The sequence below is a fragment of the Pseudomonas sp. RT4P38 genome (assembly GCF_054897765.1).
Genome location: NZ_CM142703.1, coordinates 975,131 through 1,088,265, shown reverse-complemented (window position 1 = coordinate 1,088,265; position 113,135 = coordinate 975,131). Strand labels below are relative to the sequence as shown.

At 58.2% G+C, this 113,135-nt stretch carries 108 protein-coding genes, 2 tRNA genes, 3 rRNA genes, 1 other RNA gene and 6 pseudogenes (1 of these 120 cut by a window edge); 50 read left to right on the top strand and 70 right to left on the bottom strand.

The genetic code is table 11. From position 1 onward, the window contains the following. Positions 1-312, top strand: the 3' portion of a protein-coding gene (locus ACYZT7_RS05005; RefSeq protein ID WP_461976875.1) for an outer membrane protein assembly factor BamE. 216 nt of this gene lie to the left of the window's left edge; 312 of the gene's 528 nt are visible here — the last part of the coding sequence; its start codon lies beyond the left edge, outside the window; the stop codon is at positions 310-312. A gap of 61 nt (positions 313-373) precedes the next feature. On the opposite strand, the gene ACYZT7_RS05000 is transcribed toward ACYZT7_RS05005, so the two are convergent. From ACYZT7_RS05000 to ACYZT7_RS04990, 3 genes are read right to left on the bottom strand one after another with little or no spacing between them, the layout of a single operon-like run. After that, positions 374-688, bottom strand: coding sequence for an RnfH family protein (locus ACYZT7_RS05000; protein ID WP_462040190.1), 315 nt, complete (start codon positions 686-688; stop codon positions 374-376). Continuing rightward, positions 681-1,115, bottom strand: a complete 435-nt coding sequence (locus ACYZT7_RS04995; protein ID WP_462040189.1) for a type II toxin-antitoxin system RatA family toxin — start codon at positions 1,113-1,115, stop codon at positions 681-683. The genes ACYZT7_RS05000 and ACYZT7_RS04995 overlap by 8 nt, the downstream gene beginning before the upstream one ends. A gap of 7 nt (positions 1,116-1,122) precedes the next feature. After that, positions 1,123-2,526: a sodium-dependent transporter gene (locus ACYZT7_RS04990; protein WP_462040188.1), complete on the bottom strand. Its 1,404-nt coding sequence runs from the start codon at positions 2,524-2,526 to the stop codon at positions 1,123-1,125. Positions 2,527-2,644: 118 nt separating this feature from the next. Between ACYZT7_RS04990 and smpB the strand changes: the two genes are divergently transcribed. Continuing rightward, positions 2,645-3,127 (top strand): SsrA-binding protein SmpB, encoded by a 483-nt coding sequence (smpB, locus tag ACYZT7_RS04985; RefSeq protein WP_076028704.1) that lies wholly within the window; start codon positions 2,645-2,647, stop codon positions 3,125-3,127. A 68-nt stretch (positions 3,128-3,195) separates the two neighbouring features. Here smpB and ACYZT7_RS04980 read toward each other — a convergent pair whose 3' ends face one another. Beyond that, positions 3,196-3,963 carry a GntR family transcriptional regulator gene (locus tag ACYZT7_RS04980; RefSeq protein ID WP_149630764.1) on the bottom strand — a complete coding sequence of 256 codons (768 nt, stop codon included), beginning with the start codon at positions 3,961-3,963 and terminating at the stop codon, positions 3,196-3,198. A 262-nt stretch (positions 3,964-4,225) separates the two neighbouring features. Between ACYZT7_RS04980 and ACYZT7_RS04975 the strand changes: the two genes are divergently transcribed. The 12 genes from ACYZT7_RS04975 (at position 4,226) to ACYZT7_RS04920 (ending at position 15,035) form a co-directional block, all read left to right on the top strand. After that, positions 4,226-5,920 carry a lactate permease LctP family transporter gene (locus ACYZT7_RS04975; RefSeq protein ID WP_449643150.1) on the top strand — a complete coding sequence of 565 codons (1,695 nt, stop codon included), beginning with the start codon at positions 4,226-4,228 and terminating at the stop codon, positions 5,918-5,920. Positions 5,921-6,066: 146 nt separating this feature from the next. Further along, positions 6,067-6,891, top strand: coding sequence for a (Fe-S)-binding protein (locus ACYZT7_RS04970; RefSeq protein ID WP_462040187.1), 825 nt, complete (start codon positions 6,067-6,069; stop codon positions 6,889-6,891). Further along, the gene (locus ACYZT7_RS04965; protein ID WP_462040186.1) at positions 6,888-8,342 is read left to right on the top strand and encodes a LutB/LldF family L-lactate oxidation iron-sulfur protein; all 1,455 of its coding nucleotides are present in this window, start codon (positions 6,888-6,890) and stop codon (positions 8,340-8,342) included. The genes ACYZT7_RS04970 and ACYZT7_RS04965 overlap by 4 nt, the downstream gene beginning before the upstream one ends. After that, a complete protein-coding gene (locus tag ACYZT7_RS04960; RefSeq protein WP_462040185.1) occupies positions 8,342-9,013 on the top strand; it encodes a LutC/YkgG family protein in 672 nt (223 codons plus the stop codon). Before ACYZT7_RS04965 ends, ACYZT7_RS04960 begins: the two co-directional genes overlap by 1 nt. After that, positions 9,010-11,820, top strand: coding sequence for an FAD-binding and (Fe-S)-binding domain-containing protein (locus ACYZT7_RS04955; protein ID WP_462040184.1), 2,811 nt, complete (start codon positions 9,010-9,012; stop codon positions 11,818-11,820). Before ACYZT7_RS04960 ends, ACYZT7_RS04955 begins: the two co-directional genes overlap by 4 nt. Before the next feature lie 130 nt (positions 11,821-11,950). Then, entirely contained in the window at positions 11,951-12,238 is a 288-nt protein-coding gene (locus ACYZT7_RS04950) for a hypothetical protein (RefSeq protein ID WP_282374922.1), read from the top strand. Between the two features lie 98 nt (positions 12,239-12,336). Further along, positions 12,337-12,730, top strand: a transfer-messenger RNA (tmRNA) gene (ssrA, locus tag ACYZT7_RS04945). Between the two features lie 174 nt (positions 12,731-12,904). Then, the gene (locus ACYZT7_RS04940; protein ID WP_462040183.1) at positions 12,905-13,102 is read left to right on the top strand and encodes a DUF4224 domain-containing protein; all 198 of its coding nucleotides are present in this window, start codon (positions 12,905-12,907) and stop codon (positions 13,100-13,102) included. Between the two features lie 33 nt (positions 13,103-13,135). Further along, entirely contained in the window at positions 13,136-13,372 is a 237-nt protein-coding gene (locus ACYZT7_RS04935; RefSeq protein WP_462040182.1) for an excisionase, read from the top strand. Then, positions 13,369-13,599, top strand: a complete 231-nt coding sequence (locus tag ACYZT7_RS04930; RefSeq protein WP_462040181.1) for a hypothetical protein — start codon at positions 13,369-13,371, stop codon at positions 13,597-13,599. The genes ACYZT7_RS04935 and ACYZT7_RS04930 overlap by 4 nt, the downstream gene beginning before the upstream one ends. A 193-nt stretch (positions 13,600-13,792) precedes the next feature. Continuing rightward, the gene (locus ACYZT7_RS04925) at positions 13,793-14,212 is read left to right on the top strand and encodes a hypothetical protein (RefSeq protein WP_462040180.1); all 420 of its coding nucleotides are present in this window, start codon (positions 13,793-13,795) and stop codon (positions 14,210-14,212) included. A gap of 106 nt (positions 14,213-14,318) precedes the next feature. Continuing rightward, positions 14,319-15,035 carry a hypothetical protein gene (locus tag ACYZT7_RS04920; protein WP_462040179.1) on the top strand — a complete coding sequence of 239 codons (717 nt, stop codon included), beginning with the start codon at positions 14,319-14,321 and terminating at the stop codon, positions 15,033-15,035. Here ACYZT7_RS04920 and ACYZT7_RS04915 read toward each other — a convergent pair. After that, positions 15,032-15,133 (bottom strand): annotated as a pseudogene (locus tag ACYZT7_RS04915) (lysis protein); the annotation flags it as partial. The gene ACYZT7_RS04920 and the pseudogene ACYZT7_RS04915 sit on opposite strands and share 4 nt — an antisense overlap. Before the next feature lie 151 nt (positions 15,134-15,284). Here ACYZT7_RS04915 and ACYZT7_RS04910 point away from each other — a divergent pair. Together ACYZT7_RS04910 and ACYZT7_RS04905 are read left to right on the top strand one after the other, a co-directional pair. Continuing rightward, positions 15,285-16,628, top strand: a complete 1,344-nt coding sequence (locus tag ACYZT7_RS04910; protein ID WP_462040178.1) for an S-type pyocin domain-containing protein — start codon at positions 15,285-15,287, stop codon at positions 16,626-16,628. Beyond that, complete coding sequence (locus ACYZT7_RS04905) at positions 16,625-16,873, top strand: bacteriocin immunity protein (RefSeq protein WP_187676686.1); 249 nt, start codon at positions 16,625-16,627, stop codon at positions 16,871-16,873. Before ACYZT7_RS04910 ends, ACYZT7_RS04905 begins: the two co-directional genes overlap by 4 nt. Positions 16,874-16,934: 61 nt before the next feature. On the opposite strand, the gene ACYZT7_RS04900 is transcribed toward ACYZT7_RS04905, so the two are convergent. From ACYZT7_RS04900 to ACYZT7_RS04780, 25 genes are all read right to left on the bottom strand, one after another. Then, complete coding sequence (locus ACYZT7_RS04900; RefSeq protein ID WP_462040177.1) at positions 16,935-17,501, bottom strand: lysis protein; 567 nt, start codon at positions 17,499-17,501, stop codon at positions 16,935-16,937. Further along, on the bottom strand, positions 17,483-18,142 hold the full coding sequence (locus ACYZT7_RS04895) for a glycoside hydrolase family 19 protein (RefSeq protein WP_462040176.1): 660 nt from the start codon (positions 18,140-18,142) through the stop codon (positions 17,483-17,485). Before ACYZT7_RS04895 ends, ACYZT7_RS04900 begins: the two co-directional genes overlap by 19 nt. A 57-nt stretch (positions 18,143-18,199) precedes the next feature. Beyond that, on the bottom strand, positions 18,200-19,246 hold the full coding sequence (locus tag ACYZT7_RS04890) for a phage late control D family protein (protein WP_462040175.1): 1,047 nt from the start codon (positions 19,244-19,246) through the stop codon (positions 18,200-18,202). 96 nt (positions 19,247-19,342) lie between these two features. Next, on the bottom strand, positions 19,343-19,549 hold the full coding sequence (locus ACYZT7_RS04885; protein WP_462040174.1) for a tail protein X: 207 nt from the start codon (positions 19,547-19,549) through the stop codon (positions 19,343-19,345). After that, positions 19,524-20,369: a phage tail protein gene (locus ACYZT7_RS04880; protein ID WP_462040173.1), complete on the bottom strand. Its 846-nt coding sequence runs from the start codon at positions 20,367-20,369 to the stop codon at positions 19,524-19,526. Before ACYZT7_RS04880 ends, ACYZT7_RS04885 begins: the two co-directional genes overlap by 26 nt. A 12-nt stretch (positions 20,370-20,381) precedes the next feature. Next, positions 20,382-22,820, bottom strand: coding sequence for a phage tail tape measure protein (locus tag ACYZT7_RS04875; RefSeq protein WP_462040172.1), 2,439 nt, complete (start codon positions 22,818-22,820; stop codon positions 20,382-20,384). A 148-nt stretch (positions 22,821-22,968) separates the two neighbouring features. Further along, positions 22,969-23,280 (bottom strand): phage tail assembly protein, encoded by a 312-nt coding sequence (locus ACYZT7_RS04870; protein WP_462040171.1) that lies wholly within the window; start codon positions 23,278-23,280, stop codon positions 22,969-22,971. A gap of 11 nt (positions 23,281-23,291) precedes the next feature. Next, entirely contained in the window at positions 23,292-23,795 is a 504-nt protein-coding gene (locus ACYZT7_RS04865) for a phage major tail tube protein (RefSeq protein WP_462040170.1), read from the bottom strand. A gap of 12 nt (positions 23,796-23,807) precedes the next feature. Further along, complete coding sequence (locus ACYZT7_RS04860; RefSeq protein WP_462040169.1) at positions 23,808-24,977, bottom strand: phage tail sheath subtilisin-like domain-containing protein; 1,170 nt, start codon at positions 24,975-24,977, stop codon at positions 23,808-23,810. A gap of 104 nt (positions 24,978-25,081) precedes the next feature. Beyond that, a complete protein-coding gene (locus tag ACYZT7_RS04855) occupies positions 25,082-25,513 on the bottom strand; it encodes a tail fiber assembly protein (protein ID WP_462040168.1) in 432 nt (143 codons plus the stop codon). A gap of 9 nt (positions 25,514-25,522) precedes the next feature. After that, the gene (locus tag ACYZT7_RS04850; protein WP_462040167.1) at positions 25,523-27,097 is read right to left on the bottom strand and encodes a phage tail-collar fiber domain-containing protein; all 1,575 of its coding nucleotides are present in this window, start codon (positions 27,095-27,097) and stop codon (positions 25,523-25,525) included. Next, the gene (locus tag ACYZT7_RS04845; protein ID WP_462040166.1) at positions 27,090-27,701 is read right to left on the bottom strand and encodes a phage tail protein I; all 612 of its coding nucleotides are present in this window, start codon (positions 27,699-27,701) and stop codon (positions 27,090-27,092) included. The genes ACYZT7_RS04850 and ACYZT7_RS04845 overlap by 8 nt, the downstream gene beginning before the upstream one ends. Further along, on the bottom strand, positions 27,698-28,585 hold the full coding sequence (locus ACYZT7_RS04840; protein ID WP_462040165.1) for a baseplate assembly protein: 888 nt from the start codon (positions 28,583-28,585) through the stop codon (positions 27,698-27,700). Before ACYZT7_RS04840 ends, ACYZT7_RS04845 begins: the two co-directional genes overlap by 4 nt. Beyond that, entirely contained in the window at positions 28,582-28,908 is a 327-nt protein-coding gene (locus tag ACYZT7_RS04835; RefSeq protein WP_462040164.1) for a GPW/gp25 family protein, read from the bottom strand. The genes ACYZT7_RS04840 and ACYZT7_RS04835 overlap by 4 nt, the downstream gene beginning before the upstream one ends. A 5-nt stretch (positions 28,909-28,913) precedes the next feature. After that, on the bottom strand, positions 28,914-29,129 hold the full coding sequence (locus tag ACYZT7_RS04830; protein ID WP_462040163.1) for a hypothetical protein: 216 nt from the start codon (positions 29,127-29,129) through the stop codon (positions 28,914-28,916). Positions 29,130-29,185: 56 nt separating this feature from the next. After that, positions 29,186-29,491, bottom strand: coding sequence for a hypothetical protein (locus tag ACYZT7_RS04825; RefSeq protein ID WP_462040162.1), 306 nt, complete (start codon positions 29,489-29,491; stop codon positions 29,186-29,188). Positions 29,492-29,498: 7 nt separating this feature from the next. Then, entirely contained in the window at positions 29,499-30,104 is a 606-nt protein-coding gene (locus ACYZT7_RS04820; RefSeq protein ID WP_462040161.1) for a phage baseplate assembly protein V, read from the bottom strand. Further along, positions 30,101-30,607, bottom strand: coding sequence for a hypothetical protein (locus ACYZT7_RS04815; RefSeq protein ID WP_462040160.1), 507 nt, complete (start codon positions 30,605-30,607; stop codon positions 30,101-30,103). Before ACYZT7_RS04815 ends, ACYZT7_RS04820 begins: the two co-directional genes overlap by 4 nt. Then, a complete protein-coding gene (locus ACYZT7_RS04810; RefSeq protein ID WP_462040159.1) occupies positions 30,582-30,941 on the bottom strand; it encodes a head-tail joining protein in 360 nt (119 codons plus the stop codon). Before ACYZT7_RS04810 ends, ACYZT7_RS04815 begins: the two co-directional genes overlap by 26 nt. 23 nt (positions 30,942-30,964) lie before the next feature. After that, complete coding sequence (locus ACYZT7_RS04805; protein WP_462040158.1) at positions 30,965-31,279, bottom strand: hypothetical protein; 315 nt, start codon at positions 31,277-31,279, stop codon at positions 30,965-30,967. A gap of 65 nt (positions 31,280-31,344) precedes the next feature. After that, on the bottom strand, positions 31,345-33,435 hold the full coding sequence (locus ACYZT7_RS04800) for a ClpP-like prohead protease/major capsid protein fusion protein (RefSeq protein WP_462040157.1): 2,091 nt from the start codon (positions 33,433-33,435) through the stop codon (positions 31,345-31,347). Next, a complete protein-coding gene (locus ACYZT7_RS04795; RefSeq protein WP_462040156.1) occupies positions 33,374-34,909 on the bottom strand; it encodes a phage portal protein in 1,536 nt (511 codons plus the stop codon). The genes ACYZT7_RS04800 and ACYZT7_RS04795 overlap by 62 nt, the downstream gene beginning before the upstream one ends. Further along, a complete protein-coding gene (locus ACYZT7_RS04790) occupies positions 34,906-35,115 on the bottom strand; it encodes a primosomal replication protein PriB/PriC domain protein (protein ID WP_462040155.1) in 210 nt (69 codons plus the stop codon). Before ACYZT7_RS04790 ends, ACYZT7_RS04795 begins: the two co-directional genes overlap by 4 nt. Beyond that, positions 35,103-37,172 (bottom strand): phage terminase large subunit family protein, encoded by a 2,070-nt coding sequence (locus ACYZT7_RS04785; protein ID WP_462040154.1) that lies wholly within the window; start codon positions 37,170-37,172, stop codon positions 35,103-35,105. The genes ACYZT7_RS04790 and ACYZT7_RS04785 overlap by 13 nt, the downstream gene beginning before the upstream one ends. Further along, entirely contained in the window at positions 37,135-37,686 is a 552-nt protein-coding gene (locus ACYZT7_RS04780; protein ID WP_462040153.1) for a terminase small subunit, read from the bottom strand. Before ACYZT7_RS04780 ends, ACYZT7_RS04785 begins: the two co-directional genes overlap by 38 nt. A gap of 405 nt (positions 37,687-38,091) precedes the next feature. On the opposite strand from ACYZT7_RS04780, the gene ACYZT7_RS04775 reads away from it, so the two are divergent. Beyond that, positions 38,092-38,430 (top strand): hypothetical protein, encoded by a 339-nt coding sequence (locus ACYZT7_RS04775; RefSeq protein ID WP_462040152.1) that lies wholly within the window; start codon positions 38,092-38,094, stop codon positions 38,428-38,430. On the opposite strand, the gene ACYZT7_RS04770 is transcribed toward ACYZT7_RS04775, so the two are convergent. The 17 genes from ACYZT7_RS04770 to ACYZT7_RS04690 all read right to left on the bottom strand — a co-directional run bounded on the left by ACYZT7_RS04770 (position 38,431) and on the right by ACYZT7_RS04690 (position 49,755). Beyond that, the gene (locus tag ACYZT7_RS04770) at positions 38,431-39,171 is read right to left on the bottom strand and encodes a hypothetical protein (protein ID WP_462040151.1); all 741 of its coding nucleotides are present in this window, start codon (positions 39,169-39,171) and stop codon (positions 38,431-38,433) included. A gap of 27 nt (positions 39,172-39,198) precedes the next feature. Further along, positions 39,199-39,543 (bottom strand): phage holin family protein, encoded by a 345-nt coding sequence (locus ACYZT7_RS04765; protein ID WP_462040150.1) that lies wholly within the window; start codon positions 39,541-39,543, stop codon positions 39,199-39,201. Between the two features lie 125 nt (positions 39,544-39,668). Beyond that, entirely contained in the window at positions 39,669-40,220 is a 552-nt protein-coding gene (locus tag ACYZT7_RS04760; protein WP_462040149.1) for a YfbU family protein, read from the bottom strand. Positions 40,221-40,413: 193 nt separating this feature from the next. Beyond that, positions 40,414-40,803 carry an antiterminator Q family protein gene (locus tag ACYZT7_RS04755; protein ID WP_462040148.1) on the bottom strand — a complete coding sequence of 130 codons (390 nt, stop codon included), beginning with the start codon at positions 40,801-40,803 and terminating at the stop codon, positions 40,414-40,416. Continuing rightward, positions 40,800-41,084 (bottom strand): hypothetical protein, encoded by a 285-nt coding sequence (locus ACYZT7_RS04750; RefSeq protein WP_462040147.1) that lies wholly within the window; start codon positions 41,082-41,084, stop codon positions 40,800-40,802. Before ACYZT7_RS04750 ends, ACYZT7_RS04755 begins: the two co-directional genes overlap by 4 nt. After that, positions 41,077-42,447, bottom strand: a complete 1,371-nt coding sequence (locus ACYZT7_RS04745; protein ID WP_462040146.1) for a tyrosine-type recombinase/integrase — start codon at positions 42,445-42,447, stop codon at positions 41,077-41,079. Before ACYZT7_RS04745 ends, ACYZT7_RS04750 begins: the two co-directional genes overlap by 8 nt. Beyond that, positions 42,434-43,819, bottom strand: coding sequence for a replicative DNA helicase (locus tag ACYZT7_RS04740; protein WP_462040145.1), 1,386 nt, complete (start codon positions 43,817-43,819; stop codon positions 42,434-42,436). The genes ACYZT7_RS04745 and ACYZT7_RS04740 overlap by 14 nt, the downstream gene beginning before the upstream one ends. Further along, positions 43,816-44,613: an ATP-binding protein gene (locus ACYZT7_RS04735; protein WP_462040144.1), complete on the bottom strand. Its 798-nt coding sequence runs from the start codon at positions 44,611-44,613 to the stop codon at positions 43,816-43,818. Before ACYZT7_RS04735 ends, ACYZT7_RS04740 begins: the two co-directional genes overlap by 4 nt. Further along, on the bottom strand, positions 44,597-45,400 hold the full coding sequence (locus ACYZT7_RS04730; RefSeq protein ID WP_462040143.1) for a helix-turn-helix domain-containing protein: 804 nt from the start codon (positions 45,398-45,400) through the stop codon (positions 44,597-44,599). The genes ACYZT7_RS04735 and ACYZT7_RS04730 overlap by 17 nt, the downstream gene beginning before the upstream one ends. Next, complete coding sequence (locus tag ACYZT7_RS04725) at positions 45,397-45,621, bottom strand: hypothetical protein (protein ID WP_462040142.1); 225 nt, start codon at positions 45,619-45,621, stop codon at positions 45,397-45,399. Before ACYZT7_RS04725 ends, ACYZT7_RS04730 begins: the two co-directional genes overlap by 4 nt. Next, a complete protein-coding gene (locus ACYZT7_RS04720; protein WP_462040141.1) occupies positions 45,618-45,950 on the bottom strand; it encodes a hypothetical protein in 333 nt (110 codons plus the stop codon). The genes ACYZT7_RS04725 and ACYZT7_RS04720 overlap by 4 nt, the downstream gene beginning before the upstream one ends. Next, positions 45,947-46,711 carry a BRO-N domain-containing protein gene (locus ACYZT7_RS04715; RefSeq protein ID WP_462040140.1) on the bottom strand — a complete coding sequence of 255 codons (765 nt, stop codon included), beginning with the start codon at positions 46,709-46,711 and terminating at the stop codon, positions 45,947-45,949. The genes ACYZT7_RS04720 and ACYZT7_RS04715 overlap by 4 nt, the downstream gene beginning before the upstream one ends. Then, the gene (locus tag ACYZT7_RS04710; protein WP_462040139.1) at positions 46,708-47,013 is read right to left on the bottom strand and encodes a hypothetical protein; all 306 of its coding nucleotides are present in this window, start codon (positions 47,011-47,013) and stop codon (positions 46,708-46,710) included. Before ACYZT7_RS04710 ends, ACYZT7_RS04715 begins: the two co-directional genes overlap by 4 nt. A 1,198-nt stretch (positions 47,014-48,211) precedes the next feature. Further along, positions 48,212-48,478: a hypothetical protein gene (locus tag ACYZT7_RS04705; RefSeq protein WP_462040138.1), complete on the bottom strand. Its 267-nt coding sequence runs from the start codon at positions 48,476-48,478 to the stop codon at positions 48,212-48,214. After that, positions 48,475-48,774 (bottom strand): hypothetical protein, encoded by a 300-nt coding sequence (locus ACYZT7_RS04700; protein ID WP_462040137.1) that lies wholly within the window; start codon positions 48,772-48,774, stop codon positions 48,475-48,477. The genes ACYZT7_RS04705 and ACYZT7_RS04700 overlap by 4 nt, the downstream gene beginning before the upstream one ends. Next, positions 48,771-49,091: a DUF3077 domain-containing protein gene (locus tag ACYZT7_RS04695; protein WP_462040136.1), complete on the bottom strand. Its 321-nt coding sequence runs from the start codon at positions 49,089-49,091 to the stop codon at positions 48,771-48,773. The genes ACYZT7_RS04700 and ACYZT7_RS04695 overlap by 4 nt, the downstream gene beginning before the upstream one ends. 370 nt (positions 49,092-49,461) lie before the next feature. After that, positions 49,462-49,755 carry a Cro/CI family transcriptional regulator gene (locus ACYZT7_RS04690; RefSeq protein WP_462040135.1) on the bottom strand — a complete coding sequence of 98 codons (294 nt, stop codon included), beginning with the start codon at positions 49,753-49,755 and terminating at the stop codon, positions 49,462-49,464. Positions 49,756-49,841: 86 nt separating this feature from the next. On the opposite strand from ACYZT7_RS04690, the gene ACYZT7_RS04685 reads away from it, so the two are divergent. The 20 genes and pseudogenes from ACYZT7_RS04685 (at position 49,842) to rimJ (ending at position 70,948) form a co-directional block, all read left to right on the top strand. After that, the gene (locus ACYZT7_RS04685) at positions 49,842-50,621 is read left to right on the top strand and encodes an XRE family transcriptional regulator (protein WP_462040134.1); all 780 of its coding nucleotides are present in this window, start codon (positions 49,842-49,844) and stop codon (positions 50,619-50,621) included. A gap of 149 nt (positions 50,622-50,770) precedes the next feature. Further along, positions 50,771-51,148, top strand: a complete 378-nt coding sequence (locus ACYZT7_RS04680) for a LuxR C-terminal-related transcriptional regulator (RefSeq protein ID WP_462040133.1) — start codon at positions 50,771-50,773, stop codon at positions 51,146-51,148. Between the two features lie 78 nt (positions 51,149-51,226). Continuing rightward, positions 51,227-51,385: pseudogene (gene csrA, locus ACYZT7_RS04675) on the top strand (carbon storage regulator CsrA); the annotation flags it as partial. A gap of 260 nt (positions 51,386-51,645) precedes the next feature. Further along, on the top strand, positions 51,646-51,789 hold the full coding sequence (locus ACYZT7_RS04670; RefSeq protein WP_462040132.1) for a hypothetical protein: 144 nt from the start codon (positions 51,646-51,648) through the stop codon (positions 51,787-51,789). Beyond that, complete coding sequence (locus ACYZT7_RS04665) at positions 51,782-52,159, top strand: hypothetical protein (protein WP_462040131.1); 378 nt, start codon at positions 51,782-51,784, stop codon at positions 52,157-52,159. The genes ACYZT7_RS04670 and ACYZT7_RS04665 overlap by 8 nt, the downstream gene beginning before the upstream one ends. A 159-nt stretch (positions 52,160-52,318) precedes the next feature. After that, positions 52,319-53,512: an Arm DNA-binding domain-containing protein gene (locus ACYZT7_RS04660; protein WP_462040130.1), complete on the top strand. Its 1,194-nt coding sequence runs from the start codon at positions 52,319-52,321 to the stop codon at positions 53,510-53,512. Further along, complete coding sequence (locus tag ACYZT7_RS04655; protein ID WP_462040129.1) at positions 53,509-54,129, top strand: hypothetical protein; 621 nt, start codon at positions 53,509-53,511, stop codon at positions 54,127-54,129. Before ACYZT7_RS04660 ends, ACYZT7_RS04655 begins: the two co-directional genes overlap by 4 nt. Before the next feature lie 269 nt (positions 54,130-54,398). Then, positions 54,399-55,655 (top strand): integrase domain-containing protein, encoded by a 1,257-nt coding sequence (locus ACYZT7_RS04650; RefSeq protein ID WP_462040128.1) that lies wholly within the window; start codon positions 54,399-54,401, stop codon positions 55,653-55,655. Between the two features lie 948 nt (positions 55,656-56,603). Further along, positions 56,604-57,584: an integrase domain-containing protein gene (locus ACYZT7_RS04645; protein ID WP_462041740.1), complete on the top strand. Its 981-nt coding sequence runs from the start codon at positions 56,604-56,606 to the stop codon at positions 57,582-57,584. After that, positions 57,581-57,856, top strand: a complete 276-nt coding sequence (locus tag ACYZT7_RS04640; protein ID WP_223526441.1) for a hypothetical protein — start codon at positions 57,581-57,583, stop codon at positions 57,854-57,856. Before ACYZT7_RS04645 ends, ACYZT7_RS04640 begins: the two co-directional genes overlap by 4 nt. Positions 57,857-58,246: 390 nt before the next feature. Continuing rightward, positions 58,247-59,224, top strand: a complete 978-nt coding sequence (locus ACYZT7_RS04635; RefSeq protein WP_462040127.1) for an IS5 family transposase — start codon at positions 58,247-58,249, stop codon at positions 59,222-59,224. Positions 59,225-59,497: 273 nt separating this feature from the next. Continuing rightward, positions 59,498-60,367 carry an HNH endonuclease gene (locus ACYZT7_RS04630; protein WP_462040126.1) on the top strand — a complete coding sequence of 290 codons (870 nt, stop codon included), beginning with the start codon at positions 59,498-59,500 and terminating at the stop codon, positions 60,365-60,367. Positions 60,368-61,183: 816 nt separating this feature from the next. Next, complete coding sequence (locus ACYZT7_RS04625; protein ID WP_462040125.1) at positions 61,184-62,257, top strand: DUF6575 domain-containing protein; 1,074 nt, start codon at positions 61,184-61,186, stop codon at positions 62,255-62,257. Positions 62,258-62,773: 516 nt separating this feature from the next. Next, complete coding sequence (locus ACYZT7_RS04620) at positions 62,774-63,157, top strand: nucleotide pyrophosphohydrolase (RefSeq protein WP_462041739.1); 384 nt, start codon at positions 62,774-62,776, stop codon at positions 63,155-63,157. Between the two features lie 24 nt (positions 63,158-63,181). Next, positions 63,182-65,050 (top strand): DNA/RNA helicase domain-containing protein, encoded by a 1,869-nt coding sequence (locus tag ACYZT7_RS04615; protein ID WP_223526438.1) that lies wholly within the window; start codon positions 63,182-63,184, stop codon positions 65,048-65,050. 627 nt (positions 65,051-65,677) lie between these two features. Next, positions 65,678-67,084, top strand: a complete 1,407-nt coding sequence (locus ACYZT7_RS04610; protein WP_462040124.1) for a DUF2252 domain-containing protein — start codon at positions 65,678-65,680, stop codon at positions 67,082-67,084. A gap of 295 nt (positions 67,085-67,379) precedes the next feature. Then, the gene (locus tag ACYZT7_RS04605) at positions 67,380-67,814 is read left to right on the top strand and encodes a hypothetical protein (protein WP_462040123.1); all 435 of its coding nucleotides are present in this window, start codon (positions 67,380-67,382) and stop codon (positions 67,812-67,814) included. After that, complete coding sequence (locus ACYZT7_RS04600) at positions 67,811-69,271, top strand: ATPase domain-containing protein (protein WP_462040122.1); 1,461 nt, start codon at positions 67,811-67,813, stop codon at positions 69,269-69,271. The genes ACYZT7_RS04605 and ACYZT7_RS04600 overlap by 4 nt, the downstream gene beginning before the upstream one ends. Positions 69,272-69,280: 9 nt before the next feature. Continuing rightward, entirely contained in the window at positions 69,281-70,303 is a 1,023-nt protein-coding gene (locus ACYZT7_RS04595; protein ID WP_462040121.1) for a sensor histidine kinase, read from the top strand. Between the two features lie 57 nt (positions 70,304-70,360). Continuing rightward, positions 70,361-70,948 (top strand): ribosomal protein S5-alanine N-acetyltransferase, encoded by a 588-nt coding sequence (gene rimJ, locus ACYZT7_RS04590; protein WP_462040120.1) that lies wholly within the window; start codon positions 70,361-70,363, stop codon positions 70,946-70,948. A gap of 40 nt (positions 70,949-70,988) precedes the next feature. Here the strand turns inward: rimJ and ACYZT7_RS04585 are convergent, their stop codons facing one another. Beyond that, positions 70,989-71,816 carry a phosphatase PAP2 family protein gene (locus tag ACYZT7_RS04585; protein ID WP_462040119.1) on the bottom strand — a complete coding sequence of 276 codons (828 nt, stop codon included), beginning with the start codon at positions 71,814-71,816 and terminating at the stop codon, positions 70,989-70,991. A gap of 26 nt (positions 71,817-71,842) precedes the next feature. After that, positions 71,843-72,514: a lipopolysaccharide core heptose(II)-phosphate phosphatase PmrG gene (gene pmrG, locus ACYZT7_RS04580; RefSeq protein ID WP_462040118.1), complete on the bottom strand. Its 672-nt coding sequence runs from the start codon at positions 72,512-72,514 to the stop codon at positions 71,843-71,845. Between the two features lie 261 nt (positions 72,515-72,775). Here pmrG and ACYZT7_RS04575 point away from each other — a divergent pair. Both ACYZT7_RS04575 and ACYZT7_RS04570 read left to right on the top strand, forming a co-directional pair. Continuing rightward, positions 72,776-73,789, top strand: a pseudogene (locus tag ACYZT7_RS04575) (methyl-accepting chemotaxis protein); the annotation flags it as partial. A gap of 42 nt (positions 73,790-73,831) precedes the next feature. Next, the gene (locus ACYZT7_RS04570) at positions 73,832-74,695 is read left to right on the top strand and encodes a methyl-accepting chemotaxis protein (RefSeq protein WP_462041738.1); all 864 of its coding nucleotides are present in this window, start codon (positions 73,832-73,834) and stop codon (positions 74,693-74,695) included. A 129-nt stretch (positions 74,696-74,824) separates the two neighbouring features. Here ACYZT7_RS04570 and ACYZT7_RS04565 read toward each other — a convergent pair whose 3' ends face one another. The 8 genes and pseudogenes from ACYZT7_RS04565 to ACYZT7_RS04530 form a co-directional block, all read right to left on the bottom strand. Continuing rightward, complete coding sequence (locus tag ACYZT7_RS04565; RefSeq protein ID WP_461976789.1) at positions 74,825-75,193, bottom strand: glyoxalase superfamily protein; 369 nt, start codon at positions 75,191-75,193, stop codon at positions 74,825-74,827. Positions 75,194-75,470: 277 nt separating this feature from the next. Then, positions 75,471-76,123 (bottom strand): annotated as a pseudogene (locus tag ACYZT7_RS04560) (amidohydrolase family protein); the annotation flags it as partial. 1 nt (position 76,124) lies between these two features. Then, positions 76,125-76,225, bottom strand: a pseudogene (locus tag ACYZT7_RS04555) (MurR/RpiR family transcriptional regulator); the annotation flags it as partial. A gap of 228 nt (positions 76,226-76,453) precedes the next feature. Further along, positions 76,454-77,899, bottom strand: a complete 1,446-nt coding sequence (locus tag ACYZT7_RS04550; protein ID WP_462040117.1) for a SulP family inorganic anion transporter — start codon at positions 77,897-77,899, stop codon at positions 76,454-76,456. Positions 77,900-78,107: 208 nt separating this feature from the next. Then, positions 78,108-78,865 (bottom strand): annotated as a pseudogene (locus tag ACYZT7_RS04545) (NAD-dependent epimerase/dehydratase family protein). 103 nt (positions 78,866-78,968) lie between these two features. Then, positions 78,969-79,880 (bottom strand): LysR family transcriptional regulator, encoded by a 912-nt coding sequence (locus ACYZT7_RS04540; protein WP_095129547.1) that lies wholly within the window; start codon positions 79,878-79,880, stop codon positions 78,969-78,971. A gap of 136 nt (positions 79,881-80,016) precedes the next feature. After that, positions 80,017-80,607, bottom strand: coding sequence for an NAD(P)H-dependent oxidoreductase (locus tag ACYZT7_RS04535; protein ID WP_462040116.1), 591 nt, complete (start codon positions 80,605-80,607; stop codon positions 80,017-80,019). Positions 80,608-80,809: 202 nt separating this feature from the next. Then, positions 80,810-81,574: a sulfite exporter TauE/SafE family protein gene (locus tag ACYZT7_RS04530; RefSeq protein WP_462040115.1), complete on the bottom strand. Its 765-nt coding sequence runs from the start codon at positions 81,572-81,574 to the stop codon at positions 80,810-80,812. Between the two features lie 221 nt (positions 81,575-81,795). On the opposite strand from ACYZT7_RS04530, the gene ACYZT7_RS04525 reads away from it, so the two are divergent. The 4 genes from ACYZT7_RS04525 to ACYZT7_RS04510 all read left to right on the top strand — a co-directional run bounded on the left by ACYZT7_RS04525 (position 81,796) and on the right by ACYZT7_RS04510 (position 84,173). Next, entirely contained in the window at positions 81,796-82,680 is an 885-nt protein-coding gene (locus ACYZT7_RS04525) for a LysR substrate-binding domain-containing protein (protein ID WP_462040114.1), read from the top strand. 45 nt (positions 82,681-82,725) lie between these two features. Then, the gene (locus tag ACYZT7_RS04520) at positions 82,726-83,301 is read left to right on the top strand and encodes an NAD(P)H-dependent oxidoreductase (RefSeq protein WP_462040113.1); all 576 of its coding nucleotides are present in this window, start codon (positions 82,726-82,728) and stop codon (positions 83,299-83,301) included. Positions 83,302-83,347: 46 nt separating this feature from the next. Continuing rightward, positions 83,348-83,719 carry a MerR family transcriptional regulator gene (locus tag ACYZT7_RS04515; RefSeq protein WP_462040112.1) on the top strand — a complete coding sequence of 124 codons (372 nt, stop codon included), beginning with the start codon at positions 83,348-83,350 and terminating at the stop codon, positions 83,717-83,719. Positions 83,720-83,828: 109 nt separating this feature from the next. Next, the gene (locus ACYZT7_RS04510; protein WP_007946320.1) at positions 83,829-84,173 is read left to right on the top strand and encodes a cupin domain-containing protein; all 345 of its coding nucleotides are present in this window, start codon (positions 83,829-83,831) and stop codon (positions 84,171-84,173) included. A 47-nt stretch (positions 84,174-84,220) separates the two neighbouring features. On the opposite strand, the gene mmsB is transcribed toward ACYZT7_RS04510, so the two are convergent. Next, a complete protein-coding gene (mmsB, locus tag ACYZT7_RS04505) occupies positions 84,221-85,108 on the bottom strand; it encodes a 3-hydroxyisobutyrate dehydrogenase (protein ID WP_461984043.1) in 888 nt (295 codons plus the stop codon). Between the two features lie 10 nt (positions 85,109-85,118). After that, positions 85,119-86,645, bottom strand: a complete 1,527-nt coding sequence (locus ACYZT7_RS04500) for a CoA-acylating methylmalonate-semialdehyde dehydrogenase (protein WP_282374821.1) — start codon at positions 86,643-86,645, stop codon at positions 85,119-85,121. 163 nt (positions 86,646-86,808) lie between these two features. Here ACYZT7_RS04500 and ACYZT7_RS04495 point away from each other — a divergent pair, with 163 nt between their 5' ends. After that, a complete protein-coding gene (locus ACYZT7_RS04495) occupies positions 86,809-87,756 on the top strand; it encodes a LysR family transcriptional regulator (RefSeq protein WP_282374820.1) in 948 nt (315 codons plus the stop codon). Positions 87,757-87,801: 45 nt separating this feature from the next. Here ACYZT7_RS04495 and recD read toward each other — a convergent pair whose 3' ends face one another. From recD to aptA, 10 genes are all read right to left on the bottom strand, one after another. Beyond that, entirely contained in the window at positions 87,802-89,910 is a 2,109-nt protein-coding gene (recD, locus tag ACYZT7_RS04490) for an exodeoxyribonuclease V subunit alpha (protein WP_462040111.1), read from the bottom strand. Next, positions 89,907-93,593 carry an exodeoxyribonuclease V subunit beta gene (recB, locus tag ACYZT7_RS04485; RefSeq protein ID WP_462040110.1) on the bottom strand — a complete coding sequence of 1,229 codons (3,687 nt, stop codon included), beginning with the start codon at positions 93,591-93,593 and terminating at the stop codon, positions 89,907-89,909. Before recB ends, recD begins: the two co-directional genes overlap by 4 nt. Next, positions 93,593-97,042 (bottom strand): exodeoxyribonuclease V subunit gamma, encoded by a 3,450-nt coding sequence (gene recC / locus ACYZT7_RS04480; RefSeq protein WP_462040109.1) that lies wholly within the window; start codon positions 97,040-97,042, stop codon positions 93,593-93,595. The genes recB and recC overlap by 1 nt, the downstream gene beginning before the upstream one ends. Positions 97,043-97,198: 156 nt before the next feature. Then, positions 97,199-97,314, bottom strand: a 5S ribosomal RNA gene (gene rrf, locus ACYZT7_RS04475). Between the two features lie 173 nt (positions 97,315-97,487). After that, positions 97,488-100,379, bottom strand: a 23S ribosomal RNA gene (locus tag ACYZT7_RS04470). A gap of 249 nt (positions 100,380-100,628) precedes the next feature. Next, positions 100,629-100,704: transfer RNA gene (locus tag ACYZT7_RS04465), tRNA-Ala, on the bottom strand. A 30-nt stretch (positions 100,705-100,734) separates the two neighbouring features. Then, positions 100,735-100,811 (bottom strand) — tRNA-Ile (locus ACYZT7_RS04460). 161 nt (positions 100,812-100,972) lie between these two features. Then, a 16S ribosomal RNA gene (locus ACYZT7_RS04455) occupies positions 100,973-102,511 on the bottom strand. Together the 16S, 23S and 5S rRNA genes with 2 tRNA genes alongside form the textbook arrangement of a ribosomal RNA operon. Positions 102,512-103,137: 626 nt before the next feature. Beyond that, on the bottom strand, positions 103,138-104,631 hold the full coding sequence (locus ACYZT7_RS04450) for a CoA-acylating methylmalonate-semialdehyde dehydrogenase (protein WP_462040108.1): 1,494 nt from the start codon (positions 104,629-104,631) through the stop codon (positions 103,138-103,140). A gap of 75 nt (positions 104,632-104,706) precedes the next feature. Continuing rightward, entirely contained in the window at positions 104,707-106,056 is a 1,350-nt protein-coding gene (gene aptA, locus ACYZT7_RS04445) for an omega-aminotransferase AptA (RefSeq protein WP_462040107.1), read from the bottom strand. Between the two features lie 124 nt (positions 106,057-106,180). Here aptA and ACYZT7_RS04440 point away from each other — a divergent pair, with 124 nt between their 5' ends. The 6 genes from ACYZT7_RS04440 (at position 106,181) to ACYZT7_RS04415 (ending at position 112,566) form a co-directional block, all read left to right on the top strand. Then, the gene (locus tag ACYZT7_RS04440) at positions 106,181-107,101 is read left to right on the top strand and encodes a LysR family transcriptional regulator (RefSeq protein ID WP_462040106.1); all 921 of its coding nucleotides are present in this window, start codon (positions 106,181-106,183) and stop codon (positions 107,099-107,101) included. 85 nt (positions 107,102-107,186) lie between these two features. Further along, on the top strand, positions 107,187-107,837 hold the full coding sequence (locus tag ACYZT7_RS04435) for a TetR/AcrR family transcriptional regulator (protein WP_462040105.1): 651 nt from the start codon (positions 107,187-107,189) through the stop codon (positions 107,835-107,837). Between the two features lie 7 nt (positions 107,838-107,844). After that, positions 107,845-108,426: an IMPACT family protein gene (locus tag ACYZT7_RS04430; RefSeq protein ID WP_462040104.1), complete on the top strand. Its 582-nt coding sequence runs from the start codon at positions 107,845-107,847 to the stop codon at positions 108,424-108,426. A gap of 530 nt (positions 108,427-108,956) precedes the next feature. After that, positions 108,957-110,522 carry an ABC transporter ATP-binding protein gene (locus ACYZT7_RS04425; protein WP_462040103.1) on the top strand — a complete coding sequence of 522 codons (1,566 nt, stop codon included), beginning with the start codon at positions 108,957-108,959 and terminating at the stop codon, positions 110,520-110,522. A gap of 11 nt (positions 110,523-110,533) precedes the next feature. Then, positions 110,534-111,640: an ABC transporter permease gene (locus tag ACYZT7_RS04420; RefSeq protein WP_462040102.1), complete on the top strand. Its 1,107-nt coding sequence runs from the start codon at positions 110,534-110,536 to the stop codon at positions 111,638-111,640. Next, a complete protein-coding gene (locus ACYZT7_RS04415) occupies positions 111,640-112,566 on the top strand; it encodes an ABC transporter permease (protein WP_462040101.1) in 927 nt (308 codons plus the stop codon). Before ACYZT7_RS04420 ends, ACYZT7_RS04415 begins: the two co-directional genes overlap by 1 nt. A 57-nt stretch (positions 112,567-112,623) precedes the next feature. Here ACYZT7_RS04415 and ACYZT7_RS04410 read toward each other — a convergent pair whose 3' ends face one another. Beyond that, positions 112,624-113,058, bottom strand: a complete 435-nt coding sequence (locus ACYZT7_RS04410) for a hypothetical protein (RefSeq protein ID WP_462040100.1) — start codon at positions 113,056-113,058, stop codon at positions 112,624-112,626. Between the last annotated feature and the right edge of the window lie 77 nt (positions 113,059-113,135).

Here is a 113,135-nt window from a genome sequence, read left to right as displayed (position 1 = left end):
TGGGATTACTTGTATAGCCTGCAACCAGGTGGTGGTGAACGCCAACAGGAACGCATTAGCGTTATCTTCAACCCTAATGACCAACTTGTCAGCCTCTCTGGTGATTTCATGCCAGGCGTGAGCCGGGACGAAGCCATTCTCGGCAAGGACAGCGGCACTGCAGTTGCTGCGCCAGCAGAAAACGTCGAGCAACCGAAACCGGAGAAACCGGTCAAGCCAGGTTCGTTGCTGGATCAGATCCAGAAGGACGTCGACGGTGTAGAAACCGTTCCAGTCCCGACTCCAGAACCCCTGGAAACCTCGCCGCAATAATTTGCGACGCAATAAAAAACCCGGCATGGCCGGGTTTTTTATTGTCCAGCGTTTGAGCGAATCACTGATTCCGGGTTTTGGCCTCAGCAGCTTTGGCAGCACGCAACCGGCGAACCTCTTTCGGATCAGCCAGCAATGGCCGGTATATTTCGATGCGATCACCTGCCTGGACAGGATGATTGTCTGGATCTGCGACCACTCTGCCGAAGATCCCTACCGGGCAATCGGCCAGATCCAGCTCCCCAAACGCCTCGCCGACACCTGACTTCAGCAAAGCCGCCCGCACGGTTGTTCCTGCCGGCACCGTCACCGACAGGAGCACCTGACGATCAATGGCGGCATAGACCACCTCAACGTCGATCACGGTCTCAACCATGCATCTGTTTGGCGCGCTGGCAGAACGCATCCATCAGCGTATTGGCCGCCTGATTGAACAACGGCCCCAAGGTAGCGCGAACAATCGGCCCGGCGTAATCAAACGACAGGTCCAGGCTGATCTTGCAGGCCTTCTCCCCCAACGATTTGAACACCCAGACGCCATGCAACTGATTGAATGGTCCCTTCTCGAGGTTCATCTCAATCGAATGTCCGGGCACCAAGGTATTTCGAGTCACGAAATGCTGGCTGATCCCGCCCTTGGCTACGCCTACGCTGGCGCGCATATGTTCAGGAGAGCTTTCCAGCACTTCGGCCGTCGAGCACCACGGCAGGAATTCCGGATAACGCGCCACGTCGTTGACCAGGTCATACAGCGCTTGCGCCGGGTACGGCAGCAAGGCCGAACGTTGAATGTGTGTCGTCATGTCAGCGTCACTTCCACAGCTGGGCGGCAAACACTACAAGAATGCCGATGGGCGCCACATAGCGCATCAAGAACAGGGACAAGGCGAACAACGCAGGGTTGCGGATCGACAACTCGTCGCGTACCGCTTCACGACCCATCACCCAGCCTGCAAACACCACGAAACACAAACCACCGAGTGGCAACATGATCCGCGAGGTGAAGAAATCGATCACACCAAAGAAATCCAGGCCTCCGGCCGCGCCCCATTGATAGAGGTGGAACAAACCGCCTTCGTTCACGAAAAATTTGGCTTCCTTCCAGATATTGAAGGAGAACACCGTGCCCAGACCGACGAACCAGCAGGTGAATGCCAGCCAGAAGGTGACCCACGCGCGGCTGACTTTCGTGCGCTCAACCAGGTAAGCCACCATCGGTTCGAGCAAGGAAATCGCAGAACTCCACGCGGCAATCGCTACTAGCACGAAAAACACTACGCCCATCAACTGACCGAACGCTACGTTACCAAAGGCAAAGGGCAGACTGACGAACATCAGGCCAGGGCCTTCGCTCGGGTTCAGGCCCGCGGCAAACACAATCGGAAACAATGCCAGACCAGCCACCAGGGAAACGAAAGTATCGAGCAGTGCCACGCCGACGATGGTGCCGGAAATCGATGAGTTCTTTGGCATGTAGGCGCCGTAGATCATGATCGAGCCGACGCCTACGCTCAGGGAGAAGAAAGCGTGCCCCATGGCGGGCAGCAAGCCGTCGAGAACTTTTTCCGGGTGGAAGTCGAACATGAAATGCACGCCTTCCATGAAATGGCCGGTGGTCATGCTGTAGCCCAGCAGCACCAGAATCATCACAAAGAGAAGCGGCATCATGATCCGAAGACTGCGTTCGAGCCCGGCAACGACGCCTTTGGCGATGACAACGGCAGACAGCAGCATGAAAATCGTGTGCCAAAGTGTCAGACGCCATGGATCGGCGATTACATTGCCAAAGTACGCGCCGACCTGATCAGCCGTCACCCCCTGGAAGTCGCCACGACCCATGTCGATGATGTAATCCAGCGACCAGCCGCCGACCACACTATAGAAAGACAAGATCAGCAACGCCGTGATCATCCCGGCGAATGCGCCCCAGGACCATTTACCCGAATGCCCGGCTTCCAGCGCCAATACCTTCAGGGCGTTGGCCGGACTCTGCCGTGCACGGCGACCGATCAGGGTTTCGGCCAACATGACCGGCACACCGATCAGCGCGATACAGGCCAGGAACATCAGCACAAAGGCGCCGCCGCCATAGACGCCGACCATATATGGGAATTTCCAGATGCTACCCAGGCCCACGGCCGAACCGGTCGCGGCGAGTATGAAGACCCAGCGGCTAGCCCAACTGCCGTGGACAGAAACCTTGTCTGTCGACATCGTTATCACGCCCAAGCGTTCAAAAAAGAGGCCGCATTGTCCGGGATTCAATCAACCTGCTCAAGCACGTAGCGACACCGTAGCCGACTTGCTTGCAACTCCCTATAATGCCGCCCCTATGGCTAAACAGAAGAAACACCCAACAGGGACCATCGCGCAAAATAAAAAGGCGCGACACGATTACTTCATCGAGCATAAGTTCGAGGCTGGTCTGGTCCTGGCCGGCTGGGAAGTAAAAAGTCTGCGGGCAAGCAAGCTACAACTGGTTGACAGTTACGTACTGCTCAAGGATGGCGAAGCCTGGCTGCTCGGCAGCCACATTACGCCCCTGATGACCGCCAGCACCCACGTCATCGCTGATCCGACCCGCACCCGAAAGTTGCTGCTCAATCGCCGCGAGCTGGAAAAGCTGGCCACTGCCGTGCAGCAAAAAGGTTACGCCTGCGTGTGCCTGTCCTGGTACTGGAGCAAGCACATGGTCAAGTGCGAGATCGCTCTGGGCAAGGGCAAGAAGGAATACGACAAGCGTGATACCGAACGCGAACGCGACGCCGGTCGCGAGTTGCAGCGTGCGGTGCGCAACAAGGGTAAGGAAGAGTAAACCTTCACCTTGATCATTCCCACGTCGAGGCGTCGAACCGTCCACGTGGGAACGATCATCATCCAAACCTACATCCCCTTGCGCCGCTCCGCCCGAGCCATGCGCTGCACTTCCTGACGCACTTCTTCCAGCACTTCCTGCACGTACAAAATGTGTCGGCTGGAGACTTCTCGCGCCTGTTCTGCCCTTCCTTCGATAATCGCCAGGTACAACTCCCGATGCTGGGTGATGAGCATGTCGCGGGTTTCGGTGCGCTGCTTGTACATCCCGCCGATATTGGTCACCACGTTGCGCTTGAGCAGGTCGAACAACCCACGAATGGTGTGCAGCAACACCGCGTTGTGACTGGCTTCAGCAATCGCCAGATGGAATTTCGCATCCGCCGCGCCCTCTTCCGCACGGCTCACTTCATCATGACGCGTATAGCAGTCCTGCAATTCGTTGAAGGCCGCGGTCAACCGCTCGCGGTCAACGTCCGTAGCGCGCAAGGCAGCGTAATAGGCACAGGAGGCTTCCAAAGTGTGGCGAAATTCCAGCAAATCGCGCTGCGCTTCAGGGTTGCTTTCCAGCAGATGCAGCAGCGGATCACTGAAGGTTGACCCCAGCGACTCCACTACGTAATTGCCGCCACCCTGGCGACTGACCAGTAAGCCCTTGGCCGCCAGCTTCTGAATCGCTTCGCGCAACGACGGGCGTGACACGCCGAACTGCTCGGCCAACGCACGTTCGGCCGGCAAGCGCTCACCCGCCTTCAGCGTGCCCTCGAGGATCATCCCCTCGAGCTGCTCGACAATATCGTCAGACAAACGGCGCTGACGAATTTGATCAAACCCCATAACTCAATTCTCCACGATCCCGACGACTCGCCGGGCTCTCTATTCTGGCCTATCAGCGCTATGCCAGCACCTACCAGAAGACATTTTGTCGAGCGGACCAGATGCCCTTTGCACCGCTTATTCGACAAAAGTTTTAGAACGGCAAATTGACATGCCGCCTACAAGGCTTTTACCCTAGCCAACAGCGATTGTAAATTGGTATTACCAATTATCCAAGAACGCTGATCAGTGCCTGACCAACAACAATTAGGGGCCACCCCATATGCAAACCTGGCAACAGCTCTATTCCCCGCTCGGCAGTCTCGGCGTGTCCGCGCTCGCGGCCGTTATCCCCATCGTGTTTTTCTTCCTGGCATTGGCCGTGTTCCGGCTCAAAGGACATGTGGCCGGCAGCATCACGCTGGCCTTGTCCATTGCTGTGGCGATCTTCGCCTTCCAGATGCCGGTCGACATGGCCTTCGCCGCCGCCGGCTATGGCTTCGCCTACGGTCTGTGGCCGATTGCCTGGATCATCGTGGCGGCGGTGTTCCTCTACAAACTGACGGTCAAGAGTGGTCAGTTCGAAGTGATCCGCAGCTCGGTGCTGTCGATCACCGACGACCAGCGCCTGCAAGTGCTGCTGATCGGCTTTTGCTTCGGAGCCTTCCTGGAAGGTGCAGCCGGTTTCGGTGCGCCGGTAGCGATTACCGCCGCACTGCTTGTAGGACTGGGTTTTAACCCGCTGTACGCCGCTGGCCTGTGCCTGATCGCCAACACCGCGCCAGTGGCGTTTGGTGCCTTGGGGATTCCGATCATCGTCGCCGGGCAAGTGACCGGAATCGACGCCTTCAAGATCGGCGCCATGACCGGCCGTCAACTGCCGCTGCTGTCGTTGTTCGTGCCGTTCTGGCTGGTGTTCATGATGGATGGCCTGCGCGGCGTGCGGGAAACCTGGCCAGCAGCACTGGTCGCCGGCCTGAGCTTTGCCGTCACCCAGTACTTCACCTCGAACTTCATCGGCCCGGAACTGCCGGACATCACCTCAGCCTTGGCCAGTCTGATTTCCCTGACGCTGTTCCTGAAAGTCTGGCAGCCGAAACGCGCAGCGGGCCAACACATCGTCGGCGCCGTCTCGGCTTCCGTGGTCGGCGCCAGCGCCGGCGGTTTCGGTCAGCCGCGCAGCACCGTGGCTTCGCCCTACAGCCTCGGTGAAATTCTCAAAGCCTGGTCACCGTTCCTGATCCTCACCGTACTGGTCACTATCTGGACCCTGAAACCCTTCAAGGCAATGTTTGCCGCTGGCGGGTCGATGTACAGCTGGGTGTTCAACTTCGCGATCCCGCACCTGGACCAAATGGTGATCAAGGTCGCACCGATCGTGGCCGCCCCGACCGCTATTCCGGCGGTGTTCAAACTCGACCCGATTTCCGCGACCGGCACGGCGATCTTCTTCTCCGCGCTGATCTCGATGCTGGTACTGAAGATCAATCTCAGAATTGGTCTGACCACTCTGAAAGAGACCTTTTACGAACTGCGCTGGCCAATTCTTTCCATCGGCATGGTGTTGGCGTTTGCCTTCGTCACCAACTTCTCGGGCATGTCGTCGACCATGGCCCTGGTGCTGGCAGGCACCGGCGCAGCGTTCCCGTTCTTCTCGCCGTTCCTCGGCTGGCTGGGCGTATTCCTGACCGGTTCCGATACATCGTCCAACGCGCTGTTCGGTTCGTTGCAAGCGACCACTGCGCATCAGATCGGTGTCAGCGACACCTTGCTGGTAGCGGCAAACACCAGCGGCGGCGTGACCGGCAAGATGATCTCGCCCCAATCGATCGCCGTGGCCTGCGCCGCGACCGGTCTGGTGGGCAAGGAATCGGATCTGTTCCGCTTCACCCTCAAGCACAGCCTATTCTTTGCAACGATCGTCGGCCTGATCACCCTGGCTCAGGCCTATTGGTTCACCGGCATGCTGGTGCACTAAAAACTACAAGCAGCTCGGAAAAAACCGACGCCGGACCACGAATCCGGTGTCAGCTATTCACCACCCGGTCTGTAAGGCTGCTGAAAGCTTCCCTCTCTATATTCAGCAGCCTCAACGGACGGATAACCGGCCGAGAGACACGCCTGATGAGCGAGCAATTTTATAACGCTGTGCCGAACGCGACCCGTGTCGCCCCGCCACTGCCCGAGCCTCGGCAATACCCTAGCAAAAAACCGTCACGGGTTTACCTGTTCGGAACTTGCGTGGTGGATTTGTTCTACCCGGAAGCCGGGATGGATGCGATTCATCTGCTGGAACGCGAAGGCATTCGTGTCGAGTACCCGCAAGGACAAAGCTGCTGCGGGCAACCGGCCTACACCTCGGGTTACACCGAGCAGGCAAGGACTGTGGCGCGCTCGCAACTGGCGCTGTTTGCCGGGGATTATCCGGTGGTGGTGCCGTCAGGATCGTGTGCCGGCATGTTGCGCGAACACTATGCCGACTTGTTCAAGGATGAGCCGCAAACGCTGAAACAGGTTCAGGCTCTGGCCTCCCGGACCTACGAGTTGGCCGAGTTCCTGTTGTTTGTCTGCAAGGTGCAGCTCAAGGACAGCGGCACACCTGTGAAAGTGGCGCTGCACACCTCGTGTTCGGCACGTCGTGAGATGAACACCCACCTGCACGGCCGTGAGTTACTGGCGCAGCTGAATAATGTGGAGCGAGTCGACCATAGCCATGAAAGTGAATGCTGTGGCTTCGGTGGGACTTTCAGCGTCCGTATGCCAGACATTTCCGGCGCGATGGTGGCGGACAAGACCCGGTCATTGAAGGAATCCGGCGCGCACAAGGTACTCAGTGCCGACTGCGGTTGCCTGATGAACATCAACGGCTCGCTGGAGAAACAGAGGGAAGCGTTGCGCGGCCAACACCTGGCCAGTTTCCTTTGGCAGCGAACCGGAGGTGTTCTATGAACGCTTCCGCGATTATTCCTACGGTTGCCGTAGAAGAAGATTTTCGCACCCGGGCTCATAAGGCGTTGGGTGACAAGCAACTGCGAAACAACTTTCGCACTGCGATGGATTCACTGATGACAAAACGGGCAGCGTCCTTCAGCGATGCCCACGAAAGAGAACATTTGCGAGCGCTGGGCAATGCTGTCCGCGCCCGTGCGTTATCCAAGTTGCCTGACCTGCTCGAGCAGCTTGAACAGAACCTGACCCGCAACGGTGTGACAGTGCACTGGGCGGAAACGGTGGACGAAGCCAATGGCATCGTCCTCTCGATCATCCGCGCTCACGAGGGGCGGCAAGTGATCAAGGGCAAATCGATGGTCAGCGAAGAGATGGAGATGAACCACTTCCTCGCTGAACAGGGCATTGAATGCCTGGAATCGGACATGGGCGAGTACATCGTCCAGCTCGACCACGAAAAGCCTTCACACATTATTATGCCGGCGATCCACAAGAATGCCGGTCAGGTCGCGTCCTTGTTCCACGACAAACTTGGCGTGGAGTACACCAAGGACGTTGACCAACTCATTCAGATCGGTCGCAAAGTCTTGCGGCAGAAATTCTTCGAAGCGGACATCGGCGTCTCCGGCGTCAACTTTGCCGTGGCCGAAACCGGAACCCTGCTGCTGGTGGAAAACGAAGGCAATGGCCGCATGACCACCACGGTGCCGCCAGTGCACATCGCCGTCACCGGCATCGAAAAAGTCGTGGAAAACCTGCGCGACGTGGTGCCGCTCTTGTCACTGCTGACGCGCTCGGCCCTTGGTCAACCGATCACCACCTACGTCAACATGATCTCCGGCCCACGCAAAGAGCACGAACTCGACGGCCCGCAGGAAGTGCATCTGGTCCTGCTCGACAACGGTCGCAGCCAGGCCTTTGCCGACAGCGAATTGCGCCAGACCCTGAACTGCATTCGCTGCGGCGCGTGTATGAATCATTGCCCGGTCTACACCCGAATCGGCGGCCACGCCTATGGGGAGGTTTACCCTGGGCCTATCGGAAAAATCATCACCCCGCACATGGTCGGCCTGGCGAAAGCCCCTGACCACCCGAGTGCCTCGTCGCTGTGTGGCGCCTGCGGTGAGGTCTGTCCGGTAAAAATTCCAATCCCGGCACTGCTGCGTCGCCTGCGGGAGGAGAACGTCAAGGCTCCGGACAGTCCGCATCAAGTCATGCGCGGCCAAGGCAGCAAATATTCGCGCAAGGAACGCTTTATCTGGAATGCCTGGGCCAAGCTCAACAGCTCGCCAACGCTCTATCGCCTGTTCGGCTTCTTCGCCACTCGCCTGCGTGCCCTAGCACCGAGTAATGTTGGTCCTTGGACGCAAAACCACAGTGCACCGAAACCCGCTGCCCGCTCACTGCATGACATGGCACGCGAGCATCTGGCCAAACAGGGAGATCGCTGATGAGTGCCAAGCAAAATATCCTCGTCAAGTTGCGGAACAGTCTGACCGGCACCACACCGGTGCCTGACGAGTTCGACGTCGAACTGGTGACAGCGCCGTACACCTACACCGCAGAGCAACGCATCCCGCAACTGCGCAAACTGATGGAAGCGGTGCACACCGAAATACATCTGACGTCCGACGAAGCTTGGCCCGAGTTGCTGGCCCAGTTACTGCAGGATCGCCAGATACCGAGCCTGTTGATCGCACCGACTACACCTCACGGTCAACGTGTCACTCAGCATTGGGCGAAAAATCCTGACCTGCCCACGCTCAAAGCCTACGACCGTCCGGTTGAAGAATGGAAAGCCGAGCTGTTCAACGACACCCCGGCGAGCCTGACCACCACCCTCGGTGCAATCGCCGCGACAGGTAGTCTGATTCTCTGGCCGACGCGGGAAGAACCGCGCCTGATGAGTCTGGTACCGCCGGTGCATTTCGCCCTACTCAAGGCCAGTGAAATCCGCGACAACTTCTATCAGGTACAGCAGGAATTCGAGTGGGCCCAGGGCCTGCCGACCAACGCCCTGCTGGTGTCCGGCCCGTCGAAAACCGCTGACATCGAGCAAGTCCTGGCTTACGGCGCGCACGGCCCGAAAGACCTGGTGGTTCTGATCCTGGAGGACCAATGAGTCTACCGGCAGCTTTTCTGCGAGATGCGCAGCAACTGATTCCCCAAGAACGACGTTTCGACGATCCGCTTTCGACCCTGGCCTTCGGCACCGACGCCAGTTTCTACCGGCTGATTCCGAAACTGGTGATTCGTGTCGAGTCCGAAGATGAAGTGGTGGCGCTGCTGAAACTGGCGCAACGGGATCAAGTCCCGGTAACGTTCCGCGCCGCTGGCACCAGCCTGTCCGGCCAGGCCATCAGCGATTCGGTATTGATCGTTCTCGGGGATAACTGGAACGGTCGCGAGATTCGCGGGCAAGGCACACAAATTCGTCTGCAACCGGGCGTGATCGGCGCACAGGCCAACGCATGGCTGGCACCCTTTGGACGCAAGATCGGTCCCGATCCGGCCTCGATAAACGCCTGCAAGATCGGCGGCATCGTCGCCAACAATGCCAGTGGCATGTGCTGCGGCACGGCGCAAAACACCTATCACACGTTGGCTGGCATTCGTCTGGTGCTGGCCGACGGTAGCCGTCTCGACACCGAAGATGCGGCGAGTATTGCCGCGTTTCGTGAGAGCCACGCTTCGCTGCTCGAACGTCTGGCGTGCCTGGGCCGTGAGACCCGCGCCAATGCCGAACTGGCAGCAAAAATTCGCCACAAATACCGCCTGAAAAACACCACCGGACTGTCACTCAACGCCCTGGTGGATTTCGACGAACCTGTGGATATCTTGAGCCACTTGCTGGTGGGCTCCGAAGGCACGCTAGGCTTCATCAGCGCGGTGACTTATGACACGGTGATCGACCATCCGAACAAGGCCTCGGCGCTGATCGTGTTCCCGGATGTGGAAACCTGCTGCAACGCCGTGACTGTGCTGAAAAGCCAACCGGTGTCGGCCGTCGAACTGCTGGACCGGCGCAGTCTGCGTTCGGTGCAGGACAAACCCGGCATGCCTGCTTTCGTACAACAGCTGTCGAACAATGCCTGTGCGCTGCTGATCGAATCTCGCGCCGCATCGTCCACTTTGCTACAGGAACAACTGGCGCACATCATGGCGTCGTTGACCTCGTTCCCCGTGGAAAAACAAGTCGACTTCACCGAAGACCCGGTGGAAAACGCCCGGCTCTGGGCGATCCGCAAAGACACCTTCCCCGCCGTCGGCGCCGTGCGCAAAACCGGCACCACGGTGATCATCGAAGACGTGACCTTCCCGGTGGAACAACTGGCCATCGGCGTAAACCGTTTGATCGAGCTGTTCGACAAACATCACTACGCCGAAGCGATCCTTTTCGGACACGCGCTGGAAGGTAATCTGCACTTCGTATTCACCCAAGGCTTCAACAACCCGGAAGAAGTCGCACGCTATCAGGCCTTCATGGACGACGTGGCGCAACTGGTGGCCGTGGAATTCGGCGGTTCGCTGAAAGCCGAGCACGGCACCGGTCGCAACATGGCGCCGTTCGTTGAGCTGGAATGGGGCAGCGATGCCTACCAGTTGATGTGGCAGCTCAAACGCCTGCTCGACCCCAACGGCATTCTCAATCCGGACGTGGTGCTCAGCGACGATCCGCAGATTCACCTCAAACATCTGAAGCCGTTGCCGGCCGCCGACGAGATTGTGGATAAGTGCATCGAATGCGGTTTTTGTGAACCGGTCTGCCCATCGAAAGGCCTGACCCTGAGCCCGCGCCAGCGCATCGTGATCTGGCGCGACATTCAGGCAAAGAAACGCGCTGGCGTGGACACCACCGAACTCGAAGCTGCTTACGAATACCAAGGCATCGACACCTGCGCCGCCACCGGCCTCTGCGCGCAACGTTGCCCTGTAGGAATCAACACCGGCGAACTGGTGAAAAAGCTCCGCAGCCGGAAGGCAACTCATACAAAAACCGCCAATTGGCTGGAAGGCAATTTCGCCACCGCGCTGCAAGGTGCACGTTTCACCCTGCACGTGGCCAACGGTGCGCGAATGCTGTTGGGGGCGCCACGATTGGCAAAGCTTTCAGCAACGTTGACGCGTTTATCCAAAGGTCAGGTCCCGCAGTGGACCAGCGCCATGCCGCAACCGGAAAAAGCCATTCGCTTCAGCCCGACCGTGTCGGACGAACGCCCTCGCGTGGTGTACCTGGCCGCCTGCGTGTCGCGGGCAATGGGCCCGGCTGTAGGTGATAAAGAGCAAATGTCGCTGTACGACAAAACCCGTGGTCTGCTGGAAAAAGCCGGTTACCAAGTGGTCTTCCCGGACAATCTGGACAACCTCTGCTGTGGTCAGCCGTTCGCCTCCAAGGGCTATGCCGAACAGGCCGAACACAAACGCCAGGAACTGATCGGCGCGTTGCTGCACGCCAGTCGCGGCGGGCTCGACCCGGTCTACTGCGACACCAGCCCGTGTACGTTACGGCTGGTTCAAGACCTGGGTGAAGTGCGACTGGACTTGTACGACCCTGTGCGCTTCATTCGTACGCATTTGATGGATCGACTGGATTTCACGCCACAGGAAGCGCCGATCGCGGTGCATGTCACCTGCAGTACTCAACACCTTGGCGAGAGCCAGGCGTTGATCGATCTGGCCCGCAAGTGCAGTAAAAACGTGGTCATTCCCGAAGGTATTCACTGCTGTGGTTTTGCCGGAGACAAGGGTTTCACCATTCCGGAGTTGAACGCTCATTCGCTGCGCACGCTCAAGGATGCGGTGCAGCAGTGCAGCGAAGGGATTTCTACCAGTCGCACCTGTGAGATAGGTCTTACGATGCACGGCGGAATCGACTACCACGGGCTGGTCTATCTGGTGGATCGAGTGACTCAGGCCAGAGTGAACTGAAGAAAAAATAGAACCCTGAGGGGCCGCCGTAGTCCACAGATTAAGTCCGGTAAACGCCGGGCCTTACCCAAACTCGGCAGCCCGTCCTGACGGCCAGCGATGCCTGGACCCTCAGTTCAAGGAGATACACATGAAACGTTCTGTACTGTTAGGTCTGTTCGTTACTGCCTCGCTGATGGCGTCCACCTCGTTTGCGGCCGGCGGCTCAGAAGATCTCTGTGAAACCAACCTGCAGACCATCGCCAATGCCAAGTCACAAATTCAGGCACCGGAAATCAGTGCTCGTGTCGAAGCCAGCGTCCAGCAAGCCAAGGCCCACCAGGCGATGAACACCAAGGAAGGCACCGAGAAGTGCATCTCGGAAACCACCCAAACCATCCAGGAAATCCAGAACGCGAGCAAAGGCGGTAAAACCTGATAGCCGCTCAAGGCCAACCTTCGGGTTGGCCTTCTGAGCCACGTTGGCGTACACTGCACAGGCTTGTTGCTCACTTTGATTCACAGAGCAATGGGCTCGGGGCCGTTTAGGATTCGACGCCGGTTGCGAAACTTTAGGTGCATGCCGAGTTGGTAACAGAACTCGTAAATCCACTGTTGCAACTTTCTATAGTTGCCAATGACGAAACCTACGGGGAATACGCTCTCGCTGCGTAAGCAGCCTTAGCCCTTCCCTCCTGGTACCTTCGGGTCCAGCAATCATCAGGGGATGTCTGTAAACCCAAAGTGATTGTCATATAGAACAGAATCGCCGTGCAGTACGTTGTGGACGAAGCGGCTAAAACTTACACAACTCGCCCAAAGCACCCTGCCCGTCGGGTCGCTGAGGGTTAACTTAATAGACACGGCTACGCATGTAGTACCGACAGCGGAGTACTGGCGGACGGGGGTTCAAATCCCCCCGGCTCCACCAAATAAGCGTTACAAATCAGGCACTTAGCGTTTCTCGCAAGTGCCTTTTTTGTGCCTGAATGGTTGGTTTTGGCTCGGTTATGCCAGCTTAATGACAGCTTTTGTAGTGATCCTGTAGAGTTTCCAAACTCTGCCTTCCCGTCTACCGTGGTCGGCATCTGCAACGAAGCGTGCGATGCTGTTGACGACGGATGAAGTGGCCGACCTCTCCGGCTATGAGCGGCCTGCAAATCAATCGCGCTGGCTGCGCGAAAATTCTATTCCATTTATTCTCGGCGGAGACGGACATCCAAAGGTGTTGCGCCAAGTCGTTATCAGCCGTCTCGGTGGGCATTGCGAGCCCAAGAGGTATCCCGAGCTCCGATTGAAATAAAGTTTGGTATTAACCTCATCCTCGGGTGCCAGCATGAGCAAACTGACTCTCACTGAATGGGCTAAAGATCATTTCAGAACGCCGCCCAGCCCCAATACACTGAGAAAATGGGCACGCGAAGGGCGAATCACTCCTACCCCGATCAAGCATGGACGCAATTACTACGTAGAGTCGAATGCTCACTATCGTGAACCGGCGCGGCTTGATAGGACGACTGGAAGAAGTCTGGTTGAGAGAATAAAGGCGGCTCGAAGAGGGCAAGGATCATGAAAATTCTTTCTCAGGTTACGGTGAGACTTCCCAGGCTTATGGAGGCCAGCGAGTACCGCAAGCTGCGCTATGCAGGTAATAAACCTAGTCTCCAACAGCTGAAAAAATGGATTGAGGAAGGCGAGATCGTCGGAGAAATCACGGGCGGAATGTACTTCGTGGATATACAGGCAGCGGTGCTGGGATCAGATGATCCATTACTTGCGCAGATGCTTAAGCTCGATTGAGCTGAGCATTAACCACGCATCCCCGCGTGGCTATATTGAGCATGCGCCACGACATCCATTCGGCGGGTAGCCTTTTACTTTTAGTATCGGGTGCTACGATTTAGAGCTGGTGCGGCCTCCACCCACCATGCCGAAACTGGTGCTCGCTGCAGAGCTCGATGGAGGTCGCACCCTTTCCCAAAGGCATAGACTCATGGATAAGCTCATCGTCCAACCCCGCATAATCAGAGCAAAGCAGGCGCCAGGTTATCTCGGCATGTGTCGCGACATTTTCAATAAGATTGTGCGGCCCCATGTGAGCGAATTCCCAATCGGCCAGCAAGGCGTGGGATTTGATCGAATCGAGCTAGACAAATGGGCAGATGCTTACATCGCGGAAAACTCGGTTAAAAAGCTTCAAAGAGTAGAGGAACCACATCTTCTTAAAGACACACCGCAATCAGAGTGGAAAAAGCGCAGCCCCGCAAGGCTTGGCCAGAGATCCGGCCTATCCACCCATAAGCCTGCGACTTCAGAGGATTTCTATAAATTGGTGGACGAACTCTTGGGAAGGTCTGGGGTCAAGAAGGATCGTCGCCGGAACAGGCAGCCGCCCCCTCCGGTTGACCAGTAGGCTGCATAAAATTCTCCTGTCATTTGATTGGATTGTCCCCTAGCGAAACAGGGGCGGAGTGAGCTAGTTTTAGAGCTAGAGATACTCAATCCACTTCGGAAATTTTATGGAAAATGGAAACCCGGCCTCGCGCCTCTTGGATGTTTTGATCGAGGCTCAAGGCATCAGTAGGACGATCACCACCCGCCAAGCTTGGACCAAAATTCTGGACGCAGGGAAAAGTACGGCCCTGATGCATGAGCGTCTTTCAAAGGTAATGAATTTGTCCGAAGAGACATTTCAACTGGTTAATGAGCTGTTTCCTAGACAGGCGAGGGCATCGCAAACATGGAAGACAGCACTTGACACAGGATTTCTCAATCAGGAAATGAACGGGCAATTTGAGTCATTTATTGCACACGTCAGTTCCACGGCAATTGACCACTTAACATCTGCGGCAGAGCTCCTAGAATTCAAGAGCCCGAGTAAGTTAACCAGTCTACAGATTCAAGAATTCATCAAATCCCTGAATGAGCTGGTAGAAGAAGTCTTATCTGGAGATCTGGAAATAAAAGTAAGGGAGTATCTTGCTAGATCCCTTAGAAAAATCGTCACCGCGCTGGAAGAATACCGGCTGGGTGGCGAAATCCCGATTATATCATCTATCGATGCATTGCTTGGCCATAGTGCCTTTGACAGCGACTATAGATCAGCTATCAGCGAAACTACTGTCGGCTCAAAAATATTGAATGTTTTAGGTGGTATCGCTGACGCAGTTACGGTGGCCACTCCGGTGGTGCCGTTGCTTCTGACCGAGTCGTTTAAAAAAATGATAGGGGTTTAGTGTTTCATTAGAGACCCAATATACGCTTGGCACGCCTGCAGCGCGATCAGGCCACGGTCGCTAATGTCGGTGATGGCGATACTTCGTTGAGCATACGTAAGGGTCAAGTCGGGTTTGCACCTAGCCTCAGTCGGCACGTTGCTGGCGCAATACCAAAGTGCCTGCATTCAAACTCGCCAACCATAGCGGTAATATCGCGCTCCGATTTGCTTCGGGACGAAAAACCTCAAGGACGAACAAGGATGTTGCATGAGTGGTTATGTTCCAAACCCGCCGAAGGGCTATCGCAACCAAGGCGTAGAGCCTGTTGATACCCATGCCCAGCGTTGGGCTGAGTACAAAGACCTCCCATTAAAAGAAGACGCCAAGCCCAACCCCGTGGGTTGTGTGTTCGCGAAAAGCTGTGATCTCCCTGACGGTGTGATCGATCACAAAAAGCCATCCGGCTTTATTCCTGTCGAGAAAATTGCCAATTTCGGCGAGTTCGCGATTCTCGGCGGCCGTGAAACTGATGCACAAGGGAACATCCCCCTCAAGAAAGTCAGCGGAGCGCTACCCGCAACTTTGGGAACACTTCTGCTGGGCGGGGCTGCCGCTTCGGCTGCGGGTGTGTCTTGCGGTGGATTATGCAGTGCTGGTGCTGCTGTTGCGACAGGGAGCACCGCAACCGGTGCAGGTGCTGCTGGCGCTACCAGCGTCGTCACTGCCGGTGTAGCGGCTGGTGCTTTGGTGGGTGTAGTTGCGCTACTGTGGCCTTCGAGCTTGGGTGATAGCGCCCTATACACCGAAGAACAGCTCCAATCACTCAAAGAAGGCCGTACTCGAGTTCGAATACATGTCGAACAGCAGGCTGATGGCACCCTGAAGGGATATGGCTACAACACACAAAAGCGCACCGACTGGGAGATGATTCCAGTGGTACAGTTCGTTGAGCAAGGCTCTCAGCAAGTGGCAGACTTTGGGGACGGCGTAACACTGATCTGGACTCCAGCAGTTGATCCATCCAGCACCTCGGGGATTCCCCCTTTGGAGGCCGCCCCCCAAGCGCCTCAGATATGGATTTATCCACCCACCGAACAGGCTGATACCATCATCGTCAGCCCAATCTACCCGGACACTTACAAAGACTTCATCTTAATATTCCCAGCGGGATCAGGCGTACAACCGCTGTACATTGTCATCAATGCTCGCTACTCCCCTGGCGCAGTGACTGGACAAGGGCAAGATGTGTCCGGTATCTGGCTTGCTGGAGCTGGCGCAGGCCTTGGCGCACCGATTCCGTCAAGAATTGCTGATCAGTTACGGGGGCAAAAATTTAAGAGCTTCGACGATTTCCGGGCAGCGCTATGGACTGCCGTGAGCAATGATCCCGAATTGCTCAGCCAGTTCAAGCCCACCAACCAAGAGTGGTTAGCAAAAGGCAATTCTCCATTCGCGCCGAAAGCAGAACGAAACGGAAAGAACGGTCGCTACGAGATCCATCACATAGAACACATTCAACATGGTGGGGCTGTCTACGACGTTGATAATCTCTGTGTAGCAACGCCTAAACGCCACGCTGAAATTCACAAGGAAGACCGGCAAAAATCATGAAAAACACATTCAATGAATATACTGAAGGTGAGTTCGTAGCCCTCCTGCAGCGCATCATCAGCCACGATGGAACAGAACCGGAAGTGGATGAATTAGTGTTCCACTTTGAGGAAGTGAGCGAGCACCCGGGGGGCTCTGATCTGATCTTTTACCCGGAAGACGGAGCTGATGATTCAGCGGAAGGCATCACCGAAACTGTAAAACAGTGGCGTGCTGCGCAAGGTATGCCAGGCTTCAAAGCGTAGTTGCTGAGTAAGGTGTCGACTGCCGGAGTTGTGTTTGCGCATCCACTCCGGCCGCTCCTCTCTAATTCGGTGCTGACACTTCTTTTGCGTAGGCCTGGCAGGCCGCCAGCGCAATCAATCCTCGATCGCCGTCACCGGTGATGCCGACAATTCGCTGAGCATGCGCGGGGTCAAGTTCGGCTCTTGTGCCTCCATGAACCACGCCGCCGGCGCTGGCAGGGGCTGACACCCCGTCACTACCGCCACGGCCGGAGACGGCGGCGAGTAGGACTGACAACCGGACATCAGCAGTGGCAAGGCGGCCAGACAGGCGTTGCTGAGCGTTCTTTTCATCGGTCAGTTCCTTGTAATGGGTTTCATCGTTGGTCGTTAAGCGGCGCTCCAGGGCGGCGCGCTTGTCCTGCTCGATCACCAGCGCGGCCGTCACCGCTTCGGCGCGAGCCGTCGCCGTCTGCGCCTCGGCGGTCGCCTTCTCAGCCGCTTTCTGGCCCTGCTCGGCGAGCGCTTGGCCATAACGCCAGTCTTGAACCGCCCACGCGCCGCCAGCGGCCGCGACGGCGATCGCCAGCAGCACCAGGGCGATCGCCCAGGGACGCACTGCCGACGGAATCAGATCGAGGATAGGCATAACACCTCCTTGGCCACCGCCCACAGGGCGCGGCGATCGGCTTGGCCGTTGGTGCCGCCATTGATCACCCGCGTGATGCGATCGAACAGGCCGGCGTCGGCCAGCTCGCTCAAGCCGCGATCCCACCAGTACCAGGCCGCCGACAGCGCCGCGAACTCCGGCTGCTCCAACAGCTCAGGCTCTTCCAACAGGGGCAGCCCCAGGGCTTTGCCGCACAGTCGGTAGGTGTCGCGGCCAGTGATACCGATCAGGCCGCGCCCCCGGTAGCGGTAGCCGTCGCCCGAGGCCTCGGGACCGTTACCCATGCGATCGGCGTAGACGCGGCTGGCCATCTTTTCCGAGTTGCGCAAGTAGGCCTTGGCGTCTTCGACTTCGGCCGGATCGACCCGGCCATTGTGGTTCAGGTCAAAGCCTGACTTGAACAGCAGCGCGACCCGCTCGGGGTCTTTGTAATAGAGGCTTTCCGACAACTTGGTCAGGTGGCCTGACTCGTGCCCGGCCTGGGCGAGAAACGCGGCCTGACGCACCGGCGAACCGATGTCAAAGCGCGCCATGGCGCGATTGAGGGCCAGCACAAAAACGCCCGCGACAGGGCGGGCGTTGGGGAGGATGCGCAGCAACTGCTGCTGAATAAGCGGCATAAAAACTCCAGGCATAAAAAAACCGCACGCGGCGGGTGATGGGGCGCCGAGGCGCTATTACAGACTGACAACCTTGACCGGCTTCGCCGGCTTCTTCGCTTTCTTGCCTTTGGCGTTGGCCTTGCCCTGCTTGCCACCGTTGCACTCGATCGAGGTCGTCCAGCCGGACTGGGTGTAAAGCTGCTCGACCGAGTCCACCAAGTACTGGCCATCAAGGCCGACCTTGAAACCCTGGGCATTAATCGAGCGCTCGGCGAACAGGTCCGTGCGCCCGGGCATTTCCAGGCGAACGTCGGCCGTCGAACGATTAAACGCCGCCAAGCGCGCCTTGGCGGCTGCCTCGGCGGCGGTCTTGTTCGGGTAGATATGTCGATCGGTATGCACCGCTGGCAGGCCGTCCGGCACGTCGTCGTTATCCAGGGACACGACCGCGAGCTTGCCGGTCTTCTTGTCTTGGTGCTTGGCCCCCACCGACTTGTGCGCGTTGCGATCGCCGAACTGGAACTGCCAGCGGCTGACGTCGCTGCGCGTCAGGGTGATCGCGCCGAAGGCCTTGCCGCTGGCGCTCTGACCCGCTTGGCGGGGCATGACCAACAACTTGCCGTCGGCGACCTTGGCCGTGCAGTCGTATTGCTTGGCCAGGCGCGTGATGAAACTAAAATCCGACTCGCTGAGCTGGTCCGCCCGAGCGACCTTGGTGGACACCGGGCACACCGGCTGCCAGCCATTGCGCGCCGCAATGTCGGCCACGATCTTCGACAGTGGCACGTCTTCCCAGCTACCGCTGCGGATGGTCTTGCCGCTGCCGCGCATGTCGCTGGCCTTGCCCTTGATCACGATGGTGTCCGGCGGACCTGACACCGCGACATCGTCCACCACGTAACGGCCCATACGGGCCAGTGACGTCTCGGCATAGCCCAGGTAGACCTCGACCCCCACGCCCTTGCGCGGCAGCGTCACCAGGCCGTCACGGTCATCAATGCGCAATTCGAACTCGTCCGACTCCATGCCGGTCTTGTCCGTGGTGCGCAGCTGGATCAGTCGATCATTGATCAGCCCGGTGATATCGGCCCCATCGACAACGATTCTAAAGCTGGGGGTCATGGATTTTGTCCAATAAAAAACCCGCACCAGGCGGGTCGAGATCAGTAGGCCGTTACGCGTAACGGATGGTGTGGCCGGCGGCGACTCCGGACGGCGTCAATCCCACAGGGTGACTTGCTCGGCGACCGGGGCCGACAGCGCCGGCAACACGATCAGCACGCCGGCGCGAAACGGCTGCGGCTCATCGGCCAGCCCCTGGTTGGCATCCAGCACCGCTTCCACGGTGCCGCTCAAGTGGCCATAGAAGTTATGGCAAATGGTGTCCAGCAGATCCCCGTCAGACGTTCTGCATGTCGTCGCCATAACGCACAAACTCCAGAGTGAACCCTTGTTTACGCGGAATCCCGCCCTGCATCAGCGCGCCCTGTTCTTCTTCAAGACTCTTGAGGCACCACGCGCCCAGCACGTCGCCATAGCCCGTGATCAGGGTCAGGGGTTGGAGCTGGGCGCCGAGCGCGCGCAACGTGTCGAGCTGCTTCAGCCCGCCCTTGAAGCCCGGAAAAATCACCCCCTTCAGCGTGATTTTTTCGTCGCCCATGCCCACCGCTTGCTGCGCCGGGCGGCGCGACAGGCGTTCCTGTGAGGCCCAACGGAATTCGGTCGAGCGGCGCAACTCATCAAACGCCGCCGTGTCGAGGTTGAAGTGATACGGCTGCGCCTTGGGGTCTTGCGGCTGGATGGTCAGCAGGTGCGGGAACGGCTTCACCGCCTCCGGCGCCGGCGTCTGATCCGTGGCAAAGGCCCCCGTGGGCTCGATGTTGGCCAGCGCTGGGCTGGCCTTTCCGGCGATCTTGTTAATCGCCGTCGCCGCCTTGCCCGCCTGCTCTTTCAGCACCCCCATGCGCTCATCAATTTGCGACAACGCGCGGGTGGCCGTGCCGTAGGTGGCCACCACCTGGCCGACTTTGGCCTGCGCGGCATTCACCCCGCGCATGACCCGTTGCAGCTTGGCCCCGATCGCCGGGCCGACAAAGGGCAAGCCCTCCAGCTCGGACGCGGCGCCAGTGATTTCGCCGATCGCGCCATTCACCGGCCCGAGCATGCCGTCCATGCTGCGCCGACCGGTTTCACCGGCCGAGGCCAGGTACTTCAGCCCCGACTGTAACTGCCCCAATGCTTCCATGAGCCCTCCTGATTAAACGTGCGCCGCGTCAAAGAGCTGTTTGCTCTCCATTTGCTTGGCCATCTCGCGATAGTGCTGATCGAGCAGCGGCCTGAGCTGGGCATACAGCGTCGCGGCGTCCTTCACGTCACCGTTCACCACCAGCGAAAACGGCGCCTGGATATCCACCTTCGACTCTATTTTTGGCGGCTCGGCCTTGACGGCCGGGGCCAGCGCCAACGGCCCAGCAGCGGCTCCGGCGGCCGCACTGGCCGGCGGCAACATCATGGCCCGCGCGGCATCGCCGGGCACGGCGAGCGGCCCCACGGCTTTCGGCGCGGCGAACGATCGGGCGATGTCGCCCATCACCGGCGGAATGTCCTTGCCGGCATTGGCCATCATCAACGGCCCGGCGATCGGCAGCGTCTTCAGCGCATCGTCACCGCCAAACATCGACTTACCGACCACACCGCCCAGGGCGTCACCGCCCATGCCGCCCAGGGCACCGCCGACGATGCCGCCGACGACCGTGCCAATCACCGGCACAATCATCGTGCCGAGGGCCGCCCCCGCCGCCGCACCACCCAACGTGCCGGCGAGACCTCCGGCGGCCCCGCCGTAGCCTTCGGCCTTCTCGTCCCGCGTCTCGGCGTTGTTGTAGGTGTCGACGGCCTTGTACCCGGCCTCGGCCACCGCGAACACCGCCGCGCCTTTCATTACCGAGCCGACACCGAGGCCACGACCACCGCCCCCCCGGCCGCCTTTCTTACCTTTCTTGCCCTCGCCATCGAGGCCGCCGCCGTCCAAACCGGCGCCCCCACCCGCCGGCATATTGGTCACGATCACCTTTTGCGGGATGTTCGGATTCGCCCCCAGCGAGCCGCGCCCGATGTTCAGCAGGCCCTTGGCGATCTTGAAACTGCTCATCGCCGTCTGAAAGGCGATCACCGCCGCCACCGCCGCACCGATGCCCGACACCACCCGGGGCGATTCGTCCGACAGTTTGCTCAGCCCCTGGGTGACGTAGGTCAGCCCGTCCGCCACCGCATCCGTGACCGGGCGGAACGCGTCGCCGATCGCGCGCATGGCGTCGTCCATGCCCTGCGCCATTTCCGACCACTTCTGCGCCGACGACTGCCGGCGCTCCGCAAGGTTCTTATCCAAGATCCCCGTGGCGCTGGCCGAGTCGGCTTTCAACTTGGCGTACAGGTCTTTGTTCTGCATGTACGCGGTCAAAGCGCCCTTGACCTGCATGTCGGCGAACAGATCGCCGGTGCGCAAGGCTTGTTCCAGGGAGGCAATCATGGCCTTGGCCTTTTCCGGGTCCGTCTCCTGGCTGATCTTGGCCGTGGCCTCGGCCATGGCGGCGGCCTTCTTCGGATCGGTCGCCGCGATGTACTTCTGCGCCAGCTCAAAGCTGGATTCCAGCGTGGATTTACCGTTCTGCAGCCCGGTATTCATCGAGCCCTGATAGTCGATCCCGACCTTTTTATAGGCTTCGACCGTGTCACCCGACCCGATCTTTTCCATCCAGTTCTTGAGGTTGTTCGCCGCCTCATCGGAGCCGCCGGCAGTCTTCATTTGCACCTGCAGCATGGCGCCCAGTTGCGTCACCGAATCCATCCCGGTGATGCCCAGCTTGCCCATGCCTGCCAGCAACTCAGGGAACCAACGCGCCATGTCGGCCGCCTCAAAACTGCCCGCCTGGCCTTGGTAGGCGATCGCCTCCAGGGCCTTTTGCATCATGGCCGGGTCGGTGATCTTGGCGTTCTGCCCCAGGGCGTTGATCATCTTGGCGGTTTCGGTGCCATCCGAGCCTTGGCCCACGGAAAACTTGGCCGCCGTCGGGGCGTACTTCAGCGCCTTGTCCAGCTCCATGCCGGCGCCGACCAGGGCGTTAACCACCTCGGCCACCTGATTGCGCGCCATGCCGGTGTCCCGCGAAGTGTCCACGATCGTCTTGGACAGCTGCGCCTCTTCGGGCTTGTTGGCAATGTTCGACTTGATCGCAATGTCCCGAATGATCGCGCCATAGTCCGCACTGACCTTGGTCGGAATCGCCATCGCCGCCGTGGCGGCCACCGCTTGGCCGACACTGCTTTTGAGCTTCTGCTTACCCTCATCCAGTTGCTGGTGACCTTTGGCCTTCAGCTCAGCCTTGGCGGCCGCCTGACCCATGGCGTTGTAAGCCTTGGTCAGATTGTGAACTTCAACGCCTTGCTTCTTCAGGCTGCTGATATTGCCCTCAAGCTGTTTCAGCAGGGCGTTGGCCCCCTTCTCGCCCGCCAAGTGCGCCTTGCGCCACTCATCGCGCAACCGCATGGTGTCGCCAATGGTCTTTTCCAGCACCCGGGCTTTTTTGCCTTCGGCCTCCAGGCGCTTGATGCGGCTGGTAACATCCTTGAACGCTGAGCCCACCGTGGAGCTGACCGCCCCGCCAATGACCAGGCCGAGCGCGAGTTTATTTGCCATGTGCGTGCCCTATACGTCGGGTAGTTCAAAGGCGGCTCAATCCGTGAGCCACCAAACCATCTCAGAAAAAGGCATGGCCTTGATCTCGGCCGCCGAGAAACTAGTCTCTTTCGCCAAGCGTCGGGCCAGCGCCTTTAGGGTGGCGGCATTACACGTCGTCTTCTTCAACCAGACGAAAATAGCCGGCCTGCAAACGGTTGTAGTCTTTGTATTTCAGGCCCCCCAACTCGACATCGGTGGCCGTGAGCAAGCTGCAAAACAGGCTCTTTTCCATCTTTTCATAATCGCCACCACCGGCCGCCTTGGCGGCGTCCATGTCCCTCACGCTGGGCGCACGCATCGTCAGCTTGTCAACGACCATCCCGTTAAAGTTGGCCTTGTAGGCCAGCGTTACGGTCACGCCGTCATCGTTGAGCGCCAGCCACTTCGGCAATGCCTTGGCTTCGTTTGCTTGAGTCATGTTCATTGTCCTTAGAGACCCAGGGCCGAGCGTTCAGCCGCCGACTGATCGACACCGTCGACCACCTGAATCATGTTGATAGGATCGATCTCGTACATCACGCGACCGTCGATTTCGAGCTTGTAATAAACCAGCTTCAGCGCGTGCTTGATTTCGGACTTGTCGGCCGGCTTCCAGTCGCCCATGTCGACCTCTTTGATACCGCCGCGCATGGTCACGATCACCGGCGTCACTACGCCTTTCAGCCCCTTGAAGGCCGCACGGAACACCACGTTGCACGCGGTCTGATCGGCCAGGCCGAAGTACTTCAGCGACTCGCGGCGCACGCCGTTGGTGGTAAACGCCGCCTCGAGCTTTTCCAGGCCCATGGCCATTTCGATCGGGGCGGACATGCCGCCACCCTGATAGTCGTCGGTCTTTTGCGTCAGCTTGGGCAGCGACAGGGTCGGCACGTCGCCGGCAAAGCTGATGCCGTCGACAAACGCGGCGCAGTTGGAGAGAACTTGAGGAATCATTGAGCGGCCCCCTTAGGCGGTTTCAAGAACTTCGGTCAACCATTCGTTGGTGACTTCAATGAGGAAATTCGGGTTTTCTGCCGGCGGCACGTCAGTGAAGCGAATGCGCCAGTAAATTTTGCCCTGCTCGATTTGGCTGGCCGTGTTCATTTCCTTGTCCGCGTAGACTTCGAAATTGATCACCGCGCCGGCGTTCTTCTGGTCGCGCATGAACGCCTGAAGACCCTCGGTCACGTCCGCGACATAGGTCTTGGTGATCGAGCGATCGACCGCCCATTTGTGCCCCGCCTGGATCGCATCCATGAGGATGTCGCAGGTCCGCACCCGCGTGACGAACGACCATTTCGGGTCGCTGGACAGCGTGCGGTTACCCCACAGGCGATAACCGCCGTCACGAATGATCGTGGCGATGTTCGCGTTGTTCAGCAGGTTGGCCCGGCAGGTGGCGTCGTTGTCCAGGTACTCGATCGGGCGAGTGGTGCCGGTGATGCCGACAAACTCCTTGTTCGACGGCGACGCCCAGTAACCGTAATTGGCATCGGTCCAGGCAAAGAGCCCAGCGACCCAGGCCGAGCCGGGCGCGTCGACCGTGGCGCTCAAGAGCGTGTCCCAGAACTGCACCCCCGGATCGACCATGTACAGGCGCTTACTGCCGAACTCCAGGGCGTAGGCCATGGCCGCCTCATCGGTGGTGTTCGGCCCGTCGAGGATGGCGATCGCGCGCAACTTGCCGGCCAGGGCATCCATGGCCGTGGCGACCGCTTGGGTGGCTGAATGTTTAGGGGCGACCAACAGTTTCGGCTGGGCGTTGTGCTTGCTCTTGCCGTCAAGCAACGCCTGCAGGCCGGTACGCTGGCCACCGGCGAGAACGCCACCAATGATGGCCGACGTTTGCAGCGCGGCGTCTTCAAGCTTGGGCACGCCAACAGCAACAATGACCGCCTTGGCCCGCACATAGATCGCCGCTGCCGCCTTGGCAATCGCCGAGTCAGCGCCGAACGCCGCGATGGCTTCGCGCTCGGACGTGATCAGCTTCAGCTCGCCTGCCAGCGCCGTGCCGCCGCCGAGCATGCCGGGGGTGAAGGTGTCGCACAGACCAATGATCGAGGACGACGGCAGCGAAATAGTCCGCGCGCCGGTTTCGATCAGCGTGGTGGTGACGCCGTGGATAAAACCACTCATAAGGGTCAATCTCCAGAAACGAAAAAGCCCCGCATAAGCGAGGCTGTCAGGGATGTTCGTGTTACGCGTAACGGAAAAGAAAACGCCCCGTCAGTGCGGGGTGTTTAAGGGACTTGGGCGGCGATCCACTCGGGCGCCGCTGGCCGGGATTCTTCGGCCGGAAATTCCGGGGCTTGCGGCCAGTCGCGCAGACTCTGCACGTAGACCAGAAGCTCACCGAACTGCTCAGGCGTCAACGTCGTTTGCGCCCCAATTTCGAGCTGGTCGCGGTGCCGCTCACGCAACCACTTAACCCGCTCGATCTCTGTATCACGCCAAAACCGCTCTTGCGCCGAAAGCTCCTCGACCGTTAGAGGCAAGGGATCGACCAGAATCGGCAAGCCCTTTTCGTCGTGACTGCGAACCTTCCCAGCAGCCGGGTTAACAATTACCTCCTCATAACGTTGATCCGTGATTTCCACAGCATCATTCGGCATTGCGGCATGAATCCCGCTCACATAGGTCGTCTGCGTAGTCTTGCTGTAATAGCGCTTCATCGTTCCGCCTTATTTCCCAATAGCGATGTACTCATAGCCTTGCGTGGCAACCGCAACAGCGCCGCCGTTGTTGGCATAGCGACGCCCCACCCGAACAGTGGTCAAGCTCGTAGCGCCCTTATCCCAGTAGCAATTCATGCTTTGCGCACCGTCGAGGGCGCCGCGCATCACCGGGATAACCTTGTAGATGGCAGTCGGGAACGCCATAGGCAGCGGCCAGTTGACTGCGTCCGGCTGGTTGTCCGTCGCCGATCCCCACTGAATGATCCAACCACCCAGCCAAGACGGGAAAGCGACATAGCCGTTCTGACCAATACTGAAGACCACTCCCCAGCGCAGTTTTTTCGGCGTGATGATCGTAGTGTCGTCGACGCCCGCATCCGTCAGCGCCTGCGTCGCGATTTTGGCCGTGCCTTGATTGATTTCCGTGGCTTGCGCAGCCAACGCGGCCAACGCGGCAATATCAATGTTTCCCTGATTGATCGGTGCGTTCCAGGCCTTGATGCACATCACCACCGCGACGTTGCGCGTCCTGACAAACTGCGAAGCCACCGGCATGGTGCTGTAGTTTGCGGTCTTGGTCATCAATGTGTACGAGGGGTGCGGCACAGGGTTTAGAGCGCCGTCAGTATCTGTCAGATTAACAGTGAGCACATTTCCGTCACTGCCAACTAATGGGTAAACGCCGGTCGCCTTCTGCCAACTGCCAACCGCTCGGCCGGCATCCACACCGCGACCATGATCCCAACCCCGCTCATACTCGCCGCGCGTCTCCGGCAGGCGGAAATTACCCGCCCCCTCATCGCCCCGATTGAATGCACCGCCCAGGTGCTCCGCCAAATCCGGATAAGCCGCAATGCTTTTAACGCTACCGTCACGCTCCAAAAATCCCGGGGGAATCTTATTCACCGAAAACGATGCGTTGGTGCCCACCGGCAGCGCTGAGGCCTGCGCAATCATCGACTCGATTTCGGCCTTGGTGAAGGTGTCGGTGATCCCCATTCCGGCCAGCGTGGTCGGGTTCGACCCGGAAACAAACACGCCGCGATCATTCACCGTGACCTTGGTATAGGTGCCGACGACTTTGTTGGCAGGCAACAGGCCGTTAATCGTCACGTCGACGTACTGACGCGTCGCCAGCACCACGGACGGGTCAATCTTCAGCTGAATGTTCGCGGTGCCGCTGGTGATGATGTGCATCCGCACCACCTGATTGCGCCCAGATCCTTGCGCCAGCAAAGGCTTGTAACTCGGCGCCGCGTTGGCCACCGCACAAAACACCCCGTCCTTGTCTTCCAGCGCCAGCTCGCGAATCCACCAGCCGCCTACATCCGGCGGCAACACCAGCTCGGCGATCAGGATATTGGCGTCCGTCGGTGACACATACAGCTGGTTGATTTGCGCCCGATAGACTTGATTGACCAGTTGCGTTTGCGCGGGATTGGGCACTGGATCGGTGCCGTTGGCATCGCCGATCAGCATGTAGCGCGGCTCCCACGGGATACCCAGCGCGTCGCAGTTAGTTTTCTTGGCAGCCCCTAGTGTTGTGAGCATGCCGCCGAAAAGAGAGTTTGCATTAACCATGGGGGTACACGTCCAATTCGTCGAGGGTGTATTCGCTAACGCCGTGGTAGCCCTGGATCACCACGTCAATATCGGGATTGCTCCAGGGGTAAACATCGATCTCATCGCCGTCATACACAGCGACGCCGACATAGGCGTTCAATCGGGTTTCCAGCGTGATATCGAGGCCGGTCATGTGCCGAGTCACTGGCTTGGCGTCGTCGATCAGGCGTTCCAACTCCTGAAACATTTCCTCGGTGATCCCGGTGTCCAGCACGCCGACCTTCAGCGCGAAGGTGCCCGGCACGCCTTTCGGCACCGTGCGGAACCACTCAACGATTTCAATCAGGTAGCCCAAGGGCTCGACCACGCGGCGCAAAGCGCCGATGGTCCCCTTGTGGGCATGGATGTAATAAGACGCGTCGATGGCGGCCCGCTTGGTCGCCTCGGACCATCGATAGTCCCAACGATCGACTGACCACGCCCACGCCAGGTGGGGCAGCAAATGCGCCGGGCAGGTTTGAGCGTTGTAGAGGGTGCGTAGCGGGATAATCGTGCGCTCGTAAAGCCCCGCCTCCAGCGCGCGCTCCAGTTGCGTGCTATTGCTCGGCAGTAAGCTCGTCATGCTGCCCCCGCCAAGACCACGCTATAAGCGGTGCAATACGCCGCCTGAGCCTTGGTCGGGGCCAGGTCGGCCCATCCCGTCAACTCCACCCGAGAAACGCCGGCAACGTGCAACTGCGCGTCTACCGCCGAGCGCGCGACCTCGACGCCCAGCCGTTTGCGCGGATTGATCCACGCCGCCAAGCGCTTGATGGCTTCCGCCAGACTGGCGTCCCCCTCAGGCCCGGCGCCGTTCATGTGCAAAATAGCGGCGATGCTGTAGTGGATAATCTGCGCGCTCTGCACCGTCACAAAGTCCGCGAGTGGTCGCACGTCGTCATCATTCAGCTCTGTCGCCACGGTGGCCAACAGCTCAGGGCTGGCCACCCCTTCCCCTTCCGAACTCAGCACCGTTACCGTAACGCAGCACGGTGACGGGCTTTCCGCCGTGGCATCCGCCACCAGCGCCGAGGCGTTGCGCGCATGCAGGATGTAGCTGTTACGCGGCCCCGCCGTGGTCAGCCCCTCATAGGCCAACTGGATGCGCTCGCGAAACGGATCGTCCTTTTCCTTGACCTCCGGCACCGGCGGCACCGCCATCAGATCCTCGGCCTGAATCACCAGGCGCTTCAGATTGACGTTGCCCCCCAGGTGGTCAAGGTCACTGCCGATCGCATGGGCCAGTAGCAGGGCCTTGGCGGCATCGTTGACCCGGGCGCGGTTGCCGACCTTGTTGTAAGCCCCCACCTCCAGCACCTTGGTGACCGGGTCGCTTTCCAGCGTCGCCGTCCAGTTGTCGCCCATGTAGCTGCGGAACGTGCCCAGGTCTTCCTCATAGACTTCTTCGAAGTCCAGGGGCTCCAGCACCTCCGGCGCCGGCAGCGCCGACAGATCCAAGGCACTCATAGGCTCACCTCCAATAGAAAGCGGTCGCCGCGGAATTCACCGGCAATGCTCAGGTCGATTTTTCCGCCCACCACCGCCAGCACGCGCACGCTCTCTAGCTTCAGGCGCGGCTCCCAGCGCCCCAAGGCCCTGGCCGCCTCCGCTTGAACCGAGCTTTTCCAGCCGGCGTTAACCGGCAGATCGACATAGGTGCGGAGCTTGCTGCCGTATTCCGGACGGTGCCGGCGACTGCCCAGCGGCGTGCCCAAGACGTCGGCCATGGACTGCCGCAGATGCTCGATGCCGGAGATGGGTTGGCCGGTGTGGCGATCCATTCCGATCATCTAACTCACTCCAGGGGCTTGAATTCTTCGTTACCCTTCAGGTAGCTCAGGGCCTGTTCATCGGACGCCGACACTTCGACGACGCCCTTGGCCACCGGCAACGCGCGCCCGGTTTCAGGGATGATCAGCGTGCGCGACGTGTAAACCGTGTCGCGGAACTTCAACAGCAGATCCGCCGCCGGCGACTGATCGGCGGCGGGCTTATCGGTGGTCTTGGCCATGTTTTCTCCAGGCATAAAAAAGCCCGCACGCGGCGGGCAGGATGATTGAGGGTTAACTACTGCAAGTTACCAGGGCCGGCACACTTGGCCACGGCATCGGCGATCGCCTTGGGATCGCCCCCATTGCAGGTAATGGTGATATTCGTCACCACCGGACGCGTTTCACGAGCCACGTACTGGCCGTGACTCAACACTCGAACCAGCGCCTCGGCGACCACCTTGGGATCGGCCTCAGTTAAAACGATCGGCCAGCGCTCGCGCATGCGATAGGCGTCAAACTCCTGGGAAATTTGCCCCCGCAACAGCTTTACGATCACCTCTACGTCATAGACGCGCTCACGCGCTTGTTGTCCTTCGCTCATGTCGACCTCAATGCGAGTGATGATTGCTGTTACCCGTGGTGTCGAGGATCGAGGCAGCACTGGTGATGTTCTTCGTGACGTGTAACGTCCCGTCGACCACCACCGCGCCGACCAACTTGATCGCCGCTGATTTGACCGTGGCCGAATCAGCGGTCAGCGTCGCCTCGGTGCCACCGACTTTGGCCGACACGGCGTTATCCGTAACGGCCACCACCGTGCTACCGACCTTGATGGCTACCGTGCCAGTGGGCAGGGTGATGGTGTAGGTCTTGGCCGCCCAGTCGTAGACCAGCGAACCGCCATCGTCAAAACGCCAGACCTCGACGTGATCACGATTGTCCGGCTGGGCGCCAGCGTTGCCGTACAGCCCGGCGACAAAGGTGCCCATGCCGGCCTGACCGCTGGGGTTAAACAACACCCCCTGCTCGCCTAGGCTCGGCGCCCGCCAGTGCCGCGCCTTACCGGCCGCGAGGCTGTGCCAGCGTACCCAGGCGCTCGTCCACTCGCCATTCGATACACGCACCATGCCCGCCGCCAGATCCACCCCCACCACCGCGCACGGCATCAGCATGGCCGCAATCATGCGGTCATGCTCGGCGCCGGCGTAACTCACGTCAGATCCTCCGGTGAAACGGGGCCATCCCCGGGCTCGATGTCAAACACCAGGGAACCCGGCGGCTCGTCAGGCCACGGCCATTCAAGCTCCCCGACCTCAAAGGCCTGCGTCCACTGGATCGACCACATCACGAACTGTTCAAGCTCCAGCGTCGGCTCTTCCGGTTGCGCATGGATGTTCTCCGGCACCCCGGTGACAAACTCCAAACCCCACACTTGGTTATGCAGGATCACCGCCACCTGAGCGGCCAGAATGGCCGCCTGAAGCGACGCCTTGTCGCGCGTCACTTCGACCAGAATGCAGGACTGAAAACGGCCGATCAGCGCGGTTTTACCCTCGCCGCGATCCACCCCCAGCCCCATGTCCGTCAGGCCGTACAACAGCGCCGGCGTTTTGACCTCGGCGCCCAATTCAGGGAACGCCTCGACGTGCAGCACCTGGGGCAAACGCGCCTTCAGCGTTTGGGTGATCGCGTCATGTAATGTCGTCAGTTCGCTCATTGTTCACGCTCAACACTACGTCAACCATCCCAGCGCCGTCAGGCTTCAAGCGCGCGACCTTGTAGCGGCCGCCGCCCAGCTCGACCGGCAAGTCGATGGTAAGAAAGTCGCCCCTTTTGACGCCGATCACGTCGACCACCCGCGCGGTAAACGTCGGCTCCAACACGGCATCGGTATTGATCGCCGCGCCCAACTTGATCGCCCCACTTCTGCCGCCGCCGATTTCGGCGCCGACAAAAGGGGAGGCAAACGCACCCAACACCGGGCGACCATCGGCCAACAACGCCGAATCCCCCAGGCGGCTCACCAGCAAGGCGTCCATGCGATCGGCCATAGCTCGAAAACGAGCGCCCGGCATTACTGAACGATCAGCACTTCGGCATAGCCGCCGACCGAATCGGTCAACAGCTTGCCGTAGGGTGCCGAATCAGCAGTACCGGCCGGCACCAGGGCGCCCGCTTTGACGCTAGCCTTCATGCCAGCTTTCAGCGCCGCATCCGCCGGAACGCTCCAGTTGCCCCCGGTGCGGTACACGATCACCGTACCCTTAGGACCGCCCTGCAAGGGCATCACGGCCAGATCATTGATCACCTGGGGGATGCCAGCGACAGATCCGCCAGTGGGGGCCGGCAGGGTTACGGTTTCACCAGTGCTTACATAGTTGGTGGACATAGACTTTTTTCCTATCCAAAAACAACAAACCCCGCACTTGGCGGGGCTTTGGGATGGCCGGCGAGTTACGCGCCGACGGACTTGTTCAGGCCGCGCGTATCGAGCGCAGACACACCGGCGTCGATGCGAACCTTGGTGGCGATACCATCGCTGGTAAAGCCTTCCATCTGGTCGATGTACGGCACGTCAACGCCATCCAGATAGGCCACTTCGATAGTGTCGCTGCCTTGCTTCGCGGCCAGATACCAGGCCGACGACGAATTGTCGTCAAGACGCGGCTCGCCGATCACCTGGGCAAAGTTCTGGATCGGGTTGACCACGCCGGCGTTGACCTGAGCGGTCGGCACCGACGTCGAGCGGATCAACTGGTTGGCCTGATCTTCCAACGCGACCGGGCACAACAGGTACGCGGGACGCACATTCAGCGTGCGGGTCTTTTCGCCTTCTTTGGCGGGCTTGCCCTTCTGCAACGCCATGGCGGTTTTTGCCGCGCTCATAGCCGCGATCGACAGCTTGGAATCGGCACCGGTGAACAGGTTTTTGCGCGAGGCGTCGAACAGCGGTTTGCCGTCCTTCATCTTGCCGTTGTTGATCAGGGTGTCATACACCAGATCGCCGATCGTTGCGCGAGCAGCGGCACCCATCAGGCGCGGAATCGCGCTCAGCGCGTCGAGGTCGTCGTTGATGATCGCCTGACGGTTGATGCTGAAAATCTCGCCGTAGGTGGCCAGACGGATCGTCTCGCCGGTGTCGCCGAGGGTGATGTATTTGTATTCAGCACCTGGGCGAACTTCACGCAGGGTCGACATCGAACCGAGGCCGACACGGTTGGCCACCTTGAAGTCGCTCAAACGACCTTGGCGAGTCCACAGGTGATAGGTTTCCTCGGCATCCTCCCAGCCCGCCAGCAAAGAACGGTGCGAAGCATCCAGCAGGATATTGCCGAAGTCGCTGGAGTCATGGGTAAACGCCAGACCGACCATGTCCATCGGGCGCAGGGTTGCCACACCAATGCCGCGATCTGCCAGCGACGCGCGGGCCAGTTCGCGCAGGGTCATGTGGTTGTAAGCGTTATCCGCTTGGTTGTCTTCGATGCCGAGGCGCCCCAACAACGAAGCCTGCACCGAATCGCCCACCAGATTACCGTTGCTGACATGGCCCGGGTGACGCGGGGAGCCGACCGGCGCGGTTTCCGCACCCATCGCCGTCAGCAGTTGCTCGCGCGCTTGGGCGACCGTGCAATTGACGTCATCTTGGCAAGTGCGCAGCAACTGCGCATGGGCGGCGCCGAAAGCGCCGAAGGCCGCCACAATACTACCGCGACGGGCAACGTCGTCCGCCAGCGCCTGAGCGCGGATTTGGTCAAGCGTCTGGTTTACCGGCGCAGGGGCCGGTGCGGGAGCAGGAGCAGGTGCAGGTGCAGGTGCGGGTGCGGGTGCGGGTGCGGGTGCGGGTGCAGGGGCCGGAACCGAGCCGCGCGGATTCATCAAGGTGTGCATTGTTTGAGGCATGCTGGTGTATTCCTCCAGGCGTTTCGAATTGAGTTGGGCGGCGGCCTTGATAGGGTCTAAAACCTGATCCGCGAAGCCGGCCGCCACCGCTTCGTTTCCGTCCATCCACGTTGTCACCTTGAGCATTGCCGCGATTTCCTCGGCAGACTTGCCCGTCTTGCGTGAATACGCCTGCACCAACGTGCCCTCGACCTTGTCGAGTAAATCCGCGTATTCGCGCAGGTCGTCGGCATCCCCGATCTGCCCGCCCCATGGCTTGTGGATCATCATCATGGAGTTGGCCGGCATGTAGATCACGTCGCCCGCCATGGCCACGACACTGGCCATTGAGGCGGCCATACCGTCGATGTAAACCTCTACACGGGCTGAATGACCGCGCAGAATGTTGTACATGGCTGTACCGTCCATCACGTCACCGCCACCGGAGTGAATCCGCAGGTTGATCTGTGACACGTCACCGAGCGCCGCCAGATCGCGAGCGAACTGCCGGGCCGAGATACCCCACGCACCGATATCGTCATAGAGCATGACTTCAGCCACACCCCGCGACGCGGCGCGAATGGAGTACCAACTTTCCTCGGGCTTATTCGTCGGGCTTATCGACGCCCGTGGCCGCATCAGCGGCCCTTTGTTTTTCGTCATCATTGGGCTGATTCTTCCCGTAGATTTGGTGGTAGTAGTCCGAGCTGAACACCAGCCCGCTCTCGCGGTTCGCGGCGATTTCCGACTTGCGCGACGCCTTGAGTTCTGAAGGATTGCGCTGCCGCGATCTGGCCACCTCGGCCTCGTCGGCAAAGCCGGACTCAACCAGAAGTTTCCACGCCGTAGCCTCATGCACCGGATTGATCCAGGGCATCACCGGGCCTTGATAAAACGCCCCATAAATCGTGCGCGGATCGATGTCGACGGGAACAACCAGTTGGCCGCTCAGAATCGCCATTTCGAGCCACTTGCGATAAACCGGACGACACCAGTAGTCGATGAATTCGTGCTGCAGCAGGTCATAGCCCAACTGGCCTTCGACCAACTCCTGACGCTGCGCCGAGTAAGTGCCGTCGTAGCTGCGCGCCACACTGGAATACGTGCCCCGCGTACCTGCCGCGACCGCCTTTAGCTGGCCATTGCGGAACCCTTCAAGGAACGGATTCGGCCGGTTGCTTTCGATCATCCCGACGTCTTCACCGGGCAACAGCGTGTCGATCACGATGCCGGGCGCGATTGGGAATGTTCGCTCTGCGCGTACCTGACCTTCTGCCGGCGGGATGTAATCGTCTGGAAGCCCCTTCTTGATGTACATGGCCAACGCCGCACTGATGCGCGCCGCGACCCGCTCGCTTTCCTCGTAATCCTTGATATCCGCCAAGCGGATCAAAACCGCGTGTAGCAACGGCTGGCCACGGTTCTGGCCAATGCGTTTACGGTGCGCGATATGAATCATCTGCTCGGCCGGGACGCGCTTGGTGTTCTGCGCGAAAACGCCGCGCTGATCCCCTGGGTGGGACTTGAGCAGGTGGTAGGCGCGCTTCCGACGCCACTCATTGCGCTCGACGCCTTGGACGATGCCCTTGGACAGGTCGGTGTATTCGACGGGCAGGTAATCCGGCTCCAGCAGCTCTAAGGCAAACGGCACGCCGTGCAGATGGGTATAACCAGGCACCTTGCCCATCAGCATCTGCGCCAAGGCCTCGCCATCGCGCAACCAGGTGCGACATACCAGCCGCTCCATCTGCGGCCGGCTCAGTTCCCCGGACGCCTCGGGCTTGAGCGACCATTCCCCCCACAGCGACTTGACCGCTGCCGCAAACGCGACATTGATTGTGCCGTCGTAACCCAGCGGGATCGGCTCCACCGCAATACCCGGGCCGCCCACCACCCGTTCTTCCAGACGATCAAACAGACCCGTGACAATGTCGTGGTCTTCGTCCAGCTTGCGGCACTGCTCACGCAGTGATTTCAGCGTTTTGTTCAGCGAAGCATCAGCGCTTTTGGTTTGCTTCTTGGCCTTGTGCGTGCGGGTCACCGTGGCGGCTTCAAAGGCCATGATCACGTTCCGCGCCCGCAGCCGCTCGGCCACCATCTGGGGAAAGAGCGGTGCAAGGGCTTTATCCAGCAGGTTCAATCGAACGTCGCCAGGGAATGCCCCGGACGCCCCCTGCGCTGCTCTTGAGCCAAACGGCGCTCCCACTTCTCACGATTGGCAGTGATATCCCGCAATTCGACCATCACCGTCTTGCGGTCTTTGAATCCCATTTCCTTGGCAAGCAAAACGGCTTTCTCGGCCTCAATGTAGAGGTCGACCATTTCCTGGGCGCTTACACCAGCCATGCGCTCGCTCCTGTTTCAACCCAGCCGCCGGCGGCAGGCTGGTGGTCTGGTTGGGGTTGGATCGGCACCGGGGCCGGTTCAGGCTCAGGCTCGACGGCCGGGGCTTGTGGTTCGCTGTGATCGTCCGAATCATCTGAGTCGTCCGGCTCGTCTGGGTCGTCCGGCTCATCCTCGTCACTCGCTGCCAAGTTATGCCGGGCCAGATACTCCAGATCGAGGCCGAATTTCTCCTGACAGATGCGCAGCGCTGCCAAGGCATACACAAAGCAGTCGAGCGCCTCGTTGCGCTTCTTGCTGGCATCCCAGCGAAGCACGCGGCGCCCTCGGGCCATGATCCATTTCTTGGTTTCACTGGTGAGCTGCTTCAGCTCGTCGCCGTCACAGATCAGGTCATCGGCAGGAAAATGCACCAGACCCGGCACCGGACGATTGCCGTCCGGCTGTAGCTTGAGGCGGTTGTAGATCACCTCTTTGGCGTTGTCGGTGCCGACCTCGGTCAAGTAGGTCTTGGACTTCTTTTCTTTGCGCCGTGGGAAGCTCGCAATTGGCTTGCCGTAGGTACTGGCCCCGAAGATCGGGATCACCCAATGCACGCCATGCTTGCGGCTTTCAGCCCGAACAGCGTCCGAGTGGTGGCCGCCGGAGTCCCAGCACCAACGCTCGACCCGCATTACCGCACCGTCTGCACGGGTGTACATGCGGTGCAGCTCACGTCCCACTTTGCGCTTGAGAACCGCGCTTGATGGATCGCCGTACAGAATCTTGCGGTCAATCAACCACGCTTCTTCGCCGGCACCCCAACCCCAGACACGCAGCTCGTAACGGTCGTCTTGGGTGTCAATCGAGCCGGTCAAGACCACCACGCGCGGCGGCACTTGGGCGGCGTAAACCTCACGCCGAGCGTGCAGCAGCTCCCAGTCGACTTTCTCGGTCTGGTCTTCTTCCCATGTCTCGCCCAGCGTGGTGTTGGTAAACGTCTTGAGTTTGCCCCGATCCTTGCCGGCCTTGACGCGCTCGTCGGCGATCTTCACCCAGGTGGTGAAGGTCGAATACACCGTCCAGATATGGAACGTGAGCCGGCGCGGTGTGCGCATCGGCGCATCATCCGCTTCGAACCATTCCATGCTGTCGCGCGTCCAGATCCCGGTTTTCTCGCAGATGTACCGGCCGACTCGGGACGCCTCGATCATCTCGTGATGTTCGAAGGTGCAGCCGTTACCGGACTCGCACAGATACCAGGCCTTGATAACCTCGCCGCGCTCATCTTTCAGCCACTTGATGCCAAGCGGCTCATCTGGCCCGCCCCACTTCAGCGTCTGCTCAGTGCGACAGTGCGGGCAGCGAATGTGAAAGCGCATCAGGTAGGCCGATTCCTCGGCCGCCCGTGTGATCTGGCAGGATCCAGCCAGCTTGGGCGTGGAACCGCGAATCGACTTCGGGTAGGTCGCACCCTCAAGGCGTTTATCGCCAAGAAAAGTTGGCGAACCCTCGCCGTCGATGTCCTCATCGAAGTTCGACAGCTCGTCATAACCCACTTCGTCCGGGCTTTTCTCCCGGTAGTTACCGCCGGCTGTACCACCCAGCCACCAGAGAACCTTGCGGTTCTCGAAGACCTTGGATTCTTGGGTGTTGTCGCCGTGTTTCTTTCCGCACCAGGGCGCAAGCGCCTTGATCACCGGCACGTCGCGAATCATCGGATCGACGTGCTTTTTCATGATGTCTTTGGCGTCGTCGTCGGTCGGACTCCACATGCAGACGCTGCGCTTTTTGTGCTCGATCTTGTAGGCGATGTTCGCCACCAACATCTTGGTGTAGCCAACCCGCGCCGACTTCAGCAGGTTCAGTTCTTCGATCAGGTCGTTGCCCATGGCGTTCAGCAAGGGCACCTGAAACGCCTCGGTCGTCCACTTACCTTCGCCGTAGGACGACTCAGACGACATGTAGAAATACTTGTCTGCCCACTCGACCGCCGTCAGGGGGGCATCTTTTTGAAGGCTCTTCAGCCCGCGCCGGACAGCGTCAACCAGTGGCCTCATCCAAGGAGGCGATGTACTCATCCAAAAGCTCCGGTATGCGGTCAGCCAACCCGACAGCAGCGTTACGCGTAACGGCAATCTCGGTCTCGACTGCATCAAGGTGACGCACGGCGATATCGGGGTGCTTACGCTTTACGCTTTTGGGGATGGTGTTAAGGGTTGAGGCCAACTGCGCCGACAGGCTGGATAGGGCAAAAATCATAAAACCGACCGGTACCAGCTCCTTGTCGCCAACCTTGTTTTTGCGTGCCTGGGCGTCGGCCTGCTCTCGGGTCAGCCGCAGTCGCTCGCAATCGATCTTGTAACCAATGAGCGGGTCGACTTCTTCGGAGCCGGGTTGCTGCTTTCCACCCTGATGCTTCAGGCGGTTATCAATCACTGACCGGACATCAAAGAATGCTTCTCGGCCGATCTTGGCGACGGGCGTCACCCCCCATTTGTCAAAGGCTTGCACCGTAATACCAAGGCTGTCGGCCATGCTCTTTTTGTTCAGCCAGAACGGCTGACGCGTGATCGTCGTGATCTTCGAAGACATAACAACAACCAACCTCTGGAAAAAGGTCATACATAGCGAAGAAGCGGGGCCCGAATTACCCCCTATGGGGGTGGGCTCTGGGAGTACCTTTTGGTTTTCGCTCGTCCCGGCCTGTCAAGCGGGAATTACACGGAAGTCAGCTTTTTTGTGTCTCTTCCCTTTGCCTTACATCTCCGTGGCACAGCCCCTTAGGTGCTACCAGCATCGGGGAGTTGAGATCTGCCGGCCATTGAATTGAAACCGTCTGGCGGGCCGTTCAATGGGTCGTAGCAAGCCATGAGCTCACCATCTTCGTTGAAGTAAAGGTTGATCAATCGCTCGGGGTTTGATGGAGTGCCGTCTCCGCGCATAGCGCTGACCCAAATCAGCGAAACACGCGCAGCACTCGGAGTTAGGTGACATTCAATGGCCATGGAAATCTCCCAAAAGATTCTTGCAACACTGGATAAGCTCGATGGCGTGTTCCGCCGACACGATCAGCCAGGATCAAATAGCTCAGCGCTTGGCCAGGTTCGATCTCTCTGCATTGATCTGAAAGGTCATCACGGATACATCACAGAAAAGGCCAGCCGTATTTCGCAATTGGCAGCGATTTACTACAGCGACCGGAAGCACCTCAAATATCCCGGCGGACATGAATCGTTGATGGCTGAAATGAATTTTCAATTGCCAAATGTCATTCGCAGCCAAGTGCATCACCTGGACGGGATATCTCTCGAACATCAGGACGACGATTACGACTGATCACCTCTTGGCCGTCGCCCGTGCATCGGCGAATGCCTGCGCGACCTCGGCCGAGTAGCCGGCTTTCACGATGTTCTGACCGATCTTGAAGAACGGGAAAATGGTGCGGTAGCGCGGCGCCGAGGAACTAAAGATGAAGACCGGCCGGACCGCATCGCCCATGCCCATCGACTTGCGCTCCCACACGGCCCGCGTGCCATCCACATCACCCGAGAAAAACCGGTGGGCATTGCCCTTGGCCTTGCTTCGGGCGCTGCCGGTGGCATTGGCCTGATAGCCCGATCGCATCTCGGCCGCACCCAACCCCGACAGAATCTTGGTCATGGTACCGCGCGACACGTTGCCGTATTGGTTCATGAATGACGTCGTGGGCACCGCGTACTCGCCGGCCTGCATGATGCCGCGAGCGATCAGCGCTTTCTCGAAACGCTTGTGGGGTCGCAGGCCACCGCTGACCGCCTGCTGAAGGTAGACATCGGCGGGCACGCCGGACGCCCATGAGTCCTTGAAATACACCTGCGCCGGCGCACTCTTGGTGGCCACCTTCACAAACAGGCTGTTCAGGGTCGTCGGGGTCGGGCGATCAAGCCGAGTCTTCATCACCGGCAGCATGCCTTTCTTCACCCGCTGGGCCAGCCGGGTAGCTGCAAGCATCTGCACAAACGGCAACTGCCGATGCTCGATGTCGTCCAGCTCCCAGAGAAGCGGTGCCGAATCCAATCCAAAGCCTACTCGGAACATTGCGCCACCCTCCCCTGAGCCAAGGCCTTACCGATCGCTCACATTTCCTGTTGTTGATGGGGCGTTAACTCCCGCCTTCCTCGCCAAAAACTGCGTGTACAGCCCGCCCGCGACATCGGCGCCAATAACCGCGATTACAATGCCCAATCCGGCTGCCAAGTACAGGTTGTTCCAAAGAGCCATTGCAAGCAGCAAAGTGGCCATACCCAACAGACCGGATGCGAGAAACCGCAAGGCCACACGCTGCAGGATCTGACGCAATCCAAGATCGCTTCCCGATGCTCTCAACATCTCTCCTGACAAGCCCGCCATGCTCAGCAGTATCAACAGCCAAAGGGGGACGTCGGAAAGAGCCTGATGCTCCGTATTCATCTGTATTCCTCTATAGGTTCGGCCTCCATGTCACTGTCATCCGCGTAGAGCAAAGAGCCAGGCATGGGGCCGAAAACGAAAAAGCCCCGCTCAATGGCAGGGCTTTAAAAAAACAATATCCTAAATCAACTACGCCGCCCGTTGAGAACCTCAGCGAGCTCTGCTACTCCAAAAAAACCGTAGTCGTTATCGCTCATCTTACTAGAGCGAATCTCGTCAAACACTGCGAGCATACAGCGGTAACTATCAGTAGTACTCCTGTGAGAATTCAAAATCCGGCCGGTGAACTCGGACCAGCGTCCAAGATCCTTCACAAGAATTCGAGCGATGGAAAGATACTCATGCTCATTGTTGCCATCAAAGCCAGGGAATTTCACATCCTTACCAAAAGGGTCAGCAGCGTCAGCTAGGGCTTTACGCCCATGCTCGTCAAGCTCCTCAAATGCCCCCTCCAAAAGTGACCACATTTCTAGCACTTCAGCGACGTAATTTACGCTCTCTGGATCTTCGCCCGTCTCATCAAATAATCCCGGATATTTCCATTTCAAAGCCCATCCCTGTCCTTCGGTCACCATCCGCTGAATAAAATCAGGATCAACGTCGCTCTGTACTTTTAGGTGCGAGTGAAGGTCAGTTAGCAGGGTAACAATAAGTTTTTGCTGATTCGAAAATTCCATCTCAGTCCTCGGCACAAAAATCTAAGCAGCTCCAAAACGGTAGCCGGCCTCGATAGTAGGCGAAGATTAGAGATAAAAGATGACTCATAGCAAAAAGCCCAGCGCGATGGCTGGGCTTTCTCTGTGGTGTCGCGCTGAAACAGCTGAACACCGTGCCATGAAAACAGGTCGTTATCCGCGAGGAAAGACTTTTTTACGCAGCTTCGCGGATTCCTTCCAGTGCACAATCAATCCAGGCTACACCGGCTTTGATGACCTCCCGCGCCTTCGCCTCGCCGATGCCGTTCTCCCGGGCGATTCGCAGGGCAGGCCACTTGGCTCCGAAGTAGAGCCAGATGAAATTGCCCATCTGATCATCACGTTTGATCAGGCGAGAAACCGCGCCATCCACAGCCAGAGCCAGGTCATCTGTCAGCGAGTATTCCTTCGCGCCTCCCTCGCACGGTGTGTTGTCGCGAATCAGAGCGTACAGCGGCGAAACGTAACGCGGCACGCCCATCCCATCCATCCGCCAATGCCCCCACTGCTCCAGCAGCCACTCGGTATCCCCAAGGGGTTTGCCAATATACGTTCGATTCTTCATGCGGCTTTCCTCGGGGTTGGTTCGTCCATGCCAAACAGCTCACGCAGCAGCTTGTCGGCGATCTTGCTTTTTGCATTGCCCTCGCCGATCCAGAGGCGGGCGAACGCCTCGAACCCCGAGCTCGCCCGGGAGGCGTGCCAATCGGCAACGATGTCCATGAAGGCAGCAGAGCCGATACGGCCATTGATTTTTTCCAGCAGCAGGCGGTTGCCCTGTTTCAGAAACTTGCACTCGATCGCCGTGAGGCTTTTGCGCGGCAATGCCGCTGTCACGTTATTCATTGCCGTCTCCAGACTGGTCGTTGGGGGTGGTGCTCGCCATGGCCTCGGAAGCCGTTTTGATTAATAACCTCCTCCCTTGCAATGGACACTGTGAAACGCTGGAAGCCTTGTCTGTCATGGTCTGATCGCCATTTTCTGGGTCTGCGCATCCCGCATATGTCCCACCGTGAAGAAGGGTAAAACCACGTTCATCGAGCCAGTCGTGCCAGGCTTCCAAGGCCTTGCGCTTCAGGGCTTCCGCCGTGGTGTGGATGTAGGCCTGATCGAGATCCTTCATGGCGTGGTTCAGTAGCAGTTCGCCCACCATGTAATCCGCGCCCAAGTCAGTCCAGGCGGTGCGGGCTACCTTGCGCAGGTCGTGGCTGGACCACTCGCCTTTGCCGAGTTCAGCAAACAAGGTGCTGGCCTTGGTCGCGCTGATCGAGGCCCGGGCACTGCCGGGGAACAGGTGCGGTCCGTCGTACCCCGCGGCCTGCTGAAGTGCCCGGTATCGACGCAGCAGCGCGCAGACCTGGTCGGTCAGTGGCAGCGTGTGCTCGCTCTTGGTCTTAGTGTCCGGAGCCGGAATGAACCATTGTCGGGCAGATACGTTGATGTTCTTCCACCGCGCCATTCGGGTTTCCCCGATCCGTGAGCCGTGGCAAAGCATCATCAAGGCAAGCATGCAGCCCGCCGGCGTCTGTTCGAATCGCTCATCCAGCACCGGCAACAGCCATTCCAGATCGGAACCCCGCAGCCTCGCCGGCTTGGCCTTGATCTTCGTCTGCACGAAGTCGCCGAACTTCAGCGCCGTCATCGGGCTGGCCCCGATCATCGACAGCCTGAGCGCCTGCCGATGGGCCACGGCCAACACACCGTAGACCGAGCGCACGAACGACAGCGCGTAACGCTCTTGCATCGGCCAGAGCAGCAGCCGATCCAACGTCGGGCGATCTAGCTCGAGCAACGGCACCGCCGATAAGCATGGCGCCAGGTGGCACTTGATCGCCGACTTGGCGCTGGCCTTGCGTTTGGCCGACAACCCTTTATCGCGGGTCATGCGGTCGACGTACCAGGCCAACAGGTCGCCGACGGTCCGCCAACTGGTGGTGGTGGAAACCGATTTAGGTTCTGCTGACCGGCGAGCCAGAATGGCTGGCAACGTGGCCAGCATCGTCTTGGCGTTGATGTCGGGATAATTCCCGGCCTTGCCCCAGGCGCCGGACACAACGACGTGCCAGGAGCCTTTGGCGCGATCGACCGTCGAATAGCGGAACCGCAACGACGGGTGTCGAGGGTCACGCAATTGACGGATCTGGCCGGGACCATGCCGACGAATCTCGGCTTCGGTCAGGGTTACCTGCAAAGTCTTAGGCGCGGGCATAGCGATCACCCTTCCCTTTGTACTGGCTGGCGAAGGGACGCTTCATTTCGACCTCTTCATTGGAAGGCTCGCGGCCCGCGAAGTTGACGAATCGGGCGAACTGACCTTGCTGCTGGACGAGACACGAACTGACCGGTGCGTGCCTGCACTTGGGCATGATCAGCTCTGTGACGCCGTTCTGGCCCTCCTCACTGTCCATGTCGCGGTGAACCAGGATGATGCAGTGGGCGTCCGCCTCGATCTGACCAGAGTCTCGCAGGTCCGACGCGATGGGCTTTTTGCCAGGGCGCTTGGTCGAGTCTCGGTTGAGCTGGGCCAGCAGGATCACCGGCACGTTGAGCTCTTTGGCGATGTTGACGATCCCAGTCGAGATCTTGCCGAGCTCCGCGGTGCGGTTGAACGCCTTGCCGTCCGAACCAATTAGGCCGATGTAATCGATCACCACCACATCGAGACTGTGGTTTCTTTGGATCTGGCGGCAGATGCTGCGAATCCGCGCGACGGTCAGGCCCGACTTGTCACTGACATACAGCGGGGCGTCCATGAGCTTGCTGACTGCCGATGTCAGTCGAGGCCAGTCCTCATCTTGAAGCTGCCCGTCGTCGAGTTTGCGTAAGTCCACCCCGCCAATGGACGCCAGCGCGCGATTACCCAGTTCCTCCTCTGGCATCTCTAGGGAGAACACCATTCCAACACCGGCGCCAGAACAGGCGATGTGCTGGGCGATCTGCAAGCCGAGCGTGGTCTTGCCGCTGCCGGGCAGGCCGGCCACGATGGTCACGGTCTTTTTGCGCAACCCGCGGATCATCTTGTCCAAATCCACCAGTCCGGTGGAGAGCCCTGATTGCACGACTCCATTGAATTTGGCGTCGATGATGTCAATGTTGCGGGCCACCACTTCGTCCATGCGTTTGTAGTCCGGTTCGCCAGTGTCCAGGTCGCGCAGGTCGGCCATGGCCTGCTGGGCACTGGCGATGATCTCTGCAACCGGCCGGTTTTCGCTGGCTGAGTCGCGCAAGGCATCAGCCGCATCCACCAGCCGCCGCAACACAGCGCGCTCCCTCACGGTTCGGGCGTATGCCTTCCAGTTGGCAGTGCTGGGCGTGTTCTTCGCCAGCTCGCCGGCGTAGGCCAGGGTCACATTGCCGCTCGGCAGGTAAGACTGGAATCCGTGGAGCGTCACCGGGTCAATCGGGGCGCCGGTGCCGTGCAGGTCGATCATCACCTGGAACAGTGCGGCGTTTTCCGGATCATGAAAGTCCGCCGTGGTCACGCTGGTAGTGATCGAATCGAACAGGTTGCCATCCAGCATCAGAGCGCCGAGCAATGCATGCTCTGCCTCATCGCTGTACAGCTCGCGAAAGTCGCTCATGCGCGCCTCCGATCGGATTCCCAGGTAAACCCTGCCAGCAACGCCTTGTTCTCGCGCAGCCGGTCGAGCGCCCGCTCTCCGATGTACTGACCGAGCCCCCTGGCGTCCATGTTCGAGACCACCACTGTCGGCCTGACCAACTGATACCGGCGATCAAACACTTCATGCAGCATTGCCAACTCGTAAGCCGTGCCAGCCTGGGCGCCTACTTCATCGATCACCAACAGGTCGAAGTCGGCCAGCTCGGCAATCACATCACGCTCGCTGTACCCGGCGCTACGATCCATTGAGCCTTTGAACACCCTGATGATTTCGGCCGCCGACGTGATGACTGCGATCGCACCGAGCTGGCGAACAATCTGCTGGACGATGCTGGTGGCCAAGTGAGTTTTCCCGGTACCGACGTTGCCGCACAACAGCAGGTTCCGCCCGTCAAGGTAGTGGGCCCCGAAGTCGTCGGCGTAGCCCTGGCAGATCAACAAGGCCTGCCCCATGGCGGTGTTATCAACGCGGTAGTTCGCGAACATGCTGCCAGCGAAGCGCGGCGTGATGCCGGAGCCCACCAGTGCGGCGTTGACCCGCTCGGCGGCAACGTGGGCCACCGCCTGCTTGTGCTCTTCGCTATCCACAGGCGCAACACGGAGGGCCTGCCACTGGCACGCCTTGCAAGGGCGGACCTGCATCGCCTCATCAAACTGCTCGACCTCGGACCGGTCGATATCGCCATGCACCAGGCAGCTGCCCGAGAACATACGGGTTGCTGGCTGGCGACGAAAATTAGAACGCTGGGCCATTGCCGCCTCCTTGGTACATGTCTTCGGTGTGAACTGGCAGGTTGGTGTAGGCCGCAGCCTTGGTTTTTTTTGCTCCAGCACCTGGCAACACCGACTCCGGATAGATATCGCTCCAGGAGTTGGTGGTTGAGGTGTCCAGAACGGCATCAGGCTCGGGGTGATTGGCTAGCTTCTTGGCGATCAGTTGACAGGCGCGCTCAGTCAGATCCTTGCGCTTGGCTTTCCGCATTTCGCAGAACCCTGCCCAGGCTTCGGTCGATACGTTCTCAGGCCTGGCAGTCAGTGGATCGAACTTCTGAGCCTTTCCTTTTCCCAGCGTCTCCGGCGCCTTGGCGCCTTCTTTTTGGTTAAGGATGGTTAATGGGTGGTTAATGGATGGATTGGGTGCACGCTGTGCACCCCGTTCGGTCGTGGCGTGCACCCCGTTCTGTTCTGGCGTGCACCCCGTAGCGTCTTGAGGTGCGCCCCGTTCAGCACGGGGTGCATCGTGTGCACCCCGTGAAAGGTCAAGGTCGTAGCACACCGGAACACGATCACGCTGAGTGATGTATGCAGCCGCAACCGCCTGATTCCCGCGGGCGATCAGACCCATTTTTTCGAGGTCTCGAAGGCGATACTGCACGGTGCGAGGGGCTAAGCCGGTGTCGAGTGCCAGACTTGAAACCGCAGGGAAAGCCGCGCGGCCCGACTGATCGGCATAGTTGGCCAAGCACAGTAGGACGTGTCGCGAATGTGACTCCGTGACGACCTGCTGTGACAGCGCCCAGGCCATAGCTTGAACACTCATATGTCGAGCTCCCGGCAGACTCGACGCACGAAATCGTCGTAGTATTCAGCCATCACTAATCCCTGATTCTCCAGAGCCTCGCGGTAGGCTTTGGCGCTGCCGTACAGAACCCAGCGTTCACGCTCTGGTAGACCTTTGAGCGCGGAGTAGCTCGGCCAGGGTCCGGCGATTACCGACACCGGCCCTTTCTCGGCGGTTGTTGTATGCGGTCGAATGCTCATTGCACTGTCTCCCAAGCAGGGAGCTGCTCAACATCCTGTTCCAGCACCAGCTTCTCAAGGCGAACTTGCATCACCGCCTTGCGCAGCGCCTCGGCATCCATACCCGTGAAGCGGCGAAGAAGCACTCGCAGCGCAACGCAGGCGTGGGCAACTTCAAACTTCGCATCGTGCAGGCTTCCCTCACAGACTTCGTCGTCGAAAAGTATCTCCTGAGCCAGATCGACCCCGGTCCACGCCTTGTAAGCCAGTTGATCGTTGGTGAATTGCTCCATATGCGCGTCGTCGATCAGCGTTGACTCTGTCGACAGCGGTGTTTTGTTTTCGCTCATGCGGAAGTCCTCCGGCGCAGCTTGAAGCGGCCTTGCTGAATATCTGGATGGGTCGCGCGCTCGGCGGTGACGAACGTGCACTCGGCGGCGAACCGGTCGAAGCGTCGGGTGATGTCAGCCTTGGGCCAGATTGCGTAAGGCTGGCCACCGTCGTCTGCGTGCTTGCTGCGCACCATGGCGAACGGCAATAGAGCACCAGGAATGTCTCGCATCACGGCGTTGATCACCCACTGGGGGATGCCGTGGCGAAGGTTGATGCGCGCGCGAATCGAGGTCATCGACTCGAAGCCCGCGGGCATTGAGTCCAAGTACCGGACCTTTTCTACGCTGGCTACGCGGCTTTCGATGCCTGCCACCGTTTGCTCGGTCTGGACCTGTCGCCGTTCCATGTCGACCAGCAGGTTGGCACTTGCAGCGATCAGTTGAGCCTGGCTCATCGGGCGTTGATAGTTGCCAGTCTTGCGGATGCTCGGCAGGACATCACGCACTACCCACTCCTCGAATGCCTCAGCAGCCGGCATCTTCGATCGCATAATCAGACGATAAACATCACGCTCCGGCATGACCTTGGTCATCTGCTCCCCACCCGTGGAAGGGGTGAGGATTTCCCTCACCCCTTTGCAATGGGTGCGCACCGCCTCATGTGGGTTGGAGTACTCAAGCAGATCGGCGACATCCTTGGCCACGAACCAAGGCTCGCCCTGATCATCAGTGATGACACGGATTCCGGTACCGCGGAAATCGAACGGGGTCAGATTCATTGCGCAACCTCCAGCAAATCTAATTGCGTCTGAAGATCAGCAACCTGGCCATCCACATAACTCCCCCAGTCATAGCCGAGGAACGCGCCTAAATCCGCAAGAGTTTTGACGTTGCGCGCCTGATTATGCAGTACGTCGAACTTGATCGACTGTACGACTGCTGTGATGTGCTCCAGTCGCTCGGAAGTCGCGCGTAGTAGATCTAGCGCATCGATAGCTGCACCTAATGTGGACACAGCACCCTTTGTTTTCGAGCAAGCCGATCCCGGTCCCGCATTAGCGCAGGATTGAACATTTGTCATGGGTTAGCGCTCCTGACTCGTCAGGAATGCATCGACGGGTTCTGGGTCCCAACGGACGGAGCGACCGAAGCGGATCGGCTCGGGGAAACCAGGCGTCTTAGACCAACGCCACCAAGTGGCACGGCTAACTTGGTATTTCGCGCAAAGTTGGGCCGTTGTAGCGCGGGCACCAGGAATAGGCAGACTGTGCGCAACGTTATTGCGAGTGGCAGTTTGTTCCATAGTCGATCTCTCCAAAAGCGGAAAAACCGAGGGGGTTCGAGCTGCAAGTCATCGGAAACAGCACTACTGGATAGGATTCCAGTGTTGTGCAATGTTCCTTCAAGTACTACAGTCCGCCCGAGCTTTACCTTTTACGGTAAAACCGTAAAAAGCAAACTCATTGAAGCCGTCTCAAATGCTTCTCCCCTCGGGGTTTTGTACTGGCCTAGCTGGTGCACAGAGGGCGTTCTAGCGTCCTTTCCCGAGCAGCCCCTGGAGGTCGAAGACCAGGGGCTTTTCTATGTCTGTGATTCCAGCTGTCAGCAATTCTGTGAGCAAACACTAACCAATGGGTTATCAATGTGTTTCATTCACCAGCAGAACGCTTTAGGCGTGCTCGCATGGTAGCGGCGCCTTTCAAAAAAAAGAACAAGTTTTTTTGAATTCTTCGCGTGCACTTTGCATAACTTCTATCCCCGTACACTTTCAGTGTAAAACTCGTTGTTTCATCTTGTTCCATAAACGCCCACAAGCAACTGCGCCCCCCTAGATGACCATCGATCCAGGCTCATCAACCGCTCATCGAATCCACTGATAGGCCCGTCCTACGGGGGCTTTAGAGGCCATATATAGGTCCTCAACCGGCGATAGCATGAAACGAAGGTTGCCGCTGCAGAAATACACGTCACGGATGTACGTCACGATTTTCACATTAGCGAAAACGTGTCGCGACACAAAACACGATTAACTAAAACGTGTCGCGACACGGAATAGAGCGCACAAAAATAGGTCATGACCCGCTCCTCTTTTACACTCAAAGTGTAATTAACAACATAAAGTGCAATTATACGTTGTCACTTACAAGACCTTAGCGCTAATAGCATTAGTTACCCGCATCGAGCAGATCGGCCACATCTTTGGCCACAACCCAAGGCCCGTCCTGGCCATCGGTGATGACACGGATATCGTGTACCGCAAAATCGAAGGGGGTTCAGACTCATTGATCGCCCCCGGCTGATTTGTCTACCTGGTCGATCAAAGTTGCGAATTCGTCACCACGGCTCATCAACTCAGCTCCGATGAGCCGAAGACCTGCGGCAAGACCACCCACTACGTATCCATCTAACGCCCTTTCGCAGAGCTCTGGCTCTTCGGCTCCGGCCACCCCGATAAACTTGGCTAGGGCATCAATGAAATACCCGGAGTTGCTCATGGCCTCAGCCTCAATCTTGAGGCGAGCCGTTGCTATCGAAGCACCGCTCATGAGGTCACCTTGAAAGGAGCGCGCGACACATTTTCGAAATGGGCGCTTTGTGTCGCAGCGCCGCTAGCATCCAGTTCTTTGTGCCAGTCTTCGATCAGGCAGTCGATGCTGTTGGCATGATCCATGGCGACAAACGCGCCCAGCGCAGCAAGGCGTGCCGTGTCCGAATAACCCTGGGCACCCTTCTTCAGCGAATTGAAAAGAGCCTCAAGTTGTTGAGTTGTTTCACGACAGCCCCTTAGCGAATCAAGGGCGTCTTCTGCTATTGCGCGCGCCGAACGAGTGGAAGCGCTCATGCTTCACCGCCCTGTAGATTGCCGAACTCGACGCCTAGAGTTCCGGAGTCGACAAATGCCTTGGCCGAGTCGATCAAGAACCGGATACCGTAGATTTCGTTAGCATCCATGCCATCCTCAAGAAGGCGATCGAGGATACTTGTTGCCGCCACCAGCAGGTTACTCGAGGAGCTGAGCGCTTCGCTGACAGGCATTCCCGGACGGACTTCAAGCAAGCCGATAGATTTGTCGGTGCTGTCAAAGGTGTGGAATGACGACCTAGTGGTGAGCAGGACCTCTTGCAGCTTTAGTGGCGTGATGCTATTTTTTGGGTGCATTGATTCGTCTCCTACGGACGAAGAAGTATCAAAGACCCCCGGCAAGGGGTCGGTTAAGAAGCCCGCCTACGAAGCGGGCTTTTTGTTGCCCGGAAAAAAGTCAGCCGGTCAGCAAAAATAGGGAGGACTTATGCGGGCTCAAGGAAACTCCTTTTTATCTAACGGGCAAACTCGAGCCTATTGGAAGGCCCAGATCAAGGCTTATTGCTTATGGTTGCGTAATCGTGAATTTAAATTCCACCCAACTCAGTAGCTTTACTGGTCACTGGTCACTATCCGGCCTGCTGTGTTAGAGCCAAGCCAAGTCTCAGCCAGGCGCAGAATTCGCGTAAGCCCATAATTTAGGCTGTTCATTTGTACAGCCCCCACCCTAACCAGCACTGGATGCGTGTACAGAGCCATCAGGCCCAGATGCGAATCGCGGTAAATCAGTGGAAGATTCACCTACCTTGTGGCGAGCTTCGAACTGAGCAATCAGGTCGCACAGCGAGGAAGCCTTAATAGCGCCTTGAGTGGCAACCTCAGCAAGAAGTGCTTTTTCAGGGCTGACCTTCTGAGAACCAGAAAGCCAGTAAGAGACGGTTGCCTGAGACACGCCCAAGGCTTTGCCGGTCAGAGACTGACTGCCAAAAAAATTAATTAGTAAGTTTATGTTTTTAGCCACAACCCCAGCCTCTGATAAGTCTTTTTATAGACTGCACAGAAGCAAACTTCTTTGCAACCCCATAAGCATTTTTATAGGATCAGAGAATGAACCTATCCGAACGAATTAAGCTGGCCCGCAAAAAAGCGGACCTGACTCAATCTGAGCTAGCCGAACTAGTCGGCATCGCACAGACCGCGATCAGCCAGCTCGAATCCGGGAAGACTCTCAGATCCTCATATCTGATTCAGATAGCTCAGGCGTGTTCGGTGAACAGTGTCTGGCTGGCTTCCGGGGAAGGCGATATGCATTCCCCGGAGGACTCGAAAGCTCTCTGGCCAGCCATGATTGATGAAATATTCGATGGGGAGCATGAAGACGATGCATCGCTCAATATTGCATTGCGAGAAAGGATTCAAGCGCTCCAAGCTGCCAGTAAAATCGCCCCGTCCGATTCCTCTTTTGCCACTGATATCCCTTATCTGATTGAGCTCGACGACCCTAACGACCCTAGCAAAACGGTGGTCGAAATTAGCGCGAGAACTTCACTAATGCTCAACGATGAAATTTTGAAGAAGCAGGGGGTATCAGCAGAGAAAGCAGTTGCAGCAGCAATCTCCGGAAACTCAATGAGCCCGGTACTGCATGACGGGAGTTCCGTCGTAGCGGACATGGGCCAAACACTAGTGACCGATGGGAAAATGTACGTACTTGATCATGGCGGGCAAGTCCGGGTGAAGGCCCTCTACAGGCTTCCTGGTGGAGGGATTAGGGTCCGGAGCTACAACCTCGCAGAACATCCTGACGAAACGTACTCTGCGTCTGAAATTGAACAGGCTCGGATTAAAATCATCGGTCGCGTGTTTTGGGGCGCCTCTTTCTTCTGACCATTCCACCCCAGCCATCAAAACCCGCCGAGTGCGGGTTTTTTTACGTCATCAGAAGCTTACTAATTTAGATATAACAATACTTCTTGACGCTCTTTATCAATCTGCTTATATTTTCTCTATCAAACGACGACGGGAGCAGGATGCGGATGAGCGTGGTTATCAACTTTGGCAAGCTGGAAGGTACGACTGGAGTGCTGGCTGAGCAGGAGATGCGTGCAGCGCTGGCCATCTGCTCCGGCCTTGCAAACAAGGAAATCGCCCGAGTGATCGGCTGCGCTCCGGGGACCGTCAAAAAGTCCATTGAGCGTGTGTTCTATAAGCTAGGTGTAACCAGTCGCTCTGCGGTTCCAACAGAGTTGTTTGGTCGAGGAATTGCACGGCACATCGCAGTCGGCCTAATAGCAATGATCGGCGCCCACGCCATTTTCGGTGACGACATCGGAATGCGAATCCGCCGCCCAGGCGAGCGCCGCATCGAAACCAGCTCGGCCGTCCGCCGCATCGAGAGCGTACAGACCGTTTAACTCAACCTGATTTTTGCGAAAGCCAACAACGCGGCAGGCCCTCGGCTTGCCTGAAGAAATCCAAAAAGGAGCATGACCATGTTGATTCTCACCCGTAAGCCAGGCGAAACGATCCGCATCAACGACGACATCAGCATCACGGTGCTCGGCGTCAGCGGCATGCAGGTTCGTCTAGGTATCGCCGCACCAGAAGCCGTCGAGGTCCACCGTGAGGAGATCTATCAGCGAATCCAGGCCAGCGGGGCCCAGGTCGAGCAAGTCATCAGCGTTCAGCACGACAGCCAGCGCGGCGTCACCTGCGGGATCGTGAACAACACCGGCATCAGCTGCCTGCCCGATAGTTCGCTCGCACATCTAAATGTGACCCCAAGTCACGTTAGGGACGAGCCAACACCAGCGGTCGCATCGGCCCCACGCCCACAAGAAGAGAGGTTCCGGCTATGAGCCAGCGCACTCCAAGAGATACCCCTGTGGGAGCGGGCAATGAGTTCGCGAGCTTGGGCGCTCGCCTCATTCGCTTCGGCCATGCCCTGCAAGAAGGATCTACCACCGTGGGCGAACTGGTGACGCTCGCCCAGGCCTGCGGGATCAACTTCAAGCTGCGCGTGGCGGCTGAATCAGAGGGACAGCCCCATGGCTAAAACAATCCTGCGGGTACGCCAGGGCGCGATCGCCTACTACCTGAACGAGTCATCCACCGGCGCCAAGAACAGCGGTCGGCGATTCATCCTGAGCTGCACCAGCGACCACGGAAAAACCAAAGACGGCTGGATCAAGGTCAACACCACTGAGCACCAGGTGCTGGTTGAGGCTGGGGATGACGCGGATCAGTTCGCGGCCTGCGCCAGCCTGTACGCAAGCAAGCCGCATCGTTCACATGTCGACCGTCATTCCATTCGTGGTTTGGCCGGCAAGTGGGAGGGCGTGGCATTTCCAGCTCGCGTGACGCATGGCCGTGACGCGACACAAAACGTGAGCGATGAAAACGTGTCGCGACACGAAATACGGTGAAGTCATGCGCTATGTGACCGTCAGGAAATTTGCCAACGAATCTGGCTACACAGAAGACGCGATCCGCTCAAAGATCCGTGACGGCATCTGGCGGCTCGGTGAGATATGGATCAAGGCGCCGGATGGCCGGACGCTACTCGACGTAGAAGGATATGAATCATGGGTAGAGGCGGGAGGGGAGTTCGGGCGGTCTCCGATACGAGTATCGAAATCACGTTCATGTATCGGGGCGTCCGGTGCCGCGAGCGCATCACGCTCAAGCCCACCGCCACTAATCTGAAGAAGGCCGAGCAGCACAAGGCGGCGATCGAGCATGCGATATCGATCGGCAACTTCGACTACTCAGTTACGTTTCCGGGATCTGGCCGGGCAGCGAAGTTCGCGCCCGAGGCATCCCGCGAAACCATGAACGGCTTTTTGACCAGGTGGCTCGAAGCGAAGCGGAAACACATCGCGAGCAGCACGTTCGATGGTTACCGAAAGCTTGTCACGCTGCGCCTAATCCCCGCCCTTGGCGATACGATGCTGGTCGACCTGAAGCGCAAGTCCGTGCGGGACTGGCTAGACACGCTTGAGGTGGGCAACAAGACCCTCAGCAACATCCAGAGCTGCCTTCGATCCGCCCTCAATGATGCGACCGAGGAAGAGTTGATCGAGCTGAATCCCCTCGCCGGCTGGACCTATTCACGCAAGTCCGCACCGCCGAAAGAGGACGACGTCGACCCCTTCAGTCCTGAAGAGCAACACGCCGTGTTGGGCGCCCTCTCCGGACAGGCTCGCAACATGATGCAGTTCGCCCTTTGGACCGGTCTGCGCACCAGTGAACTGGTGGCGCTGGACTGGGGAGATATCGACTGGTTGCGCGAGGAGGTGATGGTCAGCCGAGCGATGACCCAGGCCAGCAAAGGTACGGCAGAGACTACAAAGACTGCCGCCGGACGTCGCAGCGTCAAGCTGCTCAAGCCCGCCATGGAAGCACTGAAAGCTCAGAAGGCGCACACGTTCTTAGCTGACGCTGAGGTCTTCCAGAACCCGCGAACACTCGAGCGATGGGCCGGTGACGGGCCGATCCGGAAAACGATGTGGGTGCCGGCGATGAAAAAGGCTGGTGTCCGGTATCGGAGGCCATACCAGACCCGGCATACCTACGCCTCAATGATGTTGTCCGCCGGCGAGCATCCTATGTGGGTGGCCAAACAGATGGGGCACACTGACTGGACAATGATCTCCAGGGTGTACGGCAGGTGGATGCCTACACCGGACCAGGTCGCGGGTGAAAAAGCCGTGCAAATGTGGACTTCCGACGGGAAGGGCGACAACATCTCAAAAAATCAACGGCAGGTGAAGGGATGAACACAGTCGCTCCAGTTGGACTCCAGCAACGAATTCTCGATTTCTGCAAGACAATATCAGCAGAGCAACCTGTCGTATTGAACGTGACACCAAAACCGTTCAGCCAAGTGAGCGAATGTTTCAGTAACGTGGCTACTCAGGTTGAGAAAGAAGGGGGCGAAGCCGTCCATGGATGGTTAATTTGGGACTGGCCAGCAGTCTTCACAGAAGCGGAATTTCACGCTGTGTGGAAGTCCCCCGATGGCATTCTCCAAGACATTACCCCCGCCTTTGATGGTGATCAGCAGGTCGTCTTTTTGCCTGATCATACCCGCGTTTTTCAAGGTAGGCGGGTCGACAGCATTCGAGTTGCCGCCAGCGAGAACAGGATGATCAAGGACTTCATCCGGCTGTGTGAGGCAAATCACCTAAGATTTGGGCAAATAAGAGATGGTGCACAGATTGAGGGGCCGGAGGCGACGCTCTATTCGAATTTCAATCAAGCAAAAACATTACTAGTCGACGCTATAAGCGCGGGCGCCAACAGAAACGCTCAGTGTGCATGCGGTGGCGGCGAAAGGTACAAGCGTTGTCACGAGCCGAAACTACATGATCTGATATCCGCCCTTGTCGGCTAATGACAGCAAAATGGCAGGTTGAACGCTGAAAACCTTGTAATTCAAGAGTTAGACGAGGGTTCAAATCCCCCCGGCTCCACCAAATGATCAAAAAAAGACGTCCAAGGACGTCTTTTTTTGTGCCTGCGATCCAGTAAATACGCGGCCTCCAGCGCTTTTGCGGTCCTCTGAGATTTTTTGAGTTCCAGCCATTCGGGTATTCCAAACGGTATTCCAGCCCATCCGGTGCTAATCTTTGGAATACCGAATCAGTGCCTGAGGACAATCTCATGCCTGCCCAAAACCTCCGCCTCTCCGATCGACAGCTCAAGGGAGTCAAACCCGCGTCCAAGGATTACGTCCTCACCGACGGTGACGGTTTGCAGCTCCGCGTACGCAGCAACGGCTCGTTGCTGTGGAATTTCAACTACCGCGAACCGCTCACCAAAAAGCGCATCAACATCGGCTTCGGGACCTACCCCGAACTGTCACTGGCGAACGCACGAAAGAAGGCAGTCGAAGCGCGCGAGCTGCTCGCCCAGGGCATCGATCCGAAGGTGCAGCGCAATACGCTGAATGAAGCCAAGCGCGCAGAAACGGAACACACCTTCGAGAACGTGGCCGCCGCCTGGTTCGAGCTTAAGAAAGACTCGGTCACGCCGGCCTACGCTGAAGACATTTGGCGGTCGCTCACGCTACATGTGCTTCCCGACTTGAAGACGACGCCACTCGCGAAAATCACCGCGCCGATGGTGATCGAACTGCTTCGTCCGATCGAAGCGAAAGGGAGCCTGGAAACGGTGAAGCGTCTTAGCCAGCGGCTAAACGAGATCATGACCTACGGAGTGAACTCAGGCCTGATCTTCGCCAACCCACTCAGCGGCATCCGAGCGGTTTTCAAGAAGCCCAAGAAAGAAAATATGGCCGCGCTCCCGCCCGAAGAGCTCCCCGAGCTCATGCTGGAGATCGCGAACGCCAGTATCAAACGCACGACCCGCTGTCTGATCGAATGGCAGTTGCATACCATGACTCGCCCTGCCGAGGCGGCAACTACTCGCTGGGCAGACATCGACTTTGAGAGGCGTGTCTGGACCATCCTTCCGGAGCGAATGAAGAAGCGCCGTCCACACAGCATCCCGTTGAGTGATCACGCTGTTGCACTACTGGAATCACTCAAGTCTCACAGCGGCCATCGCGAATACGTCTTCCCGGCAGACAGAAATCCGCGCACCCACGCCAATAGCCAAACTGCCAACATGGCGTTGAAGCGTATGGGCTTCCAGGATCGCTTGGTCAGCCACGGCATGCGTTCGATGGCGAGCACCATCTTGAATGAGCATGGGTGGGACCCGGAGCTTATTGAAGTCGCACTGGCGCACGTCGACAAGGATGAGGTGCGGAGCGCCTACAACCGCGCCGACTACATTGAGCGCCGGCGTCCGATGATGGCCTGGTGGAGTGAGCACATCCAGAAAGCCGCCACCGGTAGCCTGCTCGCCTCAGCATACGGCCAAGTCAGAGACAAGAACGTGGTGCCGATCCGCTAGCGCTGTACAGGCGCAATAACGGCGGCGACAGCAACTGAGCGCTCAAGATTCAGGGAAAGCAGCCTCGTTTATCCGCTTGTAAGCGCGGGTCCTTCCAAACAGGGCTGCAAAGCCGCCCTGTTTGGAAGGACCTCACTTTGAAAAGCTAAAAGCCACGATGTTGTCCGGGGCTTACCACGGAATTCCACAGGTGGATAACCGCCCTGAAAGTCCAAAGAAGCGGTGGGTTTCGACCCTTGACCGGGTGTATCCACAGGCGTAGAACTGGCCGTGCAAGCGCTGTCGATGACAGCACCCCAGGTGGCCAGAACCTTCAAGGTCACGCCGCTCCCGCGGTGGTTCTCCCTAAAGGCGATTCGCATCCGGCAGCTCGCCCGGTCACCTCACTCGGTGATGGATGCTCTCTAATCTCATGGCCCTAGTGCGCCAGCTACACCGTACCTCGCTGTCCTGCAGCAAGCTATCCGCTTGGCCGAATCTTGCGCCAACCTGTGCCCGTCTCTTTCTCCTGGAAAGAGACGGGCACTTCTAACACTGCTGCAGCCCTGATCGCACAGGGCTTTGCGGCAATCCCCCTCGTGACAATCGGCGTGACAAACGCCGATGTCACCAGCAACAGCGCGGCAGATGATGGTGCCGCAGACCACGGAATGGACTGCACCTGACTGACAGTCAGGCATGCCCCGGTCATCGCATTGCTGCTTTCACCCGGCTCAGGATCTCGCGGCACTGGTCTCGTCAGCCAGTGCCACCTCCACCCGCCCACCGGTAACGGTGCTCAGGAGGCCAGATCATGAGATGCCCTTGCTCCCGGTCGTAAGGAGCTGCCAGTCCCGCATTAGTGGACACCCTCACAGGTCGCAGGGGCCTTGATCCCTGATAACACTCAGCATTCTTGGCGGGATGACGTGGGGCGAGGATCGAAGAACGGAAGATGAGGTGACCGACATGGCATTGGTGGGTAGACGCGATGGCCGCAATTTCGGCTACGGCAGGCAATTGAGTTACGCAGGGCCGCAGGCGCTAAAAGATATGTTCGGCGGTGGCCACTACGGCACGGTCAAGGCACACAGTGATCGGTGGCAGGCATTCGTAAAGTGGTGCCGCTCCGAACAGGGGCCAAGGATCAATGATGCGCGACAGATTGATCGTGACATGTTGGCGGAATACGCAACGTATCTGCGCGACTTGGTTAGGCGCGGTGACCTTGCTGTCAGCACCGCACACAACCGGCTATCCAGCGTTAACAGGACCATGGCAGCGCTTCGCGGTGATCAGCATGTGAAACTGCCAAGTCCGAGCAAGGCGTTGGGTATGCAGCGCACCGGGGTTCGTCATTCGGTGCCACAGGGCCAAGACCGCGGACAAGTAAAGCAAATCGTCGACGCGCTTTGTAATCGAGATCAGCGACGGGCCGCCGCGATCATTCTGTTGGCACGAGCTACCGGCATGCGCTTGCGTGAGGCAATCTTGGCTGACCTGCAACGACTAAATCGTGAGGCTAGAGACATCGGCAAGATCAACATCCAGGACGGCACCAAGGGCGGTCGAAGCGGTGCCTCGGCACCCCGTTGGATTACGGTGAACGATGCGGTTCGAGTAGCGCTTGGATATGCAGAGAAGGTGTCGCCAGAGGGTAGCCGCAACCTGATTGCGCCACACGAAAGCTACCTGAATGTTCTGCAGGATATTATCCGCCCAGCGCGGGACATCCTCCATGGACACAACCTCAAAGGCTTCCATGAACTACGAGCGGCGTACGCATGTGACCGCTACGAGCAAATCACCCAACACCGCGCGCCTATCAACGGCGGTAAATGCTACCAGTTAGATCAGCGCCTTGATCGTGAGACCCGGAGGCAAATCAGCTATGAGCTGGGGCACGGTCGGATCGATGTGGTCGCTGCCTACATTGGAGGACGCACATGAGTAAGCCATCCGATATGGAATTATTCTTAGCTGGCGTGCTGACCGGATCGCACGCCACACGGCAACGCCATTTGCGGCAGGCGAGAATCATCCAAGCTGAAATCTCAGAGCGCTGGCAGCGACAGACGCCTTGGGCTTGGCAGAAAAAGCATGTGGCTTGGTTTCTTGAGCATCGCCTAAATCGACGCAGCGAGGCGACGCGGTATTACTATTTGCTGACCGTGCGGCTGCTCACTCGTCGTTTACAAAAAACATGGGTTTTCAATCTCTGAGTGAGACCGGTTGAATCCACAACCCATAGCCGCCCTTCGCGGAAGACAGCTATCGGCCGATTCTGTTGAAAAAGTCGGTTTTTCCAGGCTGGCCCCATGCTGACCGCTGAAACGCTTTTTTTGCACGTCGCTACGCCAAATCTGAGCCCCGACTCCTCTGCTCAAAGTTAAGATTTCAATCTCACGCGCGTGCTTTTCTGCCGAGGAAACCAGGGCCGACTTTTTCAACAGAATCGGCCAAATGCAGTCAGTAGACAAGCAAGGCCATGTCTACGTGCACTGTTAAATTTGTCACCTAGGGGGCCTTCGCCAATGCCTAGGGAAACTCTGAAGAAGACTTCCAAATCTGGTGAAATACCCGCCTGACACGAACACGATGGTTGAGTCCCGATGAAACAGATGTCCTTCGCCGATGCCGAGTACGCCGGCAAACGTAAGCAGACCCGCCGCGAGCGCTTCCTGATCGAGATGGATCAGGTCGTGCCCTGGAAGGGCTTGGTTACTTTGATCGAGCCGCATTATCCAAAGGGCGAAGGGGGCCGTCCGGCGTATCCGTTGATGGCCATGTTGCGCGTTCATTTGATGCAGAACTGGTTCGGCTACAGCGATCCGGCGATGGAAGAATCACTATATGAAACGACGATTCTGCGCCAGTTCGCGGGCTTGAATTTGGATCGGATTCCCGATGAAACCACGATCCTCAACTTCCGCCGTTTATTGGAAAAACATGAGTTGGCAGGCGGGATTTTGCAGGTCATCAATGGCTATCTGGGCGACCGGGGCCTGCTGTTGCGTCACGGCACGGTGGTCGATGCGACGATCATTCACGCGCCGAGTTCGACCAAGAACAAGGACAGTAAACGCGATCCCGAAATGCACCAAACCAAGAAAGGGAATCAGTATTTTTTTGGTATGAAAGCGCACATCGGCGTCGATGCCGAATCCGGCTTGGTGCATAGCCTGGTGGGCACTGCGGCCAATGTGGCGGACGTGACGCAGGTCGATCAGTTGCTGCACGGTGAGGAAACTTACGTGTGTGGCGACGCCGGTTTCACCGGCGTGGACAAACGTCCCGAGCATCAGGATCGCAAGATGATCTGGTCGATTGCCGCCCGGCCAAGCAGCTATAAAAAGCACGAAAAAAAGAGTCTGATCGGGCGCATGCGACGCAAGATCGAATACGCGAAAGCGCAGGTGCGGGCCAAGGTTGAGCATCCGTTTCGCGTGATCAAGCGCCAGTTTGGTTATACGAAAGTGCGCTTTCGTGGTTTGTCGAAAAACATCGCGCAGCAGACAACGTTGTTCGCTTTGTCGAACTTGTGGATGGTGCGAAAACGGTTGATGGGTATGGGCGAGGTGCGTCTGTAATGCAGGCTGATCGCCCTGAAACAGCGCGATCCGAGGAAAGAACCATGAATTAAGGGCAAGAAAGGTCTGATTTTCGACCGACTTATGATTTTTGAGCCTCAAGTAGCGAGGGTATGAAAAATCGGTGGGTACTTCAGACCTTCCCTAGCAGGCTATATAATTCAGTATTTCCGCCTGCAGTTCCCAATATCAACTTCTCGTTGGCACCACACACAAACTACCGCCACTCTTGTGTCCGACTATTTATGATCAATCAAAGGAACTGGAAGCCATATGGGAAACTTATCATCTGAGCGGCTCAAACCTGATGTTATCTACACAAGGAAAGATCTCAGACAACTTTTCGACATCAAAGACGCCACCCTCAACAACGGCATTTTTCGACCCAAGGGATACGACTCGGTTTGGCTATTTGTGACCGAGCAGAAGACATCTGACCGGACCCAATACGTTGATTCTCTTACGGGCGACATTCTGGGTATGCAGGGGCAGCTCATGGGGCGAACAGACCACTTAGTTCGCGAGCACAAGGACCGTGGGCTGGAACTACTGGTCTTCTATCGCCGTGAAAAATACGAGCACTCCGGCGCAGGTTTCCGATACGAGGGCGCTTTCTCTTACGAAAGCGATTCGGGCTCGGGGCCCACCGCCTTCGTTTTAAAACGCAAACGCACCGAGAGCATTGATACCGACCTGAAGGAAATTGAGCGAAAGGAAGACGCCCAAGGCGCGTTCAACCCCTCCGACGTCAGGGACGCACGCGAGCGGACTCTCGCCTCAATCGTTCGGCGACGCGGCCAAACTCGATTTAGGAAACTGCTGCTAAAAGCTTACAAGGGGCGTTGCGCCATGACGAAATGTGAGGTCGAGCCAGTACTTGAGGCAGCACATATCCATCCCTACCTGGGAGACCAGACTGACGTGGTCTCTAACGGCCTGTTACTACGAGCGGATATTCACACCTTGTTCGATTTGGGGATGCTCTGGGTCGAGCCAGAAAATTTGTCGATTCGAATTTCGGATCGGCTGAAAAACAGCGAGTACGCATCCCTGGAAGGACAACTTCTGACCCTTCCTGAAATCGAATCAGACCACCCTAGCCAGGCTGCGCTAGAGTTCAGGCTCAAGTTTAATCAAGAGTGACCCCGTCCGTGACCACCCTGAGCGCCGCAGTGCCATGCGCGCGCAGGGGGCTGACGTCGAACTAGGGTCACTACCGGCCGGCCCGCCGACTTTGGCTAAAGCGCAAGCTACTGCGAATTTGCACTCCACTTAACCAGCCGGTTGCATTTGACCTGACCATAGATTGCATCGGATTTGACCAGCACGCTTTGTAATCATGCTCAGCAGAGAACGGCCAAAAGCAACCGCTCACCTGTGTCTATCAAACCTAGGGTGATTCAACCTTTAGCTTGCCAGTCGTCGGCGAGCGGCGTGTCCGAGGCCATTGTTACTTTCGGAAATGCTACCGGTATGAAATGATGGCGTAATGCCTTAAATTTCGGGCCACCGAACCATAAAAAGGAACTTTATGTCTTACACGTATAGCGCCCAGCTCGCGCAGCTGTCTGCGAATGGATATCAATGTCCACCAGCAGGGACATCTCCGATTCAACGGGATGCGTGGCGGTGGGTAGCAAATCCCGTTAGTACGCAGTGTTTCGCTCCGGTGGCCGTTCGAAACCCTCCTCGCTTGCTTCGGGCCTCTGACCCAGTCGAGAAGTGCTCCTGCTGGGGCCTATCTATGCATATGTCGTATGCCCAAAGCGTAAGTGCTTTCCAAAGCGTTCAAAAAAGCTTTCGCATGGCACGTAAGGTGTTTGGTGGACATGTAGCCAATTTGTTAATTACACCCAATGACGGAGCCTGTACTGCAGCGGATCGTTACGGCCATTTTGACTTTCACCCGTACACTACGGGCAACGTTCATAATAACGTGTCCACAGTGCGAGCAATTCCATGAGTTTTCTCCGCATTGAAGGTCAAAAAATAGATGCTCGAACTCTCTCCAAGCATCAGTGGAATGCTGATCTGATTGAGTTTGAAGGCCCATTATTGAGCCTGTATAAAAGCGAGTCCGGCAATGACTTGTTGTACGCTTGGCTCGACTGTACTGAAATTCGTAATCGCTGGTGCATTATACCAGTGAGCCGAAAGTCTCTTCGAGATTATCTGGAGCAACAGATAACACTAAGGGATATATATGTAGAGTCTGAGTGGATAGTTATATTTCATACCGGTATATCCGCAAAGCGCAGTGGCTTTCTTCGTACAAACTGGGACAAGCTACCAGAGGCGTATTTACCTGAAATTGACTCGTACCTGACTCCTGAGATAGCAACTCCAGCGGCGGAAAAGTTGGCTGAGGAGATCACAGAGTCTTATTTTCTTGGTTTGGATGGCGAGCTGTACATAGATGATTTTTCACTAATCCCTAAGATATATCAGCAGCTTTATTCATTTCACTATGGGCTGGAGCATCTTGATCGCCCAGCAGTACACGGTGCTTTGAGTAAACTTGCAGGCAGTTGGACTGGGGGGTTCAGTGCGGTCCACCTCTTCACTGGATTAAATTCCGTAACACCATCTATTCACAGAGCGAAAGTATCAGAGATTCAGTTTGCCTCTCCAGGACACATCAAGCTCAACTTGTTGTCTGATCTTGCTCGCAGGATTGAAACATCCGCCCATCAGATTTTTGATGAAACTTCTTTCGTGGCGTTGGAGCAGTATTATTCGACCGTTTACCGATATTTCAAAGATAACAAAATATCCGGATTTGATGACGAAAGGGCAATGTCGGCCACTCTCGCCCCTGAAATCCTGACCCGCCTGAAAGAGTTTGTAGACTTCTTCTTTAACTTGATGAAGTGGGATGATTATCGAAGTAGCTTTGATTATCTGAATGTCGACACCCTACATCAATTGCGCGTTTTACTTGCTTATTATCGCAGGCTTAAAAAGCTAAGACCTTACTTGGTAGATGGCAACCTATTTCTAGGTAAGTCCCGAATTGTCGGAGCTTCCGACTAGAATACATAGAATAAACGAAAGTTCGAAAGCTATGCTGCCGCGTTAGGCTTGAGTTGTCTACGTGGCAGTTTAGACCCTGAATTCGTGATGGCAGCTTTGGGTTCAGGCTGTGTGAAAACGTTTGTGAGCGTAGCGACTACCAAAAATAGGGCTGAAAACCGCGCTTCTATCCAAAATCCGATCTCACAAACCAGCCGAGCAATTTCAGATTTCACGCACAAGCGCGCTCTTCAATTTCTGGTTGGGGTTTTCACACAGCCTGGGTTGAAAGCGGCCCTCTACCAATCATAGTTTTGGGTCGTTTGCTGTCGATCACCATAATTGGATCGCCCACCTATCTTGCAAGCACGAATGGCTGCCACGCTCAATGCAGATAGCGAACACCGGCAAGCAATCCGGCCGGCAGCCAACATGAGAGAAAAAACACAAAAAAATCTGCGAAAGCAGCAAAAACTCTTACAATCCAAGGCCGGATTTCCTACACATTTCTTCCACCGATGCCCAAGAGACAACTCCGTGAGTGACTCAGACAGCTCATCCGCGCCACTGGTTGACGTAGTGATGCTTGCCGCATCCCTTCAGCGGTTCGCAGATGATCGCGACTGGCAGCAGTTCCACTCCCCCAAAAATCTCATCCTGGCTCTCACTGGCGAGGTAGGAGAGCTGTGCGAGATTTTCCAATGGATGAGCGATGCCGATTCGATCTCCGCCGCAACAGATCCCGAAATCGGCCAAGCCGTTAAGGACGAATTGGCGGACGTATTGATGTACCTGGTTCGCCTGAGCAGCGTACTCGGCATTGACCTCAACGAGGCGGTGACACGGAAACTCGCCTCGAATGGCCAGAAGTACCCCGTGGATAAAGCCAAAAGCAACAGCAAAAAGTACGACCGACTTTGACCACCCCGAATCTAAGGACAACCCGTGATCGTTTACGCTGCGACCAAACAGCAATTTCTTAAAGACAACGATAACGATGACATCGAGGAGGTGATCCTCAGGCATTACAAGGAAGCTACCGGCAAGAACGTTGGCACCTCGGAAATCAGGTCGTGGCAAGGATCCCTGACGTACATGGCCAAGGTCCTTAGAGATGAGGGCCTGCCAAGCAACGCAGGCTTGGCCATTGAATTGCACATTCCGCAGTCGTCGAAGCGAATCGACTTTCTACTCACCGGTCGCGACGAAAACCAGGCAAAAAAAGCCGTACTGATCGAATTGAAGCAATGGAGTAAGGCCAACGCCACAACCAAGGATGCCATCGTCAAAACGGCGTTGGGTGGCGGCCTCATTGAGACCATTCACCCGTCCTATCAGGTATGGTCATATGCAGCGCTGCTGGAAGGCTTCAACGAGGCGGTGTATGACAAAAGCATCGAAATCCGTCCGTGTGCCTACCTCCATAACTACGTCAGCGACGGCGTTATAGATTCAGCTCACTACGAGCCCCACATCAGCAAGGCTCCGCTGTTTCTGAAAGGCCCGGAAGAGCTCAGTAAACTCAGAAGCTTTCTGAAAAAGCATATAAGTCATGGCGACAACAAAGAGGTTCTTTACGAGCTGTCCGAAGGAAAAATTCGCCCGTCCAAGGCGCTAGCCGAAGCCCTCGGTGGGTTGATGAAAGGCAAACCCGAGTTCGTATTGATTGACGATCAGAAAGCAATTTTTGAGTCGGCGCTGGCGGCGGCAAGCGAGGCCTCGGACCAAGCCCCCAAGGTGATGATCATTGAAGGTGGACCGGGCACCGGGAAGACCGTTCTGGCTATCAATCTGCTGGTGAGGCTCACCGAATTGAAGCTGATGAGCAAATACGTCTCCAAGAACGCAGCCCCGCGTAAGGTCTACGAGAGCAAACTGGTTGGCACCATCAAGCGCAGCCATTTCTCGAATTTCTTTTCAGGCTCTGGGGCATTCATCGACACTGAGCCCAACACATTCGATGCGCTTATCGTGGACGAAGCTCACCGGCTGAATGAGAAAAGCGGGCTTTATGGAAACCTTGGGGAAAACCAGATCAAGGAGCTGATTGATTCAGCGAAATGCTCAATTTTCTTCATTGATGAAGACCAGCGTGTAACCTTGAGCGATATCGGCAGCAAGCAGGCGATACGCGCCTTTGCAAAAGCCAAGGGTGCTGTGGTTGAAGAACACGTGCTTTCTTCGCAGTTTCGCTGCAGTGGTTCTGACGGTTACCTAGCATGGCTGGATGACACGCTAGGCATTCGCTCGACGGCAAATCCGACGCTTGAGACTCAAGAGTACGAGTTTAAGGTGTTCGACTCACCTCAGGCGATGCATGAAGCAATCAACGAGAAAAACCACGGAAACAAAGCTCGTGTGGTCGCGGGCTATTGCTGGCCTTGGCTGAGCAAGAAAGACTCCACCGCTGCTGATATCGTCATTGGTGACTACAAACGCCAATGGAACCTGGATCAGGATGGCAGCCTATGGATCATCGCTGAGAACTCCATTGAGCAGGTTGGCTGTATTCATACCTGCCAAGGTTTGGAAGTCGACTACATCGGAGTGATCATCGGGCCAGACCTAGTCGTCCGTGACGGCAAAGTAGTGACATCCCCGGATGAGCGCGACAAGCACGATAAATCGATTCGCGGCTGGAAAAAAATGATGAAAGAGCAACCTACCCTGGCGAAAAAAGAAACAGACCTGATCATCAAAAATACATACCGAACCCTGATGACACGCGGGATGAAGGGTTGCTACCTGTACTGCACCGACAAAGAGACTGCGCAATACTTCGAGAGTCGGCTTAGCCAACACAGCAATCATTGACGGTATCGTTTGCTAGGAGCCCTGTACCTGCGAGTGGGGACATCGTACGCGCAGAGGCCACAATCAACAGGGCGACCATTTGCTTGATAGATTCGATCCCGATTCGTTTTTGGGGGCAGAGCTCAAAAAGCACCGTCCATCGGAATCCAGACCACGTAGCGTTCCAACTGGTATTCCAAGCAAGTTGACCAATAGATTATTAACCAAAAAAAACAGATAGATACCGACTTGTTTCAGATTACCCCGGCCCACCACTTGAAACACCAACGAAGCCCGCCCAGTGCGGGTTTCGCTGCATCTGGGGTTCGACAATCCATGCCCCTCCACCCCCCCTGTGGGAGCGGGCTTGTCCGCGAAGAGACCAGCCCTACCAATGCAAAAATACCCAGCGGCCACAGAGCCACTGTCGCCGCATGGTTGGGCGGCGCAGATGCAAGTTTCGGCGGTCTAACGAAACGAGCATCGGAAGTCGATGCTGCACCCTCCAATAAAAAAGGCAGCTGACGAGACTATCGCAGCCGCCTTTTTTCGCCCTCACGCTCAAAGCCCAAACACTTCGGATGAAGACACGAAGCCCTTCTACACTTATCTCTGAACATCCGAAAAACACCCACCAAACGAGCCCCCATGACCACCCTCAAAGACCGCTTGAAGCAAGGCAAGGACGCTCGCAAGAACTGCTCCCGCGGTTCGCAGGCGTCCATGGGGAAGATAAATCGTGACCCGCTGCCGCTGATCAAATCGTCCAGTGAAGGCCGGATCAAGTCGCTGGTCGAGTTGCGGCACGGGCGCATGTTGGTGTCGCCGTTCACCTTCTATCGCGGCAATGCGCTACTGCACGCTCACGACTTGGCCGGAACACCCTGCATGGGCCTGGTTTCACCCATCTGCGGCGACAGTCACCTGATGAACTTCGGCGGTTTCGCAACACCGGAACGCAATCTGCTGTTCAGCGTCGCCGATTTCGACGAAGCCCATCCCGGGCCTTGGGAGTGGGACTTGAAACGGCTGGTGGCAAGTTTCGTGGTGGCAGCGCGCGATCTGCGCCATGGCGACACGGTCGAAGAAACGGTCTGCCGCCAGGTGGTCGGCGCCTACCAACAGACCATGCTCGAGTGCGCCGAACAAAGCACCCTGAAAACCTGGTACGAATCCATCAGTTACAACGACCTGCGCCAACAAGCGAGCAAAGCGACCCTGGAGCATTTAGAGCGAGCTATCGAGAAAGCAGAACAGCGCACTCACGCCGAGTTGCTGCCAAAAATCTGCGAGCGTGATGCACAGGGCCGCCTGACCATTCGCGATGATCTGCCGGAAATTTTCCATTTACACAAAAACACCACACTGCTGGATGCCGACGACGACTGGCTGCGCCTGTCGGACTGGCGACCGCTTTACGACGCGTTCATGCGCGACTATCCCGGCACGCTGCAAGCCGACCGTCGCGAGCTGTTGTCGCGTTTTCATGCCCACGACATGGCGTTCAAGGTGGTCGGTGTGGGCAGTGTCGGCACTCGTTGCCTGGTCGCGCTGCTGACCGATGACCAGGAAAACCCGCTGTTCCTGCAATTCAAGGAGGCACGTCGCTCGGTGCTTGCCGGTTACGTGAAGACCAAGTCCCGTGTGCGGCATAACGGTCAGCGCGTGGTCGATGGACAGCGGCTGATGCAAGCGGCCAGTGACCTGTTTCTCGGCTGGACAACCGGTCCCAGCGGTCGACACTTCTATGTGCGTCAGTTGCGCGACATGAAAGTCTCGGCTGAACTCGAGACGTTCGACGCGGACACCTTCGCCGCCTACGGACGCGTTTGTGGCCGCGCTCTGGCCCGCGCCCATGCCAAATCGTCCGGCCACGCCGCGCAGATCAGCGGCTACATCGGCAAGGGCGATGCGCTGGCCGACGCGCTATTCAAGTACGCGCAAAGCTACACCGCGCAGAATGAGCGCGACTTCGAACAATTCCAGCAGGCCTGCCGCAAGGGACGTTTGCGGGCGCGCTCGGAAGCGGACTTTGCGGCTGATCATTTGCCTTAGGCGTGTTTCAGAGCGTGAAGCGGTGGACTCATCGACATGAATTTTTCTTCACCCCACAACCTCTCACCAACGGGTACATTGCGCTCGCTCATTCAAGAAACTACGATTTGCCCGCCCTCCCGCGGGCTTTTTTTTGCCTGCTGTTTGTTTCATACGAGAGTTTCAAACGATACAAATGAACCATGCACCCGACAGAGCCGGGGTTCAGGCCCTCCCGCAATCCTCTGACGCAAATCACTCCCAACGCCCCCATAGGGTGTACCATCAAGCTCTGTCCACCAGATATCAGTTAGCCATGTCCACGCAGAGCGAAGAGAGCCGCCAGATCGTAGCTTCTCTGGCGCACCGTGTTGGCCCCAACGCTGACATCGCAAGGATCGCCCAAGCGATCATTTCAACCTTGCGGGATATGGATGTAGCCCTCACGCCCATCATCGGCCACCAAGGGGTTGCAGCACTTTATCGCCGCAGCCTCCACCTGTGCGCCTCCACTCATCCGCGTCTGGCCCGCACCTATGACAGAGTGCCATCCGGCATGGATTTGACTGCCCTCAAGTCCGTAATGGTTGAGCAAAGCGACGCCGATGCGCTGTTTTTCGGTGAAGTGTTGCTGACTACCATTTACGAGCTGCTGACCACGCTCATCGGGCCCTCGCTCACCGAACGTTTGCTTCGTGACATGTGGGAACCTTCTTTGAGCGACACCCCTTCGCAGGAAAATTCGCCATGAGCACCAAAGTGACTATCAACCGTCTGGCCACCGGCGTGCCAGGACTGGACGAGGTGCTGGGCGGTGGATTGCCGGAGTTTTCGTTCAACCTGATCGCCGGCCCGCCTGGCTGTGGCAAAACCACCCTGGCGCATCAAATGATGTTCGCCCTGGCGACGCCCAAGCGCCCTGCGCTGTTCTTTACCGTACTGGGCGAGCCGCCGCTGAAGATGCTGCGCTATCAGCAGCAATTCGATTTTTTCGACAGCGAAGCGATCAACCAGTCGATCCGCTACATCAACCTGGCGGACGACACCCTGGCCGGGAATCTGGACGAAGTGCTGCGGCGCATCGTCAGCGAGGTGGAGGCCCACTCCCCGTCACTGGTGTTTGTCGACTCGTTCCGTTCGGTGGTGCTGGCCAGCCAGACCCAGGACAACCCCAACAACAACCTGCCGCAGTTCGTTCAGCAACTGGGCATGTTGATGACCACCTGGCAGGCGACGACCTTCCTGATTGGCGAATATTTCACCGAAACCGACACCAACCCGATTTTCACCGTGGCCGACGGCCTCATCTGGCTGCGCCAGAGCGTTCAGCGCAACTCCATGGTGCGCAAGATGGAAATCATGAAGATGCGCGGCCAGCCGACGCTGCCAGGGCTGCACACCTTCCGCATCTCGACGTCGGGGATCAAGGTCTTTGCACCTGCGGCACTCAACCCGGTTGAAGCTCCGCTGGAGCTCCCCATCAAGCGCCTGAAAATGGGCGTGCCACAGCTCGACGAGATGCTTGGCGGCGGCCTGCCCCGTGGTTATTCCTTGCTGGTGGCCGGGCCGTCGGGCTCGGGTAAAAGCATTCTGGCGGGGACCTTCCTCGCCGAGGGCGCGCGCAATGGTGAAACCGGTGTGATCGCGGTGTTTGAACAACGGCCTAATCACTCCCAGAACGCCACCCTTTCGGCCCTGATCGAGAGCGGACAGGTCGGTCTGGTGGACAGCCGCGCCCCGGACCTCTCCATCGACGAAATCGTGCATTTGCTATTGAGCGAAATCACCCGATTGAAAGCGACCCGCGTGGTCATCGATTCGCTGTCAGGTTTTGAACTGGCGCTCGCGCCGACCTTCCGCGAAGACTATCGCGAGTCGCTGTCGCGCATGGTCACTGCGTTGACGAGCGCCGGGGTCAGCGTGTTGATGACCTCAGAGCTGGAAGACCGCTACACCGACCTGCGCTTCAGCCCTTACGGCACGGCATTTCTCACCGACGCAATCATCGTTCAGCGCTACATTGAAGTGCAGAGCCGTTTGCTGCGCATCATGGCCGTGGTCAAGGTGCGGGCCAGCGCCCACTCCGATGAGTTACGGCTTTACCGCATCGACAATAATGGTTTGCAGATCGGCGAGATGTTGCCGGACCAGGAAGGCTTACTCGGCGGTCGGCCAACCCGGCAACGCCCCGGAAAAGACAATGCGTGAGTCAAGGTCATGAGCACGGCCGATAGCAAGAGCGAGGAAGCGAAGGCCACTGCCGCTCGCGAACTTTTCCTGCTCGGCCAGAAAACTGTTGAGGCACGGGCGGTGCTGGCGGCGCTGCAAAAAGAACTGAGCGAAGCCAACACCCGGCTGGTCGATAGCCAGCAGGTCGAGCAACTGATCGAGGCCAATCAGCAACTGGTGCTGGCGATTTTGCTGGCGCAGTCCGATGCAGAAAAACCAAAACGCACGCAAGAAGAACAACGGCTGTTCCTGGAGATGCGTGAAGCCAATGCGCAATTGGTGATCGCGGCCCTCAGCGCGCAAGACCTGCAAGCCTCAGCCGAACATACCCTGGAACAACAACGCAGCATCCTCACCCTGGTGGCTCACGAACTGCGCAATCCGCTGACGCCCATCAGCATGATCGCCGGACGACTGGTGCGCGTCCCGAGCGAGGAACTGCCGCGCATGCAGGCACTGATCGAAAACCAGGTGCAACACATGTCGCGACTGGTAGACGATTTGCTCGACGTCTCCCGCGCCAGCACCGGCAAGTTGCGCCTCGATTGCCAAATCGTGGACATGGTGCAGATCATCCATCAGGCCATCGACGTGTGCAGCCCGGTGATGACTGCTCACCATTTGCACTTCACCGCTGAATTGCCCGAGTGCGCGTTGGCGGTGGAGGGTGACCCGGTACGCCTCACGCAGATTCTCGGCAACCTGCTGGGTAACGCGACCAAATACACGCCATCGGGCGGCAATGTCACGCTGTCGGTGAGCGCTGAAGCCGACGTGCTGCAGATGCGCATTTGCGATGACGGCATCGGTATTTCCGCCAAGACCCTGCCGTTTATCTTCGAGCCGTTTGTGCAGGACGTTCACGCGGTCGGCTTCAACGGTGCGGGCCTTGGTATTGGCCTGACAGTGGTTCGCGAGCTGGTCGAAGCCCATGGCGGCACGGTCATCGGCATGAGCGACGGTGACGGCAAGGGCAGCACCTTTATCGTGACGTTACCGCTGGCGGTTTGAGTTTTTCCGCCGGCCACGTAATGCTTGCGCGACGATCCCCGCGAACCGGAGCGCCCTATGCCGCTGTTGTCCCTGCCCTGTAAACGCTTGACGCTGGCGGTGCTCGACCCCGAACAGGCGACGCTGGAAAGCGACTTCTACCGGCGCAACCAGAGGCATCTCGCCCGGTGGTCGCCGATTCGCCCCGCCGATTACCACAGCCCTGAACACATCCGCCCGCGCCTTGAGGTGCAAGCCAGTGCTTTCCAGGCCGGCCTGGCGGTGCATTTCGCGCTGCTGGATCCGGACAACGGCCAGATGATCGGCGCCTGCAACTTCAGCGGCATCACTCGCGGGGCGTTTCAGGCCTGCTATCTCGGTTACCACATCGACGAATCTCATCAGGGCCAGGGCTTGATGCAGGAAGCACTGGAAGCGGGAATCGGCTACATGTTCGATGAGCAGAAATTGCACCGGGTCATGGCCAATTACATCCCTGGCAACGAACGCAGTGCGCGACTGCTGGAGCGTCTGGGATTTGAACGCGAGGGCTACGCCAAGGCCTACCTGAGTATCGCCGGGCGCTGGCAGGATCATGTGTTGACGGCGTTGATCAATGATCGCTTTGAAGCACCGGAACAGCGCTGGTCCAGACGTCTCTCGTAATACATCGCCTGCTCAAGCTTCCCGTTCCCTTGTTTGGACTTCATGAGTTTCTGAGCGGTTCAGCGATGAGTCGCGCAGCCTGTTGGAGCACCGGTTGCTCCAGCCGCGCTCGCCCATAAAACGCCAACGCCGTCAGCAAACACGCGAGCCACACGAAGATCCCGGCCCAGAAGGTGTGGGACATGTAGTGCCAGCCTTGCAGAACCCTCGTCGTGCCGTAGACGAAACCGAGCAGCAGCGAGCCGTACATCACCGCTTTGGAATAGCGCCAGCGGTAACGACGCGCCACGAAGTACAACGCCAGCAGGGTGAAGCCGCCCGAGGCATGCCCGCCCGGCCAGCAGCGCCCATCACCTGCGACTTTCAGCAGATCGAAATTCTGATACCACTCCTTATGCTCGACTTTCCCCGCGTACTGGGTCGTTTCGATCGGGCAGTACACGCTGGTGTGGCCCTTGAGGTAGTGGATGACGCCCGTGCTGACGGAGAACGCGAACACCACGTAAAGGAAGTCCCGACGGTGCTTGCTGGCGAACCGAAGCACCGGCGCGACGTTGATTTTTTCCAGGAACGCGATGATTTTCGAATGCTTTTCGACCTTCAGACGCGGCCAGAGAAACGACAGCAAGGCGCCGACGATCGCTAACTCTCCGGTCCAGTTCGGGATGATTCGCGCCCATTTATGGGTAATCTTTTCGAACAGATGGACATGATCCAGCGGAAACGTCTGCGTGACCGGGTCATAAAAAAGATCGTTGAAAGCGATGTCGATTTTGGTCAGGTCGAACAGCAGGAAAACCAAGACCGCACAGGCCAGAGGAATGCCAAAGTTCACCCAGTAAAAGCGGTATCGGGAAGAAGTCAGCATCGTGCGTCCTGATCCAGAAAGTGAATTCATTTGGCGGTCACCGAGCGCCAATCCGAGGCTTCGATGAAACCGAGCATCCGTGGTGCCTGAGGCGTTTCGGCCGAGATAAACAAAGAAGCGCCATAACCGAGGGTAGAGGCCGGCAACTTGAGGTCTTTCTCCAGTTGCGACATGCATTCGCTGTGGGTCACCAGAATCAGGTTTCGCCCGGCAACCTTGTGCGCCAGAGCGTCACGCAGCATGGTGCCCTTGCAATTGATCAACCAGTCTTCACCGACTCCGACCTTGTTGAACATGTAGCCAGCGGTCTGCGCTGTACGGATCACGGGGCTGTTGTAGATGTCGGTCTTGTTCAGCCCCAGTTGTTCGAACTGCGCACCGACACCCCCCGCGACGCTGCGAGAGCGATCGGTAATGCCATCGTTACCGCTCAGGCAGGCTGCGCTGGAGTGATCGCAGCGTTCGACGTGACGCACCAGCACGATCACGTTGCCTTTTGCCCAATCGGCCGTCAACGCCCGAGCGCCGGCCACATTGCCGTGGGCCAGGTCCGGTACAGCGGCCGGCTGCAACAGCCACCCCGTCAGCGGAATCACCAACAGCGCCGAGGCGAGCACGACAGCCGCATTGCGATAGCGGGCAAAACGGCTTAGATCAATCGAGCGTTTTATCCCGAACACACTCAGTCTCAATTCCACATCAAGCCGCCTCGCTGGCATGCATCACGTTCATTCGATGCCACGAGGGTAGAGAGGCTGACGTCGACGGCCGGTGAAACTCATGTGAAAAAAAGCTTAAGGCCCACACAAAGGTCTTGTTACACATCAGTCCTGCAAAAACCATTCAGCTCTCGCAATGGCTGCCGATACAGGTCTGCTACACACCTTGCTGGCGACCAAAAACAACAATCTTCCAGCCAACCGACGATCAAGAAGCACAACGTCCCTGGAGGACTTTTGATGAATAGCTGGTTCGGCAATATCAGCGTGAACATGAAGCTGGGCCTGGGGTTCGGCCTGGTCCTGGCACTGACCTGCGTCCTCGCCCTGACCGGCTGGACGAGCCTGGGCGGGTTGATTGACCGCAGCAACTGGATGAGCGACATCACCCAGCTCAATGCCGGCCTGACCAAGCTGCGCGTGGTTCGCCTGCAATACATGCTGACCAACGGCGACGAAACCGCCGCACAGAACGTCCAGACCACGCTCGAGGCGTTCTCCGCTCAGCAACAAGCGTTGCTGGTGAAATTCAAGAGCCCGGAAAACCTCAAGCTGCTCAAAGAGCAAGGTGCCGTCATCGATGCCTACAAGACGTCCCTGAACAAAATGCGCAGCGCGTACCGCACCGGTAACAGTGCTCGCGACGCCATGGGCGCCAACGCCGACACCGCCAACACGCTGATCAACACCATCAACACCCGCGTGCAGCAAATGCCTCTGAGCGACCAACGCTTCGAACAATTCCAGGCCATCACCGCCGCCAAGGAAGCGTTCTTGCTGGCCCGTTACGAAGTGCGCGGCTATACCGCCACTACCAACGCCGAGACCGAGCAAAAAGCTATCGGCCAACTGGACGTGGCCATCGCCAGCCTGAAACCCCTCAACGTGCATTTCGCCGACACCCAGCAAGACGCCCTGCGTCAGCTGGACACCGCGTTGACCCACTACCGCAGCGCCTTGCAGGCTTATAAAGCGGCGAACACCGCTGCGGTGCAGGCGCGCAAGGAAATGACCGAACAGGGCGCCACCATCGTGACCCTGAGCGATCAGCTGTATCAAATTCAGCTCGACCGCCGTGACGCCGAAAGCGCCCAGGCCCGCACCCTGCAACTGATCAGCACACTGCTGGCGTTGCTGGTGGGCATCATTGCTGCCGTGATCATCACCCGTCAGATCACCGGCCCATTGCGCGACACGCTCGCGGTAGTTGAACGCATTGCCAGCGGCGACCTGTCCCAGGACGTCAAAGTGACTCGCCGCGACGAACTCGGCGTGTTGCAACAAGGGATCGCTCGCATGGGCGTGACCCTGCGCGACTTGATCAGCGGCATCCGCGACGGTGTCACCCAGATCGCCAGCGCTGCCGAAGAACTGTCGGCCGTGACCAAGCAAACCAGCGCCGGCGTTAACAGCCAGAAGATCGAAACCGATCAGGTGGCCACCGCCATGCACGAGATGACCGCCACCGTGCAGGAAGTCGCGCGCAACGCCGAAGAAGCCTCCCAAGCGGCCGCCGCTGCTGACGGCGAAGCCCGTGAAGGCGACAAGGTGGTCAACGAAGCCATCGCCCAAATCGAACGTCTTGCCACCGAAGTGGCACGCTCCACCGAAGCCATGAGCGTGCTGCAACAGGAAAGCGACAAGATCGGCAGCGTCATGGACGTGATCAAGGCCGTGGCCGAACAGACCAACCTGCTGGCGCTCAACGCCGCCATCGAAGCAGCCCGTGCCGGTGAAGCCGGTCGTGGTTTTGCCGTGGTTGCCGACGAAGTCCGTGGCCTGGCCCAGCGCACACAAAAATCCACCGAAGAAATCGAAGGCCTGGTGGCCGGTCTGCAGAACGGCACTCAACAAGTGTCGGCCGTGATGAACAACAGCCGCGCCCTGACCGACAGCAGCGTCGCGCTGACTCGCAAGGCTGGCGTGTCACTGGAAAACATCACCCGCACGGTGTCCAACATCCAGTCGATGAACCAGCAGATCGCCGCCGCCGCCGAGCAGCAAAGCGCCGTGGCCGAAGAGATCAGCCGCAGCATCATCAACGTGCGCGACGTGTCCGAACAGACCGCCGCCGCCAGCGACGAAACCGCCGCATCGAGTGTTGAACTGGCGCGGTTGGGTAATCAGTTGCAGATGATGGTCAGCCACTTTCGGGTGTAATAACACCTGAGGCATTCCCACGCTCCCGCGTGGGAATGCCTCAATGGACGCTCTGTGTCCGCTTCGACATGGGATGCGGAGCGTCCCGGGCTGCATTCCCACGCGGAGCGTGGGAACGATCAATCCGCCTTACACACTAATCGCATTGGTAAACACCAACCGATTCCCGAATGGGTCGGTCACGGTCATGTCCTGGCTGCCCCACGGCATGGCCTGGATCTGTGGGCGGGCGAACGGATATTCCTTGGCCAGCAGTTGCTGCTGGAATACCTCAAGTTCATCGGTCTCGATCCGCAACGCCGAGCCAGGTGTGCTGTCACCGTGGTGCTCGGACAAGTGCAAAACGCATTCGCCACGGGAAATCTGCAGGTACAACGGAAAGTTGGGTTCGAAACGATGTTGCCAGTCGATCTTGAAACCCAAAAAGTCGACGTAGAACTCCACTGCCTTGATTTCATCGAAAATCCGCAGGATCGGGGTGGTTTTGCCGAAGCTCATGGAGTTGCTCCCAGACTGATAAGGCCCAGAGTGTAGCCGGGCGAGATGTCAGCGCTTCGGCTTGGCGATGGTTTTCTTTAATTGCAATGTGCCACTACTGTGACGCAGCACTCGAAATACTTACTGGAACCCGTCACGCAAATCCCCTTCCCGCGCCAGAAACCGTCCTTCCCTTCTTCCGTTTGCCTGCCCGTCGCTGTAACTCAAGACACCGTTGACCCAGACCCCATCAATCCCTTCGGCCGCTTGTTGCGGATTATTGAAATCTGCCACGTCTGCGTAAATGGGTGGTGTAGACCGCACCGAGTGCGGTGAGCTCTTCGGTCAATTGCATCACTTCATCGGTGGACGCCGAGAAGGCGCTGGCGTAGGCCAGACCGGTGGATAAGCCCAACGCGCCGGCCTCAAGACTTTCACGTAGTTGCTCGCGCATCGCGCAAATTTCATCAGCAGTGGCAGTGCGGAACAGATCGTCGAGGTGGTTGCTGCGCAACGCGGTGTGACCGACCAGTGCGGCAACGTTCAGCGTGGTGTTCGCCGCTTCGACGGCTGCGCGGTAGTCGCTGAACCTCGGATAAACGAACGCAGCGGCGGTGCCGAGCAGGTTCATCGGGTCGGGAGGATCGCCGCGCAAACTCACCGGCGAAGCGCTGATCCCGCAGTTGCCGACAATCACCGTGGTCCACCTTGGCTGAGCTTGGGCAGCATCTGCGGCTGACGGATCACCACGGTGTCATCGTGGGTGTGCACGTCGATGAAACCTGGGGCCAACACGCGACCGGCGGCGTGAATTTCCTCGGTGGCGCTGGCATCGTGCAAGTCGCCGATACGCTCGATGCGGCCGTTCAGAATCGCCACGTCGGCGGGATAACCGGGGACGTTGCTGCCATCAATGATCAGGGCGTTGCGAATCAGCGTGTCGTACATCATGTCAGTCTCCCAGCGGCAAGTGATCGTCGCCGCTGCGGTAGTCGTCCAAGGCGAGTTTGATCGTGAACGCCGCAGACGCTCTTGATTGTCTTCAGGATGATGGCGGCGTAAACCAGCAGCCAATAGCCGAAAGAAGGTGTCATGCGGTACTCCTCGAAAGGGTCACGTCGAATGGGTTGTGAAACTCATAAAACATCTCGAGGTGTGATTTTCAAACGAGGCGAAACTAATTTTCGTGGAGGGGTAAGGGTTGTCGCGCAGAGGTATGCGGGGTCGTGTGTTATGAAAAATAGGCAGGCGGATTTTCATCATGCCTGCCGGGGTTGGGCGTCAGTCGTGATTCACGCGAGCGCGTTTAAGCAGTTTCTTGCAGCGTTCGGACAAGTGCAGCACACGCAGGTGCTTGCCTGCCTTGGCGTAGCGTTCACGCAGCGTTTTTAGCGCGGCTATCGCCGAGTAGTCGACGAAGCTCAGGTGGCGACAATTGATCGTCACCACGGGTGGGTCGTTGGCGGGATCGAACTGGTTGAGAAAAGGCGTCGTCGAGGCGAAGAACAGCGTGCCATGCAGAAGGTAAAGCTTACTGCCATCGGCTTCGAGGTGACTGTCGGCATAAAGCTCGCGAGCCTGCTGCCAGGCAAAATTGAGCGCGGCAATGATGATCCCGCACAACACGGCAGTGGCCAGATCGGTGAACACCGTAATGACCGTTACCGCGATGATCACCAACACGTCGTTCAGCGGCACTTTGTTCAACACCCGAAGCGAGGCCCAGGCGAAGGTCTGCTGCGACACCACGAACATCACCCCGACCAATGCGGCCAGCGGGATGCGTTCGATCAGCGGTGAGAGGAAGAGGATGAACAGCAAGATCATCACCCCGGCCACCACACCGGACAGCCGACCGCGACCGCCGGAACTGAGGTTGATCACGGTTTGACCGATCATCGCGCAGCCACCCATGCCGCCCAATACGCCGGAGACCATATTGGCCGCACCCAGCGCCACGCACTCACGATCCGGGAAGCCACGGCTCTCGGTGATCTCGTCGGTGAGGTTCAGGGTCAGCAGGGTTTCCAGCAAGCCGACCAACGCCATCAATATCGCGTAGGGGGCGATAATGTGCAGGTTTTCCAGGGTCCAAGGGATGTCTGGCAGCGCAAAGGTCGGCAAGCCACCGGCGATGTGCGCCATGTCGCCCAAAGTGCGGGTTGGCAGGCCTAGCAGGTAAACCGCCAGACCAACGCCCAGGATCGCCACCAGCGCCGGCGGCACGGCACGCGTCAGGCGCGGCAGCAAGTAGACGATGGCCATCGTCACGGCAACCAGCCCTGCCATCAGGTACAGCGGCGTGCCGCTGAGCCAGACGTCACCGCTCTTGAAATGGTCCAACTGCGCCAGGGCAATGATGATCGCCAGGCCGTTAACGAAGCCGAGCATCACCGGATGCGGCACCATCCGCACCAGCTTGCCCAGCTTCAGCAACCCGAACGCGAGCATGATCAACCCACCCAGCAACACCGTGGCCAGCAAGTACTGCACACCGTGCTGCACCACCAGCGCGACGATCACCACGGCCATCGAACCGGCAGCGCCGGACACCATGCCCGGCCGCCCACCAAAAAGTGCGGTCAGGGTGCAAATGATGAAAGCACCGTAAAGCCCCATCAATGGATTGAGATGAGCAACCAGCGCGAAGGCGATGCATTCGGGTAGCAGGGCGAAAGACGTGGTGAGCCCGGCCAGGGTATCGGCACGTAGTCGTTGGGGTTTCATGGCTTATCTAAAATACAGGCGGGAAAAGAGGGAGCGGATGTTACGGAATTGAGGGCGGCCCGGCCAGTTATTGGGCTGCTGAAAACGCAATCGCGAGCAAGCTCGCTCCCACAGTGGATCTTCGTCGTACACAAAATCTGTGTCGGGTGGAGATCAAATGTGGGAGCGAGCTTGCTCGCGATGAACGATGACGCGGTCTAACGCGAACTCACACCATCTCGTCACGAATCCATTCAATCACCGATGTCCGCTTCGGTACCCAGCCCAGCAACTCCCGCGCCTGTTTACCGCGAACCCGGCTGTTGGAGCCCAGGCCATAGTTGGCCATTTCATAACCCCACTCGGCTTCCGCCTCTTTCAGCGGCCAATCTTGTGGCTCAGCCAGATTCAGCGCTTGGGCAATCGCAGTAGTCATGTCAATGAACGACGCCTCACCGCTTTCGACGAAGTAGAAGGTGCCCGGTACGTTTTTGCTCAGCGCCAGCAGGTACAGGGAAACCACGTCTTCGATGTGCACGTTGGACCAGATGTTCTGGCCGGTCCCGACATGCCGAACTACGCCACTTTTACGCGCCTGTTTCAGCAAACGCGGTAGCTGCACGCTGTCACGATTGACGCCCAAGCTGTGGCCGTAGATCAGCGTGTTGCAGATCACTGCTGAGTTCACCCCGTCTTTCGCAGCCGCAAGGATCAGGTTGTCGATGGCCACGCGAGCGGCCTTGTCGACAGTCGGCTCCGGCAGGTTGTCCTCAACATAGATAACGTCGCTGGATTTGCCGCCCGACGCATCGCCGACGATGCTCGAACCGCTGGTGTGCAGAAACACTTTGTTGGAGCCGCGAAGTGCATTGAGCAACGCGTCAACTGCGCCGCGACCAGGCCAGTAACCTTGTGGCCAGCCTGGACCAGACCGGTGGCGATGGAGCCGCCGATGAAACCCGCGGCGCCGGTAATGAATACGTTCATGGAGAAACTCCCTGCGTTAATAAGTGATGCAGCCAGTATCGAGGACCGATGCCTGCGGAAACAGACAGCGTTGCCCAATTCACTCTTGTGCAGGGGTCACGAATCAGCCCTTGAAATCCGCGTTCGCATAAGCCGCCAATTTGCCCTGGATGAAGTCCAGGAAGCATTGAATCCTTAGCGCAAGTTGCGAGTTACGGTAGTACACCGCATTGATCGGTTGGCGATAGCCGCTGTTGAAGTCCGCCAGCAGTACCTGCAAGCGTCCGGCGCGGATGTCATCAATCGTCATGAAATGCGACAAGCAGGCAATGCCCTGACCTTCCAGCGCCAGGTGCCTGATCGTCTCGCCGCTGGAGGCGCTGATTGACGCCTGAATCGGCCAACGATCACCGTGAACGTAACGCAGCGGCCATTGGTTGAGGCCTTCGTTCTGGGTAAAGCCCAGCAGCGTGTGCCCGGACAAATCCGCCACTTCAGCCGGTACACCGTGTTTTTCCAGATAGGCCGGGCTGGCGACGATGTGCAGCGGACTGCATCCCAGAGATCGAGCGTGCAAGGTCGAGTCGGCGAGCGTGCCGATACGGATGGCGATGTCGGTGCTTTGCTCCAGCAAATCGATGATCAGATCGTTGCTGTTGAGTTCCAACTGGATGTCCGGATAGAGCCGGCGGAACTCATCGATGTAGGGCACGATGGCGTGCAGCATGAACGGCGAGGCAGCGTTGATCCGCAGACGCCCGGACGGGGTTTGCTGGCGAGAGGTCAGGCGCTCTTCGAGCTCGTCCATCTGATCGAGAATCAGCTTGGCGTGCTCGAAGAAGTACTTGCCCTCTTCGGTCAGGTCCATGCGCCGCGTGGTGCGGTTGATCAGCGTGGTATCGAGTTTCGCCTCCAGCCGCGACAACGTGCGACTGACCGCCGAAGGCGTTTGCCCGACCTGCTCGGCCGCAGCCGAAATCGACCCGCATTCAATCACGCAGACGAAAATCTGCAATTCATCGGACCTGGCTTTCACGGGTGCCCCTCATCGATCAATTCAGCGCCGGCTTCTGTAGGAGCCAGGCTTGCCGGCGAAGGCGTCCGCTAAAACGCCTTCGCCGGCAAGCCTGGCTCCTACAGGTTCTGGCTTCAGGTATCGATAGTAACCGAGCTCAAGCCTTGAGGCCGAACACCTCGGTCAGGTGCTGTTCATAGCGCGCCACGTCACCCTCGATATTCGGTCGCTTCATCACATCGACGGCCAGGAACGTCGGCAAACCGGTCATGCCGAGGAAGGTGTTGGCCTTGTGGAACGGGAAGTACACCGCGTCCACGCCTTTGGCTTCGAAGAAGTCGGTCGGGTCGTCGAAGGCCTGCTGCGGGGCGTTCCAGGTCAGCGAAAGCATGTACTGCTTACCTTGCAACAGGCCGCCGCTGCCATACTTTTGCGAGGCGTCGGAACGGGTGCGGCCGTCGCTGGCGTAGAGGCTGCCATGGCCCTCGGTGAAGACTTCGTCGATGTACTTTTTCACGGTCCAGGGCGCGCCCATCCACCAGCCGGGCATCTGATAAATGATCACGTCAGCCCAAAGAAATTTGGCGACTTCTTCGGCGACGTCGTACCCCTCATCGATGAAGGTGGTTTTCACGTCGACACCGCCGCGATCCAGCACGCTCAGCGCAGCTTCGTGCAGGGTGGCGTTGTAGCGGCCATCGGAGTGGGCAAATTTTTTGCCGCCATTGAGCAACAGGACTTTTTTCATGGGAAGTCTCGGAAGGTTGGAATTCGATGGCGGCAGCGTAGCGATCTGCCTCGCGCGGAATAAGCGCTGAAGTCACAAAATTCATTTGACCCATACGCACGAATCGACAGGTGATTGTTGCCATACACTTGGGCCGATTCTGAACTTGAGGACATTTCTGATGAGTGAAATGCAAGGCTTCATCCTGCACGCGAAGACCCGGCTACCCGCTGATCAGCAAGTGGCCGCCAAGCACGCCGAGGCCGATGAAGAACACGCGCTTGAACAGCACGGCGCTGATCCGCTGGCGCAGCCATTGCCCCAGCAACATGCCGAGCACCGCCGGGATCAGCGCCAGCAACGACGCACTTAACTCCCCACCGCCCAGCGCGCCGCGCCATAACAGGCCGGCGGCCAAGGCCAGGGTCGAGACGGTGAACGACAGACCCAGCGCCTGCACCAGTTCATCCTTGTTCAAGCCCAAGGCTTGCAGATAAGGCACGGCGGGAATCACGAAGACGCCGGTGGCCGAGGTGATGACGCCCGTCAATACGCCGCACAGCGGACCGAGCCAACGCTCGGTGTGACGGCCGACACGCAAGGTCGGCAGAAGCAATCCGCTCAACGCATAGAGCAACAGCGCCGCGCCCAATCCCCGCACGACCCAATGACCACCGGCCATGCCCATCCACAACGTGCCGGCCCCGGTGCCGATGAAGATCGCCAGCAGCATCGGCCACAACCGTTTTATCAACCCCCGCAGATGCCCGCCAAATGCCAGTTGCCAGACATTGGTGAGCGTCGCGGGGATGATCAACAGCGCGGCAGCCTGCGACGGAGCCATAGCCAGACCGAGCAGGCCCATCGCGATGGTCGGCAGGCCGAGACCGATGACACCCTTGATCATGCCGGCCAGCAGAAAGGTAGCGATGACCATCAATGAAAGGGCCAGACCGAGGTTTTGATAGAACGCGGCGAGAGTATTCATGGCGCTATCGTGGGCCTGGATTGGCAGCTTGAAAATCTGCCATATACTGAGGCAGCCTCTCGTCAAGCAATAGGCTGAAAACTTCGTCGTTTTGAAGGCCGCTATCGCGAGCAAGCTCGCTCCCACAGTGGACCGAGTCGGTGCGGATGACGCGGTCACCTGTGGGAGCGAGCTTGCTCGCGATAGCGGCCTTCCAGACAACACACATCTAGAGGTTGCCGATGCACTTCGACCTGACCGACCTGCGCCTCTACCTGAACATCCTCGACAGCGGCAACATCACCGCCGGCGCGGTTCGCAGTCATCTGTCCCTGGCGGCGGCGAGTGCGCGCATCCGCGCCATGGAGGCTTCGTTGGGGATCGAGTTTTTCGAGCGAGGTCGCCGCGGTGTCAGCCCGACCCCGGCCGGCAAGGCCCTGGCGCAACATGCCCGCGTCCTGCTGCAACAGGCCGAACGCATGCAGCAGGACCTGGCCGAATACGCCAATGGCGTCAAAGGCCAGGTGCGGCTGCTATGTAACACCACGGCGATCACCGAATACCTGCCGGAGTTGCTCGCGGACTTTCTGCACTACCACCCCAACCTCGACATCGATCTGCAAGAACTGCCCAGTGCACGCATCACCCACGCCTTGCGCCAAGGTGCGGCAGACCTGGGCATCGCCTCTGACGCCGTGGACACCGATGACCTGCAGACCCGCCCGTTTCGCGACGATCCGCTGGTGCTGATAATGCCCCGCGATCATCCCTTGGCACATGCCGGTGTCGTGAGCTTCAGCGATACCTTGCACCACGACTACGTTGGCCTGAACGCCAACAGCGCGTTGGCGGTATACCTGGAAGAACAGGCGCTGCACACCGGATCACGCATGCAAATCCGCATCCGCGCCGACGGTTTTGATGGTGTGATGCGCATGGTTGCCCGGGGCGCGGGGCTAGCGATCGTGCCCCTAGCGGCGGTTGAGCGCTGGCGCGGTGAACAATCCTTCAAGAGTCTCGCCCTGCAGGAACCTTGGGCCACGCGCAAACTGTTGCTCTGCGCTCGAGACTTCGCAGCACTCCCCGGTTACGCCAAGGCCTTGCTGCACGCCTTGACTCTCCCCTGAGGGGTAGACTTTACCCTTGAGCTTTCATCTTCAAGGACAGAGACGATGGGCAAACGAATTCTGGTGATTCTCGGTCATCCGTCGAGCGACAGTTTCTGCGGCGCCCTCGCCGAGCGTTACGCACAGTCGGCGTTGCGCGCCGGGCATGAGGTGCGCCAGTTGTTTCTGGGTGCAATGGACTTTGACCCCGTGCTGCGTGAAGGTTATCAACAGGCCCAGCCGCTGGAAGCCGACTTGCGCCGCGCCCAGGCTGACATCCTGTGGGCCGAGCACCTGACGCTGGTTTATCCGATCTGGTGGGGCGGAGTTCCAGCGTTGCTCAAGGGCTTTTTCGATCGGGTGTTCCTGCCGGGTTTCGCTTTCAAATACCGCGAGGGCAAAGCCTTTCCCGACAAACTCCTGCACGGTCGCAGCGCGCATTTACTGGTGACCATGGACACGCCACCCTGGTATTACCGCTGGGTTTATCGCATGCCCGGACTGCATCAGATCCGCAAAACCACCCTGGCCTTCTGCGGCATCGAACCCAAGCGCACGCTCACGTTTGGCCCGATTCTCGGCGCCAGTGCCAGCCAGCGTGAAGCCTGGTTGCTGCAAGCCCAGGCTATCGCCAGCCGCTGAGTCTGCCGATAATGCACCGGGCTACCACGGCGAAAAGGGACTTTCCATGTACATCGGCCAAGCTGCGCAACGCTCCGGAACCACGATCAAGAGCATCCGCCATTACGAGTCGATCGGCCTGCTGCCTGCCGCTCAGCGGTTGGGAAAATACCGCGTCTACGACCAGCAAAGCGTTGACCTGCTGATCTTCATCAAGTGCGCTCAGCAACTGGGTTTCAGGCTCAAGGAGTTGCAGGCGGTTTTTGCCGGGCATCAAGGTCAGGCAATGCCGTGGGCATTGGCTCAGCAGGCCATCAATGCCAAGAAGCGCGAAATCAGCGCGCGGATTGCCGCGCTCACGCAGCAACACGAGCAATTGGTCGAGTTCGAAGCCAGCCTCGAACAGGCCAGGGCCGATTGCCCGCTGGAAAGTCTTTGAGGGTGCTGCGCGTTTCTGGATACCTCAATGTCGAGCACAGACAACTGACCGGTGGACGGGCGCTATAGGGTGCGACTTCAGTTCTCTAGCCCACTGCCCCGGAGTCCACATGACCGCACCTATTACCGTTCTTCGCGATACTCACCCACTGCCGGTGCTCGACGCCTGCAAATGGGAAAAACTCGAAGGCGACCCGCACACCGTCAACCTCAACGCCTACACCAGCGAAGACGGCAGCAAAATCATGGGTACCTGGATCTGCACGCCGGGCAAGTGGTATGTGGAGTACGTGAAGTGGGAATACTGCGATTTCCGCGAGGGGTACTGCATCATCACCCCAGAGGGAAAGGAGCCGATCCATCTGCGCGCCGGTGATATTTTCGTCATTGAGCCGGGGATGAAAGGCACGTGGGAAGTGGTTGAAACCGTGCGCAAGTATTTCGTGTTTGCCTGATGCAAAAAACCGGGAACCCGCCCGACGCGGGTTCCCGGAGAAACCCCTTATTGGGGTTTGCGATAGCTGTTGATGATCGCCGAGAAGTCCTTGCCACCTTCCCCACGCTGGCTCATTGCCTGATACAACTGCTGGGCCACCGCGCCGAGCACCACCGGTTGGTGCGCCTGACGTGCCGCTTCAGTGGCCAGCCCCAAATCCTTGAGCATCAGTTCGGCACCGAAACCACCGGTATAGCCACGCGAGGCCGGCGCCGTTTCGACGATACCCGGCCACGGGTTGTACATCTCCGAACTCCAGCAACGCCCGGTCGAACTGTTGATGATCCCGGCCAACACCGTTGTGTCGATCCCGAGCGCATCACCCAGCGCCATGGCTTCACTGACACCGACCATGGAGATCGCCAGCAGCAGGTTGTTGCAGATCTTGGCGATTTGCCCGGTGCCGACTTCGCCGCAATGGACGATGTTGCGGCCCATCTGCGCCAATACCGGTTGCAGGGTGGCGAACAGTTCAGGCGTGGCGCCGACCATAAAGGTCAGCGTCCCGGCCGCTGCACCGCCGGTACCGCCAGAGACCGGTGCATCCGCCATGGCCACGCCTTGCTTGGCCGCCGCCGCGGCGACATCACGCGCCGTCTGCGGATCGATGGTGCTGCAATCCACTGCCGGCACGCCCTTGGCGATACCCGCCAGTACGCCGTCGTCACCCAACCATACGCTGCGCACATGCACAGCGGCTGGCAGCATGGTGATCACCAGCTCTGCACCTTGCGCGGCTTCACGTGCCGAAGCGCTGATGCTGCCGCCCAGTTGCTCCAGCTCTGCCAGAACGGTTTTGTTCAGGTCAACCAGCCGCAGTGAGTGGCCAGCCTTGATCAGGTTGCGCGCCATCGGCGCGCCCATGTTGCCGAGACCGATAAAAGCGATTTTCATGTCCGGCTCCTTAACGCAAGTTGATGGTGGTGTTCACACCGTCGTTGACGCTGTCGTCATCGAACCAGCGACTGGTGACAGTCTTGGTCTGAGTGTAGAACTGCACCACTTGCTTGCCATACGGACCGAGGTCGCCGAGTTTGGACCCGCGCGAACCGGTGAAGCTGAAGAACGGGACCGGCACCGGAATCGGGATGTTGATGCCGACCTGACCGACGTCGATTTCCGTCTGGAATTTACGCGCCGCCGCCCCGCTTTGGGTGAACAGGCCCGTGCCGTTGCCGAACGGGTTGGCGTTGACCAGTGCGATGGCCTCATCGAGCGTATCGACTTCCAGCACCACCAGCACCGGACCGAAGATTTCCTGGGTGTAGATCTGCATCTCGGGTTTCACGCCGGAGAACAGGGTCGGGCCGACAAAGTTGCCTTTTTCGAAGCCTGGAACGGTAACGTCGCGACCATCCAGCTCAAGCTTGGCGCCTTCCTTGATGCCGCTTTCGATCAGATCGAGAATCCGCGCCTTCGCACGTTTGGAAATCACCGGGCCGACGTCAGTGCCCGGCTCGCTGCCGGCGTTCACTGTGAGTTTCTGCGCCAGTGCTTTCAGGTCTGGCAGCCATTGCTTGGCTGCGCCCACCAGCACCACCACGGACGTGGCCATGCAGCGTTGCCCGGCGGCACCGAAACCAGCACCCACCAGCGCATTGAGCGCTTGTACGCGATTGGCATCCGGCAGCACCACGGCATGGTTTTTCGCACCCATCATCGATTGCACGCGTTTGCCGTGTTTGCCGGCCAGGTCGTAGACGTGAGTGCCGACGGCGGTCGAACCGACAAAGGAAACAGCCTTGATGTCTTTATGTGTGCAAAGCGCGTCCACCACATCCTTGCCACCATGAACGACGTTCAGCACGCCCGCGGGAACGCCGGCCTCGATCGCCAGTTCCACCAGCAGCATGGTCGACATCGGGTCCTGTTCGGACGGCTTGAGTACAAAAGTGTTGCCGCAGGCGATGGCCATCGGGAACATCCACAGCGGAATCATCGCCGGGAAGTTGAACGGCGTGATGCCGGCGCAGACGCCGATGGGCTGACGCAGGGTGTAGGTATCGACGCCGCCAGCGACGTTCTCGGCGAACTCGCCCATTTGCAGGCTGCCGATGGAACAGGCGTGTTCGACCACTTCCAGGCCGCGGAAGATATCGCCTTCAGCGTCGGCGATGGTTTTACCTTGCTCGTTGCTGAGCACCACGGCGATGCGCTTGGAGTGTTCGCGAATCAACGCCTGGAGCTTGAGCATGATGCGCATCCGCGCGCCGATTGGCGTCAACTTCCAGGTCTGGAAGGCGCGATGGGCGGCGCTGATGGCGGCATCGACTTCCTGCGCGGTTGCGAACGGTACTTTCGCCAGCACTTGCTGAGTCGCCGGGTTGACGATGTCGTGCCATTCGGTAGTCTGGGACTCGACCCACTCGCCGTCGATCAACAGCTTTACCGTTTGGACAGTGGTTTCGTTTGGCGTGAGCGATGCGTTCATGTTGGGTCTCCGGGACGTTGTTCTTATTTAGAGAGCTATCTTGGGAGCCAAGGCGAGAAAGTCGCCTTGAGATGAGGCGTGTGTCGCGAATTGGTTGTCGGACTGTTTTTGGAGTATAGATGTGCAAACTTCTAATAAGAACGCACATAAAAGCCGGTCCATCATGCAAAAAAACATCACATCCTTAGGCTCGTTGAACTGGGACGACCTCAAGTTTTTCCTTGAAGTCGCCCGCACCCGCAAGGCCAGCACCGCGGCCAAGCGCCTGGCAGTCGACTACACCACCGTGTCGCGGCGCATCAGCTCGCTGGAAGCGGCGCTGGGGACTTTGCTGTTCGAAAAATCCCGGACCAGCGGTTTTGTCCTGACCGCCGAAGGCCAGCGGTTGCTCGGTTACGCCGAGTCGATTGAAAGCACGCTGCACATGGCCTGCGAACAGGTTTCGGGGTCCGGGGTGGCGTTATCCGGACATGTGCGAATGGGCTGCACCGAAGGCTTCGGCAGTTTTTTCATCACCCCGCAGCTGAGCCACTTCGTCGATGCCTACCCGGCGATCTCCGTGGACATCCTGCCGCTGCCGCACTTCATCAGCCTGTCCAAGCGCGAGGCCGACATCGTCATTGCCCTGGAGCGCCCGGAGCATGGTCCGTACGTCTGCTGCAAACTCTGTGACTACCGATTACAGCTCTACGCGACCCAGGACTATCTCGACAAGCATCCACCCATCCGCCGCCCGGCAGACTTGGGTAAACATTCATTCATTAGTTACGTCGACGATCTGGCGTTCAGCTCGGAGCTGTTGTATCTGGCGAATGTGTTGCCCGGCGCCAGTGCCAATTTGCGCAGCACCAGTGTGATCGCGCAATTCGTGGCCGCGCAGCAAGGCAGGTCGCTGGCGATTCTGCCGTGCTTCCTGGCGGCCCAGGATCCACGGTTACTGCCGGTGTTGCCGGAGGAGATCAACATCACTCGGCAGTTCTGGATGTACTGCCGGGAGGACCTGCGCAAGCTCAAGCGGATCACCCTGTTGTGGGATTACATCCGCGCGGTCACCGAGCAGAATCAGGGTCTGTTGATGGGTGAAAGTCGGGAGACGCTGTTCGCCGATTAGTCGGCGCTCACCACGATCGTTTTTTGCGCGGCGCAAAGAAAGCTATCAATGACGTGTTTCAACACCCTCCTCCAATTCCAGCATCAACCCGCTCAAACGCTTGACCTTGCGCCGCACCGCCTCTTCGAATACGCCGGGACGAGGCTCGATCAGGGTGAACCAGTTTTTGGCCCGGGTAATCCCGGTATAGATCAGCTCCTTGGTGAGTACAGGGTTCAGGGCATCCGGCAGAATCAATGCCGTGTGAGCAAATTCAGAGCCCTGGGATTTGTGCACCGTCATCGCGTACACGGTTTCGACATCATTGAGCCGGCTCGGCAGAACAAACCGTACGCCGCCCTGACCATCATTGCGCGGGAACGCCACACGCAACACCTGCTTCCCTGCCTCCGGCCCATCACGTTCCGGTAGCTTGAGCGCAATGCCGATGTCGCCGTTCATCAAACCCAGACCATAATCGTTGCGGGTCATCAGCACCGGCCGACCTTCGTACCACTGCTGGTCGCTGTCGATCAGCCGCGCCTTGAGCAGCGCGGCGGTCACGCGTTGATTCAAACCTTCCACGCCCCACGGCCCTTTGCGTACGGCGCATAACAACTGGAAGGCGTCGAAAGCTTGCAACACCTGCCGAGCCCAATCGGTCCAGCAGGGATCATTCAGCGTGTTGTCTAGCGGTGGTCGCAGGCTGCGCAAGAGACTCAGGTAATGCCGATAACCCTGCGGTCCATCGCCATGCCCCTCAAGCAACAAGCGCTCCAATGCCCGGTCCTGCTCCCCCTTGAGGGACAGGGAAAACACGTCGTCATGGCTTCGAGCCGCCAACAACTTGCGAGCTTCCTCGGGTTGCTGCTGGTTGACCCAACGAGCCAGTTGGCCGATGCCGCTGCCCTCGCCGAACCGGCGTGAATGACGCAGCATCACCACTTGCTGGGCCAGGGGATGTGTCCCTTGGGTGTCTTCCTGCAAACCGCTGGCATCCAGGCTCTCACCACTGACCGCTTGCAGCCACAGGCGAGTCTGTGGGCTGTACCAACCGGCCTCGGCGTCGCGGCACAGGTCGCCCAGCACGGCGCCGGCCTCCACCGATGCCAGTTGATCCTTGTCTCCGAGCAGCACCAGACGGGCATGGGCCGGCAACGCGTCGAGCAGGTTGGCCATCATTTCCAGATCGATCATCGAGGCTTCGTCCACCACCAAGACATCCAGCGGCAAGCGATTACTGGCGTGGTGACGGAAGTGTCGAGTACCGGGACGACTGCCGAGCAGACGGTGCACGGTGGTGACGTCTGACGGGATCTTCACTCGTACGGTTTCATCGACTTCCAGGGTTCTGACCTGCTGACTGATGGACTCCGTCAGTCGGGCTGCAGCCTTGCCGGTGGGTGCCGCGAGACGTATACGCAACGGCTTGCCCGACTCCACTGCCGGCGCCTGGAGCAACGCCAGCAAACGCACGACCGTCGTCGTCTTGCCGGTCCCCGGGCCACCGGTAACGATGCTGAATGCGCTGCGGGTTGCGAGGGCACAGGCGAGTTTCTGCCAGTCAATCACTTCACCGGGCTTGGCCGGGCCGAACAAGCTGGTGAGCCGTTGGGACAAATCATCAGGTGTGGTTTCGTGCTCGACCAGGCGTTGACGCAGCGAGTTGTCGATACGCCGCTCGTAAGCCCAGTAACGACGCAAGTACAGGCGTTTGCCCGATAACACCAATGGCCGATGCTGCGCCGCCTCACGGCCGTCGGCCGCCAATGCGACCAGACTGCTGGAGGCCAGGACCTTGCACCAATGGGCACCGTCCAGCGCCTCAAGCAATTGCGACGGCAGCAACATCGCACCACTTTGCAGATCGCCTTCCGGTGGCAGCGACAGAGCGAAGTCCGGCTCCTTGAGCGTCTCGAACACATCCAGGCACACATGACCGTGGCCCAGCTGATGACTGGCCAACGCGGCGGCCAGCAGCACCAGCGGATCGTCGCTGGGAGCCAGTTCATGAAGAAAAGAGACGAAGGCTTTGTCCAGCGCTCGCAGCCAGCCGCGCTCAACCCAGCGTGTCAGCAATAGCAGCAAATCATCGGCGCGACTCAACGGCGCCAGATCGGTCAGGCTTTCGGCTGTCAACGAAGTGGGCAGCAAATCAGCGAAGGTGCGACTCATAGCAAAACTCCCTGTTCCCAGGCGGGTTCGGCCTTGGGTTCTGGCTTACCCTGGAACAGCCGGTCCAGACGCTCGATCAGCTCTCTTGGAGGACGGGCGAAATACACGCCTTGGCTGGACGCGCGCGTACCGCGCAGGAACAGGTACAGCGCACCACCGACATGCCGGTCGTAATCGTAATCGGCAAGTCGCGCCTTGAGCTGGCGATGCAGGGCCAACAGGTACAGCACGTATTGCAGGTCGTAACGGTTGTCGAGAATCGACTGCTCCATGGCCTGTTCGGTGTAGGCCGCGTCATCGACGCCCAGCCAGTTGGATTTGTAGTCGGCGACGTAGTAACGGCCATCGTGCTCGAACGTCAGGTCGATGAAGCCTTTGAACATGCCATTGAGCAACACCGGCTCGGCAGCCACCCGGGCGACGCCGTTGTGGGTGTATTGGCGCACCAGTTCATCGAGCTTGAGCACATCGACCTTGTGGCTGGCGAACCAGAACTCCATCTCGACCCGGTACTGGGTCAGTTGCTCAAATACCACCGGGGCCTGCCCGCCGCCGATAGGCAGCGGGGACGTAAGCAGATGCTGCAGCCAGTCGCTCAGGGCAGTTATCCAGCCCTCCCAGCCACGGCGGTTGCAACGACGGGCAATCGCGTCTTCCACCGCTTGCGGCGTGGCGGCAAAACCTTCGTCACCGGCCCATTCGAGCAAACCATGGAGAAAGGTGCCGGGGTTCGGTCCACGAGGGAATCGATGGATATCCGCGCCACCGGCCACCACTTCTCGTGGTGCTTGCGGATCGAGGCGTTCGTCGTCGAAGAGCTTTTGCGCTTGCGGGCTCTCCGGCGCTTCATCAGTGCCCACGCTCATGCTGTCGCCAATGCGCAAGGCGCTGTAGGAGGCGATCCACCAGTTTTCGCTGGCCTTGCGTTTGGGTATCAGAGGAGCAAGCAACGTCGCATCGTTGTGCGGCGGATGGTAGTGCTCGACGATCGCTTCAGGCATTTCACCGTAGCTCAGCGCAGGACAGTCCCGCTGCAGGTCTTCCAGCCAACGCTTCAAACCTGCCGACTCGGCCAATGGCGCACCGCCCCCCAGTAGATAACCCAATGCAGAAAGATGCAGCACCGAGCTATTGTTATTGCCGCGCTTGAGATCAGTCACTCCCAGCCAACAGGCGTGTTGCGCCCGGGTCAGGGCCACGTAAAGCAAGCGCAAATCCTCGGCAAGACGCTCATCATCCGCCTGAACAATCAACTCGGCCGTAGGCTTCAAGGTCACTTGGGCCTTGCCCGTGGCGTCGTGGTAATGCAACGGCAGGCGACTGCCATCCACCGGTTTCGCCGAGCAAATGAACGGCAGGAACACCAAGGGATACTCAAGCCCCTTTGACTTGTGAATGGTCACGACTTTGACCAGTTGTTCGTCGCTCTCCAAACGCAGGATCTGCTCTTCGCCGGCCTGACCGGACAACGCCAGATGCTCGGACAAATGACGGATCAGCGCTTGTTCACCATCGAGCTCGGCGGCCGCCTGTTGCAGCAACTCGGACAGGTGCAGCAAATTGGTCAGCACCCGCTCGCCGTCACTGCGCGTGATCAATGTCTGAGGCAGCTGGAAGTCATGCAGCAAGCGCCGCAGCATTGGCAAGATGCCCTGCTTGCGCCAGAGCTCGCGATAATGGCGGAACTGCATGACCCGCGCTTCCCAGGCCAGTTCGTCCTGATTGAGCCGTTCCAGTTCAGCCAGCGACAGGTTCAGCGTGATGCAGGCCAACGCGGCTCGCAGTGGACGCTCGACATCTGGCTCGGCGCAGGCTTTGAGCCAGGTCAGCAGATCGTGGGCCTCCTGGGCGGCAAACACCGAGTCCTTGTCCGACAGATAGACGCTGCGCACGCCCCGGGCGGAGAGTTCGCCACGCACAGCCTGGGCTTCTTTACCGTCGCGGACCAGGATCGCGATATCCGCTGGCAGCAGCCCTCTGAAGTCCTTGCCGTCCTGTATTAAACCCGCGCGACCTTGTTGCCCGCCGTTGAGCAAAGCGGTGATTTCACTGGCGCAGGCGGCGGCGAGTTGTTGTCGGTACACCGCGCCGGACAGCGGCTGATCGGCGGACAGGTGCCAGATGTTCAGGGCGGGCACGACCTGGCCGTCGATGTGCAGGACTTCTTTGCGCCCTTGGGATTCGACGGGCAGGAACGGTACCGGGTTCTCACCGTTCTTTTCACGAAACAGGAAAGCGCCCCGCCCGGTCTCACGAGACTCGGCACGTTCGAATACATGGTTGACCGCACTGACCATGCCATGGCTGGAACGGAAATTCGTACCCAGGGTATGCAGCCGGCCAGCGGTGGCCTGACGGGCGCGCAAGTAGGTGTAGATGTCGGCACCGCGGAATGCGTAGATCGCTTGCTTGGGGTCGCCGATCAGGAACAGACCGCATTCGGGATTGTTGTCTTCGATGCGATAGATGCTCTCGAAGATCCGGTACTGCACTGGGTCGGTGTCCTGGAACTCATCGATCAGCGCCACCGGGAACTGCTCGCGAATCAGGGTCGCCAGCCGCTCACCGCCGTCGGACTGCAGTGCGGCATCGAGGCGCAGCAGCATGTCATCGAAGCCCATCTCCGCACGGCGACGCTTTTCTTCCTCGAACCGTGTGCCGACCCACTGGGCGGCGTGTTGCAGCACGGCGGCATCAGGTGTCGGCAATCCATCGAGACTGGACTTGAGGCCGGGCATGGCGTCCAGCCCGGGATGACTGGGTACTTCGCCCTTCCAGGCTTCAGCCATACCCTCGGGAGTGAGGCGCGTGAATCCGGTGCCGATATCCAGTTGCTCAAGGGATTCGTCTTCAGCCCAGGTGCTGATCTTTTCAAACCAGGGTTCGAAATAGCGCGCCTGCATCTTGCGACCGTCGACGCTCTTGGTCGCAACACCCTGGTGACAGATGGCAAGCAATTCGTCCGCCCACTGGCGCCAGGGCATCTTGAGTTCGAGCAAGGCTGCCCGTCGCTCTTGCAGACACTCCGTGATCAGCTCGGCAGGCTCTTTACCTTCAACACTGTCTCGTTCACTGGCGAACAAACCACGTACTCGCGGCAGTAAAGCCGCCGGCCCCCCCCAATTTCCGCGCACCCAGTTCAGCGCATCGCCTTGCATCGGGTAGCAAAACAGGCGCCAGTAATCGCGCAGGACTTCGCCCAGCAAATCGCTGTGATCGGTTTCCAGGGATTGTGTAAACAGGCTGCCACTGTCGAACGCGTGTTCGCGCAACATGCGCTGGCACCAACTGTGGATGGTTGAAACTGCTGCCTCGTCCATCCACTGCGCGGCGATGTCCAGGCGGTTTGCGCACCCGGACCACTGCTCGGGAAGGTATTCCTCACGAAGCTCTGCGATAAGGCTATCGGGCGCCGGTGTTTCATCACGGAAAAACCGTGCAGCTTCAGCAAGACGCGTGCGGATGCGTTCGCGCAATTCTTTGGTCGCGGCATCGGTGAACGTCACAACGAGGATTTGCGGCGGCAACAGTTCACGTCCGAAGCCGCTCGACTCTGCGCCGTGGCCAAGGACCAGGCGCAGATACAGCGCGGAAATGGTGAAGGTCTTGCCCGTCCCGGCACTCGCCTCGATCAGTTGGCTGCCGCGCAGGGGAAATGCCAAGGCCAGAGGTTTCGTATTCATCAGCGCGCCTCCTCGCTGTTCAATGAACGCCAAGGCGCTTCAATCAGCGGCCGATACAATGCGTTGCACCAATCCGGGAACGTTTCGTCTGCGGTAAGCGTGTCGTAGTCGGCGAACTGCCGTGCGAGTGCCGGGCTTTCGCGACGCTCGCCGTCGGTGGTCAGTCCATCGCCCTCATAAGCCTTGCGGGCTGCGGCTTGGGCTTTGACCGGATCAGTTTGACCAAGCCATGCAAAGCCGGTCTTTACCGCAATCGGCAGTGGTTGGCGCATGCCCGTTTGCCAAGCCATTAACAGGTCGCCCAGAATCCGCAAGGCTGCATCCTCCTCCATCGGAGCGAGCAGCAGACTGTCGTCACTGGCCACCAACGCGGTGGTCATCGCCATACCACTGGCGCAAGCAACCAGATGATTGACCCAGGGCCGTGTCAGCCGATGCCATTTGCGAGACTTGATCGAGCCGATGCTGTTGGGGATTGTAGTGACGGATAGCAAACCACCGTCCGCACGTTGATGCAGGCCGCTGAGCCAACCTTCCAGACGCAGACCCTGCAACTGCAGATTCACTGGCAGAGCGTTGGTGAGCGGCGTCGGCCATAACGCCAAAAGCTGCTGGTAACGCTGCAGCAGATCCGGCAATGGTTCGATCAACTCTCGCTGAAGGCATTCGCCGAATCCGGCCATGGGCAGGAGGCCACTGTTTTGCAGACGTTTTGCCTGTGCTTCCAGTACCTGGTCGGTGCTATCCAGATGTCCCAGCGCCGCTTCGAGCAAGCTGTCGCTGAGGCTGTAACGTTGCAACGCGTCGAGTACAAATGGCTCTTCGTCAGCCAAGGGCACTTCAGCCGCTTCGAAGTACACCTTCAGTCGCTGACTGAAGAAATGTCGCACAGGATTACGCAGGAAATCCTGCAATTGACCGAGGCTCAGCGGCTCCTCCTGAACGTAGGGATCAAGGACATCGATATCAGCCGCTTGCGCTAGGGTGTGATGAAGTACCTGCCACTCACTCGCGTAGCTGAACAGGTCATCGCCTTCATGGAAGTAGCGGGCGCTGAAGGGTTGCAGTGGATGTTCCTGAGTGATGGACTCAAGCAGGTCTTCGTCGACATCATGCAATCGCCAACCGCTGGCCAGATGGTCTCGTAATTGGCCAATCAGTACTGACGCAGGGCGCTCACTGTTATCGCGAATGCTGCGGCCGACCCAACTGATATAGAGTTGGTCACGTGCCGACAACAGGGCTTCCAACAGCAGATAGCGGTCATCTTCGCGTCGGGAGCGATCGCCAGGGCGGTAATCACTGCCCATGAGGTCGAAGTCCAGTGGCGGCTGTGCGCGCGGGTAGTCCCCATCATTCATGCCCAGCAGGCAGACCAGCTTGAACGGGATCGCTCGCATGGGCATCAAGGTGCAGAAGTTAACTGCACCCGCCAGAAAACGCTGGGATAAACGACCCTGATCAAGGCCGGCGAGCCAGGCTTCACGGACCACGGTCAACGGCAGCTCATCATGCAAGCCAACTGACTCGCAGGTCTCAAGCCAGGTTTCACGCAGCTCTTCGAGTTGGGCCAACACGTAGTCGTCATGCTCGTTACTGGCTTGGAAGAACAACTGAACCAGTGCATGCAAACGAAAGCCCCATTGTTTGGGAGCTGCGGGTTGAGAGAGCTCCTGGTGGGCAATCTCCAAGGCATCCAGCAGTGCGACCAAAGGCCCAATGAGCGCGGCATCCAGACCACCGATCTCGTCGTAGGGTTCGATACCCTCGCAGGCACTGGCACTGCCCACGGCATAGCCGAGCAGCATCCGTCGCAGCCCGAAACGCCAACTGTTTTGCTCCAGCTCCTGCGGCAGACCGAGCCCCGCACGCTGCTCGGCATTCATGCCCCAGCGGATGCCTGCGCCTTCGATCCAACGGTGCAGGGTCGGCAGATCACGTTCCTCTACACCGAAGCGAGCGCGTAGTGCAGGAACATCCAGCAGATCGAGGATCTCGCTCACGGGGAAACGGCTGTCGGGTAGTTTGAGCAGATGCTCGATAGCAATCAGTAGCGGATCACGGCCGCGTTGGCCTTGATCTGCGAGCGTGAAGGGAATGAAACGCGGGTCGTGGCGTTCAAGCTGAGCAAACACCGCACGAATATGGGGTGCGTAGCTGTCGATGTCAGGGACCATCACGATCACATCGCGAGGCCTTAAGTCCGGATCAGCACTGAAGCGTGCGAGCAACTGGTCGTGGAGAATCTCCACTTCGCGCTGGGCACTATGGGCGATGTGAAAACGGATCGATTCGTCGTTCGCCGGATCGACAACCGGCCAGCGCTCGCGAGTCTCGTTCAAGGGACGCAATTCAAGAATGTCGTCCTGCAATTGATTGAGCATGTTCTGTGGCTGGCTGTCGCTGAACAGGTCGATACGACCATCGCGGAATGCCGAGCGATAGCTGTTGGGATCGTCGTAGCTGTCGAGCAGATTGATATAGTCCCGCCCCTGCTTGCCCCACGCCGCCAGTAGTGGATGGGCATGCTGGTGAAGTGTTTGCGGGTCGAGCACAACCGGCATTCCGCTCTTGCGAGCCTGACGCTTGTACTGATGCCGCAACAGGTCTTTATCGGCGACGATGTCTGCCCAATGGTGACGACACGGGTTGTGCACACAGAGCAGAACCTGGCTGAACCGGGCCAGTCCCGCCAGTGCTTCCAGGGCTTGAGCGGGCAGTGAAGAAATCCCGAAAACGATCACCCGTGAAGGCAATCCACTGGGGGCTACGTCGAGGCTGTTGATGCGCTCGATAAACCGTTGATGGACGCCGGCTCGGCTTTGCGCCATGCCTTGTTCACCCACATCCAGCAACAGCGCTCGCCACAACTCTGCCTGCCAGCAGTTAGCCGGGGTCAGAGGTTTGGTTTCACCTCTGCCATTTCGTAATTGATGGCGACCTTCTGCCCAGTCTTCAAGCCAGTCGGCCCGATACACCTGGTACTGGTCAAACAAATCCGCCAGCCGTTCGGCCAACTGATAGCGTTTGCGTAAATCGGTGTCATGGGTAAGGAAGCGCTGCAGCGGTTCGAAGTGCGGTTGATTGATCAGTTGCGGAAGCAGGCGCATCAGACGCCAGGTCAAGGGAGCTTTATCGAGCAGGGATTTAACCGGGATTTCGTCACGTCCAAGCACCATGCGATAGAGCTGCCACATGAAGCTACCTGGTAACTGCACGTCGATGGCTGCGGCGATTCCGCAGCCGCCCATGTCATCGTCTTCAGGGTCTTCTGCCAGTGCCAGCTTCAGCCATTGGGCGATGCCGTTGCTCTGAACCAGGACAATTTCATTCTCCAAGGGAGCCAACGGGTAACGCCGCATCCAGCTGACCACCAGGCTGCGCAACTCGTCCAGGCGATTGCCGTGAACCACCATAAAACCAGCACTGAGGGACGTCGCGTCCGGCATAAAGGCTTCCTTGGGAAAATACAAAAGCTAGGGCCGAACCTTAGCATTGTCGGGAGACTGTGACAGCCGGGAGCCGTCCGGTATTGCTGTACGAATTTTCCCGCGGACAAAACAAAACCCCTACCTGCATACGCAGATAGGGGTTTCGGAATTTAATCTTGACGATGACCTACTCTCACATGGGGAAACCCCACACTACCATCGGCGATGCATCGTTTCACTGCTGAGTTCGGGATGGGATCAGGTGGTTCCAATGCTCTATGGTCGTCAAGAAATTCGGGAGCCAGGTCGTGGGCCTTTGCAGGTTCACGCTCCAGCGAATGGGTATGCGATAGTTTGGTGTTTTGTGAGTATCTCGAACTTTCGGTTCGGTTCGTCTTCACACACCGCAATCTGGTGCTCTTTCGCTTTTCAGCTCGAAGCCTGCAAATTGCTTGGGTGTTATATGGTCAAGCCTCACGGGCAATTAGTATTGGTTAGCTCAACGCCTCACAGCGCTTACACACCCAACCTATCAACGTCGTAGTCTTCGACGGCCCTTCAGGGGACTCAAGGTCCCAGTGAGATCTCATCTTGAGGCTAGTTTCCCGCTTAGATGCTTTCAGCGGTTATCTATTCCGAACATAGCTACCCGGCAATGCCACTGGCGTGACAACCGGAACACCAGAGGTTCGTCCACTCCGGTCCTCTCGTACTAGGAGCAGCCCCTCTCAAATCTCAAACGTCCACGGCAGATAGGGACCGAACTGTCTCACGACGTTCTAAACCCAGCTCGCGTACCACTTTAAATGGCGAACAGCCATACCCTTGGGACCGGCTTCAGCCCCAGGATGTGATGAGCCGACATCGAGGTGCCAAACACCGCCGTCGATATGAACTCTTGGGCGGTATCAGCCTGTTATCCCCGGAGTACCTTTTATCCGTTGAGCGATGGCCCTTCCATACAGAACCACCGGATCACTAAGACCTACTTTCGTACCTGCTCGACGTGTCTGTCTCGCAGTCAAGCGCGCTTTTGCCTTTATACTCTACGACCGATTTCCGACCGGTCTGAGCGCACCTTCGTACTCCTCCGTTACTCTTTAGGAGGAGACCGCCCCAGTCAAACTACCCACCATACACTGTCCTCGATCCGGATAACGGACCTGAGTTAGAACCTCAAAGTTGCCAGGGTGGTATTTCAAGGTTGGCTCCACGCGAACTGGCGTCCACGCTTCAAAGCCTCCCACCTATCCTACACAAGCAAATTCAAAGTCCAGTGCAAAGCTATAGTAAAGGTTCACGGGGTCTTTCCGTCTAGCCGCGGATACACTGCATCTTCACAGCGATTTCAATTTCACTGAGTCTCGGGTGGAGACAGCGCCGCCATCGTTACGCCATTCGTGCAGGTCGGAACTTACCCGACAAGGAATTTCGCTACCTTAGGACCGTTATAGTTACGGCCGCCGTTTACCGGGGCTTCGATCAAGAGCTTCGCGTTAGCTAACCCCATCAATTAACCTTCCGGCACCGGGCAGGCGTCACACCCTATACGTCCACTTTCGTGTTTGCAGAGTGCTGTGTTTTTAATAAACAGTCGCAGCGGCCTGGTATCTTCGACCGGCATGGGCTTACGCAGTAAATGCTTCACCCTCACCGGCGCACCTTCTCCCGAAGTTACGGTGCCATTTTGCCTAGTTCCTTCACCCGAGTTCTCTCAAGCGCCTTGGTATTCTCTACCCAACCACCTGTGTCGGTTTGGGGTACGGTTCCTGGTTACCTGAAGCTTAGAAGCTTTTCTTGGAAGCATGGCATCAACCACTTCGTCACCCAAAGGGTAACTCGTCATCAGCTCTCGGCCTTAAGATCCCGGATTTACCTAAGATCTCAGCCTACCACCTTAAACTTGGACAACCAACGCCAAGCTGGCCTAGCCTTCTCCGTCCCTCCATCGCAATAACCAGAAGTACAGGAATATTAACCTGTTTTCCATCGACTACGCTTTTCAGCCTCGCCTTAGGGACCGACTAACCCTGCGTCGATTAACGTTGCGCAGGAAACCTTGGTCTTTCGGCGTGGGTGTTTTTCACACCCATTGTCGTTACTCATGTCAGCATTCGCACTTCTGATACCTCCAGCAAGCTTCTCAACTCACCTTCACAGGCTTACAGAACGCTCCTCTACCGCATCACCTAAGTGATACCCGTAGCTTCGGTGTATGGTTTGAGCCCCGTTACATCTTCCGCGCAGGCCGACTCGACTAGTGAGCTATTACGCTTTCTTTAAAGGGTGGCTGCTTCTAAGCCAACCTCCTAGCTGTCTAAGCCTTCCCACATCGTTTCCCACTTAACCATAACTTTGGGACCTTAGCTGACGGTCTGGGTTGTTTCCCTTTTCACGACGGACGTTAGCACCCGCCGTGTGTCTCCCATGCTCGGCACTTGTAGGTATTCGGAGTTTGCATCGGTTTGGTAAGTCGGGATGACCCCCTAGCCGAAACAGTGCTCTACCCCCTACAGTGATACATGAGGCGCTACCTAAATAGCTTTCGAGGAGAACCAGCTATCTCCGAGCTTGATTAGCCTTTCACTCCGATCCACAGGTCATCCGCTAACTTTTCAACGGTAGTCGGTTCGGTCCTCCAGTTAGTGTTACCCAACCTTCAACCTGCCCATGGATAGATCGCCCGGTTTCGGGTCTATTCCCAGCGACTAGACGCCCTATTAAGACTCGCTTTCGCTACGCCTCCCCTATTCGGTTAAGCTCGCCACTGAAAATAAGTCGCTGACCCATTATACAAAAGGTACGCAGTCACCCAACAAAGTGGGCTCCCACTGCTTGTACGCATACGGTTTCAGGATCTATTTCACTCCCCTCTCCGGGGTTCTTTTCGCCTTTCCCTCACGGTACTAGTTCACTATCGGTCAGTCAGTAGTATTTAGCCTTGGAGGATGGTCCCCCCATATTCAGACAAAGTTTCTCGTGCTCCGTCCTACTCGATTTCATGACCAAGAGATTTTCGCGTACAGGGCTATCACCCACTATGGCCGCACTTTCCAGAGCGTTCCGCTAATCTCAAAGCCACTTAAGGGCTAGTCCCCGTTCGCTCGCCACTACTAAGGGAATCTCGGTTGATTTCTTTTCCTCAGGGTACTTAGATGTTTCAGTTCCCCTGGTTCGCCTCTTAAGCCTATGTATTCAGCTTAAGATAACCATCTTATGATGGCTGGGTTCCCCCATTCAGACATCTCCGGATCAAAGTCTGTTTGCCGACTCCCCGAAGCTTTTCGCAGGCTACCACGTCTTTCATCGCCTCTGACTGCCAAGGCATCCACCGTATGCGCTTCTTCACTTGACCATATAACCCCAAGCAATCTGGTTATACTGTGAAGACGACATTCGCCGAAAATTCGATTCTTGCTCATAAAGAGCAACTCACAAATTTTACCTTAGCCTGATCCGTTACCAGTGAAAGTAACGTCCAGTCTATCTTTCTATCACATACCCAAATTTTTAAAGAACGATCTAGCCAAAGACTAGAAATCAACATTCACCATCGTCACGATGGAATGCTCATTTCTAAGCTTTCAACAACAGAAGCAGTTAGTGGTGGAGCCAAACGGGATCGAACCGTTGACCTCCTGCGTGCAAGGCAGGCGCTCTCCCAGCTGAGCTATGGCCCCGTATTTCTACAGGCGTTTCCCACACAAAATTGGTGGGTCTGGGCAGATTCGAACTGCCGACCTCACCCTTATCAGGGGTGCGCTCTAACCAACTGAGCTACAGACCCAATTTCGAGCTACAAGGCCGACCTCACCCTGCTCTCTACCACAGAGCATGGGGTGCGCTCTAACCAACCAAGCTACAACCCCTTAGGGCTGCTTCTTATCGTCTTCTTCAATGAATCAAGCAATTCGTGTGGGAGCTTATGGAGCAGCTGATGTCGTCGATTAAGGAGGTGATCCAGCCGCAGGTTCCCCTACGGCTACCTTGTTACGACTTCACCCCAGTCATGAATCACACCGTGGTAACCGTCCTCCCGAAGGTTAGACTAGCTACTTCTGGTGCAACCCACTCCCATGGTGTGACGGGCGGTGTGTACAAGGCCCGGGAACGTATTCACCGCGACATTCTGATTCGCGATTACTAGCGATTCCGACTTCACGCAGTCGAGTTGCAGACTGCGATCCGGACTACGATCGGTTTTCTGGGATTAGCTCCACCTCGCGGCTTGGCAACCCTCTGTACCGACCATTGTAGCACGTGTGTAGCCCAGGCCGTAAGGGCCATGATGACTTGACGTCATCCCCACCTTCCTCCGGTTTGTCACCGGCAGTCTCCTTAGAGTGCCCACCATTACGTGCTGGTAACTAAGGACAAGGGTTGCGCTCGTTACGGGACTTAACCCAACATCTCACGACACGAGCTGACGACAGCCATGCAGCACCTGTCTCAATGCTCCCGAAGGCACTCCGCTATCTCTAGCAGATTCATTGGATGTCAAGGCCTGGTAAGGTTCTTCGCGTTGCTTCGAATTAAACCACATGCTCCACCGCTTGTGCGGGCCCCCGTCAATTCATTTGAGTTTTAACCTTGCGGCCGTACTCCCCAGGCGGTCAACTTAATGCGTTAGCTGCGCCACTAAGAGCTCAAGGCTCCCAACGGCTAGTTGACATCGTTTACGGCGTGGACTACCAGGGTATCTAATCCTGTTTGCTCCCCACGCTTTCGCACCTCAGTGTCAGTATCAGTCCAGGTGGTCGCCTTCGCCACTGGTGTTCCTTCCTATATCTACGCATTTCACCGCTACACAGGAAATTCCACCACCCTCTACCATACTCTAGCTCGACAGTTTTGAATGCAGTTCCCAGGTTGAGCCCGGGGATTTCACATCCAACTTAACGAACCACCTACGCGCGCTTTACGCCCAGTAATTCCGATTAACGCTTGCACCCTCTGTATTACCGCGGCTGCTGGCACAGAGTTAGCCGGTGCTTATTCTGTCGGTAACGTCAAAACACTTACGTATTAGGTAAATGCCCTTCCTCCCAACTTAAAGTGCTTTACAATCCGAAGACCTTCTTCACACACGCGGCATGGCTGGATCAGGCTTTCGCCCATTGTCCAATATTCCCCACTGCTGCCTCCCGTAGGAGTCTGGACCGTGTCTCAGTTCCAGTGTGACTGATCATCCTCTCAGACCAGTTACGGATCGTCGCCTTGGTGAGCCATTACCTCACCAACTAGCTAATCCGACCTAGGCTCATCTGATAGCGCAAGGCCCGAAGGTCCCCTGCTTTCTCCCGTAGGACGTATGCGGTATTAGCGTCCGTTTCCGAGCGTTATCCCCCACTACCAGGCAGATTCCTAGGCATTACTCACCCGTCCGCCGCTCGCCACCAGGTACAAGTACCCGTGCTGCCGCTCGACTTGCATGTGTTAGGCCTGCCGCCAGCGTTCAATCTGAGCCATGATCAAACTCTTCAGTTCAAACATCTTTGGGTTTTTAAGAAACCCTAAACTTGGCTCAGCAATCGTTGGTTACATCTTTGATTTCTCGCGGAGTAACTTGTGATGCTGATAATCTTGTTGACTATCAGTCTGACTCCACAAGCACCCACACGAATTGCTTGATTCAGTTGTTAAAGAGCGGTTGGTTAAGATCTTTCGTCTCAACCGAGGCGCGCATTCTACAGCAGCCTCTGTTGCTGTCAAGCGGTTATTTTCAGAAGTTTTCAAAGTTTCCTTTGTAACTTCAACCACTTGCGCTTTCGATCTCTCGTTAGCGGGAGGCGAATTCTACAGCGTTACTCGCTGCTGTCAACACCTCTTTTACACCGCTTTCGACCGAGAAGATCGAACCGTTAAAAGAGCCAAACAACCCCGCTCTTTCAACTCCTTCTGGGCTTCGATGAACTGAAGCAACTCGCTGTCGAAAACTACTTAACTCATTGTTTACCAAGGAGTTTCCCGTTTCGACTGCGCCGGAAGTGGGGCGAATTATAGACTTCCAGAATCTGCCGTCAACACCTATTTTCACAATCCTGTCAGATAGGTGAAAAAAGCCCCTGAAACGCAAAAACCGGCCCCAAGGGGCCGGCCTTCTTCCCTTCTACTTACAAACTAGGGAATGCGAATTGCGAAGCTTCATGGCTCGCCCGTTGTGGCCAGCGCTGGGTAATGGCCTTGCGACGAGTGTAGAAACGCACACCATCCGGACCATACGCATGCAGGTCGCCGAACAGCGAGCGCTTCCAGCCGCCAAAGCTGTGATAAGCCACCGGTACCGGCAGCGGTACGTTGACGCCGACCATACCGACTTCGATCTCGTCGCAGAACAACCGTGCCGCTTCCCCATCACGGGTAAAGATGCAGGTGCCGTTGCCATACTCGTGATCGTTGATCAGCTGCATCGCCTCTTCCAGGCTGTTAACCCGGACAACACACAACACCGGCCCGAAGATCTCTTCTTTATAGATGCGCATTTCTGGCGTGACGTTATCAAACAGGCAACCACCCAGGAAGAAACCTTCCTCATGACCAGCCACGCTCAGACCACGACCATCCACCACCAAGGTCGCACCAGAAGAAACACCGTCTTCTATATAGCCACTGACTTTGTCGCGAGCCTGACCGGAAACCAGTGGCCCCATGTCCAGACCGCATGAAGTACCGGCACCGATTTTCAGAGCCTTGATTTGCGGTACCAACTTGGCCACCAGCGCATCCGCCACCTGGTCTCCGACGCACACAGCCACCGAGATCGCCATGCAACGTTCACCGCAAGAACCGTAGGCCGCGCCCATCAGTGCGCTGACCGTATTATCCAGATCCGCATCCGGCATCAGAACCGCATGGTTCTTCGCGCCTCCCAGTGCCTGAACGCGCTTGCCACGCTTGGTGCCTTCGGCGTAGATGTATTCGGCAATTGGCGTCGAACCAACGAAGCTCAACGCTTTGACTTCCGGCGCTTCGATCAGCGCATCCACTGCAGCCTTATCGCCGTGCACTACGCTCAGCACGCCTTTTGGCAGACCGGCTTCCAACAGCAATTGAGCAATCAACAGTGTCGAACTTGGGTCACGCTCGGAAGGTTTGAGGATAAAGCAGTTGCCGCAGACGATCGCCAGTGGATACATCCACAGCGGCACCATGGCCGGGAAGTTGAACGGAGTGATACCAGCCACCACGCCCAACGGCTGGAAGTCCGACCAGGCATCAATGTTCGGGCCGACGTTACGACTGTATTCGCCCTTGAGGATTTCCGGCGCTGCGCAAGCGAACTCGACGTTCTCGATACCGCGCTTCAATTCACCCGCCGCATCTTCCAGCGTCTTGCCGTGCTCTTCGCTGATCAGCTGCGCGATACGCCCTTCGTTCTGTTCCAGCAGTTGCTTGAAGCGGAACATCACCTGAGCACGCTTGGCCGGAGGAGTGTTACGCCAGGCGGGGAACGCAGCCTTGGCCGAGTCGATGGCTTTTTGAATGGTTTCGCGGCTGGCCAATGGCAGCTTGTGGATCGCCTGGCCGGTAGACGGGTTGAACACGTCAGCTGTACGACCGTCTTCGGTCACCAGTTCGCCATTGATCAAATGCGGGATAAGGCTCATGCGGGGCTCCTGAAAAGTTGTCCACAGACGCCCGGCGAGGGCGTCTGCTGTTTTGTACTTATATAGAGGGAGAAATCAGTCGATTTTGTTCAGCACTTCGCCGACCGCGTCGAACAGACGATCAAGGTCTTGCGGCTTGCTGTTGAAGGTTGGGCCGAACTGTAGGGTGTCGCCGCCGAAGCGCACATAGAACCCGGCTTTCCACAACGCCATGCCCGCTTCGAACGGACGCACGATGGCGTCGCCGTCACGTGGCGCGATCTGGATCGCACCGGCCAGGCCGTAGTTACGAATGTCGATAATGTTTTTCGAGCCCTTCAGACCGTGCAGCGCATTCTCGAAATGCGGCGCGACTTCGGCCACGCTCTGCACCAGGTTTTCCTTTTGCAGCAGGTCGAGTGCTGCCAAGCCAGCAGCGCAAGCCACCGGGTGCGCGGAATAGGTGTAGCCGTGCGGAAATTCCACCGCGTACTCCGGCGTCGCCTGGTTCATGAAGGTCTGGTAGATCTCGGAGCTGGCTATCACCGCGCCCATCGGGATCGCACCGTTAGTGACTTGCTTGGCGATGCACATCAAGTCCGGGGTCACGCCGAAGCTGTCGGCGCCGAACATCGAACCGGTACGGCCGAAACCGGTGATCACTTCGTCGAACACCAGCAGGATGTTGTGCTGATCGCAGATCTCGCGCAGACGCTTGAGGTAACCCTGTGGCGGAACCAGGACGCCAGCGGAACCGGCCATTGGCTCGACGAACACGGCAGCGATGTTCGAAGCGTCATGCAGCTCGATCAGTTTGAGCAGTTCATCCGCCAGGGCAATACCGCCCTCTTTCGGCATGCCACGGGAATAGGCATTGCTCGCCAGCAAGGTGTGCGGCAGGTGATCGACGTCCATCATCGCCTGACCGAACATTTTGCGGTTGCCGTTCACGCCCCCGAGGCTGGTGCCGGCAATGTTCACGCCGTGATAACCACGGGCACGGCCGATCATTTTGGTCTTGGTGGCTTGGCCTTTCAGACGCCAGTAAGCACGAACCATCTTCACCGCCGTGTCAGCGCACTCGGAACCCGAGTCAGTGAAGAACACGTGATTCAAACTGCCCGGGGTCAGGTCGGTGATTTTCTCAGCCAGCTGGAACGACAGCGGGTGACCGTATTGGAAGCCTGGCGAGTAATCGAGGGTGCCCAATTGCTTGGCGACCGCTTCCTGAATTTCCTTGCGGGTATGCCCGGCACCGCAGGTCCACAGACCGGACAGCGAGTCATACACTTTGCGGCCCTTGTCATCTATCAGCCAACTGCCTTCAGCCGCCACGATCAGTCGCGGATCGCGCTGGAAATTACGGTTGGCGGTGTAGGGCATCCAGTGAGCATCGAGCTTGAGCTGGCTGGCCAGGGAGCTCGGGGCGTTTTCAGGCACGTTCATGGGCAAAACCTCGCAGGGCAATAAGCGGCGTGGAGATGAAAAGCGTTCTTGCAGCTAAATTGCCACGAGGATAAAGTCGGTAAAACCCAACTCTTCTAATGTTCAGTCAGGTCATCACTAAACTATGAGCAACCGTCGCCCCGATCCGCTGGCGCAAGTCAGTGACTTTGATATTCGCCTGTTACGAATATTTCGCAGCGTGGTGGAATGCGGCGGCTTCTCCGCCGCGGAATCAGTGCTGGGCATAGGTCGCTCGGCGATCAGCCAGCAAATGAGCGATCTGGAACAACGCCTCGGCCTGCGTTTATGCCAGCGTGGTCGCGCCGGGTTTTCCCTGACCGAAGAAGGTCGCGAGGTTTACCAATCGGCCTTGCAGCTATTAAGTGCGCTGGAAAGTTTTCGCACCGAGGTCAACGGTCTGCACCAACATCTGCGCGGCGAATTGACCATCGGCCTGACCGACAACCTGGTCACCCTCCCCCACATGCGCATCACCCACGCCTTGGCGCAATTGAAGGAACGCGGTCCGGACGTGCAGATTCAGATCCGCATGATCGCGCCCAATGAAGTCGAACAAGGCGTACTCGACGGTCGATTGCATGTCGGCGTGGTGCCGCAAGCCAGCGCGCTGTCGGGGTTGGAATATCAGCCGCTCTATAGCGAACGCTCGCTACTGTATTGCGCGGTCGGTCATCCGTTGTTTTATGTCGACGATAAACAACTGGATGACGAACGCCTCAATAGCCAGGACGCCATCGCGCCGACCTTTCGTTTGCCAGCGGAAATCCAGGCCCATTACCAGGCGCTCAATTGCACCGCCAGTGCCTCGGACCGTGAAGGCATGGCGTTCCTGATCCTGACCGGGCGCTACATCGGTTACCTGCCGGACCACTACGCCAGCCTCTGGGTGCAGCAAGGCCGATTGCGTGCGCTGAAACCGCAAGCGCGGTTCTATGACCTGAGCCTCGCATCGGTCACTCGCAAGGGCCGTCGCCCGCATTTGGTGCTGGAAAGCTTTTTGGAGAGTCTGGCTGCGACACGCTAGGTTTTATCGCGTCAGGACTTGTCTGATGCCTGTGGGTGCGCTATCAACGCACTGGTTGTACCCACCCACTTGTTCGGAAGTGCCTATGACCTTTGAAGTCCCCGCTCACGGCGGCAAACCTGCCAGCCGCATTCGTCAGAAGAACGAAGAGACCATCATCAAAGCCGCCGAAGACGAGTTCGCCCGTCACGGGTTCAAAGGCACCAGTATGAACACCATCGCCCTGAATGCCGGGTTGCCCAAAGCCAATCTGCATTACTACTTCACCAACAAACTCGGTTTGTACGTGGCGGTGTTGAGCAACATCCTCCAGTTGTGGGACAGCACCTTCAACACCCTGACCGCTGAAGATGATCCGGGCGAAGCGTTGACGCGTTATATCCGCGCCAAGATGGAATTCTCCCGTCGTCAGCCGCAAGCCTCACGGATTTTCGCCATGGAAGTCATCAGCGGTGGCGAGTGCCTGACCGAGTATTTCAACCAGGACTATCGCGCCTGGTTCCAGGGGCGGGCGGGCGTGTTCCAAGCGTGGATCGACGCCGGCAAAATGGACCCGGTCGACCCGGTGAACCTGATCTTCCTGTTGTGGGGCAGCACTCAGCATTACGCGGATTTCGCCACACAGATCTGCCGTGTCAGCGGGCGCACCAAGTTGACCAAGCAGGACATGGAAGACGCCGGCAACAACCTGATCCGCATCATTCTCAAGGGCTGCGGCCTGACGCCAACGATCTAAGACACTTATGCCTTTTACCCTCAGCGGTTTTTGCGAGTACCGCGAAGAGATTCGCAAAAGCCGCTTCATCACTTTCGCCGCGCCGATCAGCAGCCCTGTTGAAGCCCAGGCGTTCATCGAACAGCACAGCGATGTGAATGCCTCGCACAATTGCTGGGCCTGGAAGCTTGGCGACCACTACCGCAGCACTGACGATGGCGAGCCCGGCGGCACCGCTGGCCGGCCGATTCTGGCGGCAATCGACGCGCAGGATTGCGATCAGGTCGCGGTGCTGGTGATTCGTTGGTATGGCGGCATTCAACTCGGCACCGGTGGCCTCGCCCGAGCGTATGGCGGCGGTGCCAACAAGTGCCTGCAAGCGGCGGCGAAGATTGAGTTGATCAGTCGGGTGCCGGTGAGTTGCGCCTGTGCTTTTGCAGAGTTGCCGCTGGTGAAGCTTCGGGTGGCGGAACTGGGTGGATTGGTGGTGGAAGAAACGTTCACGGCCAACGGCGTAGAGCTGCAATTGGCGATCGGCGAAGGCCAGATCGATACCCTGCAAACGCAGCTGGCGGATTTGAGCCGCGGGCGCATTTTGTTGCAGCACTAATCGCACCAACAACGTTCACAACCCCTTCGTCTAACCGGTGCATTTGCCCACATCTACTGTGCACCCGGCTGTGGATAACCTGAGCACACCCCGCTGTAACCCTTCTGTCATGCGGCTTTGCGGGCTTTGCTCACTTTTCGTTCAATTCACCATCAAAAAAGCTAAATCCACGTAAAAACAATTAGTTAGCTCGGTTTATCACCTTTAGAAGATAGCCACGCAGTGCTTATGCCCGAGCTTCGGGCTTGCGCACAAATACTGTGGAGCAATCTGTGGATAACCCGTTCATGACTGTCGCGGCCCCATGTCCGGCATGGCTTGCCGTCAGCTGCTCGTTTTTTGACCAAACACCCTGAGCAAAACCGGAGCCTGATCAACGGCTTTGCCCTCAAGTGGTGCCTGTTCGGGATCGACATAGGGCGAGTTGCCGTCTTCAAAGCCTTCACCTGTAACGCTTTTGAATTTTCCTGACTCAATGGCCAGGAAATTGCTTTGTCCACAGGCATCACTTCAATCGACCCGAGCCTGTCATGCCCAACCCCGCGCCGATCCCCGATCAAACACCTCGTCTGCAACTGCGCAACATCAGCAAGCGCTACCCCGGCTCCCTGGCCAACGATGCCATCGACCTGAGCATTGCACCGGGCGAAATCCACGCCCTGCTCGGCGAAAACGGCGCGGGCAAAAGTACCCTGATGAAGATCATCTACGGCGTCACCCACGCCGACTCCGGGGACGTAATCTGGCAAGGTCAACGCGTGGCCATGCGCAATCCGGCCCAGGCCCGCGGACTCGGGATCGGCATGGTGTTCCAGCACTTCTCGCTGTTCGAAACCCTGAGCGTGGCGCAGAACATTGCCCTAGCCATGGGCGCGGCGGCCGGCACACCGAAACAACTGGAACCGAAGATTCGTGAAGTGTCCCAGCACTATGGCATGGCGCTGGAGCCGGAACGACTGGTCCATAGCCTGTCGATCGGCGAACGCCAGCGCGTTGAAATCATTCGTTGCCTGATGCAGGACATTCGCCTGCTGATTCTCGATGAGCCGACCTCGGTGCTGACGCCGCAAGAGGCCGACGAATTGTTCGTCACCCTGCGTCGACTGGCGGCCGAGGGCTGCAGCATTCTGTTTATCAGCCACAAACTCGGTGAGGTTCGCGCGTTGTGCCACAGCGCCACGGTGTTGCGCGGCGGTCGAGTGGCCGGGCATTGCGTGCCGGCCGAGTACTCGGATCAGCAACTGGCGCGGTTGATGGTCGGTGAAGCGGCCGGGTTAATTGCCGATTATCCGAAGGTGATCGGCGGTGAAGCCTTTTTGAGTGTGAGCGGATTGTCCTGGCACAACCCCGACCCGTTCGGTTGCTCGCTGAAGGACATCGACCTCGAAGTACGCGGCGGCGAAATCGTCGGCATCGCCGGGGTGGCGGGCAATGGCCAGGATGAGTTGCTTGCGTTGCTCAGCGGCGAAGAACGCCTCCACTGCAATGACGGTAAAAGGATCAGTTTCGGCGGACAACCCGTCGCACATTTACGACCGGATGCGCGGCGCAAACTCGGTCTGGCATTCGTTCCCGCCGAGCGTCTGGGCCACGGTGCAGTGCCGGAACTCAGCCTGGCCGACAACGCCCTGCTCACTGCCTTTCAACAAGGGCTGGTCAGCAACGGCCTGATCCAGCGCGGTAAAGTCGAGGCGCTGGCCGAAGAAATCATCCGTCGCTTCGGCGTTAAAACACCCGACACCCAGACGCCCGCCCGCAGCCTGTCCGGCGGCAACTTGCAGAAATTCATCCTCGGCCGCGAAATCCTTCAGCAACCCAAACTGCTGGTGGCCGCGCACCCGACCTGGGGCGTGGACGTCGGCGCCGCCGCGACCATTCACCGAGCGCTGATTGCCTTGCGCGATGCCGGCGCGGCGATCCTGGTGATCTCCGAAGACCTCGACGAACTGTTCCAGATCAGCGACCGGCTCGGCGCCTTGTGCAGCGGTCGGCTGTCGGCGCTCAAGGCCACCGTCGACACCCGCCTGATCGATGTCGGCGGCTGGATGGCCGGCCAGTTCGACGCCCCTCAATCACCTGCACCCGCAACGGTTTAACGGAGTTTCACATGCTGCTTTCTCTCGAACCCCGTGGCCAGCAATCGCGCCTGATGTTGTGGTGCTCGCCGCTGCTGGCGGCTGTCCTGACGTTGGGCTGTGGCTCGCTGCTGTTTATCGCGTTGGGCCATGATCCGTTGTTGACCTTGCACACCTTGCTGATCGCACCGATCAGCGACCTGTATGGCGTCTCCGAACTGCTGGTCAAAGCGCTGCCAATTTTGCTCTGCGCGTTGGGGCTGGCGGTGGCGTACCAAGCACGAATCTGGAACATCGGCGCCGAAGGCCAATTGCTACTCGGCGCCCTGGCCGGCAGCGCGCTGGCGGTGAACATCATCGGCCTGCAAAGTCGCTGGGCGCTGGTGTTCATTCTGTTTACCGGCACCCTCACTGGCGCCGCGTCGGCCGGGTTGACGGCATGGTTGCGCACGCGCTTCAACGCCAATGAAATCCTCACCAGCATCATGCTCAATTACATCGCGTTGAACCTGCTGCTGTTCTGCGTGCACGGGCCGTTGAAAGACCCGGCCGGGTTCAACTTTCCGGAGTCGGCGATGTTTGGCGATGCCAGCCGATTGCCGCTTTTGATGGAGGACGGTCGAGTGCATGCCGGGGTGTATTTCGCGCTGCTGGCCTTGGTCGCGGTGTGGGTGTTGCTGCAGAAAAGCTTTGTCGGTTTCCAGATCAAAGTGCTCGGCCTGGACAAGCGCGCAGCGGGGTTCGTCGGCTTTCGCGAGAAGCGGCTGATCTGGCTGGCGCTGTTGATCAGCGGAGGATTGGCGGGGCTGGCCGGGGTGTGTGAAGTCACCGGGCCGATCGGCCAATTGGTACCGCAGGTCTCGCCCGGTTACGGCTATGCCGCGATCACCGTGGCGTTTCTCGGGCGGCTCAATCCCATCGGCATACTGTTTTCCAGCCTGTTGATGGCGCTGCTGTACATCGGCGGCGAGAACGCGCAGATGAGCATGAATCTGCCGCAAGCAATCACGCAATTATTCCAGGGGATGATGCTGTTTTTCCTGCTAGCCAGCGACGTGCTGATTCTCTACCGACCGCGCTTGAACCTGCGCTGGGCCCGTCGCGCGCAAGCTACCACCGTACACGCAGGAGCGCTGTGATGGATATCGATCTGCTGAGCAATATTTTCTACGCCATGGTCCGTTGCGGCACGCCGCTGCTGTTGGTGGCGCTGGGTGAATTGATCTGCGAGAAGAGCGGCGTTCTGAACCTCGGTCAGGAAGGCATGATGCTGTTTGGTGCGGTGATCGGTTTTATCGTCGCGCTGAACAGCGGCAACCTGTGGCTGGGCGTGTTGCTGGCGATGCTTGCCGGGATGTTGCTGTCGTCCCTGTTTGCGCTGGTGGCGCTGGTGTTCAACGCCAATCAGGTAGCCACCGGGTTGGCGCTGACGATTTTCGGCGTGGGCCTGTCGACGTTTGTCGGCGCGGCGTGGGTCGGTAAACCGTTGGCGGGTTTTGAACCGGTGGCGATTCCTTACTTGAGTGAGATTCCGTTGATCGGGCGGATGCTGTTTGCGCAGGATATGTTGGTGTACCTGTCGTTCGCGCTGTTTGCGCTGGTGGCGTGGGTGATTTTGAAAAGCCGCGTCGGGCTGATCATTCAGGCCGTCGGGGAAAACCCGGATGCGGCCAGTGCCATGGGCTTGCCGGTGTTGGGTCTGCGCACGTTGGCGGTGCTGTTTGGTGGGGCGATGGCGGGATTGGCCGGGGCTTATTTGTCGCTGGCCTACACGCCGATGTGGGCGGAGAACATGAGCGCCGGCCGGGGCTGGATTGCCCTGGCGCTGGTGGTGTTTGCCAGTTGGCGGGTGTGGCGATTGTTGCTGGGGGCGTATCAGTTCGGGCTCGCCAGCATCCTGCACCTGGTGGCGCAGGGGTTGGGGCTGGCGATTCCGTCGAGCCTGCTGGCGATGCTGCCGTATGTCGCGACTATTGTGGTGCTGGTGCTGTTGTCCCGGGATGCGCTGCGCACGCGGTTGTATGCGCCGATGTCATTGGGGCAACCGTGGCAGGGCGGGCATTAGCGGTTGCCTGCACCGGCCTCATCCCGAGCAATCGAGCGTCGACCGGCTGCTCCCACATTAGACCGAGTTCCCCTGTGGGAGCGAGCTTGCTCGCGATGACGCCTGCACTGGCAACACCTGAACAACGCCCCAAGCCAATTCAAAGAACAAGAAAATCACCAACAAAGAGCTGGCGCCATGGAGCAAGGCATAGAGCTGCAAAGCAGAAAACAGAAATCTACCGACCGCGTCATACCGCCCATACACCTGCTGCGGATCCCGAATCCGCAGCACCGCCCACACGCAGACAATCGATCCCAACAGATTGGCCATCAGCATGTGCATCGGCTCAAACGGCGGCAGATCGCCAGGCAAATTGAAAGCCAGACTCACACTCGCCAACACCCCATGCAACGCAGCAAAACTCCACGGCGTGATAAACGCCGCCGTCACGATCAAGTCGTACCAGGCGCTACCACGCACCAACCGGCGATATTGTGCTGAAGTCCACATTGGCATTGCTCCAAAAATTCAGGGAGCAACAAGGCTAAAGCCTGGAGTATGCTCCAGGGTCAAGCCCTCTCGAGACG

Excerpts from the sequence above, each read along its gene's own strand:
- ACYZT7_RS04655 (WP_462040129.1), top strand. The coding sequence starts at position 53,509 with ATGAACACAGTCGCTCCAGTTGGACTCCAGCAACGAATTCTCGATTTC.
- ACYZT7_RS04950 (WP_282374922.1), top strand. The coding sequence starts at position 11,951 with ATGAAACGTTCTGTACTGTTAGGTCTGTTCGTTACTGCCTCGCTGATG.
- ACYZT7_RS04980 (WP_149630764.1), bottom strand. The coding sequence starts at position 3,963 with ATGGGGTTTGATCAAATTCGTCAGCGCCGTTTGTCTGACGATATTGTC.
- ACYZT7_RS04510 (WP_007946320.1), top strand. The coding sequence starts at position 83,829 with ATGACCGCACCTATTACCGTTCTTCGCGATACTCACCCACTGCCGGTG.
- ACYZT7_RS04965 (WP_462040186.1), top strand. The coding sequence starts at position 6,888 with ATGAACGCTTCCGCGATTATTCCTACGGTTGCCGTAGAAGAAGATTTT.
- ACYZT7_RS04500 (WP_282374821.1), bottom strand. The coding sequence starts at position 86,645 with ATGAACGCATCGCTCACGCCAAACGAAACCACTGTCCAAACGGTAAAG.
- ACYZT7_RS04740 (WP_462040145.1), bottom strand. The coding sequence starts at position 43,819 with ATGAGCGACTTTCGCGAGCTGTACAGCGATGAGGCAGAGCATGCATTG.
- ACYZT7_RS04635 (WP_462040127.1), top strand. The coding sequence starts at position 58,247 with ATGAAACAGATGTCCTTCGCCGATGCCGAGTACGCCGGCAAACGTAAG.
- ACYZT7_RS04995 (WP_462040189.1), bottom strand. The coding sequence starts at position 1,115 with ATGACGACACACATTCAACGTTCGGCCTTGCTGCCGTACCCGGCGCAA.
- recD (WP_462040111.1), bottom strand. The coding sequence starts at position 89,910 with ATGAGTCGCACCTTCGCTGATTTGCTGCCCACTTCGTTGACAGCCGAA.
- mmsB (WP_461984043.1), bottom strand. The coding sequence starts at position 85,108 with ATGAAAATCGCTTTTATCGGTCTCGGCAACATGGGCGCGCCGATGGCG.
- ACYZT7_RS04565 (WP_461976789.1), bottom strand. The coding sequence starts at position 75,193 with ATGAGCTTCGGCAAAACCACCCCGATCCTGCGGATTTTCGATGAAATC.
- recB (WP_462040110.1), bottom strand. The coding sequence starts at position 93,593 with ATGAATACGAAACCTCTGGCCTTGGCATTTCCCCTGCGCGGCAGCCAA.
- ACYZT7_RS04530 (WP_462040115.1), bottom strand. The coding sequence starts at position 81,574 with ATGAATACTCTCGCCGCGTTCTATCAAAACCTCGGTCTGGCCCTTTCA.
- ACYZT7_RS04415 (WP_462040101.1), top strand. The coding sequence starts at position 111,640 with ATGGATATCGATCTGCTGAGCAATATTTTCTACGCCATGGTCCGTTGC.
- ACYZT7_RS04910 (WP_462040178.1), top strand. The coding sequence starts at position 15,285 with ATGAGTGGTTATGTTCCAAACCCGCCGAAGGGCTATCGCAACCAAGGC.
- ACYZT7_RS04810 (WP_462040159.1), bottom strand. The coding sequence starts at position 30,941 with ATGGCCGATCGCATGGACGCCTTGCTGGTGAGCCGCCTGGGGGATTCG.
- ACYZT7_RS04525 (WP_462040114.1), top strand. The coding sequence starts at position 81,796 with ATGCACTTCGACCTGACCGACCTGCGCCTCTACCTGAACATCCTCGAC.
- ACYZT7_RS04450 (WP_462040108.1), bottom strand. The coding sequence starts at position 104,631 with ATGAGCCTTATCCCGCATTTGATCAATGGCGAACTGGTGACCGAAGAC.
- ACYZT7_RS04835 (WP_462040164.1), bottom strand. The coding sequence starts at position 28,908 with ATGATCGGAATGGATCGCCACACCGGCCAACCCATCTCCGGCATCGAG.
- ACYZT7_RS04935 (WP_462040182.1), top strand. The coding sequence starts at position 13,136 with ATGAGCAAACTGACTCTCACTGAATGGGCTAAAGATCATTTCAGAACG.
- smpB (WP_076028704.1), top strand. The coding sequence starts at position 2,645 with ATGGCTAAACAGAAGAAACACCCAACAGGGACCATCGCGCAAAATAAA.
- ACYZT7_RS04975 (WP_449643150.1), top strand. The coding sequence starts at position 4,226 with ATGCAAACCTGGCAACAGCTCTATTCCCCGCTCGGCAGTCTCGGCGTG.
- ACYZT7_RS04665 (WP_462040131.1), top strand. The coding sequence starts at position 51,782 with ATGGCTAAAACAATCCTGCGGGTACGCCAGGGCGCGATCGCCTACTAC.
- ACYZT7_RS04705 (WP_462040138.1), bottom strand. The coding sequence starts at position 48,478 with ATGAGCGGTGCTTCGATAGCAACGGCTCGCCTCAAGATTGAGGCTGAG.
- ACYZT7_RS04885 (WP_462040174.1), bottom strand. The coding sequence starts at position 19,549 with ATGGCGACGACATGCAGAACGTCTGACGGGGATCTGCTGGACACCATT.
- ACYZT7_RS04520 (WP_462040113.1), top strand. The coding sequence starts at position 82,726 with ATGGGCAAACGAATTCTGGTGATTCTCGGTCATCCGTCGAGCGACAGT.
- ACYZT7_RS04840 (WP_462040165.1), bottom strand. The coding sequence starts at position 28,585 with ATGAGTGCCTTGGATCTGTCGGCGCTGCCGGCGCCGGAGGTGCTGGAG.
- ACYZT7_RS04685 (WP_462040134.1), top strand. The coding sequence starts at position 49,842 with ATGAACCTATCCGAACGAATTAAGCTGGCCCGCAAAAAAGCGGACCTG.
- ACYZT7_RS04960 (WP_462040185.1), top strand. The coding sequence starts at position 8,342 with ATGAGTGCCAAGCAAAATATCCTCGTCAAGTTGCGGAACAGTCTGACC.
- ACYZT7_RS04680 (WP_462040133.1), top strand. The coding sequence starts at position 50,771 with ATGAGCGTGGTTATCAACTTTGGCAAGCTGGAAGGTACGACTGGAGTG.
- ACYZT7_RS04695 (WP_462040136.1), bottom strand. The coding sequence starts at position 49,091 with ATGCACCCAAAAAATAGCATCACGCCACTAAAGCTGCAAGAGGTCCTG.
- ACYZT7_RS04880 (WP_462040173.1), bottom strand. The coding sequence starts at position 20,369 with ATGGAAGCATTGGGGCAGTTACAGTCGGGGCTGAAGTACCTGGCCTCG.
- ACYZT7_RS04870 (WP_462040171.1), bottom strand. The coding sequence starts at position 23,280 with ATGACTCAAGCAAACGAAGCCAAGGCATTGCCGAAGTGGCTGGCGCTC.
- ACYZT7_RS04725 (WP_462040142.1), bottom strand. The coding sequence starts at position 45,621 with ATGAGCATTCGACCGCATACAACAACCGCCGAGAAAGGGCCGGTGTCG.
- ACYZT7_RS04785 (WP_462040154.1), bottom strand. The coding sequence starts at position 37,172 with ATGAGTACATCGCCTCCTTGGATGAGGCCACTGGTTGACGCTGTCCGG.
- ACYZT7_RS04650 (WP_462040128.1), top strand. The coding sequence starts at position 54,399 with ATGCCTGCCCAAAACCTCCGCCTCTCCGATCGACAGCTCAAGGGAGTC.
- ACYZT7_RS04900 (WP_462040177.1), bottom strand. The coding sequence starts at position 17,501 with ATGCCTATCCTCGATCTGATTCCGTCGGCAGTGCGTCCCTGGGCGATC.
- ACYZT7_RS04595 (WP_462040121.1), top strand. The coding sequence starts at position 69,281 with ATGAGCACGGCCGATAGCAAGAGCGAGGAAGCGAAGGCCACTGCCGCT.
- ACYZT7_RS04760 (WP_462040149.1), bottom strand. The coding sequence starts at position 40,220 with ATGGAATTTTCGAATCAGCAAAAACTTATTGTTACCCTGCTAACTGAC.
- ACYZT7_RS04710 (WP_462040139.1), bottom strand. The coding sequence starts at position 47,013 with ATGACAAATGTTCAATCCTGCGCTAATGCGGGACCGGGATCGGCTTGC.
- ACYZT7_RS04850 (WP_462040167.1), bottom strand. The coding sequence starts at position 27,097 with ATGGTTAATGCAAACTCTCTTTTCGGCGGCATGCTCACAACACTAGGG.
- ACYZT7_RS04550 (WP_462040117.1), bottom strand. The coding sequence starts at position 77,899 with ATGAAACCCCAACGACTACGTGCCGATACCCTGGCCGGGCTCACCACG.
- ACYZT7_RS04585 (WP_462040119.1), bottom strand. The coding sequence starts at position 71,816 with ATGCTGACTTCTTCCCGATACCGCTTTTACTGGGTGAACTTTGGCATT.
- ACYZT7_RS04600 (WP_462040122.1), top strand. The coding sequence starts at position 67,811 with ATGAGCACCAAAGTGACTATCAACCGTCTGGCCACCGGCGTGCCAGGA.
- ACYZT7_RS04855 (WP_462040168.1), bottom strand. The coding sequence starts at position 25,513 with ATGAAGCGCTATTACAGCAAGACTACGCAGACGACCTATGTGAGCGGG.
- ACYZT7_RS04920 (WP_462040179.1), top strand. The coding sequence starts at position 14,319 with ATGGAAAATGGAAACCCGGCCTCGCGCCTCTTGGATGTTTTGATCGAG.
- ACYZT7_RS04715 (WP_462040140.1), bottom strand. The coding sequence starts at position 46,711 with ATGAATCTGACCCCGTTCGATTTCCGCGGTACCGGAATCCGTGTCATC.
- ACYZT7_RS04845 (WP_462040166.1), bottom strand. The coding sequence starts at position 27,701 with ATGACGAGCTTACTGCCGAGCAATAGCACGCAACTGGAGCGCGCGCTG.
- ACYZT7_RS04410 (WP_462040100.1), bottom strand. The coding sequence starts at position 113,058 with ATGTGGACTTCAGCACAATATCGCCGGTTGGTGCGTGGTAGCGCCTGG.
- ACYZT7_RS04755 (WP_462040148.1), bottom strand. The coding sequence starts at position 40,803 with ATGAAGAATCGAACGTATATTGGCAAACCCCTTGGGGATACCGAGTGG.
- recC (WP_462040109.1), bottom strand. The coding sequence starts at position 97,042 with ATGCCGGACGCGACGTCCCTCAGTGCTGGTTTTATGGTGGTTCACGGC.
- ACYZT7_RS04865 (WP_462040170.1), bottom strand. The coding sequence starts at position 23,795 with ATGATTCCTCAAGTTCTCTCCAACTGCGCCGCGTTTGTCGACGGCATC.
- ACYZT7_RS04930 (WP_462040181.1), top strand. The coding sequence starts at position 13,369 with ATGAAAATTCTTTCTCAGGTTACGGTGAGACTTCCCAGGCTTATGGAG.
- ACYZT7_RS04875 (WP_462040172.1), bottom strand. The coding sequence starts at position 22,820 with ATGGCAAATAAACTCGCGCTCGGCCTGGTCATTGGCGGGGCGGTCAGC.
- ACYZT7_RS05000 (WP_462040190.1), bottom strand. The coding sequence starts at position 688 with ATGGTTGAGACCGTGATCGACGTTGAGGTGGTCTATGCCGCCATTGAT.
- ACYZT7_RS04610 (WP_462040124.1), top strand. The coding sequence starts at position 65,678 with ATGACCACCCTCAAAGACCGCTTGAAGCAAGGCAAGGACGCTCGCAAG.
- ACYZT7_RS04720 (WP_462040141.1), bottom strand. The coding sequence starts at position 45,950 with ATGAGCGAAAACAAAACACCGCTGTCGACAGAGTCAACGCTGATCGAC.
- ACYZT7_RS04625 (WP_462040125.1), top strand. The coding sequence starts at position 61,184 with ATGAGTTTTCTCCGCATTGAAGGTCAAAAAATAGATGCTCGAACTCTC.
- ACYZT7_RS04495 (WP_282374820.1), top strand. The coding sequence starts at position 86,809 with ATGCAAAAAAACATCACATCCTTAGGCTCGTTGAACTGGGACGACCTC.
- ACYZT7_RS04765 (WP_462040150.1), bottom strand. The coding sequence starts at position 39,543 with ATGAATACGGAGCATCAGGCTCTTTCCGACGTCCCCCTTTGGCTGTTG.
- ACYZT7_RS04660 (WP_462040130.1), top strand. The coding sequence starts at position 52,319 with ATGGGTAGAGGCGGGAGGGGAGTTCGGGCGGTCTCCGATACGAGTATC.
- ACYZT7_RS04440 (WP_462040106.1), top strand. The coding sequence starts at position 106,181 with ATGAGCAACCGTCGCCCCGATCCGCTGGCGCAAGTCAGTGACTTTGAT.
- ACYZT7_RS04645 (WP_462041740.1), top strand. The coding sequence starts at position 56,604 with ATGGCATTGGTGGGTAGACGCGATGGCCGCAATTTCGGCTACGGCAGG.
- ACYZT7_RS04425 (WP_462040103.1), top strand. The coding sequence starts at position 108,957 with ATGCCCAACCCCGCGCCGATCCCCGATCAAACACCTCGTCTGCAACTG.
- ACYZT7_RS04830 (WP_462040163.1), bottom strand. The coding sequence starts at position 29,129 with ATGGCCAAGACCACCGATAAGCCCGCCGCCGATCAGTCGCCGGCGGCG.
- ACYZT7_RS04570 (WP_462041738.1), top strand. The coding sequence starts at position 73,832 with ATGGGCGTGACCCTGCGCGACTTGATCAGCGGCATCCGCGACGGTGTC.
- ACYZT7_RS04750 (WP_462040147.1), bottom strand. The coding sequence starts at position 41,084 with ATGAATAACGTGACAGCGGCATTGCCGCGCAAAAGCCTCACGGCGATC.
- ACYZT7_RS04860 (WP_462040169.1), bottom strand. The coding sequence starts at position 24,977 with ATGAGTGGTTTTATCCACGGCGTCACCACCACGCTGATCGAAACCGGC.
- ACYZT7_RS04970 (WP_462040187.1), top strand. The coding sequence starts at position 6,067 with ATGAGCGAGCAATTTTATAACGCTGTGCCGAACGCGACCCGTGTCGCC.
- aptA (WP_462040107.1), bottom strand. The coding sequence starts at position 106,056 with ATGAACGTGCCTGAAAACGCCCCGAGCTCCCTGGCCAGCCAGCTCAAG.
- ACYZT7_RS04630 (WP_462040126.1), top strand. The coding sequence starts at position 59,498 with ATGGGAAACTTATCATCTGAGCGGCTCAAACCTGATGTTATCTACACA.
- ACYZT7_RS04730 (WP_462040143.1), bottom strand. The coding sequence starts at position 45,400 with ATGAGTGTTCAAGCTATGGCCTGGGCGCTGTCACAGCAGGTCGTCACG.
- ACYZT7_RS04735 (WP_462040144.1), bottom strand. The coding sequence starts at position 44,613 with ATGGCCCAGCGTTCTAATTTTCGTCGCCAGCCAGCAACCCGTATGTTC.
- ACYZT7_RS04700 (WP_462040137.1), bottom strand. The coding sequence starts at position 48,774 with ATGAGCGCTTCCACTCGTTCGGCGCGCGCAATAGCAGAAGACGCCCTT.
- ACYZT7_RS04800 (WP_462040157.1), bottom strand. The coding sequence starts at position 33,435 with ATGATGACGAAAAACAAAGGGCCGCTGATGCGGCCACGGGCGTCGATA.
- ACYZT7_RS04640 (WP_223526441.1), top strand. The coding sequence starts at position 57,581 with ATGAGTAAGCCATCCGATATGGAATTATTCTTAGCTGGCGTGCTGACC.
- ACYZT7_RS04745 (WP_462040146.1), bottom strand. The coding sequence starts at position 42,447 with ATGCCCGCGCCTAAGACTTTGCAGGTAACCCTGACCGAAGCCGAGATT.
- ACYZT7_RS04790 (WP_462040155.1), bottom strand. The coding sequence starts at position 35,115 with ATGGCTGGTGTAAGCGCCCAGGAAATGGTCGACCTCTACATTGAGGCC.
- ACYZT7_RS04430 (WP_462040104.1), top strand. The coding sequence starts at position 107,845 with ATGCCTTTTACCCTCAGCGGTTTTTGCGAGTACCGCGAAGAGATTCGC.
- ACYZT7_RS04605 (WP_462040123.1), top strand. The coding sequence starts at position 67,380 with ATGTCCACGCAGAGCGAAGAGAGCCGCCAGATCGTAGCTTCTCTGGCG.
- ACYZT7_RS04895 (WP_462040176.1), bottom strand. The coding sequence starts at position 18,142 with ATGCCGCTTATTCAGCAGCAGTTGCTGCGCATCCTCCCCAACGCCCGC.
- ACYZT7_RS04535 (WP_462040116.1), bottom strand. The coding sequence starts at position 80,607 with ATGAAAAAAGTCCTGTTGCTCAATGGCGGCAAAAAATTTGCCCACTCC.
- ACYZT7_RS04770 (WP_462040151.1), bottom strand. The coding sequence starts at position 39,171 with ATGTTCCGAGTAGGCTTTGGATTGGATTCGGCACCGCTTCTCTGGGAG.
- ACYZT7_RS04890 (WP_462040175.1), bottom strand. The coding sequence starts at position 19,246 with ATGACCCCCAGCTTTAGAATCGTTGTCGATGGGGCCGATATCACCGGG.
- ACYZT7_RS04515 (WP_462040112.1), top strand. The coding sequence starts at position 83,348 with ATGTACATCGGCCAAGCTGCGCAACGCTCCGGAACCACGATCAAGAGC.
- ACYZT7_RS04905 (WP_187676686.1), top strand. The coding sequence starts at position 16,625 with ATGAAAAACACATTCAATGAATATACTGAAGGTGAGTTCGTAGCCCTC.
- ACYZT7_RS04955 (WP_462040184.1), top strand. The coding sequence starts at position 9,010 with ATGAGTCTACCGGCAGCTTTTCTGCGAGATGCGCAGCAACTGATTCCC.
- rimJ (WP_462040120.1), top strand. The coding sequence starts at position 70,361 with ATGCCGCTGTTGTCCCTGCCCTGTAAACGCTTGACGCTGGCGGTGCTC.
- ACYZT7_RS04805 (WP_462040158.1), bottom strand. The coding sequence starts at position 31,279 with ATGTCCACCAACTATGTAAGCACTGGTGAAACCGTAACCCTGCCGGCC.
- ACYZT7_RS04420 (WP_462040102.1), top strand. The coding sequence starts at position 110,534 with ATGCTGCTTTCTCTCGAACCCCGTGGCCAGCAATCGCGCCTGATGTTG.
- ACYZT7_RS04815 (WP_462040160.1), bottom strand. The coding sequence starts at position 30,607 with ATGAGCGAACTGACGACATTACATGACGCGATCACCCAAACGCTGAAG.
- ACYZT7_RS04435 (WP_462040105.1), top strand. The coding sequence starts at position 107,187 with ATGACCTTTGAAGTCCCCGCTCACGGCGGCAAACCTGCCAGCCGCATT.
- ACYZT7_RS04780 (WP_462040153.1), bottom strand. The coding sequence starts at position 37,686 with ATGTCTTCGAAGATCACGACGATCACGCGTCAGCCGTTCTGGCTGAAC.
- ACYZT7_RS04775 (WP_462040152.1), top strand. The coding sequence starts at position 38,092 with ATGGCCATGGAAATCTCCCAAAAGATTCTTGCAACACTGGATAAGCTC.
- ACYZT7_RS04990 (WP_462040188.1), bottom strand. The coding sequence starts at position 2,526 with ATGTCGACAGACAAGGTTTCTGTCCACGGCAGTTGGGCTAGCCGCTGG.
- ACYZT7_RS04825 (WP_462040162.1), bottom strand. The coding sequence starts at position 29,491 with ATGAGCGAAGGACAACAAGCGCGTGAGCGCGTCTATGACGTAGAGGTG.
- ACYZT7_RS04925 (WP_462040180.1), top strand. The coding sequence starts at position 13,793 with ATGGATAAGCTCATCGTCCAACCCCGCATAATCAGAGCAAAGCAGGCG.
- ACYZT7_RS04940 (WP_462040183.1), top strand. The coding sequence starts at position 12,905 with ATGCTGTTGACGACGGATGAAGTGGCCGACCTCTCCGGCTATGAGCGG.